Here is a 93,685-nt window from a genome sequence, read left to right as displayed (position 1 = left end):
GCACAACCGAGCCCGTCTCCACTATCCGCTCAAACAAATGGACCCCGCGCGCCTCAACGCGCGGATCGCCAACTCCAAGCCGTTCCATGCCAATCACCAATCCATCACCGGATCAATGAATCAGCTTATTACAAACTTGAATACCCACTTCCGTGCATCCGGTAGGCCGCTGGGTGAGTCCGCGATCGATGCTCCGTACCGCCCGCCGCTGGCTCGCCCGCTACCGTGCCGATGGTCCGGCAGGGCTGGCACGTCCGACCCGACCAGAAGCCGGCAAGCGCACCTTCCCGAAAGAACTGGTGGAATTGGTCGAAGGCATGGCGCTGCTCAAACCGCCGCCATCGATCGTGACCATCCATCGGCGTCTCGCCGGCATCGTCAGTGAATGGGAATGGCGGATGCCGTCCTATGGCAGCGTGCGCGATATCGTGCGACGGATCAACGGACTGAACGCCATCGCCGACGACGTGGTGGAAGCCGCGCGCGGCACCCTCTTGATCGATGTCACTTAGCGCTGACGGAACCGTGACAATCAGCGCTGATATCTACACACCTTCCGTTCGCTTCGAGCGGAGTCGAGAAACCGTGTGTAGCATTCATGGCCTGGTTCTGGACTTCGCTCGAAACGAACGGTGGCTGTAGATCAGCCAGGCAGAAATGCGCCGGATCGTTGCGGCTGGGGAACTTGCACTCGCTCCGATCTCCGCAAAATTATTAAACCGGCCGGTTGACAATCAAACGGCTGCCATCGATATACAACCACATGGTTGAACGACTCGACGCCACTTTCGCCGCGCTCTCGGACCCGACGCGCCGCGCCATGCTCGCCAGCCTGTCGGGTGGCGAGCGCAGTATTGGTGAACTTGCCGCACCCCATGCGATGAGCTTTGCCGGTGCTTCCAAACATGTGAAGGCGCTCGAGCGCGCCGGGCTGGTCGAACGGCGCAAGGCCGGGCGGACACAGCTTTGCCGGCTGCGCGCCGAGCCGCTGCGTGAGGCGCAGGCCTGGCTTCGGCAATGGGAGCAGTTCTGGAACAACCGCCTCGACCTGCTCGAGACGCTCATCGCCAACGACATGGAGAAAAAACCATGACGACGCCGATCATCCTTACCGTGAAACGCGATTTCGCCGCTCCGCCCGAACGCATATTCGATGCTTGGCTCGACCCCATTCAGGCCGGCAAGTTCCTGTTCGCCACGCCCGATGGCGAAATGGAAAAGGTCGAGATCGACGCCCGCGTCGGCGGCCGCGCGCTGATCGTCGAACGCCGCGCCGCCGGCGACGCCGGGCACCGGTTGAAATATGAAGTGATCGACCGCCCGCACCGGCTCGCTTTCCTGTTCGCCGCCGACCCGGCGAAGGAGGGGGAGTGGACCAGGGTGACGATCGAAATCGTCGCCACCGGCGCCGGATCGGTCCTGACGCTCACCCACGAAATGGACCCGCAATGGGCCGGCTATAAGGACCAGACCCGCCAGGGCTGGACGATGATCCTCGATAACCTCGCTACCCTGATGGAGAAGACCGATGATTGATTTTGCACGCACCGACGCCGACACGATCCGTATGGAGCGCACGCTTGATGCGCCGATCGAGACGGTCTGGCGCTGGCTGGTCGAACCCGAATTGCGCGCGCAATGGTTCGCCGGCGGCAAGACCGGCACGCGGGTCGGTGGAGAGATAGAACTTGCCTTCGACCATGATAATCTGTCGACCGACGACGTGCCCTATCCTGAGAAATATAAGGCCGGAAAGGGATATGTCGCGCATGAGAAGATCGTCGCTTACGATCCGCCGTGCCGGCTCGTCTTCAGCTGGGATGGCGGTAAGGAAGGCGTTGCCACCTTCGACCTGTCACCCGATGGCGACCGCACCAGGCTGGTGCTGACGCACAACGGGATCAGCGGCCCCGCCGCAATGGCCAATTTCGGCGGCGGCTGGCACTCGCATCTCGCCGTGTTGCAAACGAAACTGGCGGGCGGCACGGTGCGCGACTTCTGGGCGTTGCACGTCGAGTCGATCGCTGCGGTGGAAAAAGCGCTTGCCTGATTTTTCAGGAGGACTATGCGCTTCTTCCTATGCTCGCGCCGACGCTGTGATTCTGCATAACTATCTGATATACAGCAACATAATAACGTCAGCCTCTCGCTGAGGCGACGGCCGGAGATATGTCACATATCGGTGTGACATATCTCCGGCTGCTCGTCCCCCCAACAATCCTGTCGACGGTGGCGATTCAACCACGGCACAGAATCTGGAAGTCATCTCTTGCCGGACTGAAACCGGCTCGCTCTTTCTTATTGTCGGAACGCCATTGTCCCAAGGTACCAGCGCAGGGGATCGCGCATTCGCGAACCTCAGACGATCTCGAACAGCCCCGCCGCGCCCATGCCGCCGGCAGTGCACATCGACACCACGACATAACGAACACCACGCTTCCTGCCCTCGATCAGCGCATGGCCGACCAGCCGCGAACCGGTCATCCCGAACGGATGCCCGACCGCTATCGCGCCGCCATTGACGTTGTACTTGTCGGGATCGATGCCGAGATGGTCGCGGCAATAAAGGCATTGCGAAGCGAACGCCTCGTTCAACTCCCATAGCCCGATATCGGCCACCGAAAGCCCGGCGCGGTCGAGCAGCTTGGGGATCGCGAAGACCGGACCGATGCCCATTTCCTCGGGGCCGCAGCCCGCCGCCTGGAACCCGCGATAGATGCCGAGTATTTGCCGACCCTCGGCCTCGGCGGCCGCACGATCCATCAGGATCTGCGCCGCCGCGCCATCCGACAATTGGCTGGCATTGCCCGCGGTGATGTTGCGGCCCGGGCCGGTGAACTGGCCACCCGGCCACACCGTCTTCAGCCCCTGAAGTGCCTCGATCGTCGTGCCGGCGCGAATGCCCTCATCCTGCGACACGGTGACGGTTTCGCTGCCGGTGCGGTTGCCTTCCTTGTCGAACAGGCCTTTCTCGACCGTGATCGGCGCGATCTCCTCGACGAACGCGCCGTTCTCGATCCCGCGCGCGGCGCGCTGCTGGCTCTTTGCGGCATAGTCGTCCTGCGCCGCGCGGCTGATGCCGTAACGCTCGGCGACGATCTCGGCGGTCTCGATCATCGCGATATAGGCGGCGGGTTCCTTGTCGAGCACCGACTGGTTGACGTAGCGCGGCGCGTCCTTGGTCACGGTGAAGCTGATCGATTCCATGCCCCCGGCCAGCGCGACATCGATGTCGCCGGCGATGATCGAGCGCGCGGCGAGCGCCACCGCAGTCAAGCCGGAGCCGCATTTGCGATCGAGCGTGAAGGCCGGCACGCTTTGCGGCAGGCCGCCGGCGAAGATCGCCATGCGCCCGGCATTGCCGCCTTGCGTGCCCCATTGACCGCCGACGCCCCAGAACACATCGTCGATCCGCGCCGGATCGATCCCGGCGCGCGCGACCGCCGCGTTCATCACGTGGCCCGCCAGCACCGGCGCTTCGGTGATGTTGAACGCGCCGCGATAGGCCTTGCCGATCGGGGTACGGGCGGTGGCGACGATCGCGGCTTCACGCATGACTCTGGCCTTTCGAGATTCGGGTATGGCGGCGGCTTAAGACCGCCAGGCCGATTTGGAAAGGCCATTCAATAAAGCGTCTCTGCGTTCGTGGCGATGACCTGGGAATAGAGCCGCGCCGAATTCTTCGGCGTACGCTGCAGCGTGTCGAAATTCACATGCACGATGCCAAAGCGTTTCGAATAGCCGAGCGACCATTCGAGATTGTCGAGGAACGACCACAGCATGTAACCGCGAACATCGACGCCGCGCTCGATCGCGGTGCCGATCGCCGCGATATGCTTCTTCAGATAATCGACACGCAACGGATCATCGACCTTGCCGCCTTCCGCCATGGGCGGGTCATAAAAGGCCGCGCCATTTTCGGTGACGTAAAGCGGCAGGTCGCCATAATTGTCCTTCACCCATAACAGCACATCGGTCAGCCCTTGCGGGAAGACTTCCCAGCCGGTCGTGGTGTGGGTCGCCTGTTTCTGTTCGACCGGCCCCGCCTTGAGCGGAAAGCTGTCATCCGCCTGGGTAACGTTGCGTGTGTAGTAATTGACCCCGATGAAATCGATCGGCTGCTTTATCAGGTCGAAATCCTCCGCCGGCCAGTCGGCCCAGGCCTCGCCGAATATCTCCTTGAGCTCAGGCGGATAGCGGCCATGGATCGCCGGTTCGAGATATTGGCGGTTCATATATGCCTCCGCGCGACGCGTCGCGGCCATGTCCTCGGCGGAGCCGGACGCGGCATATTTTGGCTCGAGATTGACCACCAGTCCGATCTCGTTCTTGCCGACTTCGCGATACGTCTTCACCGCAGCGCCATGCGCGCGCATCAGATTATGGCTCGCGATCGGCGCCTCGAAGGTGTTGCGGTGCCCGGGCGCGAGCGCGCCGTGCAGGTAACCGCCATCGGTCACTACCCAGGGTTCGTTGAGCGTGACCCATTTCTTCACACGCCCGTCGAGCCGCTCGAACAGCACCCGGCCATAATCGGCGAACCAGTCGGCAATGTCGCGATTGAGCCAGCCGCCGCGATCGTCGAGGGCCACCGGCAGGTCCCAGTGATAGAGCGTGCACAGCGGCGCGATCCCGTTCTTGAGCAGGGTGTCGACCAGCCGCTCGTAGAAACCGAGCCCCGCTTCGTTCACCTGGCCGATCCCTTCGGGCAGCACCCGGCCCCAGGCGACCGAGAAGCGGTATGCCTGCAGCCCGAGCTCCTTCATCAGCGCGACATCGTCCTCCATGCGGTTGTAATGGTCGCACGCAATGTCGCCGGTATCGCCCTTCGTGGCCATCAGGCGCGGGTCGTGGCTGAAGCGCTGCCAGATGCTCGCCCCCGCACCATCGGCGAGCGGGGATCCTTCGATCTGATAGGCAGCAGTGGCGCATCCCCAGAGGAAATCGGCGGGGAAGGGCGTCTTCGTCATTTCTTGTCCTTCTTGATGTCGGTCTTGGTGGTTGGGGCGGGCACCCATGATCCGTGATTGATGACGGGATAGGTGGTCAGCGCCATGCCGCCTTGCCCGAGGAGAGATAGCCGTGCGGCAGGAACAGCTGGTACGCATAGTCGCCAGCCGCGGGGCGAACGGATGATGATGACATGGCAAGTCCCGGTGCCATAAGCGTCGCGGCGATCATCGCGATACCTCCACAATGATGGGACGCCCGGTGGCCGGGACGAGTAGCGCGCCATCGCCGAAGCTGGTCGCTTTGCCGTCGATCGTCGCGCGGCCCGGCTTGGTCTTCCACGGCCAGGGCAGCACGAACCCGCCCTTCGGCTTTGCCGTGCCACCGATGGTCACGCGCAGCATGGCCGGCGTCGCGCGCATCGTCAGGTCGAGGCTGCCATGTGGCGTGTGCAAGCCGCTGATCGACGATCCCGGCCCGTCGAGATACGCGTCCGACAGCCCCGCGCCGATCACCAGCGCACCGTCATCGGCGCGCTCATAGGCGAACATGTCGAGCGCGGCGCGGATGAAGTCTGAGGAAATCCACGCATGCGGCATGTCGCCGATGAAACGCACCTCGCGCGGCTCCTTGCCCACGACCTCCGCCCAGCCGTTCCACGCCTGTGGACGTCGATCGGCGAAGAAGAAATCGAGCATCGGATCGACTCGATCGCGCTTGCCCAGCCGGATCATCGCCGACACGTTGCGCAGTTCGTACGGCGTATAATCCTTCCACGGCTTCTTGCCGTCGCGGCGCAGCAAGAAGTCGCCCCAGTAACGATCGAACGTTCCCGCGAGCAGCACCGGATCGAGCCGCAATTGCTCACCCGCCGGGTCGAGCCCCATGGTTGTCGAGGTCGCGTCGAAATCGCCAAGACTCGTCGCGCCGGGGATGAAACCGATCTTCCAATGTGCCGCCGCCGCACCGATCGCGGCGTGCACATCGCCCTGGAACTGATCGCGATGCTGCACGATTGCTGCGGCCTCGGGCTTGCCCAGCACTTGTGCTGTATAGGCCGCATCCTTGTAGCCACGCAGCGCCCAGAAATCGTCCCACAGGCTATATTGCGCCTTGGCCGAATACCCCTCGTGACTGATCGAAGGCGGCATCAGGCCGTACAGCCATTTGTCGGTGCCCGGCGTCCGCGTCTCGACGCGCAGGCTCTCCATATAGCGCTCGGCGCCGAGGATAGCGGGCCAGTATCGCGCCAAACGCGCGGCATCCCCGGTGTAGCGATACAGCTCGGTCGCGAGGAAGATATATTCGCCGTGACTATCATTCTCCGGCACCGGATCGGCACCCTTGAAATCGACGCAGCACGGCACCTTGCCATTGGGGAAGATGTACGGCGTGTACCAGTCGGCATAGGCCGACACGATCTCCGGCTGGGCGAGGCGCAGCAATCCTTCGGAGATCATCGCCCCGTCGCGGATCCACGACCGCGCATAGCTGCGCGTGCCGGGCCGCAGCATCGGCCCGTCGCGGCTCATCAGAATGTGCGCGAGACTGCTCCGCACCGTGTCGGCCAGCGCCTGTTTCGCTGGCGGCACTGTGATCGCGACCCGGTCGAGCCGCTCGCGCCAATAGGCACGCGTGGCGCTCTCGGTCGCGTCGAATGCTGCAGCGTTGGCGACGGCGGAGAACGGTTTGCCCGGCGTCGAAGCGGCGACATAGATGGCGCGCGATTCGCCCGGTGCCAGCGCGATGTCATAGGTCAACGCGGCCGACGCGAGACCTGTCTCATCCTCAACCGTTTCCCTGGCCTTCGCCGGGGAAGCACTAGTTGAAAGCGCGCCGCCCGAATCGAAGAGCGCGACCTTCACATCCGTCGGTGTCGCCAATGGTTGCACCACCGTGACCGGCGCACCGGTATCGCTCGCGCCGCTCACCTCCAGCTTGCCGTCGCGCCACGACAGCCGGGAAATCTCACTCACCCCGCCGCGCTGGCTGAGGAATTGCGCGGGTGGATTGACCTGAAACGGGCGCACCGCCAGCACGAGCTTCGTCTTGACTGGCGCTGAGCTTTTGTTGCGCAACATATAGCGCAGCATCATCCGCCCGTCGCGCACAGCAGGATCGGAAAATGCCCGCGTTTCGAGCGTCCAGCCCGAGGCATTCCATGTCACCGACGGGATTGGCAAATAGCCATCCGCCAGGCTCGGTATCGCCTTCACATCGGCCCAGCTAAAGCGCTTGCCATCGACCTCGACGAACGGCTCAATCGAGAAACTGCCCTTGCCGGTCTCGACCGCGCCATCCTCGCCGATCAGGCCCGATGCCGTGCCGCCATCGGTGCCGATCAGCGTCCAGTAACTTTGCTTGCCCGAAAATCCGCGCGGGTAGCTGCCGCGCGGCGCGTCCCTGGCGAGCGAGGCGATAAAGGCATTGGGCGTCGCCGCCCAGTCGAGCGGTTTCACTTCGATCTCGGCCAGCCGCGCCCGGCCGCCCGGCACGATGCGCAGATAGCGCGCCTCACTCTCCGGGAGCGCGATCGGGTCGTCGCCGCCATCGCTCGCCACGACCGAGCGGCGCAGATCCCAGGCACTGCCGTCGATCGACGTCTCGATGCGATAATCGGGCGGCGGACTCGCCCAGCGCAGCACGACACCGCCGAACTCCTTCGCTCCGCCGAAATCGATCGTCAGCGGCGCCTTGCCCGTCCAGGCGCTCGCGAGCTTGCCGTCCATCGCCAGCGCGGCATCGCCATCGGGCGCGCTGAGCTTCGGCGCGGGCAGGGCGGCGGCGACCGCAGGCAGCTCCGTCAGGTCGAGCTGGTCGATGTCGACGCTGCCCTTGCCGCCATCCTTGCCGCGACTGACGACGAACTCGATCGACGCCGCCTGGCGCAGTATTTTGTCGTTCGTGGGCCCCCAGGCGAACTCGACGTCACGCTTGCGGAAGGTAAGCCTCTGCCAGCCCGGCTTCAGCGGGATATCGGGCCGCGACACCCACCAGACATTCTCGCCACTCGCATCGACCAGCTTGAATTCGAGATTGTTGACGCCGCCGGTCCAGCGCACCCACAGGCTGATCGCGTAATTCTCCGGCAGGGTGATCGGCAACGGCCGCCGGACATAGGCATAGCCCGACACCTTGGCGAAATCCCAGTCGAGCCGCAGCGCCCTGCCGGCCTGTCCGGCGATGCTCGATACAGTGGCGGAAACGCCATCGGATGCCTTGGCTTGCCACGGGCCGACTGCGTCCATCGGGTCCAGCATCCCACCCCGGTCGCCCTGAGCTTGTCGAAGGGCCTCTTTCGCGGTCGAAGGGGCGATCGGCGCCTCGACAGGCTCAGCGCGAACGGAGGGTGGCGCGATGCCGCCGGCGGCAAGCAAAAGGACTGCGGTTATCCTCATCCCTTGACGCTCCCGGCGAGCAGCCCGGAAATATAGTAGCGCTGCAGCACTACGAACAGGATCAGCACCGGCAGCAAGGTCACCACGCTGCCCGCCATCATCAGCTCGAAATCCTGCACATGTTCGCGGCTGAGATTGGCCAGCGCGACCGGCAAGGTCGCCTTGTCGCCGTCATTGAGGATGATCAGCGGCCACAGGAAATCGCTCCACGACCCGAGAAAGCTGAATGTGGCCAGCGTCACCAGGATCGGCCCGAGCGAAGGCAGTACGATGACGCGGAAGATGCGGAACTCGCTGGCTCCGTCGATCCGTGCCGCCTCGAGCATCTCGTCGGGAATGGCCAACGCATATTGCCGCACCAGGAAGATGCCGAACACCGTCGCGATCGACGGCACCAGCACGCCGCCGAAGCTGTTGACCAGCCCGAGTTCCTTGCAGATCAGGAACAGCGGGATCATTGCCACCTGCGCCGGGATGACCAGGGCGGTGAGCAGAAACCGAAAGATCCGGTCGCGCCCGCGGAAATTGAGCTTGGCGAAGGCATAACCCGCCATCACGTTAAAGGTCAGCGACAGCGCGGTCGCGAGACACGCGAGCAATAGCGAGTTAGCGAAATACCGCGCCATGTCGGTCGAGGCGAACAGCGTGACGTAGTTCGTTATGGTCGGGTTGGCCGGGATCAGCGGCGGCGGGAAATGCGCCGCTTCGCCCGGCTGCATCACCGACACCGACAGCATCCATAGCAACGGCGCAACCGCGAACAGGCCGAGCAGCACCATCAGCGTGTTGGTGATCAGGGCGCCCTGTTTCGTCGGGGTCTTCATTGGTCGCTCCAGCGCTGCGACAGTTTCAGCTGGACCAGCGTGATCGCGAACAGGATGACGAACAGGACGAACGCGACCGATGTCGCGAAGCCCAGGTTCCACCATTTGAAACCCTGCTCGAACATGAAATAGAGGACCGAGACGGTGCTTTCGACCGGCCCCCCTTGCGTCATCATATAGGGTTCGGCGAACAGCTGGAAATATCCCGCCATGGTCAGGATCGACACCACCAGCATGACCGGCGCGAGCGCGGGCAGGGTGACGTGCCGGAACTGTGCCCAGCGTCCCGCGCCGTCGATCTTCGCGGCTTCGTACAGCTCCTCGGGGATGGTCTGCAGCCCGGCGAGCAGGATGATCATGTTGTAACCGAAATTCTTCCACACAGCGAAGATGACGATCGCCGGCATCGCCCAATTCGGATCGCCGAGCCAATCGACCGGATCGATCCCCAATCCGCCAAGGCCCCAGTTGATCAGCCCGTATTTGGTGTGGAGCAAATACCGCCAGATCACCGCCACCGCGACCAAAGTGGTGACGACCGGCGCGAAATAGATCGTGCGGAACAGTCCCTTGAACCGCGCCAGCTTGGAATTGATCAACAGCGCGGCGCCGAGCGACAGCGCGATCGACAACGGCACGCCGAGCACGACAAAATACAGCGTGTTGCCGAGCGCCTTCCAGAACAGCGGCGTCTTCAGCAGCGTGAGATAATTGTCGAGCCCGACGAAACGCAGATTGCGGATGTCGGCGAGCGAATAAATGTCGAAATCGGTGAAGCTCAGCACCAGAGCGGCGACCACCGGCAGGAAGAAGAACAGTCCGAGCGCGACCAGAGCAGGCGCGACGAAAATCCAGGCGGCACCCTCGCGCTTCATGCGACGAACCCGAATACGGAGAGGGCGGGCGCCATCACTTCGCCGTCCCTTGATTCAGCATCCAGCGCCTTTTGGCGAGGATCGCATCGGCCCGTTTATCCATCTCCGCCGCAGCCTGATCGACCGTCATTCGCCCATGCGCGGCGGCCTCCGCGACCAGCCGTACCTCGGTCGCGATGCGTTCCCATTCCGGCACTTTGGGAGTCGGTTTTACGCGTAGCAATTGGTCGGCAAAGGCGCGCGCATAACGGTCCTCGCGCAGCGACGGCGATGCCCAGGCGCTGCGCCGTGGCGGCAAATCGCCGGTCAGCGCGTGGAATCGGATTTGCGTCGCGGGTCGCGAGAGATACTCGATCAGCTTCCAGCTCGCCGCTTGCTTGGTCGACGCCTTGAACAACACCAGGCTCGATCCGCCCGCATTCGAACTGCCCGGACCATCGGGCCCCGGCACCGGCGCGGTCATCCAGATACCTTGTCGGGTTGCAGGCAGGCGGCGCTTGAACTCGCCGATCTGCCAGGGGCCGGTGATGTAGAAGCTGAACAACCCGCGATCGAATTCATCCCACACATTGGAGATTTCGGTGTTGGTCGCAATCGGCGCGAGCTTGTCGCGAAAGATCTCGAGATAAAAGGCCAGTGCTGCCTTGAAGCCGGCCCCGCGGAAATTGCCGTAGCGGCCACCATCGCGCAACATTTCCTGCGGCTGATTGAGCCCGAGCATAGTCAGCGGCTCATATTCGTTGAGCGGGAGGAGAGCGGCGTATTTCTGCGGCCCGACCAGTTTCTTGATCGCCCGCATCTGCGCGCGCCATTCCGCCCAGTCGCGCGGCGGATGGTCATACCCCGCCTGTTTGAGCAGGTCGCGGCGATAGAAGAGCAGCCGCGTATCGACATACCAGGGCACGCCGTACAGCGCGCCGCCGACAATGTTGGAATCCCATACGCCGGGGAAATAATCGATCCTGTCGATCGCCGGCGTCGCCGCGACACGCCGATCGAGCGGCGACAGCGCGCCGAGCGCGACGAACTCAGGCACCCAGCTATTGCCGAGCTGCGCCATGTCGGGCAGCGCGTCGCCGGCAAAGGCGGTAAGCAATTTCTCGTGCGCGGCGGTGAACGGCAATTGCTGCACCCGCACCTCGATGTCCGGATTCTCCTTTTCGAACGCCGGGATCAGCTGCCCGATCACCTCGCCCTCACGGCCCATCGCCCAGATGTTGAGTGTGGTCTTGGTGGAGGCGGGCGCGCAGCTTGCTAGGAAGAGCCCAACGAGCGCTAGCATGCCCAACTCCCCCGTTCGCTTCGAGCGAAGTCGATAGGCCAGTTCCAGGAACCGGCTTATCGACTTCGCTCGAAGCGAACGGATTTGGGAGCTTGAGACCGTCAACCCAGCCATCCGCCCTTGAACCCGGCCAGCTTCAACCCGCGCCGGATATGCGGATTCTTGCGCATCGTCGCCCAGATCATGCCAGTGCGCCAATTCTCGATCCCCAGCACGATCGGCCCCTGGTCGATCCCGAGATAATCGGGCCCGATCCAGCCTGCCTCGGGCACGACCTTGCCATGGTCGTGCCGCGCCTGCGGATCGGTCAGCGTCGGATTGAACGAATCGATAAAGCCATATTTGCCGTAGATCGCGCTGCCATATTGCCGGTGCAGCGCCTCGATCGCCGGCACCGCGATCTCCGGCGCGAAGGCGATCGAGGCTGCGGCGGCGGTCGGTGCGATCGTGCCGTCGTCACGGTCGCCCGGCCCGCGCGCGGAATAGCTGAAGAACTGACGTTCCTTGCCATCGATGGTCGTCCGGAAATCGGCCGGCCCGTCGCATGCGGTCAGGCCCCAGATATCGCCGCCATAGCCCTTGAACCCGCCCGGATTGGCCGCCGCATAGGCCTTGTGCGCATAGGTCGCGCGGCGCGTATTCTCGAAATAGTCGATGCCTTTGGCGGTCATGTAGCGATCCGCGATGCCACGGAAATCGACCCATAAATGACTATATTGGTGCACGAACAGCGGCGGATAATGGAGATAGGGCTTACCGCCCCATTTGTCGGTCCATTGCGGTTCGAAGCGCGAGGTCCATGCGTCCCAGGTCTCCGGCTCGACCGCATGGGTGGGGGACGCGAGCGCGAGCAGATAGGTCAGCAGGCCCTCGTTATAAATGTCCCAATCGCTCGGGATAAAGCCGTTCTCCGGCCGCCAGCCCATCCCGATCAGTGGCGCGCGCGGGCGGATCCAGGTCCAGTCGGCGCGGCCGTAAAGTTCCTCGGCTAGTGCGCGGATGCGTCGCTCATCGGCATCGTCGCCATCGAACCAGCTCTGCGCGAACAGCATACCGCCGAACAGCAAGGTCGTGTCGATCGTCGACAGCTCGGTGTCGCGAAAACGATGCCCGGTGTCGCGTTCGAGGAAATGGTAGAAGAAACCCTTATACCCGCCCATGCCGGTCGCGGCGGGCCCCTGCGGCAGCGCCGCGAAATATTCCAATGTAGTCAGCGTCCGCGCGCGTGCTTCGGTCCGTGTGATCCAGCCATTGACCACACCGACCGGATAAGCGGTCAGCGCGAAACCCACCGCGGCAATGCTGGAGAAGGATTGGGTCGGCCAGCGATCATGCGCCAGCCCGGTCTTGGGATCGGTCGTGTCCCAGAAGAAGCGAAAGGTCCGTTCCTGCAGATCGCCGATCAGCGCTGGCACGGCCGGCCCCTTGGCGATCCCCACAACCGGTGCACAACCCGCGCCGAGCGCAACCAGCGCCAACGCCGATCCGTGCAGAAGCTCGCGGCGCGTGGTCATGGGAAACTCCGTCGAATTACGCGAAACTAAAGAATCCCGGCGGCGCCCGACAAGGGGATGGGGGACGCCGCCGGTAGGGGGAGGAGGTTAGAAGCGGTAACCGGCGCGGAACTGAATGCGCCGGGGGAGGGTGAGTAGGGCGTTACCATCGGGCAATAGCGGATCGCTGGTTGAGAAAGATTCGTCGAAGTCTTTAAAGTTCTTGTTGTTGAACGCATTCAGCAGATCGACGGCAAAGCTTATTTCATGATCGCCAAAGAGTTTTTGCCGTTTTTCCAGAGAGAGATTGACTTCGCAGTACGCGAGAAATCCTCCAATGCAGTTCTTTTGGGGGTATGAATTATAGATTTTTGCTCCGCCTGGGCCGGTGTCTGTATTATCAGTGGTACGATAAGCAGTGCCGCTACCAAGTGTGGTTAGCGTGGAAAGCTGGAAACCTGCCGGCAAATCGACGACGCCGGATATGACAAGGCGATGCCTTTCGTCGCGGTCCTTGATCGGACGCCAGCCATAGCTGTCCGGTACCAAGCCATCGAGGCTGAACAGATCGTTGCCATTCTGCTCCGCTTTGGAGAAGGTGTAGGCGACGTTGAGGCCCCAGCCAGACGATTTCGTATAATTCTTATCGAGCGTGAAGTAGATCGCCTTGTAGCGAGTATCGAGGCCGTCATAGCCGATCAGGACATTCGAATAACCGAATGGCACGACCGGCGCCGTGTTGCAGCATCCACCCAGGCCATTGTTGTTTCGCGTGGCAAACAAGTGCGTATAGCCGTTGCGGCCACGGATATAGGATGCAGTCAACGATGCCTGCCAGGCACCGAATTTTTGGCGTACGCCGAGACTGGCCTGATCGTTGACTGGCGGCTTGGCATCATTCTTTACCGCAAACAGTTCGGGCAGCCCCGATGTGGATGTGTTGCGCAACGCGATCAGGCCTTCGCGGGTCAGGTAACTGTTATTCCAGAGCACCGTCGGCAGGCCGTTGCGCGGCAGTCCATCCTGGGAGAAACGGAATACCCCGACCGGATTCAGACGGCGAGCGAGTTCATCGACGGTGTTGCTGAAATTATTGCGATCGTAATAGCGACCGACCCCGCCAAAGATGACCGTAGATTGGTCGCCCTTGATATCATACGAGAAGCCGAATCGCGGTGCGAATGCCCCCTTGAACGGCGGGCGATTATGACCATCGGTAATGTAATTTTCGGGATCGAAGTAGAAGGTCTTGGGCAAAGCACGAAGTGCAGCAGCTGCACTGGCCGGCGTTATATATTCGTTGGCAAAACCGTTCGTCTCGTAATCCCAACGCAGGCCGATATTCAGCAGCAATTTGTCGGTGACATTCCAGTCATCCTGCAGATACAGACCTACCTGCGTATTCGAAGATTTGATCAAAGAGTTTCCGAGGCCTAGCCGAGCTTCTGCGGGAAAGCTGAAATTCAGATCGTCGGTCGGTGTCGGGGTGCCTCGGTCGTCACTGAAGAATGTATATCGCGGTTGAATATATGCCTGATTATCGAAGTCGATATCGGTTACTTCTACGCGCGCGCCGAATTTGAACGTATGGCCATCAATACCAGAATAGGTGAAATCGTCGCGGATCGTGTAGCCTTGTTGCAACTCGCGGCGACTTGAATCCTTGCCGCCGATTGTCAGCACGCCGGCATATTCACGGGATGGCAATTCGGGGTTCAGCGACACTGGGTTGAATTCATAATTCAAATAGTTAGCATTGAATTCATTGACAAATTTATCGCCGGTGTAAGTCCATTTGAACTGATAGGTATCTATGGTGTTAAGCTTGTTTTCGGCTGCCTCAAAAGAGGTGTTGCCACCAAAGTTTTGGATATCGCTTTCTTGACGACGACTGAACGACAGATCAAATACCTGCCGCTCATCGGGGGTCAATGTCAGCTTGCCAAAGTAAAAGTCACCGCGAAACGGGCTAACAAAAGATCCCTCAAAGTCGCTAATAGGACGACCGGTACTGGCTTCGAACGCTGTCCGTAACGCGGGGCTGCCGCCCGCATTCACATTGAAAGCGCGATCTTGGTCATTGCCTTCGTAGGTACCAAAAAAGAACAGCTTGTCCTTTATGATCGGTCCACCCAGCGATATACCGTATTGCTTACGAGAGAATTTTGGCTCCGGACGATTGTCGCGCTTGTTGAAATAGTCTTTCTCGGCTAACCCTTTTCCGGTATATTGACCAAACACCTCGCCATGAAAATCATTGGTGCCCGATTTTGTTACAGCGGTGATGATCGCAGCGCCGGCCTGCTCATATTCGGCTTTGTAATTCTGGGTAAGAACGCGGAATTCCTGTACCGCTAGCTGGCCGAATGGATTGCCCCGGCTATTCTGCTGACCGGCGACGCCGCCTTCGCGCAGCTTGTTCTTCAACGAAACGCCATCGATGAACACATTGACCTGACTGCCGGTCGATGCGCCCGAAGTGAACCCCTTGCCATTCTCGCTGTCATTGTAGCGCACGCCCGGTGCCAGCGCCGCGAAGGAGAGGAAGTTACGGTCAGTCTGTGGCAGAGATCGAATCTGCTGCTGGCTGACATTGGTCGCGACTTCGCTCGTTCGGCTTTCGACCAGCGAGCCGGCGGTCACAACAATGTCGCCGCTACCGCTGTCTTCCGTCGCAGACGGTGTACCCGCATCGGCCACCGCCGCGCCCAGCGTCACGTTAAGGCTAGCACTCTGACCGATCCCGACGCTGATGCGCTGCTTCTTCTCGGTACCATCGGCACCGGTCACCGTCATGTCATACGACGCCGGCCGCAGGCCGTTGAGCCCATAATTGCCGTTCGCATCGGTCGTCGCCCGAAACGTCTGGTTAGTCCCCGTATTGACCGCCGTCACGGTCGCGCCGCTGACCGGTGCGCCGTCCGCGCCCGTCACCTGGCCGCGCACCGATGCGGTCGTGGTCTGCGCCGCCGCCGGCGCCGCCATCATCGACATGCCGCCAAGGATGGTCGTCGTGACCAAGGCGGCCCGTAGCCCTGCTTTCATGAACCCGTTCATACTACTCTCCCCTGCGTCCGATTTTTCGGACCCGTTATTGATGCGGTGGTGTCGCCGCGCGCGCGGGACGCGCGCACGACGAGTTCTGGTGTCAGAAATTCGGCTGTCGCCTCGGGCGCTTCGTCCGCCTCTATCGTTGCGACCAGCCGTTCGAGTGCGCTTTCGCCGAGCTGGGCGATATGGACGCGCATCGTGCTGAGCCCGGGCGTGACGTAACGCGCGATTGGCACATCGTCGAAACCGACGATCGCGACGTCCCCGGGAATATCGACGCCGGTATCGGCCAGCGCGATCATGCAGCCGATCGCCATGATGTCGTTGGCGGAAAACACGCCGTCCACACCGCGACCGGCAAGATCGGCCGCAGCGGCGATTCCGGCCTCCTCGCTGAAATCGCCGGCCAGCACGATCGGATCACGATCGCCGAGCATTTCGGCCACCGCTTCGCGAAAGCCCAGCGCGCGCTCGTCGGCATCGGCATTGCCCACCGGTCCGGCGAGGTGAGCGATGCGCTTGCACCCTTGCGCGACAAGATGCGCGACGGCGGCGTGCGCGCCGGCCTGGTTGTCGATCGCGATCGACGCATGGCGCGCGCCCTCGATCCGACCGTTCATCACCACAGCGGGCAACCCCTTGGGCAGATTATGCGCCAGGAAATCGGCATCTAGCTGCGGCGACATGACCAGCAGCCCATCGACTCGTCCGCGCATCGCGCGCAGCGCCGCGGCGGTCTCCTGCGCGCTACCATGCATGTTCGACAGCAACAGCTGCAGCCCGCGGCGGTGCGCGGCATAATCGATGCCGCGAATGATCTCGGAAAAGAATTCGCCGAACAGATCGGGCAGCACCACGCCGATCGTGTTCGAGCGTCTGGTCGAAAGACTCCGCGCGCCAAGGTGCGGGACATAGTTGAGCGCATCGGCGGCCTCGATCACCCGTGCGCGGGTCGCCGCGGTCACGCTGGCATGACCGTTGAGCGCGCGCGATGCGGACGCGACCGATACCGACGCGGTGCGCGCAACATCCCTGATCGTGGCGGTGGGCATTGCCCCTTCAGTCCCTCTCGCTACGGGCCGGCCCCGGATCATCCGGCGACACGGTACGGTGGTCGGCCTGCGTTCTCGCGACGCGTGTAACCGGTTCCACGGGAATTGTGTAACCGGTTACACGGAGCGCTGCCAGCGTTATTTAAGAGGGAGTGCTCCGGTCCATCAGGCGGCGGCGCTGGCCGCTTCTGCCCGTGGCCGGGCCAGCGCCTTGCCCTCGGCATCGAACAGATAAAGATGCTCGATGGGCAGGCCGACCGCGATGGTCGCATCGACCGCCGGCCGCTCGGGCAAGGCGCAAGTCAGCGGCTCGTCCAGCCCGGCAAGGTCGAGATATCCGAAATGTGCACTGCCCAGCGATTCGACGAAACGCACGACCGCCTCGATCCGGTTGACCTCCCCACCGATCGCGAAATGCTCCGGCCGGATGCCCAATGTTACCGCCGCGCCCGGTGCCAGCCGGCTCGCGTCGATCGCGGCATGGATTTCGGTCCCACCCGCCAGTCGCACCACGGCGCCCCCCGGCGAATTCGACGTCAGGACCGCCGGTAGCAAATTCATCTTCGGCGATCCGATAAACCCCGCGACGAAGATCGTGTCGGGATGCGCATAGAGTTCGGCCGGGGTGCCGACCTGCTCGATCCGGCCCGCCGACAAGACGACGATGCGGCCGGCCAGGGTCATCGCCTCGACCTGGTCGTGCGTGACATAGATCATCGTCGTGCCGAGCGTCTTGTGCAGCCCGGCGAATTCATACCGCATGCGCACACGCAGTGCCGCGTCGAGATTGGACAGCGGCTCGTCGAACAGGAACACTTGCGGCTGTCGCACGATCGCGCGGCCGATCGCGACGCGTTGCCGCTGACCGCCCGATAATTGCTTCGGCTTGCGGTCGAGCAGATGGCCGATATCGAGCGTCGCCGCCGCCGCCTCGACCGCCGCGTCGATCTCCGCTCGCGGCAGGCGTTGCAGCTTCAGCCCAAAGGCGAGATTCTCGCGCACGTTCATATGCGGGTAGAGCGCATAGGATTGGAACACCATCGCGATGCCGCGATCCGCCGGCGCCACGTTGTTGACCACGCGCCCGCCGATCGACACCTCGCCCGCGCTCACATCCTCGAGCCCGGCGATGACCCGCAACAGGGTCGATTTGCCGCAACCGGAGGGGCCGACGAACACGACGAACTCGCCGTCCGCGATCTCCAGGTCGATGTCGAGCAGCACCTCGGTCGTCCCGAAGGATTTGGATGCGCCCGTCAGCCGCACGTCCGCCATTCAGCCTCTCCCGCCGACGCTGATCGCCGGTCTCAGATGCTCCAAGTAACCGGTTACATGATGGAGCGCCATCCCAAGCCGAGATGGCCTGAAGTGATCAGGCCGTCGGAAACGCCTTGCCCAACCGGAGAAGAGCGATGAGCCGAGTCGACCTACTCATAACAATATAAAGATATCTTTATATCATGCTTGACGCCGCCATCATTCGCTGGGATGATGATGTGTCGAGGTTCTCCGCGGACATGTCGTTCGTGGAGCTAAGACGGGAAGCCGGTGCGGCCATGGAGTGATCCACGACCAATGCCGGCGCTGCCCCCGCAACTGTAAGCGGCGAGCGGCGGCCACCCAAGTGTCACTGGCGGTGCGAACCGCCGGGAAGGCCAGGCCGACGTGACGACCCGCGAGCCAGGATACCTGCCTCGTCGCGACGCCCCTCCCCGTGCCGGGAAGGAGCGAAGGATTACGTCCACCGGCGGGGATTCCGGGCGGGTCGCTTGCATATCGTGGCCGGGCGCTATCCGGCGCGCCTGCCCGTGTCCGCGCCCGGTTCCTCGCCCTTTATCGGGGTATGAGGAAAATGACCGTCACGACTGCCACATTGGGTTTCCCGCGCATTGGCCCGCGCCGCGAACTGAAATTCGCGCTCGAACGCTATTGGTCGGGTAAATCGAGCGAAGCCGAACTGCTCGAATCCGCCGCCGGCCTGCGCACCGCGGCCTGGGCGCGCCAGCGCGCGCTCGGCGCCGACTGGCTGCCGTCCAATGATTTTTCGCTTTACGACCATGTGCTCGACGCCAGCATGATGCTCGGCGCGATCCCCGAACGCTATGCCGCCGCCGACGGCGACGCGACGCTTGCCACCTATTTCGCGATGGCGCGCGGATCGACCGGCGACGGGGCAGGGGATTGCGGTCACGCCCATGCCCAGGGCGGCGGCGAGACCGCGCTCGAAATGACCAAATGGTTCGACACCAATTATCACTACATGGTCCCCGAACTGGTCGCCGGACAACGTCTCGCGCTCGGGTCGGCCAAGATCGTCGACGATTATCGCGAGGCGAAGGCGCAGGGGTTCGAGACTCGCCCGGTGCTGCTCGGCCCGGTCACATGGCTGTCGCTGGCCAAGGGTCGCGATGTCGATCCGTTCGACTTTCTCGATCAGGTCGTCGGCCTGTACGGCGCGGTGCTCAGCCAGCTTTCCGCCGCCGGCGCCGAATGGGTGCAGATCGATGAGCCGTGCCTGGTGCTCGACCTCAACTATCGCCAGCGCCATGCGCTGGCCCAGGCCTATGCCCGATTGTCGCGCTACGGCGTGAAGCTGATGCTGACGACCTATTTCGGCGGGCTCGAGGACAATCTGCCGTTCGCGCTGACCTTGCCGGTCGCCGGCCTGCACGTCGATCTGGTGCGCGCGCCGGAACAACTCGGCGCGGTGCTTGCCGAGGCGCCGAAGAGCCTGCTCCTGTCGCTCGGTGTGATCGATGGCCGCAATATCTGGCGCGCCGATCTGCCCGCTTTGCTCGACCTGCTGGAGCCGATCGCGGCGACGCGCGACCTGATCCTCTCGCCATCCTGCTCGCTGCTCCACACCCCGATCGACCTCGCGCTCGAAACCGGCCTCGATCCGCAGGTCGCGCAATGGCTCGCTTTCGCGGTGCAGAAGATCGAGGAGCTCAGCGTCCTCAAACGCGCGCTCAATGACGGCCGCGACAGTGTCGCCGAACCGCTCGCGGCATCGGCACAGGCGGCGGCCAATCGCCGCACTTCGCCGCTGATCCATGACGCCGCCGTCGCCGCGCGCATCGCCGCGGTCACGCCCGACCTGCTACAGCGCCGCTCGGTCCATGCGCTGCGCCGGACGGAGCAACAGGCCCGCCTCGCGCTGCCGCTTTTCCCGACCACGACGATCGGCTCCTTCCCGCAAACCGCTCAGGTGCGTCAGGCCCGCTCGCAACACGGCAAAGGCGTACTCGACGATGCCGCCTATGACGCGTTCCTGCGCGAGGAGACCGAACGCGCGATCCGCTGGCAGGAGGATGTCGGGCTCGATATGCTCGTGCACGGCGAATTCGAACGCAACGACATGGTGCAATATTTCGGCGAGCAGCTCGCCGGTTTCGCCTTCACGCGCCAGGGCTGGGTGCAAAGCTACGGCTCGCGCTGCGTGCGCCCGCCGATCCTCTATGGCGACGTGTCGCGGCCGAAACCGATGACGGTCGACTGGTGGCGTTTCGCGCAAGGGCTGACCCCGCGTCCGGTAAAGGGCATGCTGACCGGCCCGGTCACCATTCTGAACTGGTCGTTCGTGCGTGACGATCAGCCGCGCAGCGCAAGCTGCCGTCAGGTCGCGCTGGCGATCCGCGACGAGGTGACCGACCTCGAAGCCGCCGGCGCCAAGGCGATCCAGATCGATGAAGCGGCCTTGCGTGAGGGCCTGCCGCTGCGGCGAAAAGACTGGCAACATTATCTCGACTGGGCGGTCGAATGTTTCCGCCTTTCCGCGGCCGGCGTGGCCGATGTGACCCAGATCCATACTCATATGTGCTATTCGGAGTTCAACGATATCCTGACGTCGATCGGCGCGATGGACGCCGATGTCATCTCGATCGAGACCGCGCGGTCGCAGATGGAGCTGCTCGCAGGCTTCGCCAGCTATCGCTATCCCGCCGATATCGGTCCGGGCGTCTATGACATCCACGCCCCGCGCGTGCCCGGCTTGGATGAGATGGTCGACCTGATGCGGCTCGCCCGCACGCACCTCGACGCCGACCAGCTCTGGGTCAATCCCGACTGCGGCCTGAAGACACGCAAATGGGCGGAAGTCCGCCCCGCGATCGAAGCGATGGTCGCCGCCGCGCGGCAGCTCCGCGCCGAGGCCTGAGGTACCTGAATGCGGGGACGCGGTGCCGATTTGATCGACACTGCGTCCCCAAATTCTCCGCCAGGCAGCGCGGTGCGCACTTATGAAGGGTCGAGGTTTCGCCCCAGATCCTAGCGCTGCGCCAGCTGCACTTCGCCCTCGCCCGACCAGCGTGTCCGCTCGACCCGGGTCCAGGCCTTGTGCAGCCGCGCATGGCCGGTGCCGAGCCCCGCGCTGGCGATCGCCTCCTCCCAGGCATTGGCCGCCGCGACCAGTTTCACCGTCCTCGGCCCCGGCGTCAGGTCTTCAACCCAGCCGGTGATCGCCTGTGCGTTGAACAAGGCGAGCAAAGCAGCGGTCAGCCCGATGATCGTCGCGGTCCAGCGCAAGGCGCCGGGCGTGCCATCGTCGGGCATTTCGGTCGGGAATTCATAAGCGTCGATCATCGCCGGCGTCCCTTCAGAAGCGGAAATAGATGAAGGGCGCGACCCCTTCGTAACGCATCGCATCGACCACCAGCATCGTCATCGCCAGCCCCGCCGCGACCAGCGGCGCGGGCACGCTGCGGATGCGCTGCGCCGCACGCGCCATTCCGTCCCACGGCAGCGCATGGATCGCCAGCCCGCCGGCGATCAGCAGCACGACCAGCGGAGTAACCGTCACCGCCTCACCTCCGGCGGGCGCGAAAATCCCGCCCAGATAGGCCAGCGCATCCCCGAAGCTCGCCGCGCGGAAGAAGATCCAGCCCAGCACCACGACATGGAAGGTCAGCGTGATTCGCGCCCAGCGCGGCAGCACGATCCCCGCCGTCGCCGGCATCCGCACCCACAGTCGCTCGACCACCAGCGCGGCACCGTGCAGCCCACCCCAGATCACGAAGGTCCAGCTCGCGCCATGCCACAGCCCGCCGAGCAGCATGGTGATCATCAGGTTGCGATAGACGCGGAACTTGCCGCCCTTCCCACCCTTTTCACGGCTACCGCCCAGCGCATCGATATAGAGATAGTCGCGCAGCCACCGCGACAGGCTGATATGCCAGCGCCGCCAGAATTCCTGCAGCGATTCCGCCCGGTACGGCCGGTCGAAGTTGCGTGGGAAGCGATAACCGAGCAGCGCCGCCAGCCCGATCGCCATGTCCGAATAGGCCGAAAAATCGCAATAGATCTGCACCGCATAGCCGTAAGCGGCGAGGATCAGGTCGACCGATCCGTAGAGCTGTGGCGCGGTGAACACCGGATCGACGAACTGCGTTGCCAGTTCCGACGCGATCACCGCTTTCTTGAACAGTCCCCAGGTGATCAGCAGCAAGCCCATCGACACCATGCCGCGATTGAGCTTCGGCACCGCCTGCAATTGCGGCACCAGGTCGGCGGCGCGCACGATCGGTCCGGCGACGAGGTGCGGGAAGAACGACATCAGTAACAGGATGTCGAGCAGCCGCGCCGCCGGCACGCGCTCCTTCGCCACATCGACGACATAGCTGATCCCCTGAAAGGTGAAGAAGGAGATGCCGATCGGCAGGATCACCTGCATCAGCGCCGGATCCTGCCTGATCCCCGATAGCGCGAGCAGGCTGCCCGCCTGTTCCGCGAAGAAGCCGAAATATTTGAAGAAGCCGAGCATCAGCAGGTTGCCGACCACCGCCCCGATAAGCAGGCCTTTGCGCCGTCCCGCATCGTCGCTGCGCGCGATCAGCGCCGCCGCGCCCCAGTTGATCACCGCCGATACGATCAGCAGCGGCACGAAGCGCCAGTCCCACGCGCCATAGAATACCCAGCTGCCGACCAGCAACACCAGCTTGCGCCAGTCGTTCGACCGCAGCGACCAAACGGCCGCGAACATCACCAGAAAGAACAGGCCGAAGGTGAGGGTGGGAAACAGCATCTCACTGCTCCTCCGTCGCGTGGTTCAGGTCGTCCTGCAGTCGTTGTGCAAGCTCGGCGCCGCCCGCCCGGGTAAAATGGACATAGTCGCGGCGCATCCGGGGCGGTGTCTCACGAGCCCAGGTCGCGGCGGAGCAGAAACCACCCATCCGCCAATACGCATCCCAAGACGCAAGGCGCAATTCGGCGGCAACCCGACGCTGCACCGAACGAACCTGAATCAGCGCTGGTGGCGCGAACAACTCCGCGGACTCGGTCAGCCCCGCGCACAACCGCGCCGTGCCGGACGCATTGTGGCGCAGCGCCCGGTTGCGGGTCAGTGCTTCGGGCGGGCTGATCATCAGGATCGGCACCTCACCGGCAAGCCGCCGTATCCGCGCGATCTGCGCCCGCAATACCGTTTCATATGCAACGGCGTCGAACAATGGCACGAACCCCTCGTTGGTGCCGAATGCGAGCACGATCAGGTCGGGGGCATAGGCTTTCAGCTCCGCTGCCAGCACCGCGTCATCCGTACGCCCAAAATGGATGAGCTGCGATCCCACCACGCCGAGGTTCGACAACACCATGCCGCCATGATCGCGGAATGTCGCCCAGGACGTGATCGTCACCGGTCGATCGAGCGAGGTGACGCTGACCGAGCTTTGCGCTGACGCGACGCGCATCGTATGGCATATGGGAGCCACCGCCGCGGCGTGGAAATCGATCCGCCGTTCCGTCTCGGCGCCGATCCGTACGGCAATCGCACCGGCATCGGGACCGGTGATTCCGCACAGAACGAAGCGGTCGAACAGCATCGCGGCATCCGCGACCAGACTCATGGCCGCTCCGGGCCGCGTCGCGGTCAAGCTGTAGCTCGATACGCCAAGTGGCGGCCGGGGCTCGACCGATCCCTTTCCAAGGCTCGCCGCGATGCGCCAGCCGGTCGACATCGACGCAGTAATCCCGTGCGTGACGTACCCGCCATAGGGTCGTCCCGGTGGCAATATCCCGCGCCCGCCGCTGCCCACCTGTGCCTGCAGCAAGTCGCGCCAGCCGCCGGTCACCGTATCGCTGGCGGTATTGCTGTCGCCGATCTGGATGATGTGCAGCGGCGCGCCCTGGTCATCGTGTGCCGCCGAGAGCTTGGCAAAATACGGCGCAAGCGTATCGAAATCGCAGGCCGCCCAAGTGCATGGCGCGGGCGTCTGGGCGGCCGCCACGCCGGGCGCAGAGAGTAATGCGATCGCCGCGAACAATTTCATTGCGTCACCGCTGCGGCCGGCCCGGTCTCCACCGCATCGATCTTGCGCGTCGCCTCGACATAACCGCGAATCCGCTCGCTCAGCCCGTGCGTGATCCATTTATAGCCGGTCATCGACATATGGATGCCGTCCGCCTCGCGCACCAAAGTGCGTTTGCCGGTCGCCGGATCGTCGAGATAAACTGCGTAATTGCCCTGGGCGTCCGACGCGATCGGCCGCGTATCGATGAACGGTATGCCCAGCGCCGCCATCCGCTGCGCATAGAATTGGTTGATCGCGCCGACATCGCCGTCAAGCCCCGCTTCGCGCATGCGCGGCAGGCCGACCCAATAAACCATTGCATGATGCGCGCGCAGCACGCCGACGAATCGGTCGATCCGCACCCCGATCTGGTCCTGCCATTTGGGGCCCATCAGCGCGGCATATTCGCCTTTGTCGGTGATGATCCCTTGCGCGTCGTTCGCCCCGAACGAGATTACCGCGACATCGATCGGTCCGGCACCCAGCTGCTCCGCCGCCTTGCTCTCCAGATTGAGCCGCTTGTAGCGGGTGAAGCCGGTCGCCGGCTGGCTGTATTTCAGCACGTCATAACCGGCCTTGCGCGTCAGTTGCTGCTGCAGCCCGAACGCGACCCCGTCGCCGAAGCTGTCGCCGAACACCGCGACCCGTACCGGCCCGCCCTTGCGGATCGTGCGCAGCAACTGCCGCTGTGCCGGCGCCGCACAACTAAGCGCCGCCACCACCTCCGGTGACTTTTGGGTAAGCGCAGCAGGCCCCGCGCACAGCGGTGCGATTACTGGCGCCTTCAAGGACTCACCACGGCCGACAAAGCTGAAACCGATCGCCGCGCCCGCGCATACGCCGACCAACAGGACCGCAGAGCGGTCCAGTACTAAGCCTGGGACTATCATGTGAAAACCGTCTGTTCGAGTATGGCGCCTTTTTAAAACGGTTTACAGAAAAATCCAGAAGAATCGTTAATCTATAGTATAATTATTTGTGATAATACAAGTATAGAATTATGTTAATTCTTTAGAACTGGCAGCCATGGGGCAGGCTAAATACCGATGATTGGTATTGCTCCAAGGTTATTTATGAATTCATCGACAGAAATACCGGGAAGTATTCGTTAATGTTACTATCTAACGGAATTACCCGGGATGGCATTTGCCAGTTTCCTGATCTCGCGAAAGGGCACGGGAGGGCACAGGTACGGCAACTTTGATCTCAATTGAATTTCACCACGAATGCCCATATCGCACGCGATCAGCCGTGCGCTTCTGTCGTTGAACCGTTTTCCTCTAGGCAATGCGACTGCCCGTCCGCGCGCGCGACGAAAATTGCGGCGCGCCGCAATAAGCCAGCCGCTTGTGTCGGCTCCCGTTCCATTTGGCACCTGGTCACCATCGAAACCGGTATGCCCTAGCGCGATGGAAGACGCCGGTTACAGGGGTAGCGGGGCCGCAGGCGGCAAATGGGGCTGCGCGTATCGGTGCTCGCCGGCATACGGCTTGTCGACCTCGCGTTGATCGATGCCGCGCTGGGCCATTGCGCGCCCGGCGCGGACTGCATCGATCGATGGAAGATCATCGTCGCTGCCATGGTCATCGCCGTGACGATCGGTCTCGCCGTGCGCGCCGCGATCAATGCGTTGGTGAACCGTCGCCGCGACGCGCGCTGACCGCTCGATCGCCGTTCAGGCCTTTTGCCGCACTCGCCCGCTAAAGTCGCGCTTGCCCAGCTCGACGCCCTTCATGCGCAGGATGTCGTACGCCGTCGCCGCATGGAAATAGAAATTGGGTTGCGAGAAGGAGAGCAGGAAATCCTCCGCCAGGAAGTCGAGATGGTTGGGGCCGAATTCGAACCGCATGTCCCGCCCGATAAAGCTCTCCACCTCGGCCGGGTCGATCGCCTCCAGCGCCGCGATGGTGCCCGCGATCAGCGCGCGCAACCCATCGAAACTGTCCGGCGGCGTCGTGCTGTCGGGTGAAAAGGTGCCGCGTCGGACCCCCTCGATCGCACCCCGCGAATGCACCGCGGTCGACTTAACCTGATAGGCGAAGGGCAGCATGCTATCGATCAATCGTGTCTCGATCAGCGCTTCGGGAGCCAGCCCGGTATCGGTGCAGAATTTCTCGGCCTTGTCGACCATCCTCGTCACCGACCCGAGGATCTGCAGATAGGACGGGATCGTCGCGGCATAGAGAGTGAAGGCCATGGATGCTGTCCCGCTGTTCCTGGAATAGACTGGATGATAGCGCCCGCGCACGACCGCCGCCAGTCGATTACGCTCCGGCATATCGTCAATAAGCGGCGCCAGCGGAAATTGGCCGGCGGTTTTGGTCTGTAAGCCTCCTTCCTTCATGGCGGCGGCAGATCGACCCTGCTAGCCTGGCCCGAGATCAATATGGGGAGGGTTCATGTCCCAGCGTCTGACGCGGCGGCAGCTTATCGGTGGCGCCATGGCGACCGGAGGCCTGGCGATCTGGCCGGGTCGCGCGGCGGTGCCGACCGAACGCTCGACCTTGTTCCGCGAGGTTCTGCTCGTCGACGGGACAGGCGCCGCACCGCGGCTGGCCGATGTGCTGGTCACGGGCGGTCGGATCGCACGGATCACGCACCCGGCCGCTGCAGGATCCGGGTCGGCCGCCCGCGTCGTGGAGGGTGAGGGTCGTGTCCTGGCCCCGGGCTTTATCGACACCCACAGCCATGGCGATCCGCTGAAGGAATCGTTCGAATCCTTCCTCGCAATGGGCGTTACCACGATCGTTCTCGGGCAGGACGGCGACGGGCCCAGGATCAGGAAGGATCTCGACCCGCGAAGCTGGATGAACGCGATCGATCGCACCCCCCTGGAGATCAATGTGGCGCTGCTGGCGGGCCACGGCACGCTCCGGCGCGCCGCCGGCGTGTCGGACGCGGTCCGTCATCTCGACACCGCAGCGCTCGAACGCATGGCGGCACAGCTCGAAGTGGAACTTCGCGCCGGCGCGTTCGGCCTTTCCTATGGCCTGGAATATGTGCCCGGCATCTATTCGGAGACCGCCGAGCTGACCAATCTCGGCCGGGTGGTCAGCCGTCACGGCGGCGTCGTCATGAGCCATATGCGGTCCGAGAATGACGACGAGATCGAGGCGTCGATCGACGAGCTGATCAAATCCTCACTGCCCGCCCGCCCGCACATTTCGCATCTGAAAGTCGTGTTCGGCAAAGGCGAGCAGCGTGCGCGTGAATTGCTTGCGTCACTGGCCGCGAAGCGCCGCCAGGGGATCGATCTCACCGCCGACGAATACCCCTATACCGCCGGTTATACCGGGATCGATCTTCTCTTCCCGCAATGGGCGCTGCCGCCGACCGACTATGCCTCGGTCGTCGCCAAACGGCGGCAGGAACTGCGCGATCATCTGGAAAAGCGCATGATCCGTCGTGGCGGTCCGGAGGCCCTGCTGCTGGGATCGAAGCCCTATGCCGGCAAGACCGTCGCCCAGGCGTCGCAGGAGGCCGGGCTCCACTTCGCCGATTTCCTCATCAAATTGGGGCCGGAGGGCGGTTCCGGCGCGCACTTCACGATGGACAAGGCGTTGCAGGACACGCTGATCCTCGATCCCTTCGTGGCGATCTCGACCGACGGGGGTCCGGGCATGCGGCACCCCCGCGCGACCGGGACCTACGCCAAATGGATCGAGGAATATGTCGTGCGCGACAAGAAGCTGCCGATCGAGGAAGCGATCCGCAAGGCGACCGCCTTTCCCGCCGGGATCATGCGTTTCGCCGATCGCGGCGTGATCCGGGTCGGCGCCACGGCCGACCTCATCATGTTCGATCCGGCCAAGGTCCGGGCGCGCTCCACCTATGTCGATCCGTTTGCCATGGCCGAAGGGTTCGACCTGGTGATGGTGAACGGCCGGCCCGCCTTTGCGGGCGGCAAACGGGTCGGCCATTCCGGACACTTGCTGCGCGCCGGATAGTCAGTTTCCCGACTGGCTAACCGCCTTGCACAGCCTGTCGGTGGCCAGCGCGATACGCGATTCCGGCCTGTTCCGGTTGGCGGCATCATTCTCGACGCCGCGTGTTTCGGTGTTGAGGGCGACCAGGCTGCCCATATGCTGGTCGGGACACAGGCTGAGATAGGTGCGAAAGCCGTTCTGGTCGCCATTATGGCCGATGAAACGGATCCCGTCGCTCTGGTCGAGGAAGAAGGACAGCCCGCTCCATGTGGTCGTCTCCATCCGCCCTTGCGTGAAGTCGTCGCCCGCGGCGATCTGCGGCCGCCACATTTCTTCGAGTGAGGATCGCTTGAGTACCAGGTCATAATCGGCCTGGCGCGTCGCATCGCCGAGCAGGAAGGCCATATATTTCGCCATGTCGGGCATTGGCGCATTGAGCCCGCCATTCGACACCGTCACCCCGGTATCGGCGTCGAACGGCGCCGCGACCCGCTTGCCGTCGCGAATGGTATAGCTGTGCGACCGGTGCGGCAGCAGATAGGGTGGCGTGCGGTCGAAATAACTCGCCTGCATGCCGAGCGGGCGCAGGATATTCTTGTCGATATAGACTTCGAAATCCTCGCCGGAGAGCCGTTCGATCACCTGGCCGAGATAGACGATACCCGGATTGGAATAGCTGAACCTTGTCCCGGGCTGGAACTGCACTTCGGTATAGGGAAGCATCGCGGTCAGCTGCGCCCAGCTCTTCGGTTCGAACGGCTGCCAGTCGCGGTCCCGCCAGCGCCATGTCGCGCCGCCAAAGCCGGCGCTGTGGCTCATCAGCTGGCGCAGCGTGATCGCGCCGGTATCGCCGAACGGATTATGCACGGCGGCAAGTTCCGGTACATAACGTGTGATCGGATCGTCCAGCGTGAGCTGCCCGCGATCGCGCAGCTGCATGATCGCGATCCCGGTCATGGTCTTGGTGATCGACGCCCAATGATAGATGGTTTGTGAATCTACCGGCACGCCGGCATCCGCGTCCTGCTGCCCGATATGGTCGGCGACGACGACGCGACCATCGCGCACGACGTAGAAACTGCTGCCGACAATGCCCGACCGTTTGATTTCGCTGCGCTGAAGCGCGCGAAAATCGGTCAACGCCTTATCGAACGCACGGTCGTCGGCCGCGGCCGGGCCGGGAATTTGCGATACAGCGAACAATACGCAGGCGGCGAGCCGACGGAACATGGCGATCTTCCTTGGTCTAAGGCATTTTCGAGCCGCGTGGATTCACCCTTATCCGTTCGTTTCGAGCGAAGTCGAGAAACAAGCCACAAGCGCTGAGCAAGGTTTCTCGACTTCGCTCGAAACGAACGGAGGATGTGACGCCATTCACGTCGAGGATGCCCTACGCAGGGGGCCGCAAGATCGTGCGTGATACGGCATTCGCATCGACCGCTTTACGGCTGAACGGCATCGGCTGCATCTCGCCCGCGACCCAGGGCTTATACAAGTCGCGATAATGCGGCGACCGGGGATCGGTCGACTGGCCGGGCAGGAGCAACATCAGCGAATTGTCCCAGGCGCCGACATCGATCACCTGCAGATAGCTCGCGCCGCCGCCGACGCTCCAGCCCGGTCCCGAACCGAGCCAGCGCGCCATCACGGTATAGCCGTCACCGCCCGATCCCTCGCCCTCGATCGATGGGAAGGCCGCGGCGATCGCGGGGATCGTCGACAGCGGATGGCGAATTCGCACCTGGTGGAGTGTGCCGTAGCGCCATGTCGCGGGATCGGCGCCGAGCCGGCCGCGCGCCTCGCCCCAGGCGGAAACCAGCGCCGCGTCCAGCATCGCGTCGCGGGCGGCGCGCGGATCGGCGCCGAGCCGCGCGTCCGGATGCGCAAGCAGGTCGAGCAGCACCGATGGCGCGATCTCCGTCACCAGCGCTTTCGCCCGTTCGGGCACGATCGCGGCGAGCATGCGCTTACCCAGTTCGCGCCATGTCATCTCGAACAAGGCCGCCGCGCCGCTGTCCGCCGCGATCCGCGCGTCCCATCCGCGCAACATCTCCATCGCCGCTTTGGCACCGCTGGACGGTCGCTTTGGCAGCAGATCGAGGAACTGGCGGGCTGGTGTCGACAGCGTGTCGTGCTGCAGCGCGACGCTGTCGGCCAGGCTGTGCTTGTCCTGGCTCGCCAGCACCTGCGCGATTCGATCGTAACGATAGGGATCGCGGAACGAGAAGGCGGGGATGCGGTCGCGCGGCCAGTTGGCGGGCAGATTATTCTGGTTGGCCGATGCGAACCAGCCCTTGGCTGGATTATACTCGCTCGGCAGCGAGGTGAAATCGCGCATGCCGGTCCAGTCATAGCGTCCATCGCCTGGCACGGGCAGCAGCCCGTCACCCTGCTTGCGCACCGGCGCGAAGCCGATCACCTGCCAGCCGGTGTTCCCATCGACATCGGCATAGTGAAAATTGGTCGGCGACGGATGCAGCGTAAAGGCCTTGCGCAGGCTCGCCCAATCCTTCGCCAGATTGATCGCGATCATCGCGAAGACACCATCGCCGCCGGGCTGCATCGAGACCGCGCCAAGCACGGTTGCGCGACGCCGCGCCGGATCGTGCGAGACCACCGGTCCCTGGACGGAATAGCGCAACGTCGCTTTTTCGGCCGCAGCACCTTTGACCGCGATCGATTCCTCGACGCGCTCGAACCGCTTCCAGCCGCCGTCATGGCGATAGCGTTCGGGATCGTCGGGGTGGAGCTCGAGCACGAACAGGTCGCTCTGGTCGATATGGAAATTGGTGCGTCCGAACGCGAACCGGTCGGTATGGCCCTGCATGATGCCCGGCAGCCCGGGTGCGCCGCCGCCGATCACGTCGAGACCCGGCGCGCTCAGATGCGCGACATGGCGCGGGCCGAAGCCGCCAATGCCCAGGTGTGGATCGTTGGCCAGGATCGGCCGGCCCGTGGCGGACCGCGACGGGGCGACCGTCCAGGCATTGCTGCCGGCATTGGCGCGCGCGGCCGCACCGGCGGGATCCGGCGTCGGCCGCTCGGGCTCGAACGGCAGCCTTCCAAGCTGGAGCACGCCCAGATCCGCCTCGCTTATTGCTGCGGTATTGAGCCCCTCGGGCACACGCATGGTCCATGCCGGGCGCAGCGGCGCGACCACGGCGTCGAGTTCGAGCAACCCCAGTGCCGCAAGCTGCGCCCGGCGTATCTCGTCATCGCCATTGCCGGCCTCGCCTTCGCGCGCGATCACCAGCTCGCGGAGGTCCCATTTGATCGGCGCGATCTTGAGGATCCGGTACTCGCTCGGGAGCAGTTCGGGATTGGCCGCCACCTCATCGATGCGCGCGTTGATCCCCGCTACATAGGCGCGCGCGCAGTCGAGCACGTCCGGCGGCACACGGCGCAGCTCGGCATCCAGGTCGCCGCGATAGTGAAACAGCCGCGCATTGGCGTCGTGTTTGGTGAACCGCGCGCCGAACGCTTCCGAGAGCCGGCCAAGTTCGCGGCGATGCGCCAGGTCGATCTGGAACAGGCGATCACGCGCGACGACATAGCCTTGGCCGAAAAACGCGTCGGGGATCGATTCCGCGCGGATGTGCGGGATGCCCAATGCATCATCGACGATCTCGATAGGTGCTCCCAGCCCCTGCACAACTTCCTTCCGCACAGCAACAAACACGCGCGGCTGCAACAATATCGCAGCGCCGGCAGCGCTCGTCGCGAGCACCGCTGTCGACCCCAGCAGGAAAGCACGACGGTTGAGCATCGGTAATTCCCTGCTGTCCTGATCCAGGCCGGAAATTGGGCCTGCTTCGAGCGCGTGTCCATGCGACAGGTGTTCGACGGTCATAACCAGCGGCTATCGGGGCGGTGTTTCAGTTTCAAATTAGCTGCTGATACCCGGCGCCAACCGGCCTTGCGTCATGTATGCTTAGCGAAAGCATGGAGGAAGCGACGATGCATTACAGGTTGGAGGGAAGGATGGCCGGAGCCGCTGCCATCTCAATCGACCGTACAATAATCACAGACTCCGATGCCATGGCAATCGCGGATGCGAAGGCTCATCCCGTCGTTTTAGGCGAAGGCTTAGCAAACTGGGCTCGCCTCACGCGGGAGGACGGTACGGTTGTTTGGAAGATCGGCGACGATGCCTAAAGGCCCCAACGAAGAGGAGCGCCCCGCCAATGCCATCGGCCTTGCGGTGATGATCGGCAGGATCGCCACCGGCGGGATTGAGGATACGCGTGGGGCCGCGTCCAGCGCCGCCGCTCAGCTTGGCTCGCTCGGCGGGACGAAGCGTGCTGCGAACATGATGCCAGAGCGGCGGGCTAAGATTGCGAAGGCTGGTGCCGCTAAGCGGTGATCGGCAAGCAAGCATAATTCGTAGAGTTTAAATTCTGATGCTTGCTAAGCAAGCAAGCATCATTTAGCTCTCTATGTAGCAAGCATGGAGTGTGGTCGCATGGTTTCGAAACAGAGTAAAGGCGGCAGCGAGCGCGCAAAGCGACTTACTCCTGCCGAGCGGCGGGATATTGCAGTCCGAGCGGCAGAAACGCGCTGGGCAAAAATCAACGATCCGGATCGGTTGCCGCAGGCTACGCATCAAGGGCCTCTCCAGATTGGAGCGGTGACTGTCGATGCTTATCGGCTCGATGATGGTCGCCGGATGCTCTCCAAAGCCGCAATGGCGGGGGCCCTGGGACTGAAATCGAAAGGTGGCAATGCCTTTCTCAGGTCGATGACGCGCCCCGCCGTCCGGGAGTTTGTGTCTGAAGATCTTTGGTCGCTGATAGACCAGCCAGACCATTTTCGCAGAATGCCGACCGATTCAGGCCCGCAAGGTCAAATCATCGATGGGTACGAGGGTGCAGTATTAATCGACGCCTGCACAGCATTGATTGACGCCGGGCGAAGTGAAAAGCTAGTAGCGAAACAGTTCTTTCTTGCTCACAATGCAGAAATAATCGTACGATCCGCCGCAAAACTAGGCATCGTTGGTCTTATTGATGAAGCAACTGGCTTTAGAGATAAAGGCAGAGATGAGTACCGGATATTATTTCAGCAATTTATTCGAGATGAATGGGCGCAATGGGAGCAAGAGTTCCCAGATCAATTTGCCGATATGCTTTATAAGCTTTATGGATATAAAAGGTTTGATCCAGATAGCACTAAGCATCCACGCTTCTTTTCTAAATTTACTAGGAAGTTTATCTATCACCCGTTGGCCAATAGCCACGGGAAGATATTAGAATTACTAGACGAGAAAAACCCTGTGGTTTATGCTAACGGCGGGCGACGCTATAAATTATTCCAATTCCTCAGCGAAGAGGTCGGGATGAAGACGATACGAGCGCATCTCTGGCAGGTCGTCGGGATTGGCAACGCCAGTTCTGGCATCAAGCAATTCGAAAGAAGCTTCTACAGAGCCTTCCCTGAAGCGATACCGATCGGGCAAAACTACATGCTCGAATTTGACGACAATGCTTGACTCTAAGGATAGAAGTTCACCCCGCGCCGCTAAGCGCGGCCCGTATAAGAAACGAGAAGCCTAAACCGCCATGCGCTTCCCGGCTGAAACAAACATATCAAAAAGCATCCCCGCCGCCTCAAAGGATGGGGCCTTTGCAAGTATTTCCAAGTGGCCTTTCAAACCAATTCGGCATTCTCGCAGAACGAAGTAGCCGCCATCGCCACCGAGGTTGTCATCTTCGATCTGTTCCGCGTATGTTTCAGGAGCAATTGGCGACACGTATAATGTCGTCTGAGAATCGATCTCTGTCTTAAGGATCATGTCATCCATGTCCGACGCTCCCAATTATGGGTTTCATCGAAACCCGCGTTTTTCCGCCAATCATCTCGCCGAATACCTTTCGACAACCAACGCTGCCCAGCGCGAAGGGGTCATTCGCAAAGCAAAGTTCCCTCGCAAAGTGTCGGTCGTAGCGTACGCACAAGCATTGCCGACCATCGGTAAATTTCTTTCCTCAAATTCTGGCGACGCCCGATATTTTGATGACGTTCTTTCCCGGCTCGCTGATAAGGAGCGCCGTGAAGAGGGGTATAACCGCGAGGAGGCGAAACGGTGCCAAGCGGCTATCGAAGCGTTTAAATCCATGTATTTTGCCACACCACCGCGCAAGTTCCGGTACTCTGTTGGCCCGCAAGACCTCGCCTTCAAAATCTCCAACGTCCGCATTAATGTGCGCCTTGATGCCCCGATCACCGAAGAGGGGAAGGATGGGCAACTGTTCTGTGGAGGGTGTGTCCTTTTGATGGCGAGTACACCCGACGCTCGGAAAAATGTCGAGGATCGGCGCAAGCATGTCGCTGCTTTGGTGCATTGGGCGCTGCAAGAAACCGGCTCACAAATCGAGCCGATGCCGCGCCTTTGCATGTCTTTTGATCCCTTCGGTGGCGAAATCACCAAAGCGCCAACGGCTACCGATCGCCTTCGCCGCACGATCACGTCATCTTGCCATGAAGCAGCTGCCCGATGGGATTCCGTAGAGCCGTCTCAGGGGTATGACGGTCCGGACTGGAGCTAACGTCAAAATTCAAACTGAGACACTACCGCTATCGGACCGGACTTTTCTTTCATCGGCATGAAAGCGGATATAGACGGGGCCATGACCCGCGCAGACCAGATCGAAATTCGCCTGCGCATCGTCGTCGAGCAGCCGGTCGCGGGCGTGCTTCACAGCCTGCAGTCCGGGGATGACTTGCCGCTCGATCCGAAACGGTCGGATGCGGGCGAGCCGCTGGCGTTCGATTTTCCGATCCGCATCGCTTCGGGCCCCAAATTCTTCGGCGATCAGGTGCGGCGCGAGGGGCCGGAACGCCGGTTCGTTTATATTCGCGTTGGACAAGCGGCCGGCGACCGTTCTTCCCCTTGGGGACGCAGGATGAAAATCGACATCCACGATATCGAACAGAGTTTGCTCGACCAGGCGGCTGCGGGTGGTGGTGTGATCGAAATATCGGTCAACGGCACCGGGGATGACGGCACTCCCGCGTGCGCCACCGTGCGGCCAACCGGACGACGGATCGCGGATATTTAGCGCGCGATCCTCGCGCCGGTTGCCTCGATTCAACCTTCAGGCTGCCGCTGCCAGCCTGTCCCGATGGACCAGCTGATTCGAACAAAGCCCCGGGGCAAGCAGAGTATGATCTCCGCCACGGAAATTTCCCGATATTCCCGCAGACGCCGCACAATTTTCCCGTGCAGTCGCGCGGAAATACCCGCAGTTTTTCCCGCAGCTTCCCGCAGAACGCACAAAAAAACGGTTTCCCGCAGCACTTCCCGCAGCTGCGGGAAATTGGCGCTGTTTTGGGCGCGTCGGCGGCAGTGCCCGACGCGACTGCCCCGGGTCAGCGAGCTCCGGGACGAGGGGCCGATTCTCCTCGCCTCAGCGCCCGCTCGAACCGCCCGCTTTCGCGTCGACCGCAACCGCCTGGTCGGCCTTGTCCCAACCGCCGCCGAGCGATCGGAACAGGTCGATCTGCGCGCCGGCGATCCGTGCGCTCGACGCGGCCAGGTCGGCCTCGGTGTCGGCGAAGGTGCGCTCGGAATCGAGCACGTCGAGCGCATCGATCTGCCCGGCGCGCTGGCGGGCGCGGGTGATGCGCATCGCCGCCGCCGCACCGTCGCGTGCCGATCGCAGCGCCGCGTTGCGCTCGATCTCGCGCGCATAGGTCGACAGCGCGGTCTCGGTCTCTTCGAGCGATCGCAGCACCACGCCGTCGAACTCGGCCAGCGCCACGCGGCTGTCCGCTTCACTCGACGCGATGCGCGCGCGCGCGGCCTCCTGGTTGGGGAAGGACCAGCTGATCAACGGCCCGAGCAGCCAGCGCAGCGCACTGCCGGTGAACAGGTCGCCGATGCTCGCCGCCGCCGTGCCGACCGACCCGCCGAGCGATATCTGCGGATAGAGCTCGGCGGTGGCGACACCGATCCGCGCGGTCGACGCGGCCAGCCGGCGCTCCGCCGCGCGGATGTCGGGCCGGCGCGCGAGCAGGGCGGCGCCATCGCCGACCGGGATCGCCTGGTCCAGCGTCGGCGTGACAGTGCGCGCGGCGGCCGCCGCCGGCAGCTCCCGCGGTGCGCGCCCGGTCAGCGTGGCGAGCCGGAACAGCGCTGCCTGGCGCTCCGCCTCGATCGCCGGCACGTTCGCCGCGCGTTGGTCGCGCAGTGTGGTGATGCGCACCTGGTCCAGCTTCGCCGCGCGGCCCGCCGCGACCCGCTTGCCGGTCAGCGCCGCCGACTTGTCGAGCAGGTCGACCACGCGTCTGGCGACCTCGAGCCGTTCGGCCGACGACGCGGCATCGACATAGGCGCGAGTCGTTGCGGAGACGACCGCGACGCGCACCGCGTCGCTATCGGCATCCGCCGCCGCGACATCGCCGCGCGCCGCTTCGATGTTGCGTTTGACCCGCCCCGACAGGTCGAGCTCATAGGACACGCTCAGGCCGACATCGAAGGCGGAGTCTTCGGCAGCACTGCCGGGCAGACGCTGTGTCGCGGGCGACCGGCCATAAGTGCCGCTCGCGCCGATACTGGTCTGCGGCAAGCGGTCGGACCGCACACCGCGCAGCGACGCGCGCGCCTTGTCGAGTCGCGCCACCGCGACGCGGATGTCGGTGTTGGCCGCCAGCGCATCGGCGACCAGCCCGTCGAGCACCGGGTCGCGGTACAGCCGCCACCAGTGATCGTCCGCCGCCGCCGTGGTGAAGGCCGGGTTGGCCCCGCCGATGAACGCCGCCGCTGCCTTGGGCGCGGGGATCGGCGCGACATAGTTGGGCCCGGCGGCGCACGCGGCAAGCGCGAGCGAGGACAGGGTGGCGAGAAGGATGTGTTTCATGATGTGCCGCTCCTATTCGGCAGGCTGAAGTGTCGGTGCCGGGCCTTCCGGCGACTGTCCCGCGGCCGGGCGCTTGCGCTCGAACCGCTGGGCCAGCGCCCGGCACACCACATAGAAGGTCGGCGTGAAGAGCAGGCCGAAGCCGGTCACCCCGATCATGCCGAAGAACACCGCTGTGCCCAGCGCCTGGCGAAGCTCCGCACCCGCGCCGCTTGCCGTCACCAGCGGCACCGTGCCGAGGATGAAGGCGAAGCTGGTCATCAGGATCGGCCGCAACCGGTCCTTCGCCGCGCGTACCGCCGCCTCGACCGGCGACAGGCCGTCCTGGTCCTCGGCCTGCTTGGCGAACTCGACCACCAGGATCGCGTTCTTCGCGGCCAGCGCGATCAGCACGACCAGCCCGATCTGGGTCAGGACATTATTGTCCATACCCCGCAGGTTCACGCCGGTCATTGCCGCAAGCAGGCACATCGGCACGATCAGCACGATCGCCAGCGGCAAGGTGACGCTCTCATATTGCGCCGCCAGCACCAGGAACACGAACACCACCGCCATCGCGAAGACCAGGGCCGCGGTGCTGCCCGCCGCCTTTTGCTGGAAGGCGATGCCGGTCCATTCATGGCTGTATCCCGCGGGCAGTTTGGCATCGGCCAGCTTCTCCATCGCGACCAGCGACTGGCCCGACGAATAACCCGGCGCGGTGTCGCCATCGATCTCGACCGCCGGCGCCAGATTGTATCGCACGACGCGGTACGGCCCGGCCTTGTCCTTGAAGGTCGATACCGAACCGATCGGCACCATCTGACCGGAGTTCGAGCGCGTCTTCAGATTGGCGATGTCGGCGGTCGTTTCACGGAACGGCGAATCCGCCTGTGCGGTGACGCGATAGGTGCGCCCGAGCAGGTTGAAGTCGTTGACGAATGCGGATCCGAGATAGACCTGCAGCGCCTCGAACACCCGCTCCGGCGGTACGCCGAGCATATTGGCCTTGGTCCGGTCGACATCGGCGAACACGCGCGGCGTGGCGGTTTCGAAGAAGGTGAAGACCTGCGCGAGTCCTTCGGTCTTGCCCGCCTCTGCGATCAGGTCGCCAGATGCCTTGGCCAGTTCCTGATAGCTGCGGCCCTCCTGATCCTTGACCATCAGCCGGTATCCGCCGGCCGAGCCGATGCCCTGGATCAGCGGGGGCGGGATGATGATCAGCCGCGCCTCGTCGATGTCCGCAGTCGCCTTTTGCGCCTGCGCCATGATGTCCTTGAAGCTGACGCCGAGTTTCCTGCGCTCCTCGAAGCTTTTCAGCGGGAAGTACGCCGCGGCGGCGTTCGGCGCGAGCGTCTGCGATGGCCCGTCGAACCCGGCGAGCATCACCGCGCCCTTGATTCCCGCACCGGGCAGGATCCGCGCGGCGACCTTGCGCATCACGGCATCGGTACGCTCGACCGACGACCCCGGCGGCAACTGGATCACCGTCAGGAAGTAACCCTGATCCTGCGCGGGAATAAAGCCGGTCGGCGTGATCCAGAACACGCCCGCGGTCACCGCGATCAGCGCGGCATAGGCGGTCATCATCTTCTTCGGCGCTGTGACCAGCCGGTGCGTCAGGCTGGCATATCCCGTGCTCAACCGTTCGAACCCGCGGTTGAACGCGTCGCCCGCGCGCCGGATCGTCCGTTTGAAGCGGCCACCTTCGCTCGCCTGCTGGTTCGGCTTGAGCAGGATCGCCGCAAGCGCCGGGGACAGGGTCAGCGAGAGGATCAGCGAGATCACCGTGGCGGTCGAGATGGTCACCGCAAACTGGCGGTAGAATGCGCCGGACAGGCCGGTGAGGAACACGGTCGGGATGAACACCGCGATCAGCACCAGGACGATCGCGACCAGGGCGCCGGACACTTCGTCCATCGACTTGCGTGCGGCCTCCAACGGCGACAGGCCATGTTCCAGATTGCGCTCGACATTCTCGACCACGACGATCGCATCGTCGACCACCACGCCGATCGCCAGCACCAGGCCGAACAGCGACAGATTGTTGAGCGAATAGCCCATCGCCGCAAGCACCGCGAAGGTACCGATCAGGGAGACCGGGATCGCGACCACCGGGATGATCGCCGCACGCCACTTCTGCAGGAAGACGAGGATGACTAGCACGACCAGCAGGATCGCCTCGAACAACGTGTCCTTCACCGCATCGATCGATTGCGAGATGAATTCGGTCGGGTTGTAGATGACGCTATAGGCAAGGCCCTTGGGAAAGCGCGCCGACATGTCCTTCATCGCCGCATTGACGCCATCGGCTGCGGCCAGCGCGTTGGAACCGGGGCGCTGGAACACCGCGACGATCACCGTCGGCTTGCCGCTGAGATAGGTGTTCGTCCCATAATCCTGCGCGCCGAGTTCGACCCGCGCGACATCCGACACCTTGACCTGCCGGCCATCGGCGTCGGTGCGGATCACCACATCGGCGAATTGCTTGGGATCGGTCAGGCGGCCTTGCGTCTCCACATTGAGCTGGAACGCGTTTCTGTTCGCATAGGGCGGCTGCCCCAGCGTACCGGCGGCGACCTGGACGTTTTGCGCACGCAGCGCCGCGACGATCTCGCCCGCGGTCAGGTCGAGCGACGCGGCGCGGCCGGGATCGATCCATACGCGCGTCGAATAGTCGCGGCTGCCGAACAGCTGCACGTCGCCGACGCCGTCGATCCGGCTCAACCGGTCGCGCACCTGAGTGAGAGCGTAGTTGGAGATATAGCCGCGATCGAGCGTATCGTCGGGCGACACCAGATTGACCACCATCAGGAAGTCGGGCGAGGTTTTTCGCGTGACCACGCCGAGGCGCTGCACGTCCTCCGGCAAGCGCGGCACGGCGACCGCGACGCGGTTCTGCACCAGCACCTGCGCGGCATCCAGATCGGTGCCGATCTTGAAGGTCACGGTGATCACCAGCTTGCCGTCACCGGTCGATTGCGACGACTGGTACAGCATGTTGTCGACGCCGTTGATTTCCTGCTCGATCGGCGCGGCGACCGTCTCGGCCACCGTCTCGGCGCTCGCACCGGGATAGACCGCGCTGACCGTCACGGTCGGCGGCACGATGTCGGGATATTGCGACACCGGCAGGCTGAGATAGGCGATCGCGCCGACCAGCGTGATGACGACCGCGATCACCGCGGCGAAGATCGGCCGCGTGATGAAGAAGCGCGAGAAGCGCATAAGACTGTCCTCGAAAGAAGGAGTTAGTGCGTCGAACGGGTGTTGTTAGCGTCCGCCCAGGGTCGCCTCGCCGGCCACCGGCAACGACACCTGCGATACCGGCGCCTGGGCCTGGGCCTGAGCGCTGATCTTGCCGAGACGCGGCGCGACCTTGGAGCCGGGCATGGCCATCTGGATCCCGGCGATCACCACCCGGTCCCTGGGCGTCAGGCCCGACCGGATGATGCGCAGGCCATCGACCACCGGACCCAGCGTCACCGGCTTGGCGACCACCTGGTTCTGCGCATCGACGACCATCACCACCTTGCGCACCTGATCAGTCTGGATCGCGGCGTCGGGCACGAGCAGCGCATTCGCCGTGCCGTTGCTGGCGAGGCGCATATTGCCGAACATGCCGGGGGTCAGGAAGTAATTCGGATTGTTCAGCACCGCACGGCCGCGGATCGTGCCGGAACGCTGATCGAGGCCATTGTCGGTGAAGTCGAGTCTGCCTTTCCAGCGATGCTCGCTTTCATCCTGCAACTGGATTTCGACCGCCGCCGCTTCCGCGCCGGGCTGCCGTTCGCGCTGAGTCTTCAGGTACAGTGCTTCCGATCCGTCGAAGCTGAAATAGATCGGGTCGAGCGCGTTGATCGTGGTCAGCACGGTGCCGCCAGTGCCTTCGCCGCCCGCCACCTGGTTGCCGGCATCGACCTTGCGGTCGGAGATCCGGCCGCCGATCGGTGCGCGCACCTGGGTGAATTCGACGTCCAGCGCGCGGGCGCGAACCCGGGCATTGGCGGCGGCCAGCGCGGCGCTTGCCGCCTGCACCTTGGCACGCAGCGAATCGACTTCACCGGCGGAGATCGCCTCGTCGTCGATCAACTGAGTGGCGCGGCCCAGATCGGTTCGCGCCAGCGCCAGCGCGCTCGACGCGCTTGCCGCATTGGCGCGCGCCTCCGCCAGCGCCGCCGCGAACGGGCGCGCGTCGATGGTGAAGAGCAACTGGCCCTTGTGCACGATTTCGCCGTCGCGGAAATGGATTCCGGTGACTTCGCCCGCGACACGCGGACGGATCTCGACCGACCGGCTCGGTGCGAAGCGGCCGACATAATCGTCCCATTCGCTGACTTGCCGAACCAGGGGTGCCGCGACAGTGACGGCGGCGGGGGGTGGCGCCGCCGCCACTGCCGGGGATTGGTCGGCAAGCTTTGCGCCAGCCGCGCCGACCAAGGCGAGAGGGATGAGGATCAGGGCACCGCGCTGCCAACCGGGCAGGCGCGCAAAGCCGTCGCGCAAAGGACGAACCGGTGTGCTGTTCCCGGCTTCGATCGGGGTAATCATGTTCACGCGGCGATCCTCCAGGCAAGTTGGCCGACCTGTCCGCCGGTCACGCTTGCCACTAATGTTTCGGCCTGGCTCATGCTGAACCCGGCATTCAGGAAATTGGCGACTTCGGACGCAGGCAGCGCATAACCGCGCTTCCATGCGTGCACGGCAAGCCGGCGCAGCGTTTCCAGCTTCGGTTCGGCGAGCCTGGACGTGGTGCCGAGGCCGAACAGGCCGCCCAATGCGCGCGAGACGCGGCTTGGTTCGGACAGGCTGCTGATCCGGTCGCGCTTGGCCAGCGCGATAACGCTCCATTCCAGCGCCGAGAAACCGGCGGGTGCGGTCATGTCGCGGCGCGTGTCCGTATTGGCCGCCGTGCGGGCGGTCATCGGTGCGGCGGTCATGTTGTTGATGTCCAGATACGCCATTGGAAATCCCCTTGGATGATGGTCGCACGGCGTCCTTCCACGAACGAGCATCGTTCGCGCCGGACTGGCCGTGGGGCATGATTCAAACGTTCACGGAAACACCGCTAAAGGGTGCCGCAACCGTCTGCTGAAATTGGTGAAATGCGAAAGGTCGAAACCCGCCGCGGTCGAATTAGTTGTTCGTCATCAGGGGTTCTCCCGTGCCGATCGTTGGGCTCACCGGAGAGTCCAACTTCAATACCAAACGGTATATAACTTTGCGCTGCGCTGCGTCAACCGCTTTGTGTACCGCTGAGTATAATTATTTTTTAGCGGGTTGGCCAGATGGCGAGACTGGTATCGACCAGCTGCTGCAACTGGGCGCAGGAGGCACCCGATCCCGCCTGCACCGACAGGCCTTGAAGCAGGGCATAGAGATAACGGGCGAGCGCGTCGGGCTCGAGCGTCTCGGGCAGGTCGCCGTCGATCTTGGCTCGCTCGAATCGCGCGATCAGCGCGGCTTCCGACGATGCGCGGCGTGCGATGACATCGGCCTTGATCGATTCGGCCTCTGGACCGCCGCACGATACGGAACTGATCACGCCGAGACACCCTTTCGGGTCGCACGAGCTCATTTGCATCTCGAGCGCGCCGACCAGGAAGCGTTCTGCAACGCCCCGTGCGGTCGGCGCGTCGAGCGCGGCAACGGTATAAGCAAGTTTTTCGCGCTCATAGAGGTCGAGCGCCTTGTGGAACAACGCTTCCTTGTTGCCGAACGCGGCGTAGAGGCTGGGCTTGGTAATACCCATCTCCGCGGTCAGCTCCGCCATCGACGCACTTTCATACCCGTTACGCCAAAATACGCGCAACGCGGCGGCAAGTGCCTCCTCGGTGCAAAATTCCCGAGGCCGGCCCTTTACGGGCGGAGGGGCGAGAGTCTGTTCCATACCGATCGGTATATAGTGTGTTTGCGCTGAACGTCCAGTACCTTAGCGAGCGTGTGAATCAAGCGGCAAGCGCGGCGATTTCGCCCTGCGCGGCGGTGATCGCAGTGGTGCGGCCCTCTGGGCTGGTCGCCACGCCTTCGGCAATGATGAACTCTGGAACGATACCGATGAATCCAAACACCGATGCGAGATAGGATACGAGATGCTCGAACGAAGCGGCGGGCGAGCCGGCACCATAGAAATTGCCGCGCGACACCGCGACGATGACACGCTTGCCGGTCACCAGACCCGTCACGCCATCGGGGCCATAGCTGAACGTCTTGCCCGCGATCAGGATACGGTCGATCCATGCCTTGAGCTGGCTCGGGATGGTGAAATTATACATTGGCGCACCGATCACGACCATGTCGGCGGCAATGAATTCTTCGAGCACTGTCGCACTGGCGAGCGCGGCTTCGGATGTGTCGGCGGGCAGCGAGGCGAGTTCGATATGTGTCAACGGTTTCACCGCGAGATCACGGCGACTGACCTCGATCGAGGGTGTCGCCGCGACAAGTCGCTGCACGACCGATGCCGACAAGATGCGGCTGACCGAATTGTCGCCGAGGATGCTCGAATCGATATGGAGAAGTTTCATATTCAGTCCTTCAGGTATATATCAGTAACTGAGGCTGGATATGTGACCTGCCGGGAACGCCGCAAGGAGGCACTATTTTGTCACTCGGGCACATCGCTGTAACCATGCCGAAGCGTGACGCGCAGCAGGCAAGCTGCCGTTCGGTCGCGCCGGTGCTTGCGCGCGTCGGCGACAAATGGAGCATCCTCACCATCATGATCCTGGCGCAGGGCGGGCCGCGTCGGTTCAACGAACTGAAGCGGGAGATTGACGGCATTTCGCAGCGGATGCTGACGCTGACGTTGCGCGGGCTGGAACGCGACGGCCTGGTGACACGAACGGTGTTTCCGACAGTGCCGCCGCGCGTCGATTACGAATTGACCGAGCTGGGATGCTCGTTGTGCGAACCCGTGGTCAGCCTTGGGCAATGGGCGATGCGCCACCTCGACCAGATCGAGACGGCACGAAAGGCCTATGACCAGCGCAGCGAGGCTTAACCACGTCGCTGGCCTTGCCGATGGTCACGCTGAATTTGTTCGTCGTGGTGGCACTGCCGCATTTCGACGCGGCCAATCTCGATCCGTTCATGCCGTTCGGTTTCGGCAAGACCATGGCGCCCGACGGCGTCGAGCGCGGCGTGATGGCAGTCGCCGCAATCATCTTCTTCGCATTTTACGGCTTTGATGCGATCGCCACCGCGGCGGAGGAAACCAAGAATCCCGCACGCGACCTGCCGATCGGCATCGTCGGATCGATGGTCATCTGCACGATCATCGCGGCGGCGGCGGTTATTGCGCTGCCCACCGTGATCCTGGCCTTTCTCTACGGGCAGAGCCGCATCTTCCTTGTGATGGCGCGTGACGGTCTTCCGCCGCCCGCGCTCGCGAAAATCTCGTCGCGGGGCTGGTGAGGGACTTCCGGCTGCGCTGGGCGTGCGAGGAGATCGACCTGCCCTACAGAACCCGACTCCTCGACACCTTCGCCCCCCGACCTGCGGATTATCGTTTGGAACAGCCCTTCGAGCAGATTCCGGCGTATCGCGAAGGAGAGATCCAACACTTCGAAAGCGGCGCAATCCTCTTGCACATTGGCGAGAAGGACGAGCGGCTTCTGCCGCGCAACCGTGTCGCCCGGAAGCGCGCGACATCCTGACTTTCGCGGTGCTGAGCAGCGTCGAACCCGCGCTTGCAAACCTGGTTACGATCGACTTCATTCGTTGCGGGCGAAGAGTGGTTGTGGACGATCCATCAATGTTCACTTAACACATTGTTATAAATGAATATTTCCTAGCTTGACGATTTCGCTGGGGGCGGCGCAGATCTATGACCTCGTTCTTGAACATCGATCACCGACGCCTCCCCCGGCGATGTGAAGTCGGGGGCAACGTCCGAAATCATGCGGTTCGCCGATAAGGCCGTCCCGGCCGAAATAGATACTGCGATCACAATCGCACATAAGCTCTGATCAACGAACGAAAGGATCCGAAATGCCCAATCCCAAACACAATCCGAAAGTCGATTCTTATATTGACGAAGCAGAAGAATTTGCGAAGCCGATTCTGGCCCATCTGCGCTCGTTGATCCACGCGAACTGCCCAGGAGTTGTGGAGGAGATGAAATGGGGGATTCCGCATTTCGATTACCGAGGCGAGATGATGTGCATATTCGCCGCCTACAAAAAGCACTGTTCCTTCAGCTTCTGGAAGGAATCACTGATGGGCGACGCCCGGTTCGTCGCCAATTCAGAATTGCCAGCGGCAAAGCGTTTCATGGGCAAGCTGACGAAGGCGGCCGATCTGCCATCAGACAGCGAACTCGTGAACTTGATCAGGGAGGCCATGACGCTCAATGAACAAGGCGTAAAACTGCCGCCGCGTAAATCCGAAGGTCCAAAAGCGGTGGCGACGACGCCCGAAGCTTTTTCCGAAGTGCTTACGGCCAATCCGCATGTCAAAGCCATTTTCGAAAGCAAATCACCGTCGTTCCAAAAGGAATACAATGTCTGGATCGGCGAGGCGAAGACCGACGCGACACGCGACAAGCGGATCGAGGATGCGCTCGCCTGGATCGCGGAAGGCAAGGGGCGTTTCTGGAAATACAGCAAGTCCGGGTGACTTGGTGTGAGTCTCGCACGCCTGCAGAACCACCTAAAGCGCTGCAATGAGTTTCTTGAGCAGCGTGTTCAGTCTTTCCTGCTCGCTCGGCGTCAGCGCCGCGAGCAAGCGGGTCTCGTTCGCGACGTGGGCAGTGATCGTCTCGTCAATCACGCTCTTACCGGCATCGGTAAGGGCGATCAGCTTGCCCCGCCGGTCGCTGGGATCGGGCCGACGCTCGACAAGCCCGGCATTCTCGAGGCGGTCGAGCCGATGGGTCATTCCGCCGGAGGAGATCATCAGGGCTTCATAGAGCGTTGTCGGCGAGAGCATATAGGGTTCGCCCGAACGCCGGAGCGTTGCCAGCACATCGAACTCTCCGGGCTGAAGCCCGGCGTCCGCAAAAAGCGGGTTCATGTGATCCCGAAGAACGCGTTCGGAGGCGTCCGAGAGGCGTCCGAATATCGCCATCGGCAGCGCGGGAAGATCGGGGCGTTCGCGTCCCCATTGTTGAACGGCCATATCTGCACGATCCATTATAATTCCTCTTGACGCAATGTCTCTTGATGTCGAGAGACATGGCATCTACTAACTCGATGTAGAGATAATAATGCAACTCGCGAGCTAAATGAAGGATAAAGTGATGACGAGGATGATTTTCGTGAACCTGCCGGTGACCGACCTTGCCAAGGCAACGACATTCTATGAAGCGATCGGGCTCACTAGGAACCCGCAGTTCAGCGACGAAACGTCTGCCTGCATGGTTCTGTCGGACACGATCAGTGTGATGCTGCTGACGCATGCCAAATGGGGCACGTTCACGAGCCGGCCGATCGCACCCGCAACGTCGAGTGAAGTCATGCTCGCCGTCACTTGCGACAGCCGCGAGGCGGTCGATGCCATGAACCAGGCGGCCGCCGAGAATGGCGGGACGGACGACATCAACCCGGTTCAGGATCTTGGCTTCATGTACAATCGGAACTTTGCCGACCCGGACGGTCATGTCTGGGAAGCAATGTGGATGAACATGGCTGGTGCAGGTGCACCCGCGAACTGACGAACACCCCACTGTACAATGGACAACAGCCCGCCCCAGGGCGGGAGAGGTGTCCAAGGAGGACCAAGGGGGCGGCCCGTGGAGCGCGACCCACGGGCTGTCTTCCTATTCGCAGGCCGCCAGCTGCCGCGCCGATAGTTCCCCCGTCGTTTCCCCGACGACCGATCAGACTGGATTATTATTACCTAAGTCATTGAAAAAATGGTGCACCCGACTGGATTCGAACCAGTGGCCTCTGCCTTCGGAGGGCAGCGCTCTATCCAGCTGAGCTACGGGTGCCTGGAGTGTGGACGCGACTAGCAAAGCGCGTCGCGCTGCGCCAGCCGTTTCGGATTCATCGCTCGCCTGGACCAGGGTGGGGCAGGAATAATGGACGGTGGTGTCACCGGCCAGATGACTTCATCGCCGGGCGTCAGCCCCGCGAGAATTTCGGCGCCGGTCGGCGAGACAAGACCGAGCCGAACATTTCTCGGGACCGCTTCACCGGTCTTGCGGAGTTGTACCTTGACGCGCGGAGCCTGTTGCGGGAGGCAGTGAAGCTCGCTTTTCCGTCGATCTACCCTTGATACGCGCCACATCATAAACCGCTCACCTCGGTCGTCACAGCAGTTGCCGTGGCGTCAGGCAACCTGTGCCCCACGCCCTGGCGATCAGCGTTTCACCTTCTTCGCCAGCGTCACCGGCTGGAACTGACCAAGGCCGCAACTCGGGCCCGGGATCGATGGCGGCGAGCGCAGCACGGTGATGATGTCGACCGAGCAGAGCTGGCTGAGCGAAGTCTTGTAGCTGAAGCTTTCCTCGAACCCGAGACCGGGGCAGCTTTGCGGCAGGGTGTTGCGATAGATTTTGCCGCCCTGCATCTCGAAATCGATCACGCTGTCGCTGCGTACATGGCTCTGGCGGATGCGGTTGAGCGAGATGCAGCTTTCGGCCTTGCCGGCGGGTGTCGCCTCCGGGACCTTGTTGCGGTCGCGCGCCACACCGGGGGAAGCGATCGCGGCGGCGATCAGGGTGGGGGCGAGAGCGACGAGCAGGTTGCGCATGGCTATATCTCCTGGCGCCCGATTGCTTCCGGGGCGCCCTTCGGGGCGAGCGTCTTGGGTTTGAACGCACACAGGTCGCAAACGATGCAACGCCAGCATTCCGGTGTACGCGCCTTGCACGTGTAACGCCCGTGTAGAATCAACCAGTGATGCGCATGGAGCCGGAACGGCTGCGGCGTCGCCTTGTCGAGCTTGAGTTCGACCGCCAGCGGAGTCTTTCCGCGCGCCAGACCAGTGCGGTTGCCGACGCGGAAGATGTGCGTGTCGACCGCGAAGGTTTCATGCCCGAATGCTGTGTTGAGCACGACATTGGCGGTCTTGCGCCCGACCCCGGGGAGCTTCTCCAGCGCGTCGCGGTCGTCCGGCACTTGCCCGTCATGGTCGCGGATCAGCGCCTCGGACAAGGCGATGACGTTCTTCGCCTTGGTGTTGAACAGGCCGATCGTCTTGATATGCTGTTTGAGCTCGGCTTCGCCCAGCGCGACCATCTTGTCAGGGCTGTCCACGCCCTCGAACAGCAGCCGGGTCGCCTTGTTGACGCCGACATCGGTCGACTGGGCGGAAAGCGCGACGGCGACGAGCAGCTGATAGGGATTGCCATAGGCCAGCTCGGTTTCGGGGTGCGGGTTGTCGGCGGCGAGGCGGGCGTAGAACTCGACGACGTCGGCGCGCTTCACAGGCCGAGCACCTCCGCCATGGTGTAGCGGCCCGCCCGCTGGCCGGCGAGCCACAGCGCAGCGGTGACCGCGCCGCGCGCGAAGATCGCGCGGTTCTCCGCGCGGTGGCCGATCTCGATCCGCTCGCCCTCTCCCGCGAAGACGACGAGATGGTCGCCGGCGACCGATCCGCCGCGCAAGCTGGCAAAGCCGATCGTGCCTTCGCTGCGCGCGCCGGTCAGGCCAGATCGGTCGGCGACCTTGGCCTCGGCCAGGGTGATGCCGCGCCCCTCGGCGGCGGCCTCCCCGAGCAGCAGCGCGGTGCCCGATGGCGCGTCGACCTTGTGGCGGTGGTGCATTTCGAGGATTTCGATATCCCAATCGGGGCCGAGCCGCGCGGCGGCGTCACGCACCAGTTGCGCGAGCAAGGTGACACCGAGCGAGACATTGCCGGTCTGCAACACGGCGATGTCGGCCGCCGCCGCGTCGATCAACGCATGGTGCGCCGGGCCGAGACCGGTGGTGCCGATCAGGATCGGCGTGCCCGACGCGCGCGCCGCGGCGAGCGTCGCCGCGAGCGCGCCGGGGGCGGAGAAGTCGATCAGCACATCGGCATCGCGCGCCAGCGCGGCGGGGTCGCCGCCCGCGTCGATCCCGCCGACCAGGGTCGCGCCGAGATCGGGGATCGCCGCGGCCAGTGCCTGGCCCATGCGCCCCGCGCTGCCGATGATGCCGATCCCGATGATACCGGTGGTAGTCATGATGTCGTCCAGAGCTTGAAAGGAGGGGGTTGGGCGGCTGGGCCTTGGCGAAAGTTCAGGCGGGGGCGGCGATGCCGGTCTTCACTTCGCCCTTCGGCACGATCTCGATCGGCAGGTCGTCGCCCTGAAGCCGGTCGGCCTCCGGTTCCGAACAACCATAGCAATCATCCGCGCGATAGACACGCAAGCCGACCCCGGTGGCGATCGCGGCCAACGGCTCGCCCACTTCGTCCCGGCGCACGCGGCGTTCGTGCAGCGCGACGCGGCCATCGGACGCGGCGAGGTAATCGGCGTCGATGATGGTGACGCCGCTATCCTGTGCCGCCTCGAGCGCGGCGGGGCGATCGTCGATCACCACGATCGACGACGCGTCGGTGCCGCGGCGGGTCAGCTCACTGCCCGCCTCCATCCCGCTGGTGTCGTAACCGACGACCATGATATGGCCGTGCAGCTTTTGCTGGATCACTTTCATCCGCCATCTCTCCCACACGCCCTTGAGCAGGAAATCATACGCCGTGCCAAGGAAGATCAGCCATATGAACAGCCGGGTCGGGGTGACCAGGAAGCTGTCAAACATGCGCGCCTGATCCGAGACCGGCACGATATCACCATAACCGACCGAGGTGATGGTGATCATGATGAAATAGAGCACGTCGGTGAAGCTGATCGCGCCATCGGCATTGTCGCGCAGGCCGTCGCGGTCGAACCAGAAGATCGCCAGCGCGACCCCGATCAGCGCGAACGCCAGCGCGACGCGGAACGGCAGCAACAGCCAGGGTGGCGTCGCGCTCCTGCGGCGCAGCGCCAGACGACGGTCGAGGATCGGCGGCAGGCGGCGCATCATGGTGCTTGTAGCGCGGCTGGGGGCGGTGTCGACGGGTTTGGGTCGCAGGGTTTGGCGATTGAATCGAGGGTGGGGAAGGGGCGAGCGGCGGTAGCAAATTGTGCGCGGTCGATGCGCGTCCTGGGCGGGGTGATTCTATCGAGACCGGCAACCGGCCGGGGCGATCGCCACGCCAATTTTTCCCGTAGCTGCGGGAAGTTCCGCGGGAAGATGTTTTTCTGGGGGTTCTGCGGGAAACTGCGGGAAAAACTGCGGGAAAAACGACGGGGCTGCACGGGAAAATTCGGATGTGCTGCGGGAATATCGGGAAAGGGATGGGGGGCATGATCTGGTTGAGTCCGGGTCTGCTTGATTCGACGGATTGTCGAATGGGTTCGATCGTGAGGTGAAACGCTTGCGCGCGAGAGAAGGCATGACGATACCCGGGAGCGATTTGAATCTGGCCGAAGATGCAGCGCGAACGCTTGGCCGTTTGCTGGCTGGCCGGTTTCGCGCACGCTGCCGCAGAAGTAGACGTTCGAGACTCGGTTCAGCACCCGCCCCACGCGCTCTGTCCTCAATGGTGCAGCCGTACGAACTGCACATTGCGGGCACCATTCGCCCAAGCGGCAAAGCCATTGATCTGGCCGTTGCGCTTTCGCGAAAAAACGAACGTGGTCGTCCCTCGCAGATGGGCGGTGAAGCCATCGGCGAAGCTCGGCAGCAATTGCCATTCAACCGCAAAGGGCTGACGCAGAACCAGCGAATCCCCCTTTCGCACCACCGCAATTCGCGTATCCAGTTCTGCATTGTAGTAGGTGCCGACATAGGCAGCGAGCGCATTGCCGTTCGTCTTGGCGGGCGCGACTGCGACGAAGCGCTGGCGCGTCGCACCGTGTGCAAGCATAAGTTCGACCGGTCGTCCTTTAGCCGATGCGAACTGAACGAGGTCACCGTCCTCGCGCGCAAAATGCTCGCCCTCGACGGGGATAAGCATCTGGGTCGACCCTTGCCGCAACGTAAGCCGGTTATCGATCACTTTCGTCTCGACCAGTTCACCGGTCACCGGGTTTCGAAAGAGGCTCTGGTATTGCGGCAAGTCCGAACGGTCCCCTTTTTGTGGCGGGGCGGCAGGCCGGGATATTGGGTCGGCGGCGTCTTCGATATAGCCAATGGCATCAAGTGCGTCCTTCGCGATGTTGTCGCCAATAGCCACCGGGTCGATGCCGCCATTGTTGCAGAGCACGACGATCGAGATGCGCTTTTCGGGGTAACGGCCGAGCCAGGTCTTGTAGCCGCCTGTCGAACCGCTGTGCGAAACCAGGCGCAATCCATGTGCGCGGGTCACCTCCAGACCAAGGCCGTATTCGAGTTCCACCCCGCTCCGCAACTTGCCTGGGGTTTGCAAAGCTGCGACCAGCGTCGCGCCGCCTGGGAGCGCGGACGGATCGTCCAGAAACGCGTTCCAGCGCAGCAAATCGCCGATCGTGGTGAGCAGGCCGCCATTCCCGTAGACATTTGTAAATGGCATATTGGCGAGGAAGCCATCACTGGTCGCGGCATAGGCCATCGCCCGCCCCGGCACGATCGTACGAAAATCCTCGCGCCAGCGACTGTGACGCATCCCGAGCGGCTGGAACAGGCGCTGGTTGGTGAAATGCTGCAGGCTCGCGCCGCTGACCCGTTCGATGATCGTTGCCGCCAGGGCATAATTGGTATTTGTGTAGAGGAATTCAGCCCCCGGCGCGTAGTTCAGGCGCTTCTGACGCGAGGCCAGATCCAGGATCGTTCCCTGGCTGTGCACCTGAGTCCCGGGCGGATTGCCGCTCAGTGCCAGCAGACTCCATTGCTCCCGCAGACCGCTGGTGTGGGTGAGGAGATGCCGGATCGTGATCGGAGTCCCGTAGTCCGGCATTTCCGGCACGTAGCGCCTGATATCGTCGTCGAGCGCCAGCTTGCCGTCCTGAACCAGCAGCAGCATCGCGGCACCGGTGAACTGTTTGGCGAGCGAGCCGGTCTCGAAAACACTGTCCGCCGTGATCGGCACCGGGTGTTCAAGGTCGGCGAGGCCTAAGGTTCGCGTCAGCGGTGCCGCGCCGGCGATCGTCACGCCCGCCGCGCAGCCAGGTCCTGTCGGAGCGATCGGCGCAAGGTCGACATCAAGGTCGATTACAGGTCGACCTCGTTGCGTCGCGGCGGGTGGGAGACTCATATTCTTTGCAGCGGCGCTCCAGGCCACGCTGGTAGCAAGGCACGACAGGGCCGCGACGGTAACAAAACGGGTTGGAAGCATTGAACTCCCCGATCAACTCGGGCCGCTCAAGCCCCAGTTCCAGCGCAACCCAATAGCGGATCGGTGAACACCCTGGGACAGCGGTGAATAGGCAGTGGGAACGGTGAACGCCCGCTGAGACCGGTGAACGACGATGACAGCCAGCGCCTCGATCACCAGGGTGGCCATATTCGGTTTCATGACTTTTGACCTTCGGCAGCAGAATTATCGTTCGGCCAGCCGTGACCCAACCCCAACCTCTCGTGATCAATAGTCTCGGTAGCCAGAAGGCCGCTCGGGAGAGGTTTTCGAGGTCGGCAAAAGGGTGAGGAATACCAGATCGATCCGATGCCTGTCCGGCGCGCATCGACGACCGAGCCACAGAGAGGGAGGCCAATTCAGGTGAGCCTGATCTCTAAAACCGCGGTCTTCCAGCGTCCCGTGACGGTTGATCCCATTCGCGCCTGGCGCGGAATCAGAAGTCCGCTCTCTGCCGCTACGGGCGAGTAACGTCCAGGGCCTCGCGCAGAGCGGGCTGGCGGGAGCGGCTGACGGGCAGGGGCGGGCCCTCGCTCAGGTGTAGCAGCCAGCGGTCGCTGTCGCGCTCCAGGCGCTCCACGTGGGCCAGGTTGGCGATCACCGACCGGTGGATGCGCAGGAAGCTTGCCGGCAACTGAGTCGCAAGGCCGTCGAGACGAGCGGCGTGCAGCAGGCTGCGGCCGCCAACCAGCCGCAGTTCGACATAGTCGTCGGCGCCCACCACGGCCAGGATATCGGCAATCGGCACCAACTCGACGCCTCGCGCCGAGGCCACGGTCAGGCGGTCGGGGCGGCTGGCGGCGCGGGTCAGGGCGGCCTCGCGGTCGCGGTCGTCGCGACCCAGCCGCAGGACCTCGACCATCAGCAGTGGCAACACCAGGCCGGCGGCGAGCAGGAAGTAGGAGAGGTCGGCCAGCCATTCGGGGAACCCGAGGGCCAGCGCGAGGAACAGTGCCAGCCAGGCCAGGACCAGCCGCGCGCCGGGCGCGCGCAGACCCACGCCCGCCGCGGCCGGCAGCGCGGCGAGCGCCACCCCCAGGATCAGTGCCCAGACCGTCTTCACGTCGAAGCCCGGAAGCAGGGCCGTGGCGCCGACCATGCCCAGGGCCAGGCCGATCATCAGGCCGCGTGCCCTGGGCAGGAACCGGGTCGCGACATAGGTCACCAGCAGGATCGCGAAGGCGGCCGCCAGCACCCAGATGGCACTCATCCGCCAGGCGTGCAGGGGATAGGAATAGTCGAACAACGTCCGCAAGCTTTCGACAATTGCCTGCAGGGCCGCGACCCCGGCCATGGCGGTCAGGGTCAGGCTGGACCCCGTGCGGCGCATGGCATGGATGACACCGAAGCCGAACGCCGCGGCCAGCAGGGCGCCGGCCGCCACGAAGGTGATGGCCAGCGGCGTGGTGCTTTGCGGAAAGGGATAAGGCCAGATGCCTATCGCGCTCATCGGGCGGGCGAAATGCAGGCCGCTATGGAAGGACGACAGGCGCAGCACCAGCGTGTTCCCGCCGGGCCGCCAGGCAGTCTCACGGATCGGAAAGGTCGCCTGGTAGAGCCCGGGTATCTCGGCCCGCACCGTGGCGCCGGGGTGGCCGTTGGAGCCCAGGCGCTGGCCGTTGAGCCAGGCCTCGGACGAGGCGACGCCCGCCACATAGAGCGCGCGGGGCTGAGTGTCGGTGGGGACGCTGACGGCGGACCGGATCCAGAGTTCGCGGCCTTGAGGGTCGACGAAATCCTGAATCGGATGACAGTCGCTCAGCACCGGTCCGGCCGGGCCGACCGCACCACGACAGGCTTGCCACGCCGTGCCCTGGGCTCGGGCCGGGGTCGCGAAGCCCATCAGGAGGCCGGTGAGGAGCAGGATTCGCCACATGGCTCCCCTCTAGGGCGCCGCTCGCCGAGATGCACCGCCATTCGCCGATGACCGGTCGCCATTGACCGAAGCGGGGTGGCGGACGGCGCCGCGAACGGCTCAGCCATCGGCATGACCAACACATCGCTCAATCGCCGCGCCGTGCTCGCCGCCGCCGCTCTCGCCCTTCCTGCCCTGGCGCTCGCCCGGGCTTCCGCACAGACTCGGGCCTTCGCTCAGACCCGGGTCTTCGCTCAGACGGCGTCTCCGTCGCAGGCCGGCCCCTTCCGCTTCAAGGGCTGGCGCGGCGCGGAGACCGACGCCGAGCGGGGTTTCCTCGAGGTCCCGGAGGATCGTCGCGATCCCGGCTCGCGGAAGATTCGGCTTGGCTATGTCCGGTTCGCCTCGACGGCGGCCAGGCCGGGTCCGCCGATCGTCTACCTGGCCGGCGGACCGGGCGGTGAGGCGACGGGGGCGGCGACCGGACCGCGCTTTCCGATCTTCATGGCGCTTCGCGCAGTGGCCGACGTCATCGCCTTCGACCAGCGGGGCACAGGCCTGTCCAGCACCATCCCGGAACGGCCAGCCTCGACGCGCCCACCGCCGGTGTTCACCCAGGCTGGGCTGACGTCCCATTTCCGCGAGGAATTCCAGAGCGGCTGGGCCGAATGGACAAGGGCCGGCGTAGCGATGAAGGGCTACAACACCGAACAGAGTGCCGACGACATCGACGCCCTGCGACGGCATCTGGGCGCGGAAAAGATCGACCTTTGGGGTACCAGCTATGGCTCGCACCTGGCGCTCAGCGTGCTCAAACGGCACGGCGACAGGGTGAACCGCGTGGCCCTGTCCAGCCTGGAGGGCCAGGACCAGACGGTGAAGCGGCCGGCGCGGATCGACGCGTATCTGCGCCAGGTGGACGCCGTGCTGGGCGCGGACCCCGCCGCCCGAGCGGCTGTGCCGGATCTGCTGGCCCTGATGCGCCGTGTGCACGCCAGGATGGAGGCGCAGCCGGTCGTGACAAAAGTCACGCTGAAGGGCGCGCCGGCAGAGATCAGGATGGGCGGCTTCGGCGTCCAGATGCTGGCGAGTGGGCTGATCGCCAATCCCGGCACCCTGGCCATGCTGCCGGGTCTGTACCTGGCGCTGGAGGCCGGCCAGACTGCCATGCTGGCGCCCTTCCTGGGCGATGTAGCCGACTTGCTGAGCATGAGGGGCATGCCCGAGGCGATGGATCTGGCGTCCGGGATTTCGCCGCGCCGGCTGGCCCTGGTGCGGAGCGAAGCGCGGACCGCGGTGCTGGGCGAGACGCTGAACTTCCCGATGCCGCAACTGCTGGGCGCGGTCCCGGGCGTCGACCTGGGCGAAGGCTTCCGGGCGCCGATCCGCATCGACCAGCCCGCGCTGCTGGTCGCCGGTTCGCTGGACGGTCGCACGCCGCTGGCCGAGCAGGACGAAGTGGCGGCCCAGTTCCAGCAAAAGTCCCGCGTGATTGTCGAGAACGCCGGCCACAATGTCTTTGAGGCTCATCCCGACGTGCAGGCCTTGCTGGTGCAATTCTTCCGCGGCGAGGCCGTCGCCGACACCCGGCTGAATCTGCCGCCGCCGAAGTTCCGCATGGCGTGACGAGGCGGCGGCCGGCGGTAAGGTGACCGACCTGGCCCCCTGAGATTTCCCGCCAGGAATCCCGCGCTCGATCCGCGCGATTCCGAGCGCGCGATTGCCGATCTGGCTTCATTTACCGGGCGAGTTCGATTCCATAGTCACCAGGGGAGTCTTCTTCGTGAAAAGCGGCACCACCGTGCGCCAGCCATAGAGCATGCGGACATCAGTGCCCGCCCGGTCCAGATCGAACCGTCGTCGGCCCGGAACGATCAGCGAGCGACCCCGGCATCGCCACGCGCATCGATGACGCGGCTGGTCTGGATCGCCGGATTACCGGCAGACATCGCGTGGCGATCGGTATGGCTGCTTTGCCATTCCGCAGGCGTTGCCTCCGTCAGCTATGCAAGGATCGTGACGCTCAATTCATTTCGATATCGCGCTAACCACTATCAGCAAGATAAACATGCTCCAGTCATTCACGATATGCGCGATAGTTGATGCCCAAATGCTTTTTGTCTTCATATATGCCAGCGTAAGGACCAAACGAATGGGGCCGATCAGCAATAATGCTTGAATTATATTCCAGTTATAGGTCGGCAAGTGTATCGCCCCAAAGATCAGAGCCGACCCGATCCATGCGAGCAGAATGGCGCGAGTTATGGTTTCCGTGGCATCTGTAACGTGATCCGCAATCAGCCTCGCCGGTTCTAGGCATTGCCTGGAGGTTTCGTGGCAAAAGCTTTTCCCGGTGGCACTGTTCACGAAGCACGTGATGACCTTCAAGCTGCCCTGCGAGCCGACCCGCAAGTGCTTGTGCTGTGGGAACGCCTGACACCGCTTGGTCGGAATGAGTTCATCTGCTGGGTGGATGACGCGAAACAAGCAACGACGCGGCAGCATCGCATCGAGCGAACATGTGACGAATTGCTGGAGGGGAAAAAGCGGCCCTGCTGCTGGGTGGGCTGCATTCACCGCACCGACAAGGCGCCAAGCAGATGGCAGCAGGCAGTCCTGATCGACAAAAAAAGCAAAAACGGCTCCTAAATCGGTTCGCTAGCGTGTGTTGCTGTTTGGCGGTTCCTGGAGCGACGCTGTCGGACACATTCCCACTGATTGCGGACGCTCGGCCTCGAGCTGAACCGACGGCGGCTTTCAAGAGGCGATTATATACTTTGCAAATACGCTCCTGACCAGCTATGAAAATGGCACGTCAGGAGCAAAGCAATGTCGGTTCTTTCCCGTCCCGAATTTCACGATGAAGCGAAGGCTTTCACGCATCTGGAATCGATCATTTGGGCGGACGGGAAATCCTGCCCGCACTGCGGCGGTGTCGATCGGATCACGAAGGTAACAGCCAACCCGGCCAAGCGCATCCGGGTTGGGCTGTGGCGGTGCGGGGATTGCAAAAAGCAGTTCACGGTCAAGATCGGGACCGTGTTCGAACACGCCCGCCTGCCGCTGAATATCATGCTTCAAGCCGTCTATCTGATGACCGCGAGTAAGAAGGGCGTTTCGGCGCACCAACTCCACCGCATCCTTGAGATCACCTATAAGTCGGCTTGGTTCCTCGCCCATCGCATCCGAGAAGCGATGCGCTCTGGCGACCTTGCCCCGTTCGGCTCGGGCGGCGGTTTCGTCGAGGTGGACGAGACGTTCATCGGACGCCGCAAGGGCGCGGAAAAGGCCAAGGGGGGTTACGAGCACAAGATGAAAGTGCTGTCGCTATTGGATCGCGATACCGGCCGCACGCGCATGATGGTGGTGGACAAGGTAACGGTCGCCAGTCTCACCCCCATACTGATCGAGAACATCGCCGCCGAAGCGAACCTGCTAACCGACGATGCGGGCCAGTACCGTCACATGCATCGCCACTTCGCCTCGCACGCGACGACGCCACACCAGAAAGGCGTATATGTCGATCGCGAGAATCCGGTGATCCACACCAACACGATCGAGGGCTCGTTCTCGATCTTCAAGCGGGGAATGAAAGGCGTCTATCAGCACTGTGGCGAGCGTCACCTTCACCGCTATCTCGCCGAGTTCGAGTTCCGCTATTCATACCGTCAAGCCAACGGCTTCGATGATGGCGAACGCACGCAACAGGCGATGCGTGGGATCGTCGGCAAGCGCCTGACCTATAGCAGCACTGGTATCGCAGCCTGACACCAAGGCGAAGATCGCGATCAAGATGCGCAATCAGCGCTGGCGGACGCAACCGCATCGTCGCTCGATGCGAGACGCGCGTGGACGCCAGTTGAAGCTGCCGCTATAACCGCTTCTGGTTAGCCGACCATCCGCACATGGGAAAAGCCGCCTCGGAAATCCGGGGCGGCTTTTTCTATTTCGTGGACCTGCCGGGAATCGAACCCGGAGCTTCTAGGTTAGCCGTCCCTCCACCGCACCAAGCCAAGCCCTCGACCTAGGGATGGCCCAGCAAGACGGGTGGCTGCTACCGGGTGAAAGGGTGCGAAATCCTGTGTGAAAGGGTGCGTAACCTAGTTCCGCACGGCGCGCAGGATGCCTGCGGCATCGCGCTTGGCGTTGTCCGAGCTGGGCGGTTGTAAGTGCAGTCGCCGGTACTCTTCGACAAGTTCTGTCGCTACAGCCTCTGCGGTATAGGATGCCAGGTCAGCTTCAGTGAGCGCGAGAAGGCGCTTTGCTACGCCAGCAATCGGCTCACCGTTCTTTCCCGCAGGTCGGCCCCCTTTGATACTGACCAAACCTGCTTCAACAAATGCCGGCGGCCCGCCTAAATTGGGGAATAACAGTGCTAAACCGACCGGATCAAGGCGGACTCCGAAAGCGTTGATTGCATCTCGCGATCCTTCGATCGGTCGGATCAGGTTCCCCGTCGCCCAAAACCTTAGATCCTTTTGTGCGCTCCAAGTCGCCCATAGGCTTGACGGGATGTCGGTCGAATGCATCGCGGCGTCACCGATCGTAAGCGTTGTGGCCGCCGCCGTAAGGTGTCCAGACGCAAGAGCGGGGCCGATCTGTTTTGCTACATTTTCGAAGTTGATGTGATTGAGCAGACCAAGGGCCAGAGCGGGTGAGTACCAAGCCGCAAGGTCGCGCGCGTTCGCCTGATCCTTCCCCATTGAGCATTTCCGCCTTTCCCGGAAATAGCTGCCACGATGGCAGCGCATGGACAAGCGGCACGGCTCGCCATAACGTCCGATCGTTGCCCCGACTTTGAACGGAAGGGGCGGCCCGCAATCGGCGGCGAACACAGGCTCTCGGCTACGGTCGGGCGGCCTGCGGAATATAACACCTTCGGGAAATACGCGGGAGGCGTGTTCCTGTGTTCGCGTCGTTCAACCGTCCCGACTGGCGGGGCGGCGCGGTGAACATGGGAAATCACATGCGCCAGCTTGCCTTGCTGTGTGCGTGCTCGCTGGCCGCTTGCGGTGATGGCGATGCCGCGCGCCGATCCGTTGATCGGGACCAGAAAATATTCGCAGCTCAAGATCGCGTGAAAGCCGAATTGCGCGATCCAGCTTCCGCCGAATTTTCTGATGTCGATGTGAAAGGCGTCCGTACCGTGTGCGGCCGAGTCAATTCACGGAATGGCTTTGGCGGCATGAGCGGGGCGCAGCGCTTCGTTGTGACCCGCGACAAGGTATTCCTCGAAGAACAGGAAGAATCTGTTGTGCCGGGCTCTTTCCCCGGCTTCTGGCAACAGGTGTGCGCTTAGGTTATATCAACTCGATCAGGAGCAACACGATGGACGATCAGAACCAGAGCGAGAAGTTCAAGCAAGCCGCGCGCGAGCTGGAATGTGACGAGGACGAGGGACGCTGGGATGCGAACCTTAAAAAGATCGCAAAACAGAAACCCGAACCCGAGACATCCAATGCCGACGTGGGATGAACAGTATCGGGGCTACCTGATTTCGTATCAACGCGGCGATCGCTTCGCGTGGATTTATAGACCGGGCGACTTGGGCGCGCTGAACGAAATGGCCGTGGCAGATCGATCAAATAGCCGAAATTATCTGCGATCCGAGGCCCATCGCATCATCGACGCGGATATCGCTTCGCATCCTTAGTGTTTGCAAAAGATATAATCGCCTTTCAAGATGGGGCCAAAGCTCGCCAGATGGCCCAGGTCGGGCGCAAAGCCGTCATACGCGGGTAACGCCCGGGAACCTCCTGCGTCAGAGCAATATCAACGGAGCGAAATCGGCAGATAGATGTCCGATCGCAGCTGATCTTCGGGCGCATCTTCCGGCGTATCGACATAGTGGATGCGCAACGGGGCGTCGGCGAACGCAAGACCCCGAGCGAGAGCGACGGCATAAGCGAGATCGACCGTTGCGAAGATCGTCTCGTAGCTGCCGACATGCCGAAGACGGATGTGAGGTCCACCCGCGATCGGGATCGATATGACATTCGATGGCAATTGTGCCTCCTGCCCGAGATCCAGTGCGCAATCGAAGCGGACATCGTCGGCGGCGGTGAAACGAGGATCGTCGTGTGGAATGCCGTGAACACCGATCAGCGACTCCGTCGGCAACTCGGCGAACAGGATCGCGAACAATCTTTCAAAAACCTGGTCGAGCTCTGCATACGCTCCGATATTGCGAATGGCCGCGACGCGGAACGGTGCGGTGGAAACGATCTCGACGGATAGTGGGGCGCCCGTCGTACTGCCGCGTCCCAGGACCGCGGCGAGTTCGTTCGCCGCCTCGTCCGAGCTGCGTGCCGCGCTCGCGGAACGTCCGGTCACCGCACGGATCGCGCGGGCAAATGCCTGGCTGGTGGCATAACCGCTCGCCGCTGCCGCTTCCGTTACCGAAACGCCTCGCTCTCTCAGGCGCGGCAGAGACCGCGCGAGCCGAACCCGGCGAACCGTATCGCCGATGGTTTCGCCGGTCATGAGCCGATAGACGCGATGGAAATGGTGCGGCGACAACGCCGCAATTTCCGCCAACGCCTCAAGCGTCGCGGGACGATCGCCCAGGTCCATGCTTTCGAGATGGGCCGCGACACGATCGATCCGTTCCGCATAGTCGATCCTCGTCGCCTCACGCATCGTCACGCGCTCACTTTTCGCACGGCTTGCTGCCAGCGTCGAAATAGCTGTCGTCGGCGATGATCTTTCCATTGCGCACCTTCAGAAACGTCGCGATCGGCATTCGAAAACCGGACGCCACAGAGACCGCCGTGAAGCGGACCGCAACCCGGTCGCCCTGAACCACCAGGTCGTCGACCCGATCTTCAATGTCCGGAAAGGCAGCAAAAAGGGCTGTATAGGTACGCACCACATCACGCTGACCACGGGGCGCGCAAAAGTCGGATGAGGAGAGGCGGGCATCATCGGCGTACAGCGCAGCCATCGCGGCCGCGTCATGTCGATTGAACGCCGCGAACATTGCCCGGACGGTGGTATCGGCATTGGCGGGTTGCGCCGACGTGATCGCAAGGGCGAGTGAAAACAAGAACATGAATATATCTCCGCTATCGGAGCTCCAATATGTGTCGATCGATGGTCCGATGCGTTCCCGATCTTGCTCTTTTTGAACCCGCGCCGACGATCAGCCGGTCGCGGGGCCAATGAATATGCATATATCGCACCGATGCAGTGGCTAAGCCGAGATCGCCATTTGGAAAAGCGGTCAGCTCGCCCGATTTCGGACTCTGCCACAGCGGAAACGATTGGCGGACCGGCTGTTTCAGCACCCGAATTGCGGTGAGGTAGAGTCGTTGCAGATCACAATATGCGCCCCGGTCTCAGCGCAGCGCCCGGCGCACGCTGGGCAGGATTTTCGCCACGATGATTTCCACGCCGCGTGCGGTTGGATGAAGCCCGTCGGCCTGAAGCAGGCGGCGATTGCCCGCCACGCCGTCGAGGAAGAAGGGGTAGAGCGGCACGCCATATGACCGGGCAAGGGCCGGGTACATCGCCTCGAACGCGCGGACATAATCGGGGCCGAGATTGGGTGCGGCGCGCATTCCGACGAGTAGCACCGGAATGTTGCGACGCTTCAGTTCGGCGAGGATCGTGTCGAGATTCGCCCGCGCCTGCGCGACCGGCAGGCCGCGCAACATATCGTTCGCGCCGAGTTCGACGATCACCAGGTCCGGTGTGGCGCGGAGCCCGCGCAGGCCCCAGCGCAAGCGTGCCCGCGCTTGCGCCGCAGTGTCGCCCGCGACGCCGCCATTGCGTACCGTCGCGGCGACCGCGTCGCGGCGCAGTGCCGCCTGAAGTCGCGTCGTGAACCCTTGTTCGGGGGGCAGGCCATACCCCGCGGTAAGGCTGTCGCCCAACGCCCAGATAAGCGGCGCGCGGGGCGCCTTCGCCGCGGGTTGCGCGAGCGCCGGTTGAACTATCGTTGTGGCGAACAGCAACGCGAGATGGACAAGCAGCCATCGGCATCCGTATCGCGGCTTTTGTGACCATCGTTCCATCCCCCGCCGATAGCGACCTGATCGTCGCGCGCAATCTCTCGCTGTCGCTGGGTCGCCCGCCCGCCCGGGTCGATATCCTGCGCGGCATAGACCTGACCGTCACCGCCGGCGACAGCGTCGCGCTGCTCGGGCCATCGGGATCGGGCAAATCTTCATTGATGGCGGTGCTGTCGGGACTGGAGCGGCCGAGCGGTGGCGTGGTGCGGGTTACGGGACTCGATTTCGCGGCGCTGGACGAGGATGCGCTGGCCGTCGCGCGGCGCGGGCGGATCGGCATCGTGCTGCAGGCGTTTCATTTGTTGCCGACGATGACCGCGCTGGAGAATGTCGCGGTGCCGCTTGAGCTGGCCGGCGCGCCGGATGCGTTCGCCCGCGCCGCAGCGGAACTCGCGGCGGTCGGCCTCAGCCATCGCGGCGATCATTATCCCGCGCAATTATCGGGCGGGGAGCAGCAGCGCGTCGCCATTGCCCGCGCGCTGGTGACCGGCCCGGCCCTGTTGTTCGCCGACGAACCGACCGGCAATCTCGATACGGCGACGGGCGCCGCGATCATGGATTTGCTGTTCGCGCGGCATGCGACGAGCGGCGCGACTTTGTTCGTCATCACCCATGATCCGGCGCTGGCCGCGCGGTGCGCGCGCGTGATCGAGCTGGCCGATGGGCGGATCGTCGCCGATCGGCGCCTGACCGTAACGGCCACTGGAACCACCGTTTGAATATCATCTGGCGGCTTGCGTTGCGCGATTTAAGGCGCGGTGGACATGGGCTGTTGCTGCTTTTCCTGTGCCTGTTCCTCGGCACCGCCGCGCTCGCCGGGATCGGCAGCCTTTCGGCGAGCATGGTCGCCGCACTCGATGCCAATGGCCGGCAAATGCTTGGTGGCGATGTCGAGCTGACGGTCTCCCAACGCCGCGCCACGGTGGAGGAAGCGGCGGCGTTCGCCGGCGCCGGTCGCATGTCGGAAACCGTATCGATGCGCGCCATGGCGTATGCCGGCGTCGGCAAGAGCGCCGGTACGGGTGCCGGGGGTGATGCCGGCGGCGTGCTGGTCGCCTTGCGCGGGATCGATGACGCATGGCCAATGGTCGGGCAGTTCAGGCTGGCGCCCGGCGCGCTTGTCGCCCGGCCGCATGGTGCGCAGATCGCAATCGCGCCGGCACTGGCCGAACGGCTCGGCGTGAAGGTCGGTGACGATGTGCGGCTCGGTGCGGTGACGCTGCGCGTGATCGGGCTGATCGCGGAGGAGCCGGACCGGCTCGGCGCCGGCTTCAGCCTTGGGCCGCCGGTGCTGGTCGACATGGCTGGGCTCGACGCGACGCGGCTGGTGCAGCCGGGCAGCCTCTATGAAAGCCGCTATCGCCTGTTGCTGACCGATCCAGGTACAGCGACGACGACTGGCGACCGGCTGGTCAGGCGGTTCGCCGATACCGGCTGGTCGGCCAAGGCGAGCGACCGCGCGGCGGGCGGACTGCGCCGGGGGATCGGCCAGCTCGGCCAATTCCTGCTGCTGATCGGCCTCGCCGCGCTGGCGATCGCCGGGATCGGCGTCGGCAGCGGCGTTGCCGCTTATCTCACGGCCAAGACGCGGATGATCGCGACGCTCAAGGTACTCGGCGCCCGTTCCGCGACGATCGCCGCGATCTTCATTGCACAGCTCGGACTGGTGGCGGCGGCCGGAGTCGCGGCCGGGCTTGCGGTCGGCGCGCTGGTGCCGTGGATCGTGACCGGCGTTGCGGGTTCGGCGCTGCCGGTACCGCCGCGCCTCGCATTTTACCCCGTTCCGCTGGCGACCGCCGCACTGCTCGCTCTGCTCGTCGGGCTGCTGTTCGCGACGCCCGCGCTGGCACGAGCGCGCTATGTCCCGGCCGCGTCACTGCTGCGCGACGTGGTCGCACGGCGCAGATTGCCCTCTGTACGCGTGCTCGGCGCGATGGCGTTGTTGATCGTGGCGCTTGTCGCGCTCGCTGTGCTGACCTCGTCCGACCAATTGTTGGCGCTCGGCTTTGTCGGCGCGGTGGCGGGGCTGATCGCGTTGCTATGGGGTATCGGGCTGATCATTCGCGTCGGGGTGGCGCGATTGCCGCGTCCGCGCCGGCCGCTGCTGCGCCTGGCGCTGGCCAATCTGCATCGCCCCGGCGCGCAGACCGACCGGCTGGTGGTGGCGCTTGGCCTTGGCTTTTCGTTGTTCGTGGCGCTGGCGGTGATCGACACCAGCCTGTCGGCCGAACTGGCCGGCACCGCCCCTGCCAAGGCGCCGCGCTTCTTCGCGATCGATCTGCAGCCGGAGGACGCGGCGCGCTTTCGTGATGCGGTGATCGCCGCATCGCCGGGCGCGCGGGTCGAAACCGTGCCGTCGCTGCGCGGGTCGATCACCGTGCTGCGCGGGGTGCGGGTCGCCGATATGAAAGTGGTGCCCGAGGACGCGTGGGTGCTGCGCGGCGATCGCACGATCACCTGGGCGGCGACCGTGCCGCCGCGCAACGAAGTGGTTGCCGGGCGCTGGTGGCCGGCCGATTATCGCGGGCCGCCTTTGGTGTCGCTGGAGGACAAGGCGGCGGAGGCGCTTGGCCTGAAGATCGGCGATACGATCACCGTGTCGGTGCTGGGCGTCGATGTACCGGCAAGGATCGCGTCGTTGCGCAAGATCGACTGGAACGGGCTGGGACTCAATTTCGCGATCGTGTTTTCCCCCGGCTATATCGAGGAAGCACCGCACGGCCTGCTCGCCAGCGTCTATTCCGCCGCGACCAAGGATGGCTCGGTCGCGAGCAGGGTCGGGACGGCACTGCCGTCGGTGACGCTGATCCGGGTCGGCGATGTGATCAGCCAGATCGGCCTGGTGCTCGGCCAGGTGGCACTGGCGGTCCGCGCCGCCGCCGCGGTGACGGTTGCCGCCGGCATCGCGGTGCTGGTCGGCGCGGTCGCGGCATCGGGGCGGACGCGGCGTTACGATGCGGTGATCCTGAAACTGCTCGGCGGCAGCCGGCGCCAAGTGCTCGGCGCGCAGGCGCTGGAATATGCGATGCTGTCGCTGGTGCTGATTATCGTCGCGCTGGTGATGGGCAGCGCGGCGGGCTGGTTCGTCGTGGTGCGCCTGTTCGACCTGGCGTGGGGGCCGCGTTACGATGTCGTCGCACTGACTCTGGCGGCCTCGGTCATCGTGACACTCGGCACCGGGCTGGCGGGCAGTCTGCCGGCCTTGCGTGCGCGACCGGCGGAAGCGTTGCGCGAGCTTTAGAGTATCGTTGGGCTGGCTGGAATCAACGGTTGGGGTGGGCCGGTCGCCCTTACGCATTTGGTGCGTTGGCGCCAGTTTTCGTGTTCCCCATTTCCGAACATGTGCCTGCTGCGTTAAATGCACCTTATGAGTGATATCCACACCATCGTCGTCCTCACCGGCGCGGGCATTTCTGCGGAGAGCGGCATCGCGACCTTTCGTGGGCCGGGCGGTCTGTGGGAAGGGCACCGCGTCGAGGACGTCTGCACGCCCCAGGCGCTCGCCCACGATCCGGAACTGGTCCACCGCTTCTACGACCTGCGCCGGGCGGCGCTGGCGGAGGTCGTGCCCAATGCCGCGCATGAGGCGCTGGCGCGGCTCGACCGGGAGTGGCCGGGCGAGTTGCTCATCGTGACGCAGAATGTCGATGACCTGCACGAACGGGCGGGGGCGGAGCGCATGCTGCATATGCATGGCGAGCTGAATTCGGCGCTATGCGCGGCGTGCGACGCGCGGGTCGCGTGGCGACATGGCTTGCCGTCGGGATCGGTGTGCGGCGCGTGCGGGGCGGCGGCGCTTCGGCCCGACATCGTGTTCTTCGGTGAGATGCCTTATCGGATGGAGGAGATCGAGCGCGCGATCTCCCGCGCCGATCTGTTCGTGTCGATCGGTACGTCGGGCGCGGTCTATCCCGCCGCCGGGTTCGTACAGACCGCGCGTTATCATGGCGCGCAGACGCTGGAGCTCAATCTGGAGCCGTCGGCGGGGAGCATGTATTTCCATGAGGCGCGAATGGGCGCGGCGGGCGTGCTGGTGCCGGCATGGGTTGATGAGGTGCTGGGCTAGGGGCTGACCCTCAATCGACCCAGTCGAGCCCCATGTCGCGATACACGTCGCGTTCCTCATCCCAGCCCGGCTTTACCTTTACATGAAGGTAGAGATGCACCGGCCGGCCCATGATCGCGGCAAGTTCAGTCCGTGCCCGCCCGCCAATCTCCTTGATCCGTGAACCGCCCTTGCCGAGGATGATCGCGCGCTGGGTCGGGCGTTCGACCAGGATTTGCTGATGGATCTCGACCGATCCATCCTCGCGCTCCTTATACTGTTCGGTTTCGACCGCGCTGGCATAGGGGAGTTCGGCGTGGAGCTGGAGATAGAGCTGTTCGCGCGTGACTTCGGACGCCAGGCTGCGTTCGGTCGCGTCGGACACCTGATCCTCTGGGAAGTGCCAGGGGCCCTCAGGCATCGCGGCGGCGAGATGTTTCTTCAATTCGACCAGCCCGTCGCCGGTCGTCGCGCTGACGAAGAAAGTCTCGGCGAAACCGACCTGTGCGTTGAGCTTCTCGGCATGGAGCAGCAGCTTGGCCTTGTCGGCGAGATCGACCTTGTTGAGGATCAGGTATTTCGGCTCGCTGCGGCCCTTGATCGACTCCGCGATGTCAGTGACCTTGGCACCCAATCCGCCCTTGGCATCGACCACCAGCGCGAGCACGTCGGCGCCCTCGGTTCCGCCCCAGGCGGCGGAGACCATCGCGCGGTCGAGTCGGCGCTTGGGTTCGAAGATGCCGGGCGTATCGACCAGCAGCAACTGCGTATCGCCCTCGATCGCGACACCCATCAGCCGTACGCGCGTGGTCTGCGCCTTGGGGCTGACGATCGCCACCTTCTGCCCGACCAGCGCGTTGACCAGGGTGGATTTGCCGGCGTTCGGTGCGCCGACGACGGCGATGAGGCCGCATTTTTGTTGGAGTTCGGTCATTCTTCTGTTCCGTTCGTTTCGAGCGAAGTCGAGAAACCGATTTCAGCGCCGGGTCAATGTTTCTCGACTTCGCTCGAAACGAACAGGGAGTGGGTAGCGCCTAAAAATCGATAATTACCCCAGCTTCGCCAGCAACGCTGACGCTGCGGCCGTTTCCGCCTCCTGCTTCGAGCTTCCCTCGGCGGTCGCCTCCGCCAGGGCCCCGATCGCCGCTTTCACCGTGAAGCGTGGGGCGTGGTGCGGGCCGGAGCGGTCGATCACGTCATAGGTCGGAGTGCGCCGGCTATGCGCTGCGGCCCATTCCTGCAGCGCGGATTTGGGATGTTGCGGCGCGGACCCCTGCGTCGTCACTCGTTCACCCCAGCCGCTGCGGATCGCGGCGCGCGCGACCTCCAGCCCGCCATCGAGATAAAGCGCACCGATCAGCGCCTCCATCACGTCGCCAAGCACATTGTCGCTGTCGGTTGCGCCGTCGTCGCGGGCCTGCTTGCCGAGCTTGAGATGCGCCGCCACGCCGAGACCGCGCGCGACATCGGCACACGCCGCGCCGGTGACCAGCGCGTTCAACCGCTTCGATAATGCGCCTTCGGGTTCGGCGGGGAAGAGCGCGAACAGCCATTCGGCCATGACCAGCCCGAGCACGCGGTCGCCGAGGAATTCGAGCCGCTCATAATTCGCCGCTGCCTGGCTGCCATGCGTCAGCGCGCGCTCGAACGGCGCGAGATCGGCCGGCGTGTGGCCGAAAATGCTGGTGATCCAGGCCTTGGGGCTGTTTTCGGCGTTAGCGCTCAAAAGCCTTCCCCGATGCGGCTCCACCGCGCCGCGCTGAACCAGGTCCAGGGGAGAAACCAATTGGCCGAACCATCGGTCGAGAAGAAGCTGACCACCGCCTTGCCCTCGATCCGCTCCAGCGGCACCATCCCCATGCCCTGCGGCGGTTCGAAGCGGCTGTCGCCGCTATCGTCGCGATTGTCGCCCATCACGAAGACATGACCGGTCGGAACCGAATAGATGGAGGTTTCGTCCGCCACCGGATTGTCGCCGCGGTCGAGCACCATGTAAGATTTGCCGCCAGGCAGCGTCTCGCGGAACTGCAGATAACGGCAGATCGGCTTGCGCGTGGCATCGACATCCTGGAACTCGGACGGGCATTCCGAACCTGAATAATTCGGCGTCAGCGGGATGGTGAAGTCGGCCACGCGCTCCTTGGGAATCGCGGTGCCGTTCAGGATCACCTGGCCCGCGCGCATCTGGATCGAATCGCCGGGCAGACCGATGACGCGCTTGATCACGTCATGCTCATCCGGACCCGGCCCGCGAAACACGACCACATCGCCGCGCGTCGGATCGCGTCCGAAGACGCGACCGGGAATGAGCGGTAGGCTCAGCGGCAACGAATGACGCGAATAGCCGTAATTCCATTTCGAGATGAACAGATAGTCGCCGATATAGAGGCGCGGCAGCATCGATTGCGACGGGATGCTGAACGGCGAAAAGATGAAGCTGCGGAAGATGAGCACGACGATCGCCAGCTTGAGCAGGAAAATCAGCGTCTCGGCCGTCTCCGACTTGGGCTTGATCGCTTTCGAGCCGGTGCTCGGGGGATCAGAGGGCGGGGGATCTGCGGGTGCCGCATCGGGCAGGGTGTCGGTATCGGCCATCGGCGCGGTTTGCGCATGCGCGCGCGGGGCGTCAAGCAGGTGCGGGCGCGAGATGTGCCGTTGCGGCCATTGAGTATCGACCTTAAGCCCACCACATCGACCCCTTCACGACAAACGACCCCGCCCGACGACCCCAGACAACAAGGATTGGACGTGCCCATGCCCGCAGCCGACTGGACCGCGATCGAGGCGCTCCCCGCCGCCACGTTGAAGAGCCTGTTTGCCGATGACCCGGACCGGCTCGCGCGCTTCTCGGCCGATGTCGCGGGGCTTCATTTCGACTGGTCGAAGACGCATCTGACCGCAGGCGCGGTGTCCGCATTCGAGGCGCTGGCCAAGGCGCAAGGGCTGGCGGCCAAGCGCGAAGCGCTGTTCGCGGGTGAGGCGATCAACCTGACCGAAGGGCGGGCGGTCGAACATACCGCCGAACGCGGGGAGGGTGCCAGGGAGAGTGTCGCGCGGGCGCGCGCGCTACACGCACGGATGCGTTCGCTGATCGATGCGATCGAGGGCGAGGCGCTTGGACCGATCCGCCACATCCTGCATATCGGTATCGGCGGGTCGGCGCTTGGCCCGCATCTCCTGGTCGATGCGCTGGGCCGCGATTCGGGGCGTTACGACGTTGCGATCGTCTCCAATGTCGATGGCGTCGCGCTGGAGGAGGTGTTCAAGAAATTCGATCCCGCCGCCACCCTGCTGGTCATCGCGTCCAAGACCTTCACCACCACAGAGACGATGCTCAATGCGCAGAGCGTCCTGCAATGGATGACCGAGCATGGCGTGGAGGACATTTATGGCCGGGTCGTCGCGCTGACCGCGGAGCCCGACAAGGCGCTCGAATGGGGTGTCGATGAAACGCGCATCCTGCCGTTCAGCGAATCGGTCGGCGGGCGTTATTCGCTCTGGTCGTCGATCGGTTTTCCGGCGGCGCTGGGGCTGGGCTGGGATTGTTTCGAGGAATTGCTTGAAGGCGCGGCCGAGATGGATCGGCATTTCCGCCTGACCGCGCTGCATGAGAATGCGCCCGCGCTGGCCGCTTTTGCCGATCTCTATTACACTCAAGTACGCCATGCCGAGACGCGCGCCACCTTCGCCTATGACGAGAGGTTGCGGCTATTGCCGTCCTATCTTCAGCAACTCGAGATGGAATCGAACGGCAAGGGCGTGACGATCGACGGCAAGCCGCTCGATCGGCCGAGTGCCGCGATCACCTGGGGCGGGGTTGGTACAGATGCCCAGCATGCGGTGTTCCAGCTGCTCCATCAGGGCACGCATCTGGTGCCGGTCGAGTTCGTCGCGGTGATCGAGGCGGGCGATACCCTGGCCGAGGATCATCACCGGCAATTGTTGCTCAACGCCTTTGCGCAGGGCGCCGCGCTGATGGCGGGCAAGACGGTCGACGACCCGGCGCGCAGCTATTCGGGCGACCGGCCGTCATCGACGATCCTGCTCGACGATCTCGACGCGCGTAGTCTGGGCGCGCTGATCGCATTCTACGAACACCGCGTGTTCGTTAATGGCGTGCTGCTCGGGATCAATTCGTTCGACCAGTTCGGCGTCGAGCTGGGCAAGGAAATGGCCAAGGCGGCGATCGCCGGCGGACAGAGCTTCGACGCCTCGACCGATGATCTGATCAAGCGGGCCTTTGGCTGATCACGTATAACATCTGTTCGTGCTGAGCTTGTCGAAGGACCGTTCTCCTCCCCGGCCGCGAGAGAAGAAGAACGGTGCTTCGACAAGCTCAGCACGAACGGTTTCTTTTGACGAGGGTACAGCATGACCGCTCCTAAATACGACTATGACCTGTTCGTCATCGGCGCCGGCTCAGGCGGGGTGCGCGCCGCGCGCGTGTCCGCCGCGCATGGTGCGAAGGTCGCGGTGGCCGAGGAATATCGTGTCGGCGGCACCTGCGTGATCCGCGGTTGCGTGCCCAAGAAGCTGCTCGTCTATGGTGCGCATTTCGCGGAGGATCTGGCCGACGCGCGCCGTTTCGGCTGGAACGTGCCGAAATGCGATTTCGACTGGACGGTGCTACGCGACAATGTGCTGGAGGAAGTCGACCGGATCAACGGCGCGTACACCGCGACGCTGGAAAATCACGGTGTAGAGATCATCACGGAACGGGCGACGATCACCGGGCCGAACAATGTGAAGCTCGCCGGCGGGCGCGAGGTGACGGCAAAGATCATCCTGATCGCGACCGGCGCGACACCGTCGGTGCCGAAATGCCCGGGGCATGAATATGGCATCACATCGAACGAGGCGTTCCACCTCGATGCGGTGCCCAAGCGCATCCTGATCGCCGGCGCGGGTTATATCGCCAATGAATTCGCCGGAATCTTCCATCAGCTTGGCGCGCACGTCATCCTGATCAACCGCACCGATGTGATCCTTCGCGGCTATGACGAATCGATCCGGGACCGGTTGCTGCAAATCTCGATGATGAAGGGGATCGAGTTCCGCTTCCATGCCGAGTTCGAAGGCATCACCAAGGAAAAGAATGGCTGCCTGACGGTCAGTATGTCGAACCATGAGCCGGTTACGGTCGACACGGTGATGTTCGCCACCGGCCGCGAGCCGCTGACCAGGGGGCTGGGGCTGGAAACCGCCGGCGTCGATCTCGACGCCAAGGGCGCGGTAAAGGTCGATGAGGATAACCGTTCCACCTGTCCGAGCATCTATGCGGTCGGCGACGTGACCAACCGCGTGCAGCTCACTCCCGTCGCGATCCGCGAGGGCCAGGCGTTCGCCGATACGGTCTTCGGCAACAAGCCGACCCGCGTCGATTATGGCTGCATTCCCTCCGCCGTGTTCAGCCATCCGCCGATGGCGGGCGTGGGGATGACCGAGAGCGAGGCGAAGAACAAACTCGGCTCATGCAAGGTCTACACCTCGGACTTCCGGCCGATGAAGAATGTGCTGGCGGGACGCAATGAACGCTCGCTCTACAAGATGGTCTGCGACAGCGAGACGGGCAAGGTGCTCGGCCTGCACATGATCGGCCCCGACGCGCCGGAGATCCTGCAGGCGGCGGCGATCGCGGTGAAAGCGGGCCTGACCAAGGACGCGTTCGACCAGACCGTGGCGTTGCACCCGTCGATGGCGGAGGAATTGGTGTTGATGCGGTAGGGGCAGTCGGGCTCGCCTGACGCGAGCCCAGCCACCGGATAAAAAAGGCCGCCGTCCTAATTGGGACGGCGGCCGATTTTTTGTGCCGATCAGCGATCAGAATTCGAAGTGAACGCTGCCCGTGATGGTGCGCGGATAGCCGACCGAGAAGTTCGGGTTGCCTGCCGCGTTGATTTGCGTCGAGATGTTGCCGAAGTAGAACTCGTCGAACAGGTTCAGCACGTTCAGCTGAAGATAAGTCTTCCGGAGACCGAACTGCTTCAGATTGAGGCGCGCATCAAGATCGACCAGTGTGTAGGCTGGCGCTACGACGTCGTTCACGTCGGTTGCGAAGCGCTTATCGACCCACTTGGCGGTGCCACCAAGCTCGACCGGACCGAGAGTGAATTCCGCGCGACCGCCGACCTGCCAATCGGGCGTCTCCGTTACGCTTTTGCCCTTTGTCTGTGCGAAGGTCGGGTTTGCCGCCGTACCGCCGATCTGAATGTTGTCCTTCAGTTCCGCATGGATATAGGAACCGAACGCTGTCAGCGAGACCCAATCGGTCGCCTTCAGCGTCACGCCGGCATCGACGCCATAGCTGTCCACCTTGCCGACGTTGCGGTCGATTGAGATGCCCTGATCGAAATCGTACGATGTCACGATGCGGTTCTTGTAAGTGATGTACCACGCGGTCGCCTGAGCCTGCACCCGGCCGTTCGACATACGCACGCCGAGATCGAACGCATCGGTCTTCTCGGGCTTAACATCAACGAATGGCGAACGATAAAGATTGTCTGTTCGGGGCGCCGAGAAGCCCTTCGCATAGCTTGCGAAGATGTTCGCGCCGTCGCCGAATTTGTACACGACACCCACGCTCGGCAAGACCGCACTGAAATTATAGGTCTTCTTGAAAGGAGCATAATAGACTGTGCTCGGAATTACGTCCGTTCCCGGTACCGTTGCGCCAGGGGCGATGATCCGGGCCGCTGGAATGACCTCGCTCGTGCAGTAGGCGAAGCCGCTGCCGCGTGCTTCCGTCAAGCAACGTTGATCGAGTTCGCGCTTGAAGAACGGTGCACGTATCCCGACCTGCACGGTCAGCGCGTTGTCCAGGAACTTGCCGACATACTCGCCCGAAATCTGGTTCAGGAGTGCGATGGACAGTCGGTCGCGTTGCTGGATCTGATAGCCATCGGCGGTGAGCACCGGACGGGCGTCACCACGGCCGCCGAACACGCTTTCTGGAATGCCAGTCTGGCTCAGATAGCCCCATTCGCCAGTCTGGCGGTGATTACCGCGGTCGAAGGTATAAGCGATCCGCAGGCGGTTTTGTTCGTCGAGACTGTAGATCAACGATGTAGTGGCCGTGATGCGGTTCGTGTTGGTGTTGTTCGGCGTGTAGAAACGAACGGTGTCGAGATAGTCGCCGTCGCCGTTATAATCGACGCCGGGCGCGCCAGGCGTGCCGCCTCTCGCGCGGGTCGAATTCTCCGCAAGTGTCGTGCTGCCACCGCCATTGGCGAGCGTGTACTGATAGGAGGCGTCAGCGGTCAGCAGAAGCTTGTCGCTCAACGTGAAGCGCGAATTGAAGCGCACATTGGCTGTGTTCGATGGATTGATGCGCACTCCATAGTAATTGCTACAAGCCGCAGCCGCGCCGGTACCGTCACTCTGCGTACCCGAACCAGGGGTCGGGCGAAGGCACAGCGCTCCATTTTCGAAATTATTGATGGTGTCCTGCTGCGCATGCGAGAAGCCATCGAGATCGATAGGGTTGGCTGGGGTGGCCGTTCCAGCTGGTGGAGTGCCTGTCGTTGGCGGTGCTGGCTGGATCCTCGTTGCACCAAATAGCGTGCGAAGATCGTTGATGCCCGGATTGCGATAAAAGGCGTTGCGGTTCTGGTTGTAATGGCCGGAGAGACGGAAGAAATCGCCGTTATCGCCGATCGGCTGGTATATGCCGACGTTATATTGCTGCTTCTCGATCCGGCCGGGACCCTTGAACTTGTCATTGCGCGCCATGCTGGCAGAGGCAAAAGCCTTGGTACCGAAAGAGGTCAGCTGCCCAGTCTGGACTAGGCCGAAGATGCGCATGAAGTCATTTTCGCCGGCCGAGCCCGCCAGAGTTGCGCTGAAGTCGTCGCTGGGAATGATGGTCTTGTAGTTGATCGTGCCGCCGGCGGCGCTGGCGGTCGGGCTGTCGATGTCGGTCGTGCCGAGATTGACGTTGACCTCCTGGATCAACTCGGGGTCGAGTTGCTGGTTCGAATAGATCGCATAGTTGCCAGTGTCGTTCAGCGGGAAGCCGTCGAAAGTCAGCGAGATGCGGTTGCCGTCGAAACCCCGGATACGGATGTTGCCGCCCGACGAACCAAAGGCATCGCTCTGCGTGAAATTCACGCCTGGAACGATATTCAGCGCGTTGAGTACGGTGTTGCCGGACGAGCCACGATTGATAATCTCGTTGGTCAGAACCTGGCGCGCCTTGGGCGAATCGGGGATGATGATGCCATCGACGCCACGCGTGGTGGTTGCAGTAACGACGATGTCGTCGTCGCCAAATTCGGTCGAGCCGGTCGACTGGGCGAACGCGACGCCCGGAATCATCAGGGCGGCAAATGCCACGCCCAGGAATAGGTTGTTACGCATGAATTTCTTCCCCTTCGAGCGTCTTTGCTCTGTCAGACGGCGCTTGTCCGTTGCCGGGCCCCTGCACCTTGATTATTTCGGATAGATGACATCGGGGCGGTTACGCCAGACCCCCGAGATTCATTTCATGGTGCGTTGCAAAAAAGCATCACATGAATCACGGGTGAACTTAACGCGCGGCGGCGAATATCTCTGCCCATGTCGCCTCGTCGATCACCTCGACGCCCAGTTCCGCGGCTTTTTTTAGCTTCGACCCGGCCCCCGGACCCGCGATCACCAGGTCGGTCTTGGCCGACACCGACCCTGCCACGCGCGCGCCGAGCGCCTCTGCCTGAGCCTTGGCCTCGTCGCGGCTGATGGTTTCGAGGCTGCCGGTGAACACCAGAGTCTTGCCGCTGACCTGCGACTCGCGGACATTGGAGACATAAGCGAGGGGGTGCACTTCGGAGAGCAGATCGCCCCAGGCTTCACGATTATGTTCCTCGGCGAAGAAGTCGACCAGCGCTTCGGCGACGACCGGGCCGACGCCTTCGACCGATTCGAGTTCGGCGCGCGCCTCGGGATCGAGTGCGATCTCGGCGATGCGTTCGATCGTGCCGAACGCCTTGACCAGGTCGCGCGCGGTGACCGCGCCGATATGGCGGATGCCGAGTCCGAACAGGAAGCGTGCGGGATCGGGCGTGCGCTTGGCCTCGATCGCGGCAAGCAGATTGGTCGCCCAGACCCGGCCGTCCTTTTTGCGCGCGAGCAATTGTTCTTCGGTCAGGCGGAAAATATCGGCGGGACTGTGGATCAGTCCATCATGGAAGAAATCCTCGATCTGCTTCAGGCCGAGCCCTTCGATATCGAGCGCGGCGCGGCCGACGAAATGGCGCAGCCGCTCGATGCGTTGCGCCGGGCAGATCAATCCGCCGGTGCAGCGGATATCGACTTCGCCCTCCTCGCGCACGGCGTCGGACTGGCATTCGGGGCACAGGATCGGGAAATGCCATTCCGGACGCGCCTCGTCGCGGGTGAGATTCTCGACGATTTGCGGGATGACATCCCCGGCACGCTGCAGCACGACCCGGTCGCCGGGGCGGACGCCGAGGCGGGCGATCTCATCGGCATTGTGCAAGGTCGCATTGGTCACGACGACGCCGCCGACCGTGACCGGGGTCAGCCGCGCGACCGGCGTCAGCTTGCCGGTGCGGCCGACCTGGATGTCGATCCGCTCGAGCAACGTCTGCGCGCGTTCGGCGGGGAATTTGTGCGCGATCGCCCAGCGTGGCGCGCGCGCGACCGCACCGAGGCGGGCCTGCCAGTCGAGTCGGTCGACCTTGTAGACGACGCCGTCGATGTCGAAAGGCATATCGGCGCGGCCGGCTTCGATGCCGCGATAGACGGCCAGCGCGTCATCGACGGATTCGACGCGGGTAAAGGCATCGGCGATGGGGAATTGCCATCGGCGCAGCGCCGCGACGACATCTGTCTGCGTTTCGCCCGGCACGGCGCTGGTTTCGCCCCAGCCATGCGCCAGGAAGCGCAACGGACGCGAGGCGGTGACGCTTGCATCCTTTTGCCGCAGCGATCCGGCGGCGGCGTTGCGCGGGTTGGCGAATTGCCGCGCTTTCGACGCATCGCCCGCCGCCTCGGCCTCGGCGAGCAGGCGCGCGTTCAGGGCGGCGAAGGCGGCCTTGTCCATATAGACCTCACCGCGCACCTCGAACAGGTTCGGGGCATCGGTCGGCAAAATGGTCGGGATGTCGTCAATCGTGCGGACATTCTCGGTCACGTCCTCGCCAACCTGGCCGTCACCGCGTGTCAGGGCGCGGACCAGGATGCGGTTTTCGTAGCGCAGCGAGCAGGACAGGCCATCGATCTTTGGCTCGGCGGTGAGTGCCACCAAGGTGCCCTCTGGTAACAGCAGGAAGCGACCGACACGTGCGACGAACTCAACGATCTCTTCGTCGGAAAAGCCGTTTTCCAGGCTCATCATCGGCTTGGCATGTGCGACCTTGGCAAGATGACCGGCGGGCGCGGCACCGACCTTTATACCCGGCGAATCGGTGCGCACGAGATGTGGAAAGGCTTTTTCGATCGCGCCGTTGCGTCGGACGAGAACATCATAGTCGGCGTCCGAAATCTCCGGTGCGTCATCGGTATGATAAAGCGCATTGTGCCGCGCGATCTCTTCGGCGAGCCGGGCCAGTTCGGTGGCCGCATTTTCGTCGGTGTCGGGCAGGTCGGATTGCAGGGGCGCGGTCATGCGCCAGCGCTACCGGAGGGGCAGGGGGGCAATCAAGCGGCTTTGAATGAAACGGCTATCGGTCAGCGACAACGCGTAAGTAGGATTCCGGCGACCCAACCCAACGTTCGTTTCGAGCCCCTGTTCGAAACCAACGGAAATTTTATCGGGGCGTTAGCGAAGGCTAATCGTCGTCTTCGCCGGCCATCGCCTTGGCTTCTTCATTGACGGAACGGCGCTCGGCGGTCTTTTCGGCGCGGGTTGCCATCTCGTCCCATGCTTTTGCGGCGCGGAGCCAGCGCGAGCGGACATTGTCGAGGGTCGCGGAATCGGCGTCGGCCTCAGCCTGACGAGCGCGATCGCGATAGAACAGTGCGGTGGTGTTCGTGGGACTTCTCCTCGGGGTTCCAGGTGAAAGAGCGCGGGCGCCGGACGAATCCGGCGCCCGCACATCAATCACGCAGAAGCGAGGTTCACAGCCGACATCTTGCCGCGACGATCCTGCTCGAGCTCGTACGAAACGCGCTGCTCCTTATCGAGCGTGCGCATGCCTGCTGCTTCAACGGCACTGATATGGACAAAGGCGTCGTTCCCGCCACCCTCAGGCGCGATGAAGCCATAGCCCTTGTCGGCGTTGAAGAATTTTACGGTGCCGATCGGCATAGATATTTCCTTGGGTAGACGGAGCCGGGAAGAAAAACCGAAAGCACCGTCCGGCCCCGGCCGGTGCATCTCGAAGGCGGTCGTCTCAGTCGGCCAGTGGGCCGACCGAGTTGCGAAACGGATAGGGTTCGGCGTCGAGCAGCGCGGCATAGCCACGCGCAAGTCCGCTATGCGAAGCGCGCGACGATTCGCATGCGGCGCCATCAGCGCGCATCAACGAAATCTGTTCGCGGCTCAGCAGGTAATTGAGGTCCAAGAAACGGCTCCGGGGCTTAAAACAAGCGGGAGCGCGAAGGTCTCTCAGTCGCGCGATGCTTGTGGCAATCTCGCGCGATGGACGATCTATAGCATGGTTTTACGGATTTGTCGCATCGTTTAGCTCTGGCCCTATTGTGGCCTTATCGCCGCGTAATATTGTCATGCCGCAAATCGGGAGGCGACGTCCGGTGACGATAGCATTGATGTTGCTTTTGCAGGCGGCGACCCTGCCGGAAAGCACGCAGCCTCAAGATACGCGGGTCGATCTCCCGTTGCGCGTTCGCCGCCCCTGCGAGGTATCTCCCGATATCGATGAGATCGTGGTGTGCGACAGGCGACATGACGACCAGTTCCGGCTGAAACCCATTCCGCTTCCGGCCGGCATGAAAACGCCGATCGACGGCCCGGGCGTGGACTTCGACATCGGCAAGGCGCACGGCAATGTTTACACCACCACCGGCGCCCGGGCGGACGGATTACCCGACAAGCGAATCATGCTGACGGTCACGATGCCGTTTTAGGGAATCTTTTGCCTGAGGCTTTTTAGCGAATCGGGTCAGGCCGTTTCGAGCAACCGCTCCGCCTGGGCCCGTGCCTCGTCGGTGATGGTCGATCCGGAAAGCATGCGGGCGATCTCTTCGCGGCGCTGCGCATCGTCCAGCGCCCGGACGCCGGTACGCGTGACGGTCCCGTCATGGCTTTTCGCGATGAGCAGGTGATGGCCGCCGCGCGCCGCGACTTGCGGGCTGTGCGTCACCACCAGCAACTGGGTGCTCCCGGCGAGTCGGGCAAGTCGTTCGCCGATCGCACTGGCCACCGCGCCGCCGACGCCGCGATCGATCTCGTCAAAGATCATCGTCGCCGCGGCGCCTTCTTCGGCCAGCGCGACCTTCAACGCGAGGATGAAACGCGATAATTCGCCGCCGCTCGCGATCTTGGTCAGCGGCGCGAACGGCGCGCCCGGGTTGGTCGATATCTCGAACTCGACCCGGTCCTTGCCGGCGGCGCTCCAGCTGTCGCCCGCGAGCGGTGCGATCGCGGTACGGAAGCGCGCCGCGTCGAGTTTCAGCGGGGCAAGCTCGCCCTTTACCGCAGCGTCGAGTCGCGCCGCGGCATCGCTGCGCCTGTTGGTGAGCCGCTCGGCCTCGGCATCGTAAGCGGCAGCGGCGTCTGCCAGCGTGCGTTCGAGCGCCGCGATGCCTGCACCACCGCTCTCGATCCGCTCCAGTTTCGCGGCCAGGTCAGCACTCAGCGCAGCGAGATCGTCGGGCTGGACGCGGTGCTTGCGCGCCAGCGCGCGCAAGTCGAACAACCTTGTCTCGTCCTCTTCGAGGCGGGCCGGGTCGAACGCCAGCGCGGCCGCGGCTTCATCGACCTTCTCCTGCGCTTCGGCGCCTTCGATGATCGCGCGGTCGATCGCCGCGAGCGCCTCGGCCAGCGCCTCATGGTCACCGCCGACGCGTTCGAGGATACGCGCCGCCTGGCGCAACTTCGCCAGGCCGCCATCCGATCCTTCGAGCAGGTCGGCGATCGCCTGAAGATCGTCGGCGATCTTTTCGCCGCGCTGCATGCCCGCGCGGCGGGTGGCGAGGATTTCCTCCTCGCCCGCCTCAGGACCAAAGGTGGTCAGTTCTGCGACGGCATGTTCGAGCCATTCGCGGTCGCGTTCCTGGACATCGAGTTCGGCACGCGCCGTCGCCAGCTCGGTCTGCGCTGCGCGCCAGACGCGGTGCGCGCCCCCCGCCGGGCCGGTGTCGATCCGGCCGAACGTATCGAGCAGCGCGCGGTGGCCGCTCGGCGCGAGCAGGCCGCGATCGTCGTGCTGACCGTGAATTTCGACCAGAAAAGCGCCGAGTTCGCGCAGCAGGCCGGCAGAAGCGGGCTGGTCGTTGACAAAGGCGCGGCTGCCGCCATCGGCCTTGACGATGCGGCGGATGATGAGCGGCTCGCCGGGATCGATATCGAGGCCGTTTTCACCGAGCAACGCAGCGATCGGGCCGTCGCGGTGTGGCGTATCAAAGCTTGCGGTGACCACCGCCTGCATTGTGCCGTGCCGGACCAGCGCGGTGTCGCCGCGCGCGCCCAGGGCCAGGCCAAGCGCGTCGAGCAGGATCGACTTGCCCGCCCCGGTCTCGCCGGTGAGCACGCCGAGCCCCTCGCGAAACTCCAGGTCGAGTGCCTCGATCAGCACGACGTCACGGATGGAAAGCGCGGTCAGCATGGTTCCACGCGGCCTTTAGCGACTGTTTCCCCGTTCTGGAATTGTTCTTTGCGGGTCAGGCCGGTGCGGCACATTGCTGGATCCATTTGGCGACCGTCGCGGCGGCAGTGATCGGGATCATATGGCCGCCATCGATCAGCGCGGTCCGCGCGTGCGGGATCAGCATCGGCAGCGTTTCGCCGTGAAGCATGGGATCGAGTATCTCATCGGATCGGCCATAGAGAATAGACACCGGCATGACGATCTCGCCATAACGGGCGACGATCGGCGCCAGTTGTTCGGGCGCCTGGGTCAGTTCGGTGGACGCGGTGAAGATCGCGCCCGGGCGCTGCACGAGCAGGCCGCCGCCGCGAATCGCAAAATCGGCCGGTGCGGGCTCGGGCGCGAAAACGGCGTGTGCCGATTTCGCCGAATTGATCGCCGACATCGGCACCGCGATCGCCGATGCGATAAAATGGCGTACGGTGGTCGAGCGTATCTGGAGCGTACGGAACGCCGCCGGTGGCGTATCGATCACCCGGGTGAGAGCCGACAGCAGCGCGACGCCGCGCAGCTTGTCCGGATGAAGGACGGCAAGCGCCAACGCGACCGCGCCGCCAAGCGAATGACCGACCACCAATGGCTTGTCGAGCGCGAGGTGGTCGATCAGTCCGGCGATCATCCGCGCCTGGGTCGGCAGCGAGAAATTGCCCGCGATGCCGTCGGAATGGCCGGACCCCGGCCGATCGACCGTGACCACGCGGTGATGCGCCGCGAGCAGATCGGTCAGCGCATAGCCGAAATTGCGACCGTTGCCGGCCAGTCCGTGGATCAGCACGACCGCGCCGCCGCTGCCGGCATCGGTATAATGGAGGCGCTTTCCGTCGATCTCGAAGAAGTGGCCGAGCGGTGGCACCAGGCGCTCGACCTGGCGCGCGCGCAGCATCGAATAGACCAGCCCTGTGACGATGAGCGCGGCCATCACAGCGGCGATGCCGATCACGATGGTCATGCCGCGCCGCTCAGCCGCGCCCCACCACGCTGCCGTCCCGGTGTCAGGTGCCGCTCGGGCTGCTGTTCGACGGGGCCGGCGTCTTTTCGTCCTTGGGGGCGACCGCGCTGCTGCCGGGCAATGTCGGTTTCGCGCCGACAGTCCCTTCGGGAATGATCGGCTGGCCTGGCGGTGTCGGCTTCATCTCCACGGCGGGATGATCGCCGATCAGCTTATAGGCGCGCTGATACCAGTCGGAGCCGGGATAATTGGCGCCGAGCACTGCGGCGGATTTCTTCGCCTCATCCGGCACGCCGAGCGCGAGATAGGTTTCGGTCAGCCGCATCAGCGCCTCGGGCGCATGGGTCGTGGTCTGATAATCGTCGACGACCTTGCGGAAGCGCAGAGTCGCGCCGAGCCATTGGCCGCGCCCTTCATAGAAACGCCCGATCTCCATTTCCTTGCCGGCAAGGTGATCGCGGACCAGATCGATCTTCAGCCGTGCATCCGACGCGTAGCGCGTGTTGGGATAGCGCCGCGTCAGTTCGCCGAGCGAATCGAGCGCCTGCTGGGTGATCTTCTGGTCTCGGGTCACGTCGCTGATCTGCTCATAATAGCCGAGCGCGATCAGGTAATAGGCATAAGGTGCGTCGCGGTTGCCGGGATGGACCGACAGGAAACGCTGCGACGACTGGATCGAGCTGGTGTAATCCTTGCTCAGATAGTTGCAGAACGCGCTCATCAACTGCGCGCGGCGCGCCCAGACCGAATAAGGATGCTGGCGCTCGACCTCGTCGAAGAGTGCCGCGGCCTCCTTGTAACGGCCCTGGTCGAGCCGGTGCTTGGCCGCCGAATAGAGCGTGCCGACATCGCGCGCGACATAGGGAACGTCGTTCTTGCCGCGATTACGCGCACAACCGGCGATCGGAAGCGCCAGCACGGCGATGAGCGCAAGCGCTAGCGGACGGGACAATGAGATACGCATCGGCGCATCCTTAGCCCAGCCGCCCGCGCGCCCACAATGTTTTTCGCGTTGCCCCCCGGACGGGATCGCGTGGCGTGATTTGTGCGTTGCAGTTAAGGAAATCGATAACATCGAAGGGACTCGACCTAATGACCGCGACCTTGCTCACCACACGCCGGGTGGAAAAGCCATGGGGGCGCCATACGCTCTGGCCCGGTTTCCCCGATCCCGCGCCGCAGGACGCGCCGATCGGCGAGGTGTGGTTCCAGACGCCGCATGCGGAGGAGCCCGACCTGCTGATCAAATATCTCTTCACCTCTGAAAAACTTTCGGTCCAGGTCCATCCGAGCGATGAGGAGGCTAATGCCCGCGGTCTGGCGCGCGGCAAGGACGAATGCTGGGTGGTGCTGGCGGCCGAACCCGATTCGACGATCGCGCTCGGTACGCTCGCGCCGATGTCGAAGGAGGAATTGCGGCAATCGGCGCTTGATGGGTCGATTGAGCAAAAGCTCGACTGGAAGCCGGTCAAGGCGGGTGATTTCTATTATTCGGCGAGCGGCACCATTCACGCGATCGGTGCCGGCATCACGGTGATCGAGACGCAGCAGAATGCGGACATAACCTACCGCCTCTATGATTATGGCCGCGCGCGCGAGCTGCATCTCGATGATGGCGTCGCGGTGGCCGATGCCGTGCCGTTCGTTGCACCGAGTGCACCGGGCCGCGTCGCGGACGACCGCATCCTGCTGGTCGAAGGACCGAAATTCGTGCTCGAACGCTGGCCCGGCGGCGACCGATCGGTGGTGTTGCCGGCGGGCGTGTCCGGCTGGTTCGTGCCGATCACCGGCGAGGGGCATGCGGACGGCCTCCCCTGGAAAGCGGGCGAATGCCTGTTGCTGGAGAAAACGACTCACATCACGGCATCGCGGGGAAGCGATTTGCTGTTCGCCTATCCGGGGGACAAACGAATCTGATTCCAGGATCTGGACGCTAGATTCGGGGCTCGGAGGCTAACCCGTCGGGCCATCGCTGCGCCTGACGTTGCATCATGGGAAGCCAATGCGCCAACACGTCGAACGGCACGGGTACATCGAACGCTATGCCGGCCTGGCCATTGTCGGACCAGCGCACCGATGCCGCGATCGGTGGCAGGCCATTGACCGTCAGGACCAGTTTCTCCGCCAGCTCGAATGCCTCCGCCACGCGGATTTTTGCGCCGCCCTGCGAGATGTTGAGCAAGGTGGCGGCGTGATAATGTGCACCGACGCGGATTCGGCCAGACAATTCCAACTCTACGCGCGGCGCACGCTGTTGCGCCGGCTGCGGCGAAAGTTCATCGCCGGACAGAACGCTGGTCGGGTCCACTTTCTCGTGGAATTCTACGCCGGCAAGCCCGTTGCGGTGCCACAGGATATGTCCGGAAATTGCATGGCCCGATTTGAACTCGACGGTAACGATATCGCCGGTGGCGAGTACCGAATAGACATGCGCCATCAGGCCGCCGCAAGAAATATTGCGGACAAGACATAGTTCTTCGCCGGCCGCGCTCTGCAATTTCGCAACGCGCAGGACGGTCACTTGCCGGGGGTCACGCCGGCGCTCCGGCAACCGCACCTGCTCGCCGGACGGCGCAATAACCGCCGACCTATAGTCCTGATCGTCTTCAAGCATGCGGCATTCCCCCTGCAAGCAGTCCAGGCTTGCGATCGTTTTCATTCACTGGATCAGGCATCGCCGTCCTTTCCCGCAGACGGCGACGCTTCTCCCTTGGGTTCGCCTCTACTTTCTTACAATTAACAACCGCGATATCGATCTTGCTTAACGGCGCATGCGCCATGCTGCCGGTCGCTGTGCGCAGGGCGCCGGTCCGGGGGGGCGCCAGTCCGGGCGCGCCGGCCAGATAGGGGCAAAGTAACCTTCGCGCGTTACACGGGTCTTCACCATGCTCCGTGTCCTCACCCTCTCGACCCTGTTTCCCGATGTTTCGCGGCCCAATTTCGGGGTGTTCGTGGAGCGGCAGACGCTGGGCCTGGCCGCGCATCCCGACGTCGATCTCCGGCTCGTCGCGCCGATTGGCATGCCGCCCTGGCCGCTGCGAACGCTGGCGCACTACCGGCCGTTTGCCGCCGTGCCCGAGCGCGAGACCTGGAAGAGTCTCGATACGCGCCGGCCGCGCTTCGTGACGATCCCAGGCACGAAGGGGCACTGGCACAACGCCGCACTGGTGCGCATGTTGAAGCCGTTACTTGCTGAGGTCCGGCGCGATTTCGCCTTTGACGTGATCGACGCCGAATTCTTCTTTCCCGACGGGCCTGCCGCCGTCGCACTCGGCGCGTATTTCGGCGTGCCGGTCTCGATCAAGGCGCGCGGTGCCGACATCCATCATTGGGGAACGGCGCCGGCCACTGCCGCGCAGGTCGCCGCCGCCGGGCGAAAAGCTCAGGGCCTGCTCGCCGTCTCGCTGGCGATGCAGGCCGACATGGCGGCGATCGGCATGCCGGTGGAGCGTATTCGTGTCCATCATACCGGCGTCGATCTCACCCGATTCGCGCCGCGCGATCGTGCGACGGGCAAGGTGGCGTTTGGCATCACCGGGCCGCTGGTCGTGTCGCTGGGAGCGCTGATTCCGCGCAAAGGGCATGACATCGTCCTGCGCGCGGTCGCGTCGCTGCCCGGTGTTTCATTACTGATCTCGGGCGAGGGGCCCGAACGCGCCGCGCTCGAGGCGGCGATCGCGCGGTCCGGAGCGAGCGATCGCATCCGCCTGCTCGGCGGCGTACCGCATGCCGATCTGCCCGCCTTGCTTGCCGCCGCCGATGTCATGGCGCTGGCATCATCGTCGGAAGGGCTGGCCAATGCCTGGGTCGAGGCGCTCGCTTGCGGCACGCCGATCGTGATCACCGATGCGGGCGGGGCGGGGGAAGTCGTCGATACGCCAGCCGCAGGCCGGATCGTGCCGCGCGAAGCCGGCGCTTTCGCGGCGGCGATCGCCGACCTGCTCGGCGATCCGCCGGCGCGCGCCGAAACGCGAAACGCGGTGGCGCGCTTCACCTGGGAAGCGAACACCGCCGCGCTGTACGACCATCTAGCGGGACTGGTCGATCACTTCCGCGATTTCCACGACACGCCGCGCCACGCCGCCGCCTGACGATCGGCCAGCATGACCAGGTCGCCCATCTCGACCGGCATATCGATCAGGTGCAGGCCCCAGTCCTTGAGCATCTGCCCGTCGACCACCACATCGCCGACGATCGTGTCGGTGCGCGCGTCCTTCGGATCGGCATTCACCGTCACCGCGAGATAGTCGAAGCCGTCGTTCGACACGCACTCGGCGGAGATCAGGCCGGGCACTTTCACGAAACTGGTCGTGACCGGCAATCCGCCGGCGGCCCATGGCCCCATCGGCGTGCTGCCCAGCCCTGCGCCCTTCGCGCCGAGGATCGCATTGGTCACCGCCTTGCCGCCGGCGAGTGCCGCCGGATTGGTGCAGCCGGTCGACTGGCCGGCGGTCGCCACCTTGCCGAAACGGCTGCCGGCCGGCGGCGGTGAATCAGCGCGGAATGTGACATAGGTGACGACGCAATTATATTGGCCATCGGCCCGGCACAGCGGCATCTTCTTCAGGTCGCCGCCGACCACCTGCCCGGTCGGGACCGCGACATTGGTGCCGATCAACATCGCCGAGGCGACCTTCTTCAGCATCGCGCGATTGGGTTCGATCTCCCGGGCGATCAATTCCTTCAGGATGCCGGCGCCCTGGCTATGGCCGATCAGCACCACGCCGCGGCCATTATTGTCGCGCTCGAGATAATTCTCCCACGCCGCCTTCACATCGGCATAGGCCATGGCGCGGTCCGCCGCGAGTGGCTTACCCAGCATCACCGCCCGCAGGGCGGTCAGCGTAACCTGGCGATAGAGCGGCGCATAGACTTTGCACTTTTGACCGAAGCGCGCCGCCTGGGCGGCGGCGACGGTGTTTTCTTCATTGCCTGCGGTCATGTCGCTGTTCGGCGACGTGTCCAGCGACACGGTCGGATAGACATAGAAACAGTCGAACTGGATCAGCGGATCGGGTTTGAACTTCTCGATCTTCTGCTTGCCGTCGGGGCGGATGACCGTGACGTCCTGATTGGCGGCGCACGCGTCTGTACGGCCCGGACGGCACAGCCAGCTGGCGTCCTGGGCGTAATCGGGCGCGGGTGACGGACTGGCAGGTGCCGACGCCGCGACCGGTGCCGGCGGCACGTTCTGCGGTGATGTCGTCGGTGCGGTCTGGGCGACGGCGGGCGTCGCGACCAGGGCAAGCAGTAGCGCGGTGGATCTCATCATTCCCTCCCTATTTCGCCACAATCTAGCGCGCTCGCCGTGCTCGCGTCGAGGGGGGTCTGTGCGGCTGATCTGATCGGGTATTCGCCGGCGAAATGCGCCCATCGGGCGGGGGGTGTCAGCCCAGCGGATAAAGCGCGGCGGCGATCCAGCGGCCTTCGCCACGTAGCACGGCCCAGGCGCGCGCGGCGGCACGGCTGTCCATCGCCTCGATCCCGCAGCCGCGCGCCTCGATCGTCCCGACCAGCGATACTGGTGGACGGATCAGCGAGGGGCCCGTGCCGAGCAGCAGGAACTCAGGCGGCGGATCGATCGCGAGCAGCGGCTCCAGGTCGGCGAGCGTCAGCGCTGCAACCGGCGGCGGCGCCCAGCCATCGGCGCGCACCGGGGTGATCAGCAACGCGGCATAGACGCCGTCGTCGATCTTGAAACCGCCAGCCGAAAAGCCCGAGATCATCGGGCCGTCGGTCCTGGCCTTTTCCATCTTCATCAGGGGCGGTCTTTGGGTCCGACCCGCTCCGCATTCTGGGGTGCCGTCGGCGCATCCGCCTTGTTCGGGTCGGCGCGCAGGCCGAGCGAGATGAGCAGCGACGACGAGACATAGATCGACGAATAGGTGCCGACGAAGATGCCGAGGATCATTGCCGAGGTGAAACCGCGCAGCACATGGCCGCCGAATGCGAGCAGCGATCCGAGCGCGAGCAGGATGGTCAGCGAGGTCATGACGGTGCGCGGCAGCGTCTCGTTGACCGACAGATCGATGATCTGCGGCATTTCCATCTTGCGATAACGGCGCATATTCTCTCGGATACGGTCGTCGATGACGATCTTGTCGTTGATCGAATAACCGATGATGGTCAGCACCGCGGCAACGATGTTGAGGTCGAATTCAAGCTGGGTCAGCGCGAAGAAACCGAGCGTCATGAGCAGATCGTGGACGATCGCGACGACGGTCGAGACACCGAACTGCCATTCGAAACGGAAGATCGCGAACAGGCCGATACCGAGCACGGCGAGTACGACCGCCGCAATACCCCACCAGATCAGTTCGTTGGAGACTTTACCCGAAACCGCGTCCTGCTTCGAGAATTTGGCGTCCGGGAAATCCCTGGTGATCGCCGCCTGGACCTTCTGCACCACCGCGTTGGTCGCTGCCGGATCGTTACTTTCGGGCGGTGGGAGGCGAATGGAGACTGTCCGGGAATCTCCGAACTGCTGCAGCCTGACCTCGCCCAGGCCAAGCCGGTCGATCGTCGTCCGCAATTTATCCAGATTCGGCTCGGTCCCGAATTTTTCCTCGATCATCAGGCCGCCGACGAAATCGACGCCGAAATTCAGGCCCTTGGCCCAGACCAGTCCGACCGCGGCGATCGACAATGCCATGGTCAGGGCAAACGCCCATTTGCGTAAGGATACGAACGGCAGGTTCGTATTGTCGGGGACGAGTTTCAGGAGGCGCATATTTGTTCGCCGATCAAATGTTGATGTCGCTCGGCCGCGCCTTGCGCAGCCAGAGGGCGACCATCATTCGCGTAAAGACGACGGCGGTGAACACCGATGTGACGATGCCGATCAGCAGCACGACCGCAAAACCCTTGACCGGGCCCGAGCCGAGCATCAGCATGATCACGCCGGATATGGAGTGGGTCACGTTCGCCTCGAAGATCGTCCGGCTCGCTTCCTTGTAGCCGAGCTCGACCGCCTGGATCACATTGCGCCCGCGCCGCCGTTCTTCGCGGATACGTTCGTTGATCAGCACGTTGGCGTCGACCGCGGTGCCGATGGTCAGCACGAACCCGGCGATGCCGGGTAGGGTGAGCGTACCGTTGATGACGGCGAGCACGCCGACGATGACGATCACGTTGATGACCACGGCGAGGTTCGCATACACGCCGAACCGGCCATAGGTCAGCAGCATGAAGATCACGACCGCAGTCACCGCGATCACCGAGGCGAGAATACCGGCGCGGATCGAGTCCGCCCCCAGGTCGGGGCCGACCGAGCGTTGCTCGATCACCTTGAGCCCTACCGGGAGCTTTCCTGAACTGAGCGATATGGCGAGGTTGTTGGCGGATTCGACGGTGAAGCTGCCCTCGATATAACCCGCGCCACCCAGGATCGGCGTGTTGATGCGCGGCGCTGAAATGACCTTGTCGTCGACGATGACGGCAAAGCGCTTGCCGGTGTTCTGCTGAGTTATCCGGGCGAACTTCTTGCCGCCGGCGGTATTAAAGGCGAAATCGACGATCGGCGAATTATCTTCCTGTTTGAAAGATTGCTTGGCGCTGACGAGTTGATCGCCGGTCAGGATCGCCTGGCGCTTGACCAGGATCTTGGCTTGCGGCCCGCCCTCGGGATAGTCAAGAAACTGGCTGCCGACCGGGGCCGTGGTCTGGCCTGGAATGGTCGGCGTTTCATCGACCATCTTGAACGCGAGCTTGGCGGTCTTGCCGAGCAATTCAATCAGCGCGCTCGGGTCTTTCAGGCCAGGAACCTGGACCACGATCCGTGTCGCGCCCTGGCGGATGATCGTCGGCTCCTTGGTGCCGAGGCTATCGATGCGTTTGCGCACGACATCGGTCGCGGTGCTCATCGCATCGGTGATCGCCTGATCCGTGCCGGCCTTGGTCGGTGTCATCACGATCCGGCTGCCATCCACGACCTGCAGGTCCCAATCGCGCTGACCAGTCATGCCGGCGCCCTTGGTCAGCTTGTTCAGCCGCTCGCGCGCATCATCGAGCTGCGTCACATCGCGCAACATGAAGCTCAGCTTGCCGCCTTGCGACGATATGTCGCCGATGCTGATGCGTGGGACAGACTTCATCGAATCGGCGATGTTGTTGTGCATCGTCTCCAGGCGCGAATTCGCCAGGTCGGTCGTGTCGGCTTCGAGCAGTAGATAGGATCCACCGGCGAGGTCGAGGCCGAGATTGATCCGCGGATGGGGGAAAGCGCCCCATTTGTCGGTCACGCTTTCGGGAAGGAAGCTCGGAACGGCAAGCAGCATCAGAGCCACCAGCAAGGCGACGATCGATCTAACTTTCCAGCGCGGAAAATCGAGCATGGGTTAGTCGTTCGCTGGCTTGACGGAACCGGGGCCGGTGATGTCGGTCAGCGTCGCCTTGACCACGCGAACCTTGACCGTCGGGGCGATTTCGACCTCGACAAAGCGTTCCTCGACCTTGGTCACCTTGCCCACGATGCCGCCCGCGGTAACGACCGAATCGCCCTTCTTGACCGCCTCGACCGACGCCTGCAGCGCCTTCATGCGGCGTTGCTGCGGGCGAATCATCAGGAAATAGAAGACGATGAAGACGAGAAACAGCGGGGCGAGGCTGAGGAACGAGCCCATGCCGCTACTGGCGGCCGAACCGGCGGTCTGGGCGTAGGCTGATGGGATGAACATGCTTCTACCTGAATGGCGGGATGGCAGGGCGGACGCCCCACGCTATAAGGGCCGCGCGCTATCATCATCACCGGGGACACGCAACATTCGTGGTGCGCGATGAACATGCGGCAGCGAACACTGGGCGCTTGCATCCAGCGCCACACCCGCATAAACGCGCTCGCCTCGGTCGGGGCGTAGCGCAGCCTGGTAGCGCATCACACTGGGGGTGTGGGGGTCGCAGGTTCGAATCCTGTCGCCCCGACCAAGAGGTTTTACGAGACAAAATCCGCTAAAAGCGACGTTTGAGCCGGTTCAGATTGAACCGGCTTTTTTTTCTGTAGCAATCACATAGCAATCACCGTGAAAGTATAGGCGCTTTTGGCACGCTGGCCGCTCCGCTCGATAATATTCAGAACAACGCAAGGATAACGGCCGCGTCGGCCGCGAGCTTTGGCTCCTCGGCTGGTTTCAGCGGGATCGACCGCGAAGTGCCCTCGTCGATCAACAGATATGCATCTTGGTTGTGCCTGGCAGCGACGATCCAGTGAGATCCGTCCCGGTGCGCGGCGATTACGCCGAACGCCTTGCCGCAGCGCCAAAGCGATCGATATCGCCGAGCAAACGGCATCCGTTGGCGTGGTCCGATAATGCCGACGGTGATACCGAGATCAATCCGTTCTGCGAAAAGCGCGCAGAGGTCACGAATTTGAAATTGGTCAATTCCACCGATTGCTGGGTTGCTCTTCAGCACGCGTATATCGACGCCCGGAACCCGTGCTAGACATTCCACGGCTTCGTCGAAGAAGGCTGTATCGTTGTCGATCAGCACCGAATGCCCCGAACTTTGCTGCAGGAATCGAAAGGCGTTCAGAACCGCGAAGAAGCCGCAAAGCCCGTCATGGTCGCCCTGGCTAAAGTAGCGCATACTTAATGCCTCGTGCGAGGCGCCGAAGGGTTGGCGATCGACCGGCTCAATATTCCGACGCCAGCATGACCGTCAGAACGCGGGTGGTAACGGCCGGGTCGGCGGGGTTGGGCGAACCGTACAGCAGATCGACGTCATAATAGTCGATCTTCCAGAAAATGCGTTCGCCCACATATGAGAACGCACCCATATCGTGCTCACCATACGGATCGTTGTCGGCGGAGAAATCGGTCGTCTCGCGAATGGTGCGGACGATCTCAATGAGCGCTTCCTGACCCAATGCCTTGATCCCCGGTGTGACTGCGGCGATTCCGCCCGCACCGTGCTTGCGAAAAGCGTCGTTCAGTGCGCGGATGGTCGCGGTCGAAGAAGCCGTGACAGCCTTGGATGGCAGGCGCAGGTCTCCAGTAATGTCCGTCATCGTTTTTTCTCCGTCGGTTTGGGGTTAGATCAGGTTGATGAGCTTGCGCTGGGCATCACGATTGCCCTCGATGTAGCGCTGGGTCGTCGCGAGATCGCGGTGACCGACCAGTTCTTGTATGTCGCGAAGTGAGCCGCCGGTTTTGGCGAGCATGCGGGCCGAACGAGTGATGAAGGTACGCCGCCCGGAGTGGGAGGAGCAGCCATCCAGGCCAAGCTCGGCGTAGGTGGCGATAAACCAATTGACGATGCTGCGGGCGGTCATATGCGTGCCGCGTTCCGACTGGATTACCGGGCCGTCGCGAGGTCTGCCCTGTTCAAGGCGGTGCCGTTGCAGCGAAGCCTTCAAATCTGGATGGATGGGGATACGCCGGGCCAAACCGTTTTTGGTGATAGTGCCGGCAAGGGAGAGGAGGGAAGCCAACTGGCCGTCTGGTCGGAGGATCATTGACCAGTCGAGCCCAGAGATTTCACAGGCTCTTAGGCCGGCCTTGAAGCTCAACATGATAATGACGTGGTTGCGGGTCGCGTGCCGGTGGTCGCGAACGTGGCCGATCAATCGACGCACGTCCGCGACCTCCAGCACCCGGGCGGGCTGAGGCATCTTGGATCTCCGTTGTGTGGAAACAGCACCGTTGACTGTGTTGCTATACTACCACGCCTGCGCGAAAATGTCAAAAGGTGGTCCGGCCGAAGCGGCGGCTTGCCGACAAGCCGCCGCCTTATTCGCCACGATGCGACTGTCTAAGCGGTGACAGTTATTGCACGCCTGTTGTTGGGTTTTCGGCATCGATGCCGGAGGTGTCACCCGGCTCGTCGGCCTGGGTCTCGCTCTGATGCGGGGGAGTGCTTTCTTGACGCGAGCAGCGACGGAAGGATGCTGAGCTGGATCCAGAGATATCAGCCGTAAAGCTGTTCTGGTCAGCCTCGTTTATCAAAAGGTTGATCGCACGCCCTGTGCCGATGATCGTCAGCTGCTTGTCAGCCAGACGCCATGTGCCAGCTGACGCACTCTGGTCGGCGAACTGGCCTTTCCCGGCAAACTCGTAGAATGGCCCATTCAAGCACACGTTGGAGCCAAGATCAGCAGAGACCCATCGCCCACGCATCCAGCCATCCTTGACTGTTGCGGTAAGAGCCGCTTGTTCTTCCTCCTCGTTCTTCCGCTCGTCGTTGGCGGTGCTGTCACTGTCGATCGCCGTTGCCAGCTGGTCAGAATAGGCATCGAGCGCAGCCGCGACCACAAACTCGTCAGCATTCTGCGCCGATGGAACGATTGTGAAGTCGAAGCCAGTACGACCGACGATTTCCTCAGAGGGGCCATCGACCTTGATATTGGCGTGACACGTGGCCTTGCTCACGACCTTGTCGAAGGTCTCCAATGTCGCGTCTGAGAAGGAGACGGTATAGCCTTTAGCGTCATCGCTTTTGGGCAGCACGAGCTTGCGGAGCGATTGCTCGACATCGCCGGCAATGCAGACCTTAGCATCGCCTGCGCGAAGCAATTGCATCGTGTTATTGGTCGAACTCTCGCCCGAGCAAGCGGCAAGCGTCGTTGCGAGGCTGACGAGCGTCAGCGCTGATTTGTACATCGGGAACTCCATCTATTTTGGTGAGGTGCGCAAGGCTAAGGCGTCGACCGGCCCTCGGGACCGGGAGGCGGTTGGGTTTAGTGCGGTACGCAGGCGCGCAGCCGATTCATCGCGCGGGCGCTATGCGTCATGTCAAAGTTTTGGATAACCTTTGCGTTGGCATCGAAAAATACGAGGCGATCGAACCGGCTGAAACTGGTCAACATTTGCGCCCCGTCGAGTTTGGTGTTGAACACGCGCTGCCCGGCCCGATTGACGCCGATCACAAATTTTTTCGAACCCCAGCGACGATCGGGATCGCCTAATCCCACGCCTGGAATTATGTTGATCAAGACGATCTCGAGATAGGTCGTGTCCGCCGAATTGTACGTCGTGATGTTCTTATTCCAAAAGGCGACGTGCCCCTGATCGCGGCGTCGATCATAACCGAGCAACAGAACGCCACGCTCGTTCTCCGCCGACGCGTAACAATAGCCGGTCGTACGGAAATATTTCCACTCTGGGCTGTCGATGAAGACGTCGAAGCTATGACCGAGCGGGTCATCGATGAAGCCATCGAAGCCGCTTGTCTGTGCCAGCAGTGGTGCGGAAATCGACAGCATAACCGCGCTGGCGACCGCCGTGCATTTCAGTGTCTTCCAGATGCTCATATAGTTCGTCCCCTGTTGCAGGGGCGGTTCGGGCCTCAACCTCGCGCCGCCCGTATGTCCACTCGGGGCGACGGCCGAAGCCGGATGTTGGAAACCTGGCATACACACAGGCGCATGCGCCTTTACCGGCAAGCCGGCTGGACATGCGCGCATGCCACCCGGCCCCGAATAATTCGCGACCGAGTTTGTATGCTGAGGTTTCCACGCCCCACGCGGCGGCTTTCACGCAGCGCACCACCATTGTACGCGGCAGTGGGGTTGGCGGCAAGGTCGAGCTGTTTCGATGCAGCGGTGGTGGTCGATAAGGCTTGAGCGCGCTTACTCAACTGAGCCCTGCGAAGAGCTGCTGAATGCACAGTAGCGAGCGCTACTTCGCAGCCGACAGCCAATATTTCGGCAAGCCGGCGAACGAGAAGATGGTTATGAAAACTTAACCCCAAATACGTTGAATCTGGATCTAATTGTCATTGAAAGCACGTCTCAGCCGGGTACTCTATATCGCTAGTGGATTGATCGGAACGAAGGAGTCCGTTTTAGGATTCCCATGGCGGCTGCGGCATGCGACGTTGCGACATGCGCACTGGTATCACGATT

The 93,685-nt window shown here is 63.3% G+C and carries 87 protein-coding genes, 2 tRNA genes, 1 pseudogene and 1 riboswitch; of the genes and pseudogenes, 30 read left to right on the top strand and 60 right to left on the bottom strand.

Annotated features, from left to right (window positions below; translation table 11 throughout):
- Window positions 1–188 precede the first annotated feature (188 nt).
- The 4 genes from ACVWZA_RS16525 to ACVWZA_RS16510 all read left to right on the top strand — a co-directional run bounded on the left by ACVWZA_RS16525 (window position 189) and on the right by ACVWZA_RS16510 (window position 2,050).
- Window positions 189–512 (top strand): hypothetical protein, encoded by a 324-nt coding sequence (locus ACVWZA_RS16525; protein WP_457312359.1) that lies wholly within the window; start codon window positions 189–191, stop codon window positions 510–512.
- Window positions 513–763: 251 nt separating this feature from the next.
- Window positions 764–1,093 carry an ArsR/SmtB family transcription factor gene (locus ACVWZA_RS16520; RefSeq protein ID WP_457312358.1) on the top strand — a complete coding sequence of 110 codons (330 nt, stop codon included), beginning with the start codon at window positions 764–766 and terminating at the stop codon, window positions 1,091–1,093.
- Window positions 1,090–1,536, top strand: a complete 447-nt coding sequence (locus tag ACVWZA_RS16515) for an SRPBCC family protein (RefSeq protein WP_457312356.1) — start codon at window positions 1,090–1,092, stop codon at window positions 1,534–1,536. The genes ACVWZA_RS16520 and ACVWZA_RS16515 overlap by 4 nt, the downstream gene beginning before the upstream one ends.
- Entirely contained in the window at window positions 1,529–2,050 is a 522-nt protein-coding gene (locus ACVWZA_RS16510; RefSeq protein ID WP_457312355.1) for an SRPBCC family protein, read from the top strand. The genes ACVWZA_RS16515 and ACVWZA_RS16510 overlap by 8 nt, the downstream gene beginning before the upstream one ends.
- Window positions 2,051–2,358: 308 nt before the next feature.
- Here the strand turns inward: ACVWZA_RS16510 and ACVWZA_RS16505 are convergent, their stop codons facing one another.
- The 11 genes from ACVWZA_RS16505 to ACVWZA_RS16455 all read right to left on the bottom strand — a co-directional run bounded on the left by ACVWZA_RS16505 (window position 2,359) and on the right by ACVWZA_RS16455 (window position 18,200).
- On the bottom strand, window positions 2,359–3,555 hold the full coding sequence (locus tag ACVWZA_RS16505; protein WP_457312354.1) for an acetyl-CoA C-acyltransferase: 1,197 nt from the start codon (window positions 3,553–3,555) through the stop codon (window positions 2,359–2,361).
- Window positions 3,556–3,623: 68 nt separating this feature from the next.
- Window positions 3,624–4,970, bottom strand: coding sequence for a GH1 family beta-glucosidase (locus ACVWZA_RS16500; RefSeq protein WP_457312353.1), 1,347 nt, complete (start codon window positions 4,968–4,970; stop codon window positions 3,624–3,626).
- A 76-nt stretch (window positions 4,971–5,046) separates the two neighbouring features.
- Window positions 5,047–5,181, bottom strand: coding sequence for a hypothetical protein (locus tag ACVWZA_RS16495; protein ID WP_457312352.1), 135 nt, complete (start codon window positions 5,179–5,181; stop codon window positions 5,047–5,049).
- Window positions 5,178–8,348, bottom strand: coding sequence for a discoidin domain-containing protein (locus ACVWZA_RS16490; protein ID WP_457312351.1), 3,171 nt, complete (start codon window positions 8,346–8,348; stop codon window positions 5,178–5,180). The genes ACVWZA_RS16495 and ACVWZA_RS16490 overlap by 4 nt, the downstream gene beginning before the upstream one ends.
- Window positions 8,345–9,172 (bottom strand): carbohydrate ABC transporter permease, encoded by an 828-nt coding sequence (locus ACVWZA_RS16485; RefSeq protein WP_457312350.1) that lies wholly within the window; start codon window positions 9,170–9,172, stop codon window positions 8,345–8,347. Before ACVWZA_RS16485 ends, ACVWZA_RS16490 begins: the two co-directional genes overlap by 4 nt.
- Window positions 9,169–10,047: a carbohydrate ABC transporter permease gene (locus tag ACVWZA_RS16480; RefSeq protein ID WP_457312349.1), complete on the bottom strand. Its 879-nt coding sequence runs from the start codon at window positions 10,045–10,047 to the stop codon at window positions 9,169–9,171. The genes ACVWZA_RS16485 and ACVWZA_RS16480 overlap by 4 nt, the downstream gene beginning before the upstream one ends.
- Window positions 10,048–10,081: 34 nt before the next feature.
- Window positions 10,082–11,329, bottom strand: a complete 1,248-nt coding sequence (locus ACVWZA_RS16475) for a sugar ABC transporter substrate-binding protein (RefSeq protein WP_457312348.1) — start codon at window positions 11,327–11,329, stop codon at window positions 10,082–10,084.
- Between the two features lie 101 nt (window positions 11,330–11,430).
- Complete coding sequence (locus ACVWZA_RS16470) at window positions 11,431–12,843, bottom strand: glucoamylase family protein (protein WP_457312347.1); 1,413 nt, start codon at window positions 12,841–12,843, stop codon at window positions 11,431–11,433.
- Window positions 12,844–12,930: 87 nt separating this feature from the next.
- The gene (locus ACVWZA_RS16465) at window positions 12,931–15,879 is read right to left on the bottom strand and encodes a TonB-dependent receptor (protein WP_457312346.1); all 2,949 of its coding nucleotides are present in this window, start codon (window positions 15,877–15,879) and stop codon (window positions 12,931–12,933) included.
- Window positions 15,876–16,925, bottom strand: a complete 1,050-nt coding sequence (locus ACVWZA_RS16460) for a LacI family DNA-binding transcriptional regulator (protein WP_457312345.1) — start codon at window positions 16,923–16,925, stop codon at window positions 15,876–15,878. The genes ACVWZA_RS16465 and ACVWZA_RS16460 overlap by 4 nt, the downstream gene beginning before the upstream one ends.
- Window positions 16,926–17,090: 165 nt before the next feature.
- The gene (locus ACVWZA_RS16455) at window positions 17,091–18,200 is read right to left on the bottom strand and encodes an ABC transporter ATP-binding protein (RefSeq protein WP_457312344.1); all 1,110 of its coding nucleotides are present in this window, start codon (window positions 18,198–18,200) and stop codon (window positions 17,091–17,093) included.
- Between the two features lie 210 nt (window positions 18,201–18,410).
- Window positions 18,411–18,636: riboswitch (cobalamin riboswitch) on the top strand.
- 141 nt (window positions 18,637–18,777) lie between these two features.
- On the opposite strand from ACVWZA_RS16455, the gene metE reads away from it, so the two are divergent.
- Window positions 18,778–21,081, top strand: coding sequence for a 5-methyltetrahydropteroyltriglutamate--homocysteine S-methyltransferase (gene metE, locus ACVWZA_RS16450; protein ID WP_457312343.1), 2,304 nt, complete (start codon window positions 18,778–18,780; stop codon window positions 21,079–21,081).
- A gap of 110 nt (window positions 21,082–21,191) precedes the next feature.
- Here the strand turns inward: metE and ACVWZA_RS16445 are convergent, their stop codons facing one another.
- Genes ACVWZA_RS16445 through ACVWZA_RS16430 form a run of 4 tightly spaced genes read right to left on the bottom strand, consistent with a single transcriptional unit; the run spans window position 21,192 to window position 25,098 of the window.
- Window positions 21,192–21,506, bottom strand: a complete 315-nt coding sequence (locus tag ACVWZA_RS16445) for a hypothetical protein (RefSeq protein WP_457312342.1) — start codon at window positions 21,504–21,506, stop codon at window positions 21,192–21,194.
- Window positions 21,507–21,519: 13 nt separating this feature from the next.
- On the bottom strand, window positions 21,520–22,944 hold the full coding sequence (locus ACVWZA_RS16440) for an MBOAT family O-acyltransferase (protein WP_457312341.1): 1,425 nt from the start codon (window positions 22,942–22,944) through the stop codon (window positions 21,520–21,522).
- A 1-nt stretch (window position 22,945) separates the two neighbouring features.
- Window positions 22,946–24,187: a GDSL-type esterase/lipase family protein gene (locus ACVWZA_RS16435; protein ID WP_457312340.1), complete on the bottom strand. Its 1,242-nt coding sequence runs from the start codon at window positions 24,185–24,187 to the stop codon at window positions 22,946–22,948.
- Entirely contained in the window at window positions 24,184–25,098 is a 915-nt protein-coding gene (locus ACVWZA_RS16430) for an SGNH/GDSL hydrolase family protein (protein WP_457312339.1), read from the bottom strand. The genes ACVWZA_RS16435 and ACVWZA_RS16430 overlap by 4 nt, the downstream gene beginning before the upstream one ends.
- Before the next feature lie 563 nt (window positions 25,099–25,661).
- Here ACVWZA_RS16430 and ACVWZA_RS16425 point away from each other — a divergent pair.
- Window positions 25,662–25,868: a hypothetical protein gene (locus ACVWZA_RS16425; RefSeq protein ID WP_457312338.1), complete on the top strand. Its 207-nt coding sequence runs from the start codon at window positions 25,662–25,664 to the stop codon at window positions 25,866–25,868.
- A 15-nt stretch (window positions 25,869–25,883) separates the two neighbouring features.
- Here the strand turns inward: ACVWZA_RS16425 and ACVWZA_RS16420 are convergent, their stop codons facing one another.
- Window positions 25,884–26,405, bottom strand: a complete 522-nt coding sequence (locus ACVWZA_RS16420; RefSeq protein ID WP_457312337.1) for a DUF1993 domain-containing protein — start codon at window positions 26,403–26,405, stop codon at window positions 25,884–25,886.
- 202 nt (window positions 26,406–26,607) lie between these two features.
- Between ACVWZA_RS16420 and ACVWZA_RS16415 the strand changes: the two genes are divergently transcribed.
- A complete protein-coding gene (locus ACVWZA_RS16415; protein ID WP_457312336.1) occupies window positions 26,608–28,155 on the top strand; it encodes an N-acyl-D-amino-acid deacylase family protein in 1,548 nt (515 codons plus the stop codon).
- Here the strand turns inward: ACVWZA_RS16415 and ACVWZA_RS16410 are convergent, their stop codons facing one another.
- Both ACVWZA_RS16410 and ACVWZA_RS16405 read right to left on the bottom strand, forming a co-directional pair.
- Complete coding sequence (locus ACVWZA_RS16410) at window positions 28,156–29,364, bottom strand: serine hydrolase domain-containing protein (protein WP_457312335.1); 1,209 nt, start codon at window positions 29,362–29,364, stop codon at window positions 28,156–28,158.
- A gap of 160 nt (window positions 29,365–29,524) precedes the next feature.
- Window positions 29,525–31,900: a penicillin acylase family protein gene (locus ACVWZA_RS16405; protein ID WP_457312334.1), complete on the bottom strand. Its 2,376-nt coding sequence runs from the start codon at window positions 31,898–31,900 to the stop codon at window positions 29,525–29,527.
- A 381-nt stretch (window positions 31,901–32,281) separates the two neighbouring features.
- Here ACVWZA_RS16405 and ACVWZA_RS16400 point away from each other — a divergent pair, with 381 nt between their 5' ends.
- Both ACVWZA_RS16400 and ACVWZA_RS16395 read left to right on the top strand, forming a co-directional pair.
- Complete coding sequence (locus ACVWZA_RS16400; RefSeq protein ID WP_457312333.1) at window positions 32,282–32,497, top strand: hypothetical protein; 216 nt, start codon at window positions 32,282–32,284, stop codon at window positions 32,495–32,497.
- Window positions 32,498–32,596: 99 nt separating this feature from the next.
- Window positions 32,597–33,622 (top strand): P63C domain-containing protein, encoded by a 1,026-nt coding sequence (locus ACVWZA_RS16395; protein ID WP_457312332.1) that lies wholly within the window; start codon window positions 32,597–32,599, stop codon window positions 33,620–33,622.
- A 60-nt stretch (window positions 33,623–33,682) separates the two neighbouring features.
- On the opposite strand, the gene ACVWZA_RS16390 is transcribed toward ACVWZA_RS16395, so the two are convergent.
- Window positions 33,683–33,934: a hypothetical protein gene (locus ACVWZA_RS16390; protein ID WP_457312331.1), complete on the bottom strand. Its 252-nt coding sequence runs from the start codon at window positions 33,932–33,934 to the stop codon at window positions 33,683–33,685.
- Here ACVWZA_RS16390 and ACVWZA_RS16385 point away from each other — a divergent pair.
- Both ACVWZA_RS16385 and ACVWZA_RS16380 read left to right on the top strand, forming a co-directional pair.
- On the top strand, window positions 33,933–34,679 hold the full coding sequence (locus tag ACVWZA_RS16385; protein ID WP_457312330.1) for a hypothetical protein: 747 nt from the start codon (window positions 33,933–33,935) through the stop codon (window positions 34,677–34,679). The genes ACVWZA_RS16390 and ACVWZA_RS16385 overlap by 2 nt on opposite strands.
- Window positions 34,680–34,760: 81 nt before the next feature.
- The gene (locus tag ACVWZA_RS16380; protein ID WP_457312329.1) at window positions 34,761–35,192 is read left to right on the top strand and encodes a DUF5990 family protein; all 432 of its coding nucleotides are present in this window, start codon (window positions 34,761–34,763) and stop codon (window positions 35,190–35,192) included.
- Between the two features lie 348 nt (window positions 35,193–35,540).
- Here the strand turns inward: ACVWZA_RS16380 and ACVWZA_RS16375 are convergent, their stop codons facing one another.
- From ACVWZA_RS16375 to ACVWZA_RS16350, 6 genes are all read right to left on the bottom strand, one after another.
- Window positions 35,541–36,992 carry an efflux transporter outer membrane subunit gene (locus tag ACVWZA_RS16375; RefSeq protein ID WP_457312328.1) on the bottom strand — a complete coding sequence of 484 codons (1,452 nt, stop codon included), beginning with the start codon at window positions 36,990–36,992 and terminating at the stop codon, window positions 35,541–35,543.
- Between the two features lie 12 nt (window positions 36,993–37,004).
- Window positions 37,005–40,199, bottom strand: coding sequence for an efflux RND transporter permease subunit (locus ACVWZA_RS16370; protein ID WP_457312327.1), 3,195 nt, complete (start codon window positions 40,197–40,199; stop codon window positions 37,005–37,007).
- Between the two features lie 45 nt (window positions 40,200–40,244).
- Window positions 40,245–41,528: an efflux RND transporter periplasmic adaptor subunit gene (locus ACVWZA_RS16365; protein ID WP_457312326.1), complete on the bottom strand. Its 1,284-nt coding sequence runs from the start codon at window positions 41,526–41,528 to the stop codon at window positions 40,245–40,247.
- Window positions 41,525–41,935, bottom strand: a complete 411-nt coding sequence (locus tag ACVWZA_RS16360; protein WP_457312325.1) for a hypothetical protein — start codon at window positions 41,933–41,935, stop codon at window positions 41,525–41,527. The genes ACVWZA_RS16365 and ACVWZA_RS16360 overlap by 4 nt, the downstream gene beginning before the upstream one ends.
- Before the next feature lie 308 nt (window positions 41,936–42,243).
- Window positions 42,244–42,861, bottom strand: coding sequence for a TetR/AcrR family transcriptional regulator (locus tag ACVWZA_RS16355; RefSeq protein ID WP_457312323.1), 618 nt, complete (start codon window positions 42,859–42,861; stop codon window positions 42,244–42,246).
- Between the two features lie 58 nt (window positions 42,862–42,919).
- Window positions 42,920–43,498: an FMN-dependent NADH-azoreductase gene (locus ACVWZA_RS16350; protein ID WP_457312322.1), complete on the bottom strand. Its 579-nt coding sequence runs from the start codon at window positions 43,496–43,498 to the stop codon at window positions 42,920–42,922.
- Between the two features lie 104 nt (window positions 43,499–43,602).
- Between ACVWZA_RS16350 and ACVWZA_RS16345 the strand changes: the two genes are divergently transcribed.
- The 4 genes and pseudogenes from ACVWZA_RS16345 to ACVWZA_RS16330 all read left to right on the top strand — a co-directional run bounded on the left by ACVWZA_RS16345 (window position 43,603) and on the right by ACVWZA_RS16330 (window position 45,590).
- Window positions 43,603–43,974, top strand: coding sequence for a winged helix-turn-helix transcriptional regulator (locus ACVWZA_RS16345; RefSeq protein WP_457312321.1), 372 nt, complete (start codon window positions 43,603–43,605; stop codon window positions 43,972–43,974).
- A 14-nt stretch (window positions 43,975–43,988) separates the two neighbouring features.
- A pseudogene (locus ACVWZA_RS16340) lies at window positions 43,989–44,381 on the top strand (amino acid permease); the annotation flags it as partial.
- A 2-nt stretch (window positions 44,382–44,383) separates the two neighbouring features.
- Window positions 44,384–44,629 (top strand): glutathione S-transferase N-terminal domain-containing protein, encoded by a 246-nt coding sequence (locus ACVWZA_RS16335; protein ID WP_457312320.1) that lies wholly within the window; start codon window positions 44,384–44,386, stop codon window positions 44,627–44,629.
- 334 nt (window positions 44,630–44,963) lie between these two features.
- On the top strand, window positions 44,964–45,590 hold the full coding sequence (locus tag ACVWZA_RS16330; protein WP_457312319.1) for a YdeI/OmpD-associated family protein: 627 nt from the start codon (window positions 44,964–44,966) through the stop codon (window positions 45,588–45,590).
- Between the two features lie 33 nt (window positions 45,591–45,623).
- On the opposite strand, the gene ACVWZA_RS16325 is transcribed toward ACVWZA_RS16330, so the two are convergent.
- Window positions 45,624–46,091 (bottom strand): MarR family winged helix-turn-helix transcriptional regulator, encoded by a 468-nt coding sequence (locus ACVWZA_RS16325; protein ID WP_457312318.1) that lies wholly within the window; start codon window positions 46,089–46,091, stop codon window positions 45,624–45,626.
- A 121-nt stretch (window positions 46,092–46,212) separates the two neighbouring features.
- On the opposite strand from ACVWZA_RS16325, the gene ACVWZA_RS16320 reads away from it, so the two are divergent.
- The gene (locus ACVWZA_RS16320) at window positions 46,213–46,626 is read left to right on the top strand and encodes a VOC family protein (RefSeq protein ID WP_457312316.1); all 414 of its coding nucleotides are present in this window, start codon (window positions 46,213–46,215) and stop codon (window positions 46,624–46,626) included.
- 202 nt (window positions 46,627–46,828) lie between these two features.
- On the opposite strand, the gene ACVWZA_RS16315 is transcribed toward ACVWZA_RS16320, so the two are convergent.
- The 7 genes from ACVWZA_RS16315 to ACVWZA_RS16285 form a co-directional block, all read right to left on the bottom strand.
- Window positions 46,829–46,905 (bottom strand) — tRNA-Arg (locus tag ACVWZA_RS16315).
- A 371-nt stretch (window positions 46,906–47,276) separates the two neighbouring features.
- Window positions 47,277–47,669 (bottom strand): hypothetical protein, encoded by a 393-nt coding sequence (locus ACVWZA_RS16310; protein ID WP_457312315.1) that lies wholly within the window; start codon window positions 47,667–47,669, stop codon window positions 47,277–47,279.
- Window positions 47,670–47,671: 2 nt separating this feature from the next.
- Window positions 47,672–48,346 carry an endonuclease III gene (gene nth, locus ACVWZA_RS16305; protein ID WP_457312314.1) on the bottom strand — a complete coding sequence of 225 codons (675 nt, stop codon included), beginning with the start codon at window positions 48,344–48,346 and terminating at the stop codon, window positions 47,672–47,674.
- Window positions 48,343–49,071 (bottom strand): 4-hydroxy-tetrahydrodipicolinate reductase, encoded by a 729-nt coding sequence (dapB, locus tag ACVWZA_RS16300; RefSeq protein ID WP_457312362.1) that lies wholly within the window; start codon window positions 49,069–49,071, stop codon window positions 48,343–48,345. The genes nth and dapB overlap by 4 nt, the downstream gene beginning before the upstream one ends.
- A 70-nt stretch (window positions 49,072–49,141) precedes the next feature.
- On the bottom strand, window positions 49,142–49,927 hold the full coding sequence (locus tag ACVWZA_RS16295) for an ion channel (protein WP_457312313.1): 786 nt from the start codon (window positions 49,925–49,927) through the stop codon (window positions 49,142–49,144).
- A gap of 559 nt (window positions 49,928–50,486) precedes the next feature.
- On the bottom strand, window positions 50,487–52,121 hold the full coding sequence (locus tag ACVWZA_RS16290) for a serine hydrolase domain-containing protein (RefSeq protein ID WP_457312312.1): 1,635 nt from the start codon (window positions 52,119–52,121) through the stop codon (window positions 50,487–50,489).
- 556 nt (window positions 52,122–52,677) lie between these two features.
- Window positions 52,678–54,096 (bottom strand): LytR/AlgR family response regulator transcription factor, encoded by a 1,419-nt coding sequence (locus ACVWZA_RS16285; protein ID WP_457312311.1) that lies wholly within the window; start codon window positions 54,094–54,096, stop codon window positions 52,678–52,680.
- Between the two features lie 75 nt (window positions 54,097–54,171).
- On the opposite strand from ACVWZA_RS16285, the gene ACVWZA_RS16280 reads away from it, so the two are divergent.
- Entirely contained in the window at window positions 54,172–55,701 is a 1,530-nt protein-coding gene (locus ACVWZA_RS16280) for an alpha/beta hydrolase (protein ID WP_457312310.1), read from the top strand.
- A 402-nt stretch (window positions 55,702–56,103) separates the two neighbouring features.
- On the opposite strand, the gene ACVWZA_RS16275 is transcribed toward ACVWZA_RS16280, so the two are convergent.
- Complete coding sequence (locus tag ACVWZA_RS16275) at window positions 56,104–56,442, bottom strand: CPBP family intramembrane glutamic endopeptidase (protein WP_457312309.1); 339 nt, start codon at window positions 56,440–56,442, stop codon at window positions 56,104–56,106.
- Here ACVWZA_RS16275 and ACVWZA_RS16270 point away from each other — a divergent pair.
- Window positions 56,410–56,724 (top strand): YdeI/OmpD-associated family protein, encoded by a 315-nt coding sequence (locus ACVWZA_RS16270; RefSeq protein ID WP_457312308.1) that lies wholly within the window; start codon window positions 56,410–56,412, stop codon window positions 56,722–56,724. The genes ACVWZA_RS16275 and ACVWZA_RS16270 overlap by 33 nt on opposite strands.
- A gap of 180 nt (window positions 56,725–56,904) precedes the next feature.
- Window positions 56,905–57,843 (top strand): IS1595 family transposase, encoded by a 939-nt coding sequence (locus ACVWZA_RS16265; protein ID WP_457312307.1) that lies wholly within the window; start codon window positions 56,905–56,907, stop codon window positions 57,841–57,843.
- 332 nt (window positions 57,844–58,175) lie between these two features.
- Here the strand turns inward: ACVWZA_RS16265 and ACVWZA_RS16260 are convergent, their stop codons facing one another.
- Window positions 58,176–58,778, bottom strand: a complete 603-nt coding sequence (locus ACVWZA_RS16260; protein WP_457312306.1) for a hypothetical protein — start codon at window positions 58,776–58,778, stop codon at window positions 58,176–58,178.
- 203 nt (window positions 58,779–58,981) lie between these two features.
- Here ACVWZA_RS16260 and ACVWZA_RS16255 point away from each other — a divergent pair, with 203 nt between their 5' ends.
- Window positions 58,982–59,374, top strand: coding sequence for a hypothetical protein (locus ACVWZA_RS16255; protein ID WP_457312305.1), 393 nt, complete (start codon window positions 58,982–58,984; stop codon window positions 59,372–59,374).
- A 29-nt stretch (window positions 59,375–59,403) separates the two neighbouring features.
- Entirely contained in the window at window positions 59,404–59,550 is a 147-nt protein-coding gene (locus ACVWZA_RS16250) for a hypothetical protein (protein WP_183112790.1), read from the top strand.
- A 297-nt stretch (window positions 59,551–59,847) separates the two neighbouring features.
- On the opposite strand, the gene ACVWZA_RS16245 is transcribed toward ACVWZA_RS16250, so the two are convergent.
- From ACVWZA_RS16245 to ACVWZA_RS16235, 3 genes are all read right to left on the bottom strand, one after another.
- A complete protein-coding gene (locus ACVWZA_RS16245) occupies window positions 59,848–60,714 on the bottom strand; it encodes an AraC family transcriptional regulator (protein WP_457312304.1) in 867 nt (288 codons plus the stop codon).
- Between the two features lie 10 nt (window positions 60,715–60,724).
- Window positions 60,725–61,054, bottom strand: coding sequence for a nuclear transport factor 2 family protein (locus ACVWZA_RS16240; RefSeq protein ID WP_457312303.1), 330 nt, complete (start codon window positions 61,052–61,054; stop codon window positions 60,725–60,727).
- Between the two features lie 358 nt (window positions 61,055–61,412).
- The gene (locus ACVWZA_RS16235; RefSeq protein ID WP_457312302.1) at window positions 61,413–62,090 is read right to left on the bottom strand and encodes an arylesterase; all 678 of its coding nucleotides are present in this window, start codon (window positions 62,088–62,090) and stop codon (window positions 61,413–61,415) included.
- On the opposite strand from ACVWZA_RS16235, the gene ACVWZA_RS16230 reads away from it, so the two are divergent.
- The 3 genes from ACVWZA_RS16230 (at window position 62,081) to ACVWZA_RS16220 (ending at window position 66,153) form a co-directional block, all read left to right on the top strand.
- Window positions 62,081–62,806 (top strand): ABC transporter ATP-binding protein, encoded by a 726-nt coding sequence (locus tag ACVWZA_RS16230; RefSeq protein WP_457312361.1) that lies wholly within the window; start codon window positions 62,081–62,083, stop codon window positions 62,804–62,806. The genes ACVWZA_RS16235 and ACVWZA_RS16230 overlap by 10 nt on opposite strands.
- Entirely contained in the window at window positions 62,803–65,328 is a 2,526-nt protein-coding gene (locus ACVWZA_RS16225; RefSeq protein ID WP_457312301.1) for an ABC transporter permease, read from the top strand. The genes ACVWZA_RS16230 and ACVWZA_RS16225 overlap by 4 nt, the downstream gene beginning before the upstream one ends.
- 126 nt (window positions 65,329–65,454) lie before the next feature.
- Window positions 65,455–66,153 carry an NAD-dependent deacylase gene (locus tag ACVWZA_RS16220; RefSeq protein WP_457312300.1) on the top strand — a complete coding sequence of 233 codons (699 nt, stop codon included), beginning with the start codon at window positions 65,455–65,457 and terminating at the stop codon, window positions 66,151–66,153.
- A 10-nt stretch (window positions 66,154–66,163) separates the two neighbouring features.
- On the opposite strand, the gene era is transcribed toward ACVWZA_RS16220, so the two are convergent.
- From era to lepB, 3 genes are all read right to left on the bottom strand, one after another.
- Complete coding sequence (era, locus tag ACVWZA_RS16215) at window positions 66,164–67,066, bottom strand: GTPase Era (protein ID WP_457312299.1); 903 nt, start codon at window positions 67,064–67,066, stop codon at window positions 66,164–66,166.
- A gap of 114 nt (window positions 67,067–67,180) precedes the next feature.
- The gene (gene rnc, locus ACVWZA_RS16210) at window positions 67,181–67,858 is read right to left on the bottom strand and encodes a ribonuclease III (protein WP_457312298.1); all 678 of its coding nucleotides are present in this window, start codon (window positions 67,856–67,858) and stop codon (window positions 67,181–67,183) included.
- Complete coding sequence (gene lepB / locus ACVWZA_RS16205) at window positions 67,855–68,727, bottom strand: signal peptidase I (protein WP_457312297.1); 873 nt, start codon at window positions 68,725–68,727, stop codon at window positions 67,855–67,857. The genes rnc and lepB overlap by 4 nt, the downstream gene beginning before the upstream one ends.
- Window positions 68,728–68,886: 159 nt before the next feature.
- Here lepB and pgi point away from each other — a divergent pair, with 159 nt between their 5' ends.
- Together pgi and gor are read left to right on the top strand one after the other, a co-directional pair.
- Window positions 68,887–70,380 carry a glucose-6-phosphate isomerase gene (gene pgi / locus ACVWZA_RS16200; protein WP_457312360.1) on the top strand — a complete coding sequence of 498 codons (1,494 nt, stop codon included), beginning with the start codon at window positions 68,887–68,889 and terminating at the stop codon, window positions 70,378–70,380.
- Between the two features lie 123 nt (window positions 70,381–70,503).
- A complete protein-coding gene (gor, locus tag ACVWZA_RS16195) occupies window positions 70,504–71,856 on the top strand; it encodes a glutathione-disulfide reductase (RefSeq protein ID WP_457312296.1) in 1,353 nt (450 codons plus the stop codon).
- A 96-nt stretch (window positions 71,857–71,952) separates the two neighbouring features.
- Here the strand turns inward: gor and ACVWZA_RS16190 are convergent, their stop codons facing one another.
- The 5 genes from ACVWZA_RS16190 to ACVWZA_RS16170 form a co-directional block, all read right to left on the bottom strand.
- A complete protein-coding gene (locus tag ACVWZA_RS16190; RefSeq protein WP_457312294.1) occupies window positions 71,953–74,487 on the bottom strand; it encodes a TonB-dependent receptor in 2,535 nt (844 codons plus the stop codon).
- A 169-nt stretch (window positions 74,488–74,656) separates the two neighbouring features.
- Window positions 74,657–76,735: an NAD-dependent DNA ligase LigA gene (ligA, locus tag ACVWZA_RS16185; RefSeq protein ID WP_457312293.1), complete on the bottom strand. Its 2,079-nt coding sequence runs from the start codon at window positions 76,733–76,735 to the stop codon at window positions 74,657–74,659.
- A gap of 163 nt (window positions 76,736–76,898) precedes the next feature.
- A complete protein-coding gene (locus tag ACVWZA_RS16180; protein WP_457312292.1) occupies window positions 76,899–77,174 on the bottom strand; it encodes a hypothetical protein in 276 nt (91 codons plus the stop codon).
- Window positions 77,171–77,377: a cold-shock protein gene (locus tag ACVWZA_RS16175; RefSeq protein ID WP_034159288.1), complete on the bottom strand. Its 207-nt coding sequence runs from the start codon at window positions 77,375–77,377 to the stop codon at window positions 77,171–77,173. Before ACVWZA_RS16175 ends, ACVWZA_RS16180 begins: the two co-directional genes overlap by 4 nt.
- An 85-nt stretch (window positions 77,378–77,462) precedes the next feature.
- Window positions 77,463–77,633: a hypothetical protein gene (locus ACVWZA_RS16170; RefSeq protein WP_457312291.1), complete on the bottom strand. Its 171-nt coding sequence runs from the start codon at window positions 77,631–77,633 to the stop codon at window positions 77,463–77,465.
- Window positions 77,634–77,769: 136 nt separating this feature from the next.
- On the opposite strand from ACVWZA_RS16170, the gene ACVWZA_RS16165 reads away from it, so the two are divergent.
- Entirely contained in the window at window positions 77,770–78,156 is a 387-nt protein-coding gene (locus ACVWZA_RS16165) for a hypothetical protein (RefSeq protein ID WP_457312290.1), read from the top strand.
- Window positions 78,157–78,191: 35 nt separating this feature from the next.
- Here ACVWZA_RS16165 and recN read toward each other — a convergent pair whose 3' ends face one another.
- Genes recN through ACVWZA_RS16150 form a run of 3 tightly spaced genes read right to left on the bottom strand, consistent with a single transcriptional unit; the run spans window position 78,192 to window position 81,811 of the window.
- On the bottom strand, window positions 78,192–79,856 hold the full coding sequence (gene recN, locus ACVWZA_RS16160; protein ID WP_457312289.1) for a DNA repair protein RecN: 1,665 nt from the start codon (window positions 79,854–79,856) through the stop codon (window positions 78,192–78,194).
- Between the two features lie 55 nt (window positions 79,857–79,911).
- Window positions 79,912–80,847, bottom strand: coding sequence for an alpha/beta fold hydrolase (locus tag ACVWZA_RS16155; RefSeq protein WP_457312288.1), 936 nt, complete (start codon window positions 80,845–80,847; stop codon window positions 79,912–79,914).
- Window positions 80,848–80,890: 43 nt separating this feature from the next.
- Window positions 80,891–81,811 (bottom strand): outer membrane protein assembly factor BamD, encoded by a 921-nt coding sequence (locus tag ACVWZA_RS16150; RefSeq protein ID WP_457312287.1) that lies wholly within the window; start codon window positions 81,809–81,811, stop codon window positions 80,891–80,893.
- Between the two features lie 128 nt (window positions 81,812–81,939).
- Between ACVWZA_RS16150 and ACVWZA_RS16145 the strand changes: the two genes are divergently transcribed.
- A complete protein-coding gene (locus tag ACVWZA_RS16145; RefSeq protein ID WP_457312286.1) occupies window positions 81,940–82,764 on the top strand; it encodes a class I mannose-6-phosphate isomerase in 825 nt (274 codons plus the stop codon).
- 16 nt (window positions 82,765–82,780) lie between these two features.
- Here ACVWZA_RS16145 and ACVWZA_RS16140 read toward each other — a convergent pair whose 3' ends face one another.
- Window positions 82,781–83,461 carry a PilZ domain-containing protein gene (locus tag ACVWZA_RS16140; RefSeq protein WP_457312285.1) on the bottom strand — a complete coding sequence of 227 codons (681 nt, stop codon included), beginning with the start codon at window positions 83,459–83,461 and terminating at the stop codon, window positions 82,781–82,783.
- 271 nt (window positions 83,462–83,732) lie between these two features.
- On the opposite strand from ACVWZA_RS16140, the gene ACVWZA_RS16135 reads away from it, so the two are divergent.
- Window positions 83,733–84,938, top strand: a complete 1,206-nt coding sequence (locus tag ACVWZA_RS16135; RefSeq protein WP_457312284.1) for a glycosyltransferase — start codon at window positions 83,733–83,735, stop codon at window positions 84,936–84,938.
- On the opposite strand, the gene ACVWZA_RS16130 is transcribed toward ACVWZA_RS16135, so the two are convergent.
- The 5 genes from ACVWZA_RS16130 to yajC form a co-directional block, all read right to left on the bottom strand.
- A complete protein-coding gene (locus ACVWZA_RS16130; RefSeq protein ID WP_457312283.1) occupies window positions 84,893–86,116 on the bottom strand; it encodes a DUF3089 domain-containing protein in 1,224 nt (407 codons plus the stop codon). The genes ACVWZA_RS16135 and ACVWZA_RS16130 overlap by 46 nt on opposite strands.
- A 118-nt stretch (window positions 86,117–86,234) precedes the next feature.
- Window positions 86,235–86,606 carry an MTH938/NDUFAF3 family protein gene (locus ACVWZA_RS16125; protein WP_457312282.1) on the bottom strand — a complete coding sequence of 124 codons (372 nt, stop codon included), beginning with the start codon at window positions 86,604–86,606 and terminating at the stop codon, window positions 86,235–86,237.
- Window positions 86,606–87,577 carry a protein translocase subunit SecF gene (gene secF, locus ACVWZA_RS16120; RefSeq protein ID WP_457312281.1) on the bottom strand — a complete coding sequence of 324 codons (972 nt, stop codon included), beginning with the start codon at window positions 87,575–87,577 and terminating at the stop codon, window positions 86,606–86,608. Before secF ends, ACVWZA_RS16125 begins: the two co-directional genes overlap by 1 nt.
- 13 nt (window positions 87,578–87,590) lie before the next feature.
- The gene (secD, locus tag ACVWZA_RS16115; RefSeq protein ID WP_457312280.1) at window positions 87,591–89,180 is read right to left on the bottom strand and encodes a protein translocase subunit SecD; all 1,590 of its coding nucleotides are present in this window, start codon (window positions 89,178–89,180) and stop codon (window positions 87,591–87,593) included.
- Between the two features lie 3 nt (window positions 89,181–89,183).
- Complete coding sequence (gene yajC, locus ACVWZA_RS16110) at window positions 89,184–89,522, bottom strand: preprotein translocase subunit YajC (protein WP_457312279.1); 339 nt, start codon at window positions 89,520–89,522, stop codon at window positions 89,184–89,186.
- Between the two features lie 170 nt (window positions 89,523–89,692).
- Between yajC and ACVWZA_RS16105 the strand changes: the two genes are divergently transcribed.
- Window positions 89,693–89,769 (top strand) — tRNA-Pro (locus ACVWZA_RS16105).
- Window positions 89,770–89,913: 144 nt separating this feature from the next.
- On the opposite strand, the gene ACVWZA_RS16100 is transcribed toward ACVWZA_RS16105, so the two are convergent.
- From ACVWZA_RS16100 to ACVWZA_RS16080, 5 genes are all read right to left on the bottom strand, one after another.
- Window positions 89,914–90,429 (bottom strand): hypothetical protein, encoded by a 516-nt coding sequence (locus ACVWZA_RS16100; RefSeq protein ID WP_457312278.1) that lies wholly within the window; start codon window positions 90,427–90,429, stop codon window positions 89,914–89,916.
- 46 nt (window positions 90,430–90,475) lie between these two features.
- Entirely contained in the window at window positions 90,476–90,850 is a 375-nt protein-coding gene (locus ACVWZA_RS16095) for a DUF3768 domain-containing protein (RefSeq protein WP_457312277.1), read from the bottom strand.
- 24 nt (window positions 90,851–90,874) lie between these two features.
- Window positions 90,875–91,453, bottom strand: coding sequence for a tyrosine-type recombinase/integrase (locus tag ACVWZA_RS16090; protein WP_457312276.1), 579 nt, complete (start codon window positions 91,451–91,453; stop codon window positions 90,875–90,877).
- A gap of 154 nt (window positions 91,454–91,607) precedes the next feature.
- On the bottom strand, window positions 91,608–92,441 hold the full coding sequence (locus tag ACVWZA_RS16085; RefSeq protein ID WP_457312275.1) for a hypothetical protein: 834 nt from the start codon (window positions 92,439–92,441) through the stop codon (window positions 91,608–91,610).
- A gap of 77 nt (window positions 92,442–92,518) precedes the next feature.
- A complete protein-coding gene (locus ACVWZA_RS16080) occupies window positions 92,519–93,091 on the bottom strand; it encodes a hypothetical protein (RefSeq protein WP_457312274.1) in 573 nt (190 codons plus the stop codon).
- Window positions 93,092–93,685 lie beyond the last annotated feature (594 nt).

It is taken from the genome of Sphingomonas sp. UYAg733, assembly GCF_054057355.1.
This window is presented reverse-complemented; position numbering and strand designations above follow the sequence as displayed.

Coding starts and splice junctions, on each gene's coding strand:
- ACVWZA_RS16510 (WP_457312355.1), top strand. CDS start 1,529: ATGATTGATTTTGCACGCACCGACGCCGACACGATCCGTATGGAGCGC.
- ACVWZA_RS16415 (WP_457312336.1), top strand. CDS start 26,608: ATGTCCCAGCGTCTGACGCGGCGGCAGCTTATCGGTGGCGCCATGGCG.
- ACVWZA_RS16290 (WP_457312312.1), bottom strand. CDS start 52,121: ATGAGTCTCCCACCCGCCGCGACGCAACGAGGTCGACCTGTAATCGAC.
- ACVWZA_RS16440 (WP_457312341.1), bottom strand. CDS start 22,944: ATGCTGTTTCCCACCCTCACCTTCGGCCTGTTCTTTCTGGTGATGTTC.
- pgi (WP_457312360.1), top strand. CDS start 68,887: ATGCCCGCAGCCGACTGGACCGCGATCGAGGCGCTCCCCGCCGCCACG.
- ACVWZA_RS16455 (WP_457312344.1), bottom strand. CDS start 18,200: ATGGCGGACGTGCGGCTGACGGGCGCATCCAAATCCTTCGGGACGACC.
- ACVWZA_RS16175 (WP_034159288.1), bottom strand. CDS start 77,377: ATGCCGATCGGCACCGTAAAATTCTTCAACGCCGACAAGGGCTATGGC.
- ACVWZA_RS16080 (WP_457312274.1), bottom strand. CDS start 93,091: ATGAGCATCTGGAAGACACTGAAATGCACGGCGGTCGCCAGCGCGGTT.
- ACVWZA_RS16360 (WP_457312325.1), bottom strand. CDS start 41,935: ATGGCGTATCTGGACATCAACAACATGACCGCCGCACCGATGACCGCC.
- ACVWZA_RS16520 (WP_457312358.1), top strand. CDS start 764: ATGGTTGAACGACTCGACGCCACTTTCGCCGCGCTCTCGGACCCGACG.
- ACVWZA_RS16395 (WP_457312332.1), top strand. CDS start 32,597: ATGGTTTCGAAACAGAGTAAAGGCGGCAGCGAGCGCGCAAAGCGACTT.
- ACVWZA_RS16465 (WP_457312346.1), bottom strand. CDS start 15,879: ATGAACGGGTTCATGAAAGCAGGGCTACGGGCCGCCTTGGTCACGACG.
- ACVWZA_RS16435 (WP_457312340.1), bottom strand. CDS start 24,187: ATGAAATTGTTCGCGGCGATCGCATTACTCTCTGCGCCCGGCGTGGCG.
- ACVWZA_RS16350 (WP_457312322.1), bottom strand. CDS start 43,498: ATGAAACTTCTCCATATCGATTCGAGCATCCTCGGCGACAATTCGGTC.
- ACVWZA_RS16405 (WP_457312334.1), bottom strand. CDS start 31,900: ATGCTCAACCGTCGTGCTTTCCTGCTGGGGTCGACAGCGGTGCTCGCG.
- ACVWZA_RS16285 (WP_457312311.1), bottom strand. CDS start 54,096: ATGTGGCGAATCCTGCTCCTCACCGGCCTCCTGATGGGCTTCGCGACC.
- ACVWZA_RS16190 (WP_457312294.1), bottom strand. CDS start 74,487: ATGCGTAACAACCTATTCCTGGGCGTGGCATTTGCCGCCCTGATGATT.
- ACVWZA_RS16310 (WP_457312315.1), bottom strand. CDS start 47,669: ATGCGCAACCTGCTCGTCGCTCTCGCCCCCACCCTGATCGCCGCCGCG.
- ACVWZA_RS16480 (WP_457312349.1), bottom strand. CDS start 10,047: ATGAAGCGCGAGGGTGCCGCCTGGATTTTCGTCGCGCCTGCTCTGGTC.
- ACVWZA_RS16100 (WP_457312278.1), bottom strand. CDS start 90,429: ATGCGCTACTTTAGCCAGGGCGACCATGACGGGCTTTGCGGCTTCTTC.
- ACVWZA_RS16245 (WP_457312304.1), bottom strand. CDS start 60,714: ATGCGTGAGGCGACGAGGATCGACTATGCGGAACGGATCGATCGTGTC.
- ACVWZA_RS16240 (WP_457312303.1), bottom strand. CDS start 61,054: ATGTTCGCGGCGTTCAATCGACATGACGCGGCCGCGATGGCTGCGCTG.
- ACVWZA_RS16390 (WP_457312331.1), bottom strand. CDS start 33,934: ATGGATGACATGATCCTTAAGACAGAGATCGATTCTCAGACGACATTA.
- ACVWZA_RS16400 (WP_457312333.1), top strand. CDS start 32,282: ATGCCTAAAGGCCCCAACGAAGAGGAGCGCCCCGCCAATGCCATCGGC.
- ACVWZA_RS16495 (WP_457312352.1), bottom strand. CDS start 5,181: ATGATCGCCGCGACGCTTATGGCACCGGGACTTGCCATGTCATCATCA.
- ACVWZA_RS16320 (WP_457312316.1), top strand. CDS start 46,213: ATGACGAGGATGATTTTCGTGAACCTGCCGGTGACCGACCTTGCCAAG.
- ACVWZA_RS16355 (WP_457312323.1), bottom strand. CDS start 42,861: ATGGAACAGACTCTCGCCCCTCCGCCCGTAAAGGGCCGGCCTCGGGAA.
- ACVWZA_RS16470 (WP_457312347.1), bottom strand. CDS start 12,843: ATGACCACGCGCCGCGAGCTTCTGCACGGATCGGCGTTGGCGCTGGTT.
- ACVWZA_RS16260 (WP_457312306.1), bottom strand. CDS start 58,778: ATGGGGAAGGATCAGGCGAACGCGCGCGACCTTGCGGCTTGGTACTCA.
- ACVWZA_RS16095 (WP_457312277.1), bottom strand. CDS start 90,850: ATGACGGACATTACTGGAGACCTGCGCCTGCCATCCAAGGCTGTCACG.
- ACVWZA_RS16515 (WP_457312356.1), top strand. CDS start 1,090: ATGACGACGCCGATCATCCTTACCGTGAAACGCGATTTCGCCGCTCCG.
- ACVWZA_RS16295 (WP_457312313.1), bottom strand. CDS start 49,927: ATGCGCCGCCTGCCGCCGATCCTCGACCGTCGTCTGGCGCTGCGCCGC.
- ACVWZA_RS16085 (WP_457312275.1), bottom strand. CDS start 92,441: ATGTACAAATCAGCGCTGACGCTCGTCAGCCTCGCAACGACGCTTGCC.
- ACVWZA_RS16475 (WP_457312348.1), bottom strand. CDS start 11,329: ATGCTAGCGCTCGTTGGGCTCTTCCTAGCAAGCTGCGCGCCCGCCTCC.
- yajC (WP_457312279.1), bottom strand. CDS start 89,522: ATGTTCATCCCATCAGCCTACGCCCAGACCGCCGGTTCGGCCGCCAGT.
- ACVWZA_RS16425 (WP_457312338.1), top strand. CDS start 25,662: ATGGGGCTGCGCGTATCGGTGCTCGCCGGCATACGGCTTGTCGACCTC.
- metE (WP_457312343.1), top strand. CDS start 18,778: ATGACCGTCACGACTGCCACATTGGGTTTCCCGCGCATTGGCCCGCGC.
- ACVWZA_RS16140 (WP_457312285.1), bottom strand. CDS start 83,461: ATGCTTGAAGACGATCAGGACTATAGGTCGGCGGTTATTGCGCCGTCC.
- ACVWZA_RS16090 (WP_457312276.1), bottom strand. CDS start 91,453: ATGCCTCAGCCCGCCCGGGTGCTGGAGGTCGCGGACGTGCGTCGATTG.
- ACVWZA_RS16525 (WP_457312359.1), top strand. CDS start 189: ATGCTCCGTACCGCCCGCCGCTGGCTCGCCCGCTACCGTGCCGATGGT.
- ACVWZA_RS16150 (WP_457312287.1), bottom strand. CDS start 81,811: ATGCGTATCTCATTGTCCCGTCCGCTAGCGCTTGCGCTCATCGCCGTG.
- ACVWZA_RS16380 (WP_457312329.1), top strand. CDS start 34,761: ATGACCCGCGCAGACCAGATCGAAATTCGCCTGCGCATCGTCGTCGAG.
- ACVWZA_RS16250 (WP_183112790.1), top strand. CDS start 59,404: ATGGACGATCAGAACCAGAGCGAGAAGTTCAAGCAAGCCGCGCGCGAG.
- ACVWZA_RS16330 (WP_457312319.1), top strand. CDS start 44,964: ATGCCCAATCCCAAACACAATCCGAAAGTCGATTCTTATATTGACGAA.
- gor (WP_457312296.1), top strand. CDS start 70,504: ATGACCGCTCCTAAATACGACTATGACCTGTTCGTCATCGGCGCCGGC.
- ACVWZA_RS16220 (WP_457312300.1), top strand. CDS start 65,455: ATGAGTGATATCCACACCATCGTCGTCCTCACCGGCGCGGGCATTTCT.
- ACVWZA_RS16460 (WP_457312345.1), bottom strand. CDS start 16,925: ATGCCCACCGCCACGATCAGGGATGTTGCGCGCACCGCGTCGGTATCG.
- secF (WP_457312281.1), bottom strand. CDS start 87,577: ATGCGCCTCCTGAAACTCGTCCCCGACAATACGAACCTGCCGTTCGTA.
- ACVWZA_RS16155 (WP_457312288.1), bottom strand. CDS start 80,847: ATGACCATCGTGATCGGCATCGCCGCTGTGATGGCCGCGCTCATCGTC.
- ACVWZA_RS16430 (WP_457312339.1), bottom strand. CDS start 25,098: ATGATAGTCCCAGGCTTAGTACTGGACCGCTCTGCGGTCCTGTTGGTC.
- ACVWZA_RS16485 (WP_457312350.1), bottom strand. CDS start 9,172: ATGAAGACCCCGACGAAACAGGGCGCCCTGATCACCAACACGCTGATG.
- ACVWZA_RS16370 (WP_457312327.1), bottom strand. CDS start 40,199: ATGCGCTTCTCGCGCTTCTTCATCACGCGGCCGATCTTCGCCGCGGTG.
- ACVWZA_RS16345 (WP_457312321.1), top strand. CDS start 43,603: ATGCCGAAGCGTGACGCGCAGCAGGCAAGCTGCCGTTCGGTCGCGCCG.
- ACVWZA_RS16445 (WP_457312342.1), bottom strand. CDS start 21,506: ATGATCGACGCTTATGAATTCCCGACCGAAATGCCCGACGATGGCACG.
- ACVWZA_RS16420 (WP_457312337.1), bottom strand. CDS start 26,405: ATGGCCTTCACTCTCTATGCCGCGACGATCCCGTCCTATCTGCAGATC.
- ACVWZA_RS16375 (WP_457312328.1), bottom strand. CDS start 36,992: ATGAAACACATCCTTCTCGCCACCCTGTCCTCGCTCGCGCTTGCCGCG.
- ACVWZA_RS16235 (WP_457312302.1), bottom strand. CDS start 62,090: ATGGAACGATGGTCACAAAAGCCGCGATACGGATGCCGATGGCTGCTT.
- ACVWZA_RS16500 (WP_457312353.1), bottom strand. CDS start 4,970: ATGACGAAGACGCCCTTCCCCGCCGATTTCCTCTGGGGATGCGCCACT.
- ligA (WP_457312293.1), bottom strand. CDS start 76,735: ATGACCGCGCCCCTGCAATCCGACCTGCCCGACACCGACGAAAATGCG.
- ACVWZA_RS16265 (WP_457312307.1), top strand. CDS start 56,905: ATGTCGGTTCTTTCCCGTCCCGAATTTCACGATGAAGCGAAGGCTTTC.
- ACVWZA_RS16135 (WP_457312284.1), top strand. CDS start 83,733: ATGCTCCGTGTCCTCACCCTCTCGACCCTGTTTCCCGATGTTTCGCGG.
- ACVWZA_RS16130 (WP_457312283.1), bottom strand. CDS start 86,116: ATGAGATCCACCGCGCTACTGCTTGCCCTGGTCGCGACGCCCGCCGTC.
- lepB (WP_457312297.1), bottom strand. CDS start 68,727: ATGGCCGATACCGACACCCTGCCCGATGCGGCACCCGCAGATCCCCCG.
- ACVWZA_RS16125 (WP_457312282.1), bottom strand. CDS start 86,606: ATGAAGATGGAAAAGGCCAGGACCGACGGCCCGATGATCTCGGGCTTT.
- ACVWZA_RS16145 (WP_457312286.1), top strand. CDS start 81,940: ATGACCGCGACCTTGCTCACCACACGCCGGGTGGAAAAGCCATGGGGG.
- ACVWZA_RS16410 (WP_457312335.1), bottom strand. CDS start 29,364: ATGTTCCGTCGGCTCGCCGCCTGCGTATTGTTCGCTGTATCGCAAATT.
- ACVWZA_RS16490 (WP_457312351.1), bottom strand. CDS start 8,348: ATGAGGATAACCGCAGTCCTTTTGCTTGCCGCCGGCGGCATCGCGCCA.
- ACVWZA_RS16505 (WP_457312354.1), bottom strand. CDS start 3,555: ATGCGTGAAGCCGCGATCGTCGCCACCGCCCGTACCCCGATCGGCAAG.
- era (WP_457312299.1), bottom strand. CDS start 67,066: ATGACCGAACTCCAACAAAAATGCGGCCTCATCGCCGTCGTCGGCGCA.
- ACVWZA_RS16325 (WP_457312318.1), bottom strand. CDS start 46,091: ATGGCCGTTCAACAATGGGGACGCGAACGCCCCGATCTTCCCGCGCTG.
- ACVWZA_RS16385 (WP_457312330.1), top strand. CDS start 33,933: ATGTCCGACGCTCCCAATTATGGGTTTCATCGAAACCCGCGTTTTTCC.
- secD (WP_457312280.1), bottom strand. CDS start 89,180: ATGCTCGATTTTCCGCGCTGGAAAGTTAGATCGATCGTCGCCTTGCTG.
- recN (WP_457312289.1), bottom strand. CDS start 79,856: ATGCTGACCGCGCTTTCCATCCGTGACGTCGTGCTGATCGAGGCACTC.